100 protein-coding genes (1 of these 100 running past the window's edge) are annotated in these 115,343 nt (G+C 47.5%); 67 read left to right on the top strand and 33 right to left on the bottom strand.

Annotated elements, in window-relative coordinates:
• Positions 1–32: 32 nt before the first annotated feature.
• The 4 genes from phnC to MKX75_RS05110 all read left to right on the top strand — a co-directional run bounded on the left by phnC (position 33) and on the right by MKX75_RS05110 (position 3,038).
• Positions 33–830 carry a phosphonate ABC transporter ATP-binding protein gene (gene phnC / locus MKX75_RS05095; protein WP_062837418.1) on the top strand — a complete coding sequence of 266 codons (798 nt, stop codon included), beginning with the start codon at positions 33–35 and terminating at the stop codon, positions 828–830.
• Complete coding sequence (gene phnE / locus MKX75_RS05100; protein ID WP_339168697.1) at positions 827–1,678, top strand: phosphonate ABC transporter, permease protein PhnE; 852 nt, start codon at positions 827–829, stop codon at positions 1,676–1,678. Before phnC ends, phnE (MKX75_RS05100) begins: the two co-directional genes overlap by 4 nt.
• The gene (gene phnE, locus MKX75_RS05105) at positions 1,675–2,481 is read left to right on the top strand and encodes a phosphonate ABC transporter, permease protein PhnE (RefSeq protein ID WP_139331943.1); all 807 of its coding nucleotides are present in this window, start codon (positions 1,675–1,677) and stop codon (positions 2,479–2,481) included. The genes phnE (MKX75_RS05100) and phnE (MKX75_RS05105) overlap by 4 nt, the downstream gene beginning before the upstream one ends.
• A gap of 296 nt (positions 2,482–2,777) precedes the next feature.
• A complete protein-coding gene (locus tag MKX75_RS05110; protein WP_339168698.1) occupies positions 2,778–3,038 on the top strand; it encodes a hypothetical protein in 261 nt (86 codons plus the stop codon).
• A 55-nt stretch (positions 3,039–3,093) separates the two neighbouring features.
• On the opposite strand, the gene MKX75_RS05115 is transcribed toward MKX75_RS05110, so the two are convergent.
• The 5 genes from MKX75_RS05115 to MKX75_RS05135 all read right to left on the bottom strand — a co-directional run bounded on the left by MKX75_RS05115 (position 3,094) and on the right by MKX75_RS05135 (position 8,229).
• A complete protein-coding gene (locus MKX75_RS05115) occupies positions 3,094–3,336 on the bottom strand; it encodes an integrase core domain-containing protein (protein ID WP_083679636.1) in 243 nt (80 codons plus the stop codon).
• Between the two features lie 20 nt (positions 3,337–3,356).
• Positions 3,357–3,956, bottom strand: coding sequence for an IS3 family transposase (locus MKX75_RS05120; protein WP_339168702.1), 600 nt, complete (start codon positions 3,954–3,956; stop codon positions 3,357–3,359).
• An 11-nt stretch (positions 3,957–3,967) separates the two neighbouring features.
• A complete protein-coding gene (locus MKX75_RS05125; protein WP_036673079.1) occupies positions 3,968–4,285 on the bottom strand; it encodes a transposase in 318 nt (105 codons plus the stop codon).
• Between the two features lie 460 nt (positions 4,286–4,745).
• On the bottom strand, positions 4,746–7,493 hold the full coding sequence (locus MKX75_RS05130) for a chitinase N-terminal domain-containing protein (protein ID WP_254847885.1): 2,748 nt from the start codon (positions 7,491–7,493) through the stop codon (positions 4,746–4,748).
• A 259-nt stretch (positions 7,494–7,752) separates the two neighbouring features.
• Positions 7,753–8,229: an RNA polymerase sigma factor gene (locus MKX75_RS05135; protein WP_062837415.1), complete on the bottom strand. Its 477-nt coding sequence runs from the start codon at positions 8,227–8,229 to the stop codon at positions 7,753–7,755.
• Between the two features lie 211 nt (positions 8,230–8,440).
• On the opposite strand from MKX75_RS05135, the gene MKX75_RS05140 reads away from it, so the two are divergent.
• The 8 genes from MKX75_RS05140 to MKX75_RS05175 all read left to right on the top strand — a co-directional run bounded on the left by MKX75_RS05140 (position 8,441) and on the right by MKX75_RS05175 (position 21,121).
• The gene (locus tag MKX75_RS05140) at positions 8,441–9,154 is read left to right on the top strand and encodes a response regulator transcription factor (protein ID WP_036606313.1); all 714 of its coding nucleotides are present in this window, start codon (positions 8,441–8,443) and stop codon (positions 9,152–9,154) included.
• Positions 9,151–10,617, top strand: coding sequence for a HAMP domain-containing sensor histidine kinase (locus MKX75_RS05145; RefSeq protein WP_076331798.1), 1,467 nt, complete (start codon positions 9,151–9,153; stop codon positions 10,615–10,617). The genes MKX75_RS05140 and MKX75_RS05145 overlap by 4 nt, the downstream gene beginning before the upstream one ends.
• Positions 10,614–11,777, top strand: a complete 1,164-nt coding sequence (locus MKX75_RS05150) for a hypothetical protein (protein WP_076331799.1) — start codon at positions 10,614–10,616, stop codon at positions 11,775–11,777. Before MKX75_RS05145 ends, MKX75_RS05150 begins: the two co-directional genes overlap by 4 nt.
• 217 nt (positions 11,778–11,994) lie before the next feature.
• Positions 11,995–12,678 carry an ABC transporter ATP-binding protein gene (locus MKX75_RS05155; RefSeq protein ID WP_062837412.1) on the top strand — a complete coding sequence of 228 codons (684 nt, stop codon included), beginning with the start codon at positions 11,995–11,997 and terminating at the stop codon, positions 12,676–12,678.
• An 18-nt stretch (positions 12,679–12,696) separates the two neighbouring features.
• Entirely contained in the window at positions 12,697–14,067 is a 1,371-nt protein-coding gene (locus MKX75_RS05160) for an ABC transporter permease (RefSeq protein ID WP_083679533.1), read from the top strand.
• 28 nt (positions 14,068–14,095) lie between these two features.
• A complete protein-coding gene (locus tag MKX75_RS05165; RefSeq protein ID WP_076331800.1) occupies positions 14,096–15,172 on the top strand; it encodes an efflux RND transporter periplasmic adaptor subunit in 1,077 nt (358 codons plus the stop codon).
• A gap of 523 nt (positions 15,173–15,695) precedes the next feature.
• Positions 15,696–18,140, top strand: a complete 2,445-nt coding sequence (locus tag MKX75_RS05170; RefSeq protein WP_339168706.1) for a glycoside hydrolase family 6 protein — start codon at positions 15,696–15,698, stop codon at positions 18,138–18,140.
• 644 nt (positions 18,141–18,784) lie between these two features.
• Positions 18,785–21,121 carry a rhamnogalacturonan lyase gene (locus tag MKX75_RS05175; RefSeq protein ID WP_339170345.1) on the top strand — a complete coding sequence of 779 codons (2,337 nt, stop codon included), beginning with the start codon at positions 18,785–18,787 and terminating at the stop codon, positions 21,119–21,121.
• A 143-nt stretch (positions 21,122–21,264) separates the two neighbouring features.
• On the opposite strand, the gene MKX75_RS05180 is transcribed toward MKX75_RS05175, so the two are convergent.
• The gene (locus MKX75_RS05180) at positions 21,265–22,212 is read right to left on the bottom strand and encodes a YafY family protein (protein ID WP_076331801.1); all 948 of its coding nucleotides are present in this window, start codon (positions 22,210–22,212) and stop codon (positions 21,265–21,267) included.
• A 174-nt stretch (positions 22,213–22,386) separates the two neighbouring features.
• On the opposite strand from MKX75_RS05180, the gene MKX75_RS05185 reads away from it, so the two are divergent.
• Positions 22,387–23,001, top strand: coding sequence for a Type 1 glutamine amidotransferase-like domain-containing protein (locus tag MKX75_RS05185; RefSeq protein ID WP_076331802.1), 615 nt, complete (start codon positions 22,387–22,389; stop codon positions 22,999–23,001).
• 112 nt (positions 23,002–23,113) lie between these two features.
• On the opposite strand, the gene MKX75_RS05190 is transcribed toward MKX75_RS05185, so the two are convergent.
• A complete protein-coding gene (locus tag MKX75_RS05190) occupies positions 23,114–23,734 on the bottom strand; it encodes a histidine phosphatase family protein (RefSeq protein WP_076331803.1) in 621 nt (206 codons plus the stop codon).
• 179 nt (positions 23,735–23,913) lie between these two features.
• On the opposite strand from MKX75_RS05190, the gene MKX75_RS05195 reads away from it, so the two are divergent.
• Positions 23,914–24,927: an AraC family transcriptional regulator gene (locus MKX75_RS05195; protein WP_076331804.1), complete on the top strand. Its 1,014-nt coding sequence runs from the start codon at positions 23,914–23,916 to the stop codon at positions 24,925–24,927.
• Positions 24,928–25,116: 189 nt separating this feature from the next.
• Positions 25,117–26,622: an alpha-glucosidase/alpha-galactosidase gene (locus MKX75_RS05200; RefSeq protein ID WP_339168710.1), complete on the top strand. Its 1,506-nt coding sequence runs from the start codon at positions 25,117–25,119 to the stop codon at positions 26,620–26,622.
• A 95-nt stretch (positions 26,623–26,717) separates the two neighbouring features.
• On the opposite strand, the gene MKX75_RS05205 is transcribed toward MKX75_RS05200, so the two are convergent.
• Positions 26,718–27,266: a hypothetical protein gene (locus MKX75_RS05205; protein WP_339168712.1), complete on the bottom strand. Its 549-nt coding sequence runs from the start codon at positions 27,264–27,266 to the stop codon at positions 26,718–26,720.
• Positions 27,267–27,420: 154 nt separating this feature from the next.
• Here MKX75_RS05205 and MKX75_RS05210 point away from each other — a divergent pair, with 154 nt between their 5' ends.
• The 7 genes from MKX75_RS05210 to MKX75_RS05240 all read left to right on the top strand — a co-directional run bounded on the left by MKX75_RS05210 (position 27,421) and on the right by MKX75_RS05240 (position 32,411).
• A complete protein-coding gene (locus tag MKX75_RS05210) occupies positions 27,421–27,780 on the top strand; it encodes a PadR family transcriptional regulator (protein ID WP_339168715.1) in 360 nt (119 codons plus the stop codon).
• Positions 27,777–28,472 (top strand): permease prefix domain 1-containing protein, encoded by a 696-nt coding sequence (locus tag MKX75_RS05215; protein WP_339168717.1) that lies wholly within the window; start codon positions 27,777–27,779, stop codon positions 28,470–28,472. The genes MKX75_RS05210 and MKX75_RS05215 overlap by 4 nt, the downstream gene beginning before the upstream one ends.
• Positions 28,469–29,026, top strand: coding sequence for a DUF4825 domain-containing protein (locus MKX75_RS05220; protein ID WP_339168719.1), 558 nt, complete (start codon positions 28,469–28,471; stop codon positions 29,024–29,026). The genes MKX75_RS05215 and MKX75_RS05220 overlap by 4 nt, the downstream gene beginning before the upstream one ends.
• 132 nt (positions 29,027–29,158) lie before the next feature.
• Positions 29,159–29,929, top strand: a complete 771-nt coding sequence (locus MKX75_RS05225) for an amino acid ABC transporter substrate-binding protein (RefSeq protein ID WP_036606344.1) — start codon at positions 29,159–29,161, stop codon at positions 29,927–29,929.
• Positions 29,930–30,041: 112 nt separating this feature from the next.
• Positions 30,042–30,701: an amino acid ABC transporter permease gene (locus MKX75_RS05230; protein WP_339168721.1), complete on the top strand. Its 660-nt coding sequence runs from the start codon at positions 30,042–30,044 to the stop codon at positions 30,699–30,701.
• 34 nt (positions 30,702–30,735) lie between these two features.
• Positions 30,736–31,491, top strand: a complete 756-nt coding sequence (locus MKX75_RS05235) for an amino acid ABC transporter ATP-binding protein (RefSeq protein ID WP_339170348.1) — start codon at positions 30,736–30,738, stop codon at positions 31,489–31,491.
• Between the two features lie 575 nt (positions 31,492–32,066).
• Positions 32,067–32,411, top strand: coding sequence for a DUF4190 domain-containing protein (locus MKX75_RS05240; protein WP_076331814.1), 345 nt, complete (start codon positions 32,067–32,069; stop codon positions 32,409–32,411).
• Positions 32,412–32,539: 128 nt separating this feature from the next.
• Here the strand turns inward: MKX75_RS05240 and MKX75_RS05245 are convergent, their stop codons facing one another.
• Complete coding sequence (locus MKX75_RS05245) at positions 32,540–34,726, bottom strand: YhgE/Pip domain-containing protein (protein ID WP_076331815.1); 2,187 nt, start codon at positions 34,724–34,726, stop codon at positions 32,540–32,542.
• A gap of 76 nt (positions 34,727–34,802) precedes the next feature.
• Positions 34,803–35,381, bottom strand: a complete 579-nt coding sequence (locus tag MKX75_RS05250) for a TetR/AcrR family transcriptional regulator (protein WP_076331816.1) — start codon at positions 35,379–35,381, stop codon at positions 34,803–34,805.
• 304 nt (positions 35,382–35,685) lie between these two features.
• On the opposite strand from MKX75_RS05250, the gene MKX75_RS05255 reads away from it, so the two are divergent.
• Complete coding sequence (locus tag MKX75_RS05255) at positions 35,686–36,048, top strand: hypothetical protein (protein ID WP_076331817.1); 363 nt, start codon at positions 35,686–35,688, stop codon at positions 36,046–36,048.
• A gap of 109 nt (positions 36,049–36,157) precedes the next feature.
• The gene (locus MKX75_RS05260) at positions 36,158–36,694 is read left to right on the top strand and encodes a hypothetical protein (RefSeq protein ID WP_076331818.1); all 537 of its coding nucleotides are present in this window, start codon (positions 36,158–36,160) and stop codon (positions 36,692–36,694) included.
• A 106-nt stretch (positions 36,695–36,800) separates the two neighbouring features.
• On the opposite strand, the gene MKX75_RS05265 is transcribed toward MKX75_RS05260, so the two are convergent.
• Positions 36,801–38,537: a HAMP domain-containing methyl-accepting chemotaxis protein gene (locus MKX75_RS05265; RefSeq protein WP_076332004.1), complete on the bottom strand. Its 1,737-nt coding sequence runs from the start codon at positions 38,535–38,537 to the stop codon at positions 36,801–36,803.
• A 470-nt stretch (positions 38,538–39,007) separates the two neighbouring features.
• Here MKX75_RS05265 and MKX75_RS05270 point away from each other — a divergent pair, with 470 nt between their 5' ends.
• Positions 39,008–41,002 (top strand): CotH kinase family protein, encoded by a 1,995-nt coding sequence (locus MKX75_RS05270; RefSeq protein ID WP_076331819.1) that lies wholly within the window; start codon positions 39,008–39,010, stop codon positions 41,000–41,002.
• A gap of 91 nt (positions 41,003–41,093) precedes the next feature.
• Here MKX75_RS05270 and MKX75_RS05275 read toward each other — a convergent pair whose 3' ends face one another.
• Positions 41,094–42,020, bottom strand: coding sequence for an NADP-dependent oxidoreductase (locus tag MKX75_RS05275; protein ID WP_076332005.1), 927 nt, complete (start codon positions 42,018–42,020; stop codon positions 41,094–41,096).
• Between the two features lie 43 nt (positions 42,021–42,063).
• Positions 42,064–42,561: a MarR family winged helix-turn-helix transcriptional regulator gene (locus MKX75_RS05280; RefSeq protein ID WP_076331820.1), complete on the bottom strand. Its 498-nt coding sequence runs from the start codon at positions 42,559–42,561 to the stop codon at positions 42,064–42,066.
• Between the two features lie 366 nt (positions 42,562–42,927).
• On the opposite strand from MKX75_RS05280, the gene MKX75_RS05285 reads away from it, so the two are divergent.
• Together MKX75_RS05285 and MKX75_RS05290 are read left to right on the top strand one after the other, a co-directional pair.
• A complete protein-coding gene (locus tag MKX75_RS05285) occupies positions 42,928–44,607 on the top strand; it encodes a methyl-accepting chemotaxis protein (protein WP_339168726.1) in 1,680 nt (559 codons plus the stop codon).
• 34 nt (positions 44,608–44,641) lie between these two features.
• On the top strand, positions 44,642–45,286 hold the full coding sequence (locus MKX75_RS05290; protein WP_339168727.1) for a Vat family streptogramin A O-acetyltransferase: 645 nt from the start codon (positions 44,642–44,644) through the stop codon (positions 45,284–45,286).
• Positions 45,287–45,613: 327 nt separating this feature from the next.
• Here MKX75_RS05290 and MKX75_RS05295 read toward each other — a convergent pair whose 3' ends face one another.
• Both MKX75_RS05295 and MKX75_RS05300 read right to left on the bottom strand, forming a co-directional pair.
• On the bottom strand, positions 45,614–45,886 hold the full coding sequence (locus tag MKX75_RS05295; RefSeq protein ID WP_036606368.1) for an HU family DNA-binding protein: 273 nt from the start codon (positions 45,884–45,886) through the stop codon (positions 45,614–45,616).
• 105 nt (positions 45,887–45,991) lie between these two features.
• Positions 45,992–46,192, bottom strand: coding sequence for a cold-shock protein (locus MKX75_RS05300; protein ID WP_017690333.1), 201 nt, complete (start codon positions 46,190–46,192; stop codon positions 45,992–45,994).
• 168 nt (positions 46,193–46,360) lie between these two features.
• On the opposite strand from MKX75_RS05300, the gene MKX75_RS05305 reads away from it, so the two are divergent.
• The 7 genes from MKX75_RS05305 to mglC all read left to right on the top strand — a co-directional run bounded on the left by MKX75_RS05305 (position 46,361) and on the right by mglC (position 56,159).
• Positions 46,361–47,251, top strand: a complete 891-nt coding sequence (locus MKX75_RS05305) for a tyrosine-type recombinase/integrase (RefSeq protein ID WP_339168731.1) — start codon at positions 46,361–46,363, stop codon at positions 47,249–47,251.
• A gap of 349 nt (positions 47,252–47,600) precedes the next feature.
• On the top strand, positions 47,601–49,334 hold the full coding sequence (locus tag MKX75_RS05310; RefSeq protein ID WP_339168733.1) for a response regulator: 1,734 nt from the start codon (positions 47,601–47,603) through the stop codon (positions 49,332–49,334).
• On the top strand, positions 49,331–51,154 hold the full coding sequence (locus tag MKX75_RS05315) for a sensor histidine kinase (protein WP_339168735.1): 1,824 nt from the start codon (positions 49,331–49,333) through the stop codon (positions 51,152–51,154). Before MKX75_RS05310 ends, MKX75_RS05315 begins: the two co-directional genes overlap by 4 nt.
• Entirely contained in the window at positions 51,135–52,307 is a 1,173-nt protein-coding gene (locus MKX75_RS05320; protein ID WP_339168737.1) for a substrate-binding domain-containing protein, read from the top strand. Before MKX75_RS05315 ends, MKX75_RS05320 begins: the two co-directional genes overlap by 20 nt.
• Positions 52,308–52,482: 175 nt before the next feature.
• Complete coding sequence (locus tag MKX75_RS05325; RefSeq protein WP_339168739.1) at positions 52,483–53,544, top strand: galactose ABC transporter substrate-binding protein; 1,062 nt, start codon at positions 52,483–52,485, stop codon at positions 53,542–53,544.
• Positions 53,545–53,618: 74 nt separating this feature from the next.
• A complete protein-coding gene (locus MKX75_RS05330) occupies positions 53,619–55,124 on the top strand; it encodes a sugar ABC transporter ATP-binding protein (protein WP_339168742.1) in 1,506 nt (501 codons plus the stop codon).
• Between the two features lie 15 nt (positions 55,125–55,139).
• Positions 55,140–56,159 (top strand): galactose/methyl galactoside ABC transporter permease MglC, encoded by a 1,020-nt coding sequence (gene mglC / locus MKX75_RS05335; protein ID WP_036606383.1) that lies wholly within the window; start codon positions 55,140–55,142, stop codon positions 56,157–56,159.
• Positions 56,160–56,436: 277 nt separating this feature from the next.
• On the opposite strand, the gene MKX75_RS05340 is transcribed toward mglC, so the two are convergent.
• Positions 56,437–56,772, bottom strand: coding sequence for a hypothetical protein (locus tag MKX75_RS05340; protein WP_339168745.1), 336 nt, complete (start codon positions 56,770–56,772; stop codon positions 56,437–56,439).
• Positions 56,773–57,047: 275 nt separating this feature from the next.
• Between MKX75_RS05340 and MKX75_RS05345 the strand changes: the two genes are divergently transcribed.
• Entirely contained in the window at positions 57,048–58,604 is a 1,557-nt protein-coding gene (locus tag MKX75_RS05345; RefSeq protein ID WP_339168748.1) for an ATP-binding protein, read from the top strand.
• Between the two features lie 322 nt (positions 58,605–58,926).
• Here MKX75_RS05345 and MKX75_RS05350 read toward each other — a convergent pair whose 3' ends face one another.
• From MKX75_RS05350 to MKX75_RS05360, 3 genes are all read right to left on the bottom strand, one after another.
• A complete protein-coding gene (locus tag MKX75_RS05350; RefSeq protein ID WP_339168749.1) occupies positions 58,927–60,750 on the bottom strand; it encodes an ABC transporter ATP-binding protein in 1,824 nt (607 codons plus the stop codon).
• Complete coding sequence (locus MKX75_RS05355; protein WP_339168750.1) at positions 60,743–62,527, bottom strand: ABC transporter ATP-binding protein; 1,785 nt, start codon at positions 62,525–62,527, stop codon at positions 60,743–60,745. Before MKX75_RS05355 ends, MKX75_RS05350 begins: the two co-directional genes overlap by 8 nt.
• A 103-nt stretch (positions 62,528–62,630) precedes the next feature.
• A complete protein-coding gene (locus tag MKX75_RS05360; RefSeq protein ID WP_062837383.1) occupies positions 62,631–63,065 on the bottom strand; it encodes a MarR family transcriptional regulator in 435 nt (144 codons plus the stop codon).
• Between the two features lie 240 nt (positions 63,066–63,305).
• Here MKX75_RS05360 and MKX75_RS05365 point away from each other — a divergent pair, with 240 nt between their 5' ends.
• From MKX75_RS05365 to MKX75_RS05375, 3 genes are all read left to right on the top strand, one after another.
• Positions 63,306–64,244 (top strand): NUDIX domain-containing protein, encoded by a 939-nt coding sequence (locus tag MKX75_RS05365; RefSeq protein WP_339168752.1) that lies wholly within the window; start codon positions 63,306–63,308, stop codon positions 64,242–64,244.
• A 91-nt stretch (positions 64,245–64,335) separates the two neighbouring features.
• A complete protein-coding gene (locus MKX75_RS05370; RefSeq protein ID WP_339168753.1) occupies positions 64,336–64,821 on the top strand; it encodes an NADAR family protein in 486 nt (161 codons plus the stop codon).
• Positions 64,814–65,737, top strand: coding sequence for a TIGR02452 family protein (locus MKX75_RS05375; RefSeq protein ID WP_339168754.1), 924 nt, complete (start codon positions 64,814–64,816; stop codon positions 65,735–65,737). Before MKX75_RS05370 ends, MKX75_RS05375 begins: the two co-directional genes overlap by 8 nt.
• A 132-nt stretch (positions 65,738–65,869) precedes the next feature.
• Here the strand turns inward: MKX75_RS05375 and MKX75_RS05380 are convergent, their stop codons facing one another.
• The 4 genes from MKX75_RS05380 to MKX75_RS05395 form a co-directional block, all read right to left on the bottom strand.
• Positions 65,870–66,820, bottom strand: coding sequence for an iron-hydroxamate ABC transporter substrate-binding protein (locus MKX75_RS05380; RefSeq protein ID WP_339168757.1), 951 nt, complete (start codon positions 66,818–66,820; stop codon positions 65,870–65,872).
• A gap of 61 nt (positions 66,821–66,881) precedes the next feature.
• A complete protein-coding gene (locus MKX75_RS05385; RefSeq protein WP_339168759.1) occupies positions 66,882–67,898 on the bottom strand; it encodes an iron ABC transporter permease in 1,017 nt (338 codons plus the stop codon).
• Positions 67,899–67,900: 2 nt separating this feature from the next.
• The gene (locus MKX75_RS05390; RefSeq protein ID WP_339170351.1) at positions 67,901–68,872 is read right to left on the bottom strand and encodes an iron ABC transporter permease; all 972 of its coding nucleotides are present in this window, start codon (positions 68,870–68,872) and stop codon (positions 67,901–67,903) included.
• A 201-nt stretch (positions 68,873–69,073) separates the two neighbouring features.
• Positions 69,074–70,804: an AraC family transcriptional regulator gene (locus MKX75_RS05395; protein ID WP_339168762.1), complete on the bottom strand. Its 1,731-nt coding sequence runs from the start codon at positions 70,802–70,804 to the stop codon at positions 69,074–69,076.
• A gap of 394 nt (positions 70,805–71,198) precedes the next feature.
• Between MKX75_RS05395 and MKX75_RS05400 the strand changes: the two genes are divergently transcribed.
• Entirely contained in the window at positions 71,199–72,200 is a 1,002-nt protein-coding gene (locus MKX75_RS05400; protein WP_339168764.1) for a Gfo/Idh/MocA family oxidoreductase, read from the top strand.
• Between the two features lie 21 nt (positions 72,201–72,221).
• A complete protein-coding gene (locus MKX75_RS05405) occupies positions 72,222–72,845 on the top strand; it encodes a pyroglutamyl-peptidase I (protein ID WP_339170354.1) in 624 nt (207 codons plus the stop codon).
• Between the two features lie 867 nt (positions 72,846–73,712).
• On the opposite strand, the gene MKX75_RS05410 is transcribed toward MKX75_RS05405, so the two are convergent.
• Both MKX75_RS05410 and MKX75_RS05415 read right to left on the bottom strand, forming a co-directional pair.
• Positions 73,713–74,555 (bottom strand): 1,4-dihydroxy-6-naphthoate synthase, encoded by an 843-nt coding sequence (locus tag MKX75_RS05410; protein ID WP_339168765.1) that lies wholly within the window; start codon positions 74,553–74,555, stop codon positions 73,713–73,715.
• Entirely contained in the window at positions 74,552–75,352 is an 801-nt protein-coding gene (locus tag MKX75_RS05415) for a futalosine hydrolase (protein ID WP_339170356.1), read from the bottom strand. Before MKX75_RS05415 ends, MKX75_RS05410 begins: the two co-directional genes overlap by 4 nt.
• Before the next feature lie 1,315 nt (positions 75,353–76,667).
• On the opposite strand from MKX75_RS05415, the gene MKX75_RS05420 reads away from it, so the two are divergent.
• From MKX75_RS05420 to MKX75_RS05470, 11 genes are all read left to right on the top strand, one after another.
• On the top strand, positions 76,668–77,057 hold the full coding sequence (locus MKX75_RS05420) for a GntR family transcriptional regulator (protein ID WP_036606399.1): 390 nt from the start codon (positions 76,668–76,670) through the stop codon (positions 77,055–77,057).
• Positions 77,050–77,952 (top strand): ABC transporter ATP-binding protein, encoded by a 903-nt coding sequence (locus tag MKX75_RS05425; protein WP_339168767.1) that lies wholly within the window; start codon positions 77,050–77,052, stop codon positions 77,950–77,952. The genes MKX75_RS05420 and MKX75_RS05425 overlap by 8 nt, the downstream gene beginning before the upstream one ends.
• Complete coding sequence (locus MKX75_RS05430; protein WP_339168769.1) at positions 77,927–79,954, top strand: hypothetical protein; 2,028 nt, start codon at positions 77,927–77,929, stop codon at positions 79,952–79,954. The genes MKX75_RS05425 and MKX75_RS05430 overlap by 26 nt, the downstream gene beginning before the upstream one ends.
• A gap of 288 nt (positions 79,955–80,242) precedes the next feature.
• Positions 80,243–81,349: a hypothetical protein gene (locus MKX75_RS05435; protein WP_339168770.1), complete on the top strand. Its 1,107-nt coding sequence runs from the start codon at positions 80,243–80,245 to the stop codon at positions 81,347–81,349.
• Positions 81,350–81,420: 71 nt separating this feature from the next.
• On the top strand, positions 81,421–82,455 hold the full coding sequence (locus MKX75_RS05440; RefSeq protein WP_339168772.1) for an alpha/beta hydrolase: 1,035 nt from the start codon (positions 81,421–81,423) through the stop codon (positions 82,453–82,455).
• A 52-nt stretch (positions 82,456–82,507) separates the two neighbouring features.
• Positions 82,508–83,044 carry a nickel-responsive transcriptional regulator NikR gene (gene nikR, locus MKX75_RS05445; protein ID WP_339168774.1) on the top strand — a complete coding sequence of 179 codons (537 nt, stop codon included), beginning with the start codon at positions 82,508–82,510 and terminating at the stop codon, positions 83,042–83,044.
• A 288-nt stretch (positions 83,045–83,332) separates the two neighbouring features.
• A complete protein-coding gene (locus MKX75_RS05450) occupies positions 83,333–84,991 on the top strand; it encodes an ABC transporter substrate-binding protein (protein ID WP_339168776.1) in 1,659 nt (552 codons plus the stop codon).
• A gap of 42 nt (positions 84,992–85,033) precedes the next feature.
• Complete coding sequence (locus MKX75_RS05455; RefSeq protein WP_339168778.1) at positions 85,034–86,029, top strand: ABC transporter permease; 996 nt, start codon at positions 85,034–85,036, stop codon at positions 86,027–86,029.
• A complete protein-coding gene (locus tag MKX75_RS05460; RefSeq protein WP_339168780.1) occupies positions 86,026–87,030 on the top strand; it encodes an ABC transporter permease in 1,005 nt (334 codons plus the stop codon). Before MKX75_RS05455 ends, MKX75_RS05460 begins: the two co-directional genes overlap by 4 nt.
• A gap of 2 nt (positions 87,031–87,032) precedes the next feature.
• Positions 87,033–87,989, top strand: a complete 957-nt coding sequence (locus tag MKX75_RS05465; RefSeq protein WP_339168782.1) for an ABC transporter ATP-binding protein — start codon at positions 87,033–87,035, stop codon at positions 87,987–87,989.
• Positions 87,979–88,590, top strand: a complete 612-nt coding sequence (locus MKX75_RS05470; protein WP_062837364.1) for an ATP-binding cassette domain-containing protein — start codon at positions 87,979–87,981, stop codon at positions 88,588–88,590. Before MKX75_RS05465 ends, MKX75_RS05470 begins: the two co-directional genes overlap by 11 nt.
• A gap of 184 nt (positions 88,591–88,774) precedes the next feature.
• Here MKX75_RS05470 and MKX75_RS05475 read toward each other — a convergent pair whose 3' ends face one another.
• Positions 88,775–89,965, bottom strand: coding sequence for a MalY/PatB family protein (locus MKX75_RS05475; RefSeq protein WP_339168783.1), 1,191 nt, complete (start codon positions 89,963–89,965; stop codon positions 88,775–88,777).
• A 412-nt stretch (positions 89,966–90,377) separates the two neighbouring features.
• On the opposite strand from MKX75_RS05475, the gene MKX75_RS05480 reads away from it, so the two are divergent.
• A complete protein-coding gene (locus tag MKX75_RS05480) occupies positions 90,378–91,067 on the top strand; it encodes a stalk domain-containing protein (protein WP_062832912.1) in 690 nt (229 codons plus the stop codon).
• A 129-nt stretch (positions 91,068–91,196) separates the two neighbouring features.
• On the opposite strand, the gene MKX75_RS05485 is transcribed toward MKX75_RS05480, so the two are convergent.
• Entirely contained in the window at positions 91,197–93,212 is a 2,016-nt protein-coding gene (locus tag MKX75_RS05485; protein ID WP_339168787.1) for a S9 family peptidase, read from the bottom strand.
• Between the two features lie 523 nt (positions 93,213–93,735).
• Between MKX75_RS05485 and MKX75_RS05490 the strand changes: the two genes are divergently transcribed.
• The 6 genes from MKX75_RS05490 (at position 93,736) to MKX75_RS05515 (ending at position 97,884) form a co-directional block, all read left to right on the top strand.
• Complete coding sequence (locus tag MKX75_RS05490) at positions 93,736–94,293, top strand: STM3941 family protein (protein ID WP_062832914.1); 558 nt, start codon at positions 93,736–93,738, stop codon at positions 94,291–94,293.
• Between the two features lie 44 nt (positions 94,294–94,337).
• Complete coding sequence (locus tag MKX75_RS05495) at positions 94,338–95,204, top strand: aldo/keto reductase (RefSeq protein ID WP_082762669.1); 867 nt, start codon at positions 94,338–94,340, stop codon at positions 95,202–95,204.
• A 182-nt stretch (positions 95,205–95,386) separates the two neighbouring features.
• Complete coding sequence (locus MKX75_RS05500) at positions 95,387–95,773, top strand: GntR family transcriptional regulator (RefSeq protein ID WP_076331852.1); 387 nt, start codon at positions 95,387–95,389, stop codon at positions 95,771–95,773.
• Positions 95,766–96,464: an ABC transporter ATP-binding protein gene (locus tag MKX75_RS05505; RefSeq protein WP_062832916.1), complete on the top strand. Its 699-nt coding sequence runs from the start codon at positions 95,766–95,768 to the stop codon at positions 96,462–96,464. Before MKX75_RS05500 ends, MKX75_RS05505 begins: the two co-directional genes overlap by 8 nt.
• Positions 96,461–97,201, top strand: coding sequence for a hypothetical protein (locus MKX75_RS05510; protein WP_339168791.1), 741 nt, complete (start codon positions 96,461–96,463; stop codon positions 97,199–97,201). Before MKX75_RS05505 ends, MKX75_RS05510 begins: the two co-directional genes overlap by 4 nt.
• A 179-nt stretch (positions 97,202–97,380) precedes the next feature.
• On the top strand, positions 97,381–97,884 hold the full coding sequence (locus tag MKX75_RS05515) for a hypothetical protein (RefSeq protein WP_339168793.1): 504 nt from the start codon (positions 97,381–97,383) through the stop codon (positions 97,882–97,884).
• Positions 97,885–97,996: 112 nt separating this feature from the next.
• Here the strand turns inward: MKX75_RS05515 and MKX75_RS05520 are convergent, their stop codons facing one another.
• The gene (locus MKX75_RS05520) at positions 97,997–98,881 is read right to left on the bottom strand and encodes a WYL domain-containing protein (protein WP_339168796.1); all 885 of its coding nucleotides are present in this window, start codon (positions 98,879–98,881) and stop codon (positions 97,997–97,999) included.
• Positions 98,829–100,184: a WYL domain-containing protein gene (locus tag MKX75_RS05525; RefSeq protein ID WP_339168799.1), complete on the bottom strand. Its 1,356-nt coding sequence runs from the start codon at positions 100,182–100,184 to the stop codon at positions 98,829–98,831. Before MKX75_RS05525 ends, MKX75_RS05520 begins: the two co-directional genes overlap by 53 nt.
• 369 nt (positions 100,185–100,553) lie before the next feature.
• On the opposite strand from MKX75_RS05525, the gene MKX75_RS05530 reads away from it, so the two are divergent.
• Genes MKX75_RS05530 through MKX75_RS05545 form a run of 4 tightly spaced genes read left to right on the top strand, consistent with a single transcriptional unit; the run spans position 100,554 to position 107,040 of the window.
• On the top strand, positions 100,554–102,047 hold the full coding sequence (locus MKX75_RS05530) for a TROVE domain-containing protein (RefSeq protein ID WP_339168802.1): 1,494 nt from the start codon (positions 100,554–100,556) through the stop codon (positions 102,045–102,047).
• Between the two features lie 26 nt (positions 102,048–102,073).
• Positions 102,074–102,868, top strand: coding sequence for a nucleotidyltransferase domain-containing protein (locus MKX75_RS05535; protein ID WP_339168804.1), 795 nt, complete (start codon positions 102,074–102,076; stop codon positions 102,866–102,868).
• An 18-nt stretch (positions 102,869–102,886) separates the two neighbouring features.
• Complete coding sequence (locus MKX75_RS05540) at positions 102,887–104,365, top strand: 3' terminal RNA ribose 2'-O-methyltransferase Hen1 (RefSeq protein ID WP_339168806.1); 1,479 nt, start codon at positions 102,887–102,889, stop codon at positions 104,363–104,365.
• Complete coding sequence (locus MKX75_RS05545; protein ID WP_339168808.1) at positions 104,362–107,040, top strand: polynucleotide kinase-phosphatase; 2,679 nt, start codon at positions 104,362–104,364, stop codon at positions 107,038–107,040. Before MKX75_RS05540 ends, MKX75_RS05545 begins: the two co-directional genes overlap by 4 nt.
• A 144-nt stretch (positions 107,041–107,184) precedes the next feature.
• Here MKX75_RS05545 and MKX75_RS05550 read toward each other — a convergent pair whose 3' ends face one another.
• Entirely contained in the window at positions 107,185–107,577 is a 393-nt protein-coding gene (locus MKX75_RS05550) for a RidA family protein (protein WP_339168810.1), read from the bottom strand.
• A 281-nt stretch (positions 107,578–107,858) separates the two neighbouring features.
• On the opposite strand from MKX75_RS05550, the gene MKX75_RS05555 reads away from it, so the two are divergent.
• Complete coding sequence (locus MKX75_RS05555) at positions 107,859–108,110, top strand: hypothetical protein (RefSeq protein ID WP_062832925.1); 252 nt, start codon at positions 107,859–107,861, stop codon at positions 108,108–108,110.
• Between the two features lie 63 nt (positions 108,111–108,173).
• Here MKX75_RS05555 and MKX75_RS05560 read toward each other — a convergent pair whose 3' ends face one another.
• On the bottom strand, positions 108,174–109,094 hold the full coding sequence (locus MKX75_RS05560; protein ID WP_062832926.1) for an AEC family transporter: 921 nt from the start codon (positions 109,092–109,094) through the stop codon (positions 108,174–108,176).
• A gap of 122 nt (positions 109,095–109,216) precedes the next feature.
• On the opposite strand from MKX75_RS05560, the gene MKX75_RS05565 reads away from it, so the two are divergent.
• The 3 genes from MKX75_RS05565 (at position 109,217) to MKX75_RS05575 (ending at position 112,041) form a co-directional block, all read left to right on the top strand.
• Positions 109,217–109,732 (top strand): mismatch-specific DNA-glycosylase, encoded by a 516-nt coding sequence (locus MKX75_RS05565; protein WP_339168812.1) that lies wholly within the window; start codon positions 109,217–109,219, stop codon positions 109,730–109,732.
• Positions 109,733–109,874: 142 nt separating this feature from the next.
• Positions 109,875–110,450, top strand: a complete 576-nt coding sequence (locus MKX75_RS05570; protein ID WP_339168813.1) for a sigma-70 family RNA polymerase sigma factor — start codon at positions 109,875–109,877, stop codon at positions 110,448–110,450.
• Positions 110,428–112,041, top strand: a complete 1,614-nt coding sequence (locus MKX75_RS05575) for a hypothetical protein (protein WP_339168815.1) — start codon at positions 110,428–110,430, stop codon at positions 112,039–112,041. Before MKX75_RS05570 ends, MKX75_RS05575 begins: the two co-directional genes overlap by 23 nt.
• A 224-nt stretch (positions 112,042–112,265) precedes the next feature.
• Here MKX75_RS05575 and MKX75_RS05580 read toward each other — a convergent pair whose 3' ends face one another.
• On the bottom strand, positions 112,266–113,327 hold the full coding sequence (locus MKX75_RS05580) for a LacI family DNA-binding transcriptional regulator (protein WP_339168816.1): 1,062 nt from the start codon (positions 113,325–113,327) through the stop codon (positions 112,266–112,268).
• A gap of 114 nt (positions 113,328–113,441) precedes the next feature.
• Here MKX75_RS05580 and MKX75_RS05585 point away from each other — a divergent pair, with 114 nt between their 5' ends.
• Positions 113,442–114,761 (top strand): glycoside hydrolase family 125 protein, encoded by a 1,320-nt coding sequence (locus MKX75_RS05585; RefSeq protein WP_076331864.1) that lies wholly within the window; start codon positions 113,442–113,444, stop codon positions 114,759–114,761.
• A gap of 312 nt (positions 114,762–115,073) precedes the next feature.
• On the opposite strand, the gene MKX75_RS05590 is transcribed toward MKX75_RS05585, so the two are convergent.
• Positions 115,074–115,343: the end of a Gfo/Idh/MocA family oxidoreductase gene (locus tag MKX75_RS05590; protein WP_339168817.1), read on the bottom strand. The gene runs 786 nt beyond the window's last position; 270 of the gene's 1,056 nt are visible here — the last part of the coding sequence; its start codon lies off the right edge, out of view; the stop codon is at positions 115,074–115,076.

The following is a 115,343-nucleotide window of genomic DNA, read 5'->3' on the forward strand; positions in this document are numbered from 1 at the left end:
TGATCATTATGAATGAAAGAAGGATTAATGCCATGATTGAGCTTCATAACGTTACTAAAACTTACGCTAACGGCACCAAGGGCCTGGATAATATTAATTTGAAATTTGAGCAGGGTGAATTCATTGCTGTAGTCGGCCTGTCCGGTGCGGGTAAATCAACCCTCCTGCGCTCCATTAACCGTCTGCACGACATTAGTGAAGGTGAGATTCTGATTAATGGAAGCTCCATTACGAAGGCACAAGGCAAACGATTACGCATGATCAGACGCGACATCGGCATGATTTTCCAGAGTTTCAATCTGGTGAAACGATCCAGTGTACTACGGAACGTACTCGCTGGGCGTGTTGGATACCATTCCACCATGCGTACCATTCTCGGACGTTTTCCAAAAGAGGATATTGAGCTGGCATTCACTGCGCTGGATCGGGTGAATATCTCAGAGAAAGCTTACTCCCGTGCAGATCAGTTGTCTGGTGGACAACAACAGCGTGTCGCTATTGCTCGTGTACTTGCACAGGAAGCGAAAATCATTCTGGCCGACGAACCGGTTGCTTCACTCGACCCGCTTACAACGAAGCAAGTCATGGATGACCTAAAACGCATCAATCAAGACCTTGGGATTACCACCATTGTCAATCTTCACTTTATTGATCTGGCGAGAGAGTATGCGACCCGTATTGTTGGATTGCGAGCAGGTGAGGTCGTATTCGACGGTCCGGTGGAAGAGGCAACGGATGAGCGCTTTGCTGAAATATATGGCAGACCCATTCTGGCTGACGAATTGCTGGACAAGCAGGCTGTGCACGAGCAGGGAGAAGTTGTGGTATGAAGGGGCAGTCCAACGTTCCACTTCAGAATTCAGGCGGAGTGGGGAAGGAACCTGGTTCCAGCCCTGCACAGGTTGTGAATCGTCCCAAGCCGCCTGGGCGTACGAAACATCTACTCACCCTGATCATCGTTCTGCTTTTATTGTGGGCCAGTGCGAAACAGACCGATGCCGGCTTCACAGAGTTAATTCAGGGGTTCCCTGAAATGTGGAAATTGTTAAAGGATATGTTCCCACCACGCTGGAGTTACTTTGATAACATCGTTCAAGGCATGCTGGAGACGATCCGGATGGCTCTGATTGGGACAACTATTGGTGCCATTATTGCGATTCCGGTCTCGATCATCTGTGCAGGTAACCTGATGCCGAGTCGCTGGATCTACTATCCGGCACGTTTTCTGCTCAACCTGATTCGGACCGTACCGGATTTGCTACTTGCTGCTTTGTTCGTCGCTGTGTTTGGTCTGGGACCTATTCCCGGAATCTTGGCACTGGCTGTGTTCTCCGTAGGTCTGATCGCGAAGCTAACGTATGAGACGCTCGAAACGATTGATCAGGGGCCGCTGGAAGCGATGACAGCTGTTGGTATGAACCGGATTCAGCTCATTGTATATGGCGTGGTGCCGCAACTGGCTGCCCAGTTCACATCTTATGTGCTGTATGCCTTCGAAATTAATATACGTGCTGCTGCCATTCTGGGATTGGTGGGAGCCGGAGGGATTGGGCTTTACTATGAGGCAACACTTGGGTTCCTGGAGTATGACAAGACCAGCGTAATCATTCTGTTTACCCTCGTCATCGTTCTGATCATTGATTATGTAAGTACTAAGCTGCGGGAGAAATTGCTATGATGAAAAATGAAACAAGCCGCATCCGGCCAAAACCACGGAAAAACCCGCTACGCTGGGTTATTGTATTACTGCTGATCCTTGTGTATGCTTGGGCACTTGCCGGTGTACCGTTTACTGGTTTCAAGGAAACTGCCGCTCAGATTATGAAGGCCATTGTAGCCGGGATTTTCTCACCGGATTGGGATTTTGTATATCTGCCTGAGGGAGAAGACCTGCTGCGGGGTCTCCTGGACACGTTGGCGATCTCCGTGCTGGGTACCGTAATCTCGGCAGTGCTCTGTATCCCGTTTGCATTCTGGTCTGCTCGTAATATGAGTGGGCATCGTTCCATCTCGGGTGCAGGTAAAATGGTACTCAGCTTCATCCGTACGTTCCCTGAGATTATTATGGCTTTGATGTTCATCAAAGCAGTAGGTCCCGGATCGTTCGCAGGGGTACTTGCCCTTGGATTGCACTCCATTGGCATGTTAGGCAAATTGTACGCAGATGAAGTGGAAAATATAGACTATGGCCCATCTGAGGCGCTGCTTGCTTCCGGAGCCAATCGCATGCAGCAATTGTGGTTCGCGATCCTGCCGCAGGTTATGCCTGGCTTCCTAAACTATACGTTGTATCGTTTCGAGATTAATGTACGTTCCGCGACCATACTGGGTGTAATCGGAGCAGGGGGGATTGGTACACCGCTGATCTTTGCACTTAGCACACGGAACTGGCCGCGAGTAGGTATAATTCTGCTGGGTATTATCGTGATGATCACGATTATCGATTTGATCTCGGGTTATATTCGTAAGAAGCTGGTGTAGAGTTAATGTGGCGCTACGAATATATTAGATGATAGAGTAAGAAGAGAGGACTATTCGGTGCCAGAGTATTGGCAGGGATAGTCTTTTTTGTGTCTGCAAATAAACAATGGAGTGTTCTTATTACTCTTCTAACCGTTGAGGTATAAGAGTGTTTAAAGAATATATATAAAGATGATTGAATTATTTTCCAAATAAATGTAAGATTAATAGGTTTCTATATAAAGGGAATTAAGGATATTAATCAATAGTTCTTGTAGATACCGATAAAAGAAGTGAGCTTTAAAGGAGGGTGACCTATGGAAATATTTTATTTTATATGGATTGTGCTTATGGTACTCCTATTACTGTACAGAATGATCTTTCAGAAGTTTAAAAAAAATAACAGAGAAAATATTGGACTCAGTGCACTCCTGATCATTTTCACGGGAAGCAGTTATGCGTTTACACAGATGAACTTGATTTTTGTCATTAGTGTCATCGCCGTGGCTGCTTATTCTGCTGTATGGAACAGTATTCTATTTGTTAGAAATGGATATGAGCCAGAACGTTTGAAATAAACCAGGGTTCTATATCGTCATTAAGGTATTTGGACCTATGTCAAAAAAGTAGACACTACGCTGCGGATTTGTCCGTAAATTTCATCGCAAAACGAGCAGGGGAAAGATATCCTAGCGCGCCATGCATTCGCTTGCGGTTGTAATAGAACTCAATGTACTGGTAGATGGCGGTATAGGCCTCTTCCGGCGTCTTAAAACGAGGGTTACAGTAGATGAGTTCCTTCTTTAAAATACTGTGCCATGACTCAATACAGGCGTTATCATAACAGTTTCCTCGGCGGCTCATGCTTGATTCCATTCCGTATGATTTTAGTTGCTCTACGTATTCTTTTGACGTGTACTGAGAGCCGCGATCCGAGTGATGGAGTATCCCGGAGCGGGACGTTTGGCCTTGTAAGCATCCTCCAATGCACCCATCACCAAACGGGTTTCCATATGGTTATATAGACGCCAGCCTACAATTTCACGTGTGCACAAATCCAGGACGCTGGCGAGGTATAGACGACCTCCTCGGCAAGGAATGTAGGTGATGTCAGTAACCCATACCGTATTCGGTTTAGACGTTTTAAATTGCTGATTCAGCGTATTTGGCGCAAGGGGATGGTCGTGTTTGGAATCCGTCGTCTGAACGTGATATTTGGGCATGACCACAGAACGTAGATTCATTTGACGCATGTATATACTGACGGTACGTGAAGAGATTCGCAGCCCTTCTAAATGGAGCAGATACGTAATTTTAGGGCTTCCACACCGCATCTGGTGGTCGTAAAAATGATAGCGAATACGCTTCATGACCTCGTCTTTGTGGTTCTGCCGCATGCTGGTTCGGTCCATTCGCCATTTGTAATATCCGCTCCGTGATACTTGAAGGGTTCTGCACATCTTCTCCAAAGAAAACTCGGAGCGATGATCTTCCACAAACTGAAATCTTAGCTCTTTGGTTTGCTGAAGATGTGCACTGCTTTTTTTACAATCGCCAGTTCTTCTTGTGTATCCGCAAGCGTGTGCTCTTTCTCTTGAAGCAACCGGCGCATCTCTTGAAGCTCTGCTTCCAGTTCCTTCACCCGATCTACACTGGCAACAGGCTCATGTTTTAGTTCGCGGTACTTACTCATCCATTGGTGCAACGTACTTTTTGGGATGTTGAGTTCTTCTGCCAAATCTCCAAGTGTCTTCGTCTGCTCTTGGATGAATTTGACCGTTTGTTTCTTGAATTCTTCGTTATATCGTTGCCGCTGTTCTCCCATGTGGACACCTCCGTTAGTCTTATTATCCGTCCGTCCGTTAACGGGTGTCCACTTTTTATTCTAGCTCCAATTTATACATTATGGACTCGCAGGAGCTGGGCTAACGAACCTGAGAGTCCCTATTTTGCCTAAGAAGGTATCACTGGAATTCTAACGAATCGTAGTGACGTTATATGTTGCGTTTTGCCCGAATTAACCCTTTGGCAACTGAAATACAGTTAAATAGCGATGCTGAGGTTCGTTAGATTTTAAAATTCGGCCAAAATTGCCGAATAAGGTCTGTCAGGTTCGTTAGCACCTAGGAATTGAAACAATTAGGGGAGTCCCTGGTATACGTGTCTATTTTCTGGCAAGTGGTACAACGTTGCTCAGCCAAAAAAACCGAAACCGCGCAGCCCCGTGAATCAGGCTATGCGAGTTTCGGTTTTTTGGTTAAACGTTAGGCTTCTTTACAATCTTCTTAGCTAGCCAAAGGCAAAGCTTTGGTCACTTGAACCGTAATCGTCTCTGTGCTGGTTACGCCTGCGGCATTGATTAGCTCAGCACGGTACGTGTACGTTCCGTTAGCGCGACCAGACAATTCCGTTGTAGCACTTTGAGAAGCTGGTGTATCAGCTTTCAATGCTTGTGCATCAATCAATACATCATTCTCATAGAGACGGTATTCGGTTGCGTTCGTACCCCACCAGAGGTTCATGGATACGTTGTAGTTGCCGTCACCATCCCAGTTGTTTTGGGACAAGTTCGCTTTCCCTGGAGCAGCGTTCGTTACTTGAACGGTCAGCTCGTCACTGCGTGTAGTTCCTTTGTCGTTGGTCAGCTCAGCTACATACGTGTATGTTCCGTTAGCTTTGCCTGTAATAGCCGTTTTGGAGGACTGAGCCGATGGTGAAGCCGCAGTCAACTTCTGTGTATCGATCAGAACGCCATTCTCATACAGTTTGTACGTGGAACCATTTTCGCCCCACCAGAGGTTCATGCTTACGTTATACGAACCTTCGAACAGGCCAGTTGTATATCCATTATCAGAAGAAAGCACCGGTTTACCCGGTGCCCCTTCAGCTGGAGTGGAAGGTGTTTCGCCTCCACCTTGATTTTCTGCAGGTACAAAATCATTCAAGCCTCTAGGTTTCAATTGGTATACGTCTTTGAAAATAGCGGAAACGCCTGTGATATCGATTTTGTCACCAGCAACATAAGGGAAGGAAGTATCTGTCACACCTGTACGTGTATCTACACGGATATGTGTGCTCGTTCCGTCTGCTGCTACCGCGTCGAATTCAAAAGACCCAACTGGTGTAGCACTGATGATATTCTCAATCGTTACATCTTTCAATTGAACCAGTTGACCTTGGTTCGCATCTGTAATTGCTGTAACTTCGATTGGCGCAGGTACGGAAGCCGTACCTGTTTTCTCAATCGCGATGATATCGGTAAGCTCGAACTCGCTGTTATAGATGGTTGTTGCTGCTGTTACTTTCACCTTGTCACCAGCATGGAAGCCGCTAGTGTGCTGGAACACGTAGATTCCGGCAGTTTCATCCTGAAGATAGAAGGCTTGTCCACCAAACGCACCTGGTTCTGTCGTTACGACACCTTCGATAGTTACGGTAGTACCAACCGCTTTGGTGCGTGCTTCAGCAACAGTGATAGCCGCTGGAATCGGTCCTTCTTCTTCCGGAAGCTGTTCTGCCGGCACATTACCTACGGTCACGGCATTGGTGATCAGGTTACTGCCGTTCAGACGCAGACGCAAGCTCGCAGCACCAGTTGTCCCCGGTTTGATGCGAACGTTCAGATCTTTGATCCCGCGACCTTGGCTGTCCGAGGTTACACTGAATGTGGAGCTATAGCCGTACGAAGTCGGCCAAGTACCACTTTCATTCTGGATCATGGCGACCTGTGTTCCGCCAGTCAGATAGATACCGGCACTATAACCGGATACGGTTGTGTTCGGAGCCATGTTCTCCACAACCACACGAATCTGGAAGTCTTCTGCATTTGGAAGAGTATCCTGTTTCACGAAGCTGTATGCAGCGTTCGCACTGGATGCAGGGCCACCGTAAGAACCAGCCTTGAACGTGGAACGATCGTACCACTTGTATCCGGCAGCAGGTGCGGACCAAGGTTCAGCTTGTGGTTCTGTGGAAGCAGCCGGCTCTTCAAATGGCAACAGCGCTGTAGCTGTATCCAGTTCAAGTCCGTTCACTTGAGTCAGATCCGTGTAGTTCTCTTGTGTAGCAAGCCAGTTCACAGTGTTCACGAGCAACACAGCATCATCGGCTTCTTTAAAACCGTCATAAGTCGTTTTGCGTGTACCTGTCTCTTCACGCAAGTATTTCGGAGATGCATCTTCTACTGGAGAGGAGTCACCGATGAAGGCAGCCTTACCTGCGCCCAGCTTGGATACGGCTACGTAAGGACCTTCTTCGATCCCGCCGCCGTTGTATACGCCTTGGTCCACCGCGTTATTCCATTTTGCGTTGGTTTTTGGCAGGTACACAATGCCTTTTGCCTTTTCCGGATCAGTGATTGCGAGTGTTGAACCGGCGTGCATGGCTACAGCCGATACGCCTTCTGTGATGCCGAAGGCTTGGTCGGCCGGTACGACAATATTGGCGTTGATATCGCCAAGTGCGTTATAGCGGAATCGTACGCCGAAGTTATCGGACAACCAGTCCGTGCTGGTTACATTTTGCATGGCTTCCGAGTTGCGCTCATCTGTGCTCATACCTTTGGTTGGATCTTCAAAGGCTCCCCGACGATAACCGTTGATGACTTCTGAGCCATCCCAGCGGTTTTTATTACGGTCGGCATTATAGTGATCTCCAACGAAGAAGATGCTGCCGCCCATTTCAACATATTGTTTCAGTGCTGCCTGTTCGGATGTTTTGAAAGGAATTTGAGGCTCTGCAATAACGAATACGTTATACTCTTTCAGATCATCATAGGTAAATGGTGTCGTCTTGCGAAGTTCTTTGACATAATAACCATCATTCGCGAGTGCATTTCCGAAGTCGGAGAAACCTCCATCGATGACCCAGTCTGCAGCTCCAGCCGTCTGGCCGTGTGAGTTGTCGAACAAGACTTTCTTACCTGCGTTTTGGTTCACAACCTTCGCCTGGATGAACGGTGCCGGGTCTGTCGGCCCTTCCGCATGAACCGATGCATCTCCGTTCCATAATCCGGTCTGAAGCGGCAAAGCCATGGACAATGCCAAGAGTGATTTTAAAAATACTCCTCGCATACCTGTTAATTTACCCAACCAAATCCCTCCCAAATATTAGTTGATTCATGAGTTCGTCCATATTCTACCACATGAAAATCTCACATAGTCATAACAATTTGTAAAAATTAACTCGATATTTGTAAAATTGGGTCTTTTGACATATCCATAGGTATTTCGATCCTGTCTTAACACTTCCATCCGCCGTCACTAATAATTTTTGGTAAAGAAAAAGCCATCTCTATGAGATGACTTTAGCTCGAATTCGATTCACGGCATGGAAGACAGAGGATTTAATCATACCTTCACTACGATTCACCAGCTCTGCCGTTTCCTTAATGGAGTATCCATGAATGAGGCGAAGTTCTAATATCTTACGATGCTCGGTGTTGTTAATATGGGAGACCAGATCGTCGACGCCTTCGTTAATTTCCAGATGCGGTGTATCGAAGTGATGGGTAGGTGCCTCCAGACGACTGTCGCGTTTGAGTGTACGGGTCTGCCTGCGGAAGCTGTCCATGGCAAGATTTCGGGCAATTCGTTTGAGGTAATAGAGAAGCCGGTCTTCAGGGATATCCACGGTAACGTTCATCAGTCGAATGAAACACTCCTGAGCCAGATCCTCTGCATCTTGAGGTTGTTTGACGATATGGGATAGATACCTTGTGATTTCTGATTTATAGTTGATATAAGCATCATTAAGTTGTGTGTTGTTCATATGATGTGAATCCCCCTTGGATACAGATCAGGCTTGGGTCCGGTCTGGTATGAGTCTCTTATGATCCAAGTATATCGGGAGGTTGTTTCCAAACGGTTCAGAGTTGTATCGGAGTTGTAACATTTCGTGCTTCCCTCTATTCAAGCATACGGCTTGGGATACAAAATATAGGCAGATGAAATTCATAGAGCAGGGAGATTACGAGGGTATCATGAGACAAAAAGAGATTTTAATTATTGAGGACGAGGAGTCCATTCGCGATATTTTGTCCTATTCGTTACGTAAAGAAGGATTTGAGATCAAGGAAGCAGCTACGGGTAAAGAGGGGCTGGATCTGCTTCGGGATTCGAAGCCGGATCTGATTCTGCTGGATCTGATGCTGCCAGACATGAGCGGTTTTGATGTGTGCAGGCAATTATCTGTGAATTCCAAGATACCCGTCATCATGATCACCGCCAAGTCGGATATGTTAGACAAGGTACTTGGCATGGAGCTCGGGGCGGATGACTATATTACGAAGCCTTTTGATATCCGTGAGGTGGTTGCGCGCATTCGGGCGATCTTTCGCCGGATTGATCTTATCAGCGAGACACTGGAGAATCAGTCCTATGAGGTGGTAAGGCTCGGAAAGCATATTGAGATCCGCAAGGATGAACGGGAAGTGTGGAAGGACGGGGAACGCGCCGGACTCACGAATAAGGAATATGATCTGTTGTTATTTCTCGTGACCCATCATCGTAAGGTGCATACACGTTCTGAACTGCTGGACAAGGTATGGGGATTTGATTTTGCAGGGGATACGCGAACGGTGGACATTCATGTGCAACGGATTCGCAAGAAGCTGGATAGTGGTGTGCAAGGCATCTCGATGATTGAAACGGTATTCGGTGTGGGGTACAAGCTGAATATTCAGGTACAGACATGAAGTGGACGATCCAGTTCAAATTGGTGGTGCTATTCTCGGTCATCGTCTTTATCGGATTCTCCGTTCTGCTGATTCTGTCCAATAAGGTGGCACAGGAGAATATGTACCGAGAAGTACATGAGGATATGGTGCAATCGAAAAGAAACCTGGACATCGCGCTGAATCAGTACTTCCTGATTCATAACAAACGTATGAGCAAAGACTCGCTCGAAGCTGGAAACCGCGAGCTCGCGGAGCAGATTGGTTCAGCCGTTGGCGGGAAGATTACGGTATACCGTCCCGATGCTTCGCCCTACGGATCTGCTGGCAGCGAGGTTAACATTGCTAAGCGCGCTGACCATCCTGATGTGGAGGAAGCCATAAAGTCCCGGATCGCTTACACCACAGTTGTGGATAAAGGTCGGGTCACCTCCAGTCTGTCCTTCCCGCTTCAGATGGATCAACAATTGATTGGAATTGTACAGTTGGAAAAGGATTATACGGACTTGTACAGAAGCAATCTCCGGTTCCAGAATACAATTAAGCTGTTTGCAGCGGTTATTTTCGTATTTGTATTTATCGCGTCTATCTTTATTTCCCGGAAAATTACACAGCCCATCCGTGTACTCACGAAACGTTCTGCGGAAGTGGCTCAGGGAAGTCTGAATGCAGACATTCAGATTACCACCAAGGATGAGATCGGTGAATTGGCTTCAAGCTTCACCGTCATGATTGATCGGGTACGGGAGCAGATTGATGTGATTGAGCGGGAGCGGGACGAAGTGAAGCAAGTGCAGGCGCGAAGCAAAGTCTTTTTTGACAATGTGACACATGAATTAAAGACACCGCTAACGACAATTCTGGGGTACGCCCAGATTTTGCGGGATAATGGATTTACCGATCAGGACTTTTTTGACAAAGGCATGAATTATATTATCAAAGAAAGCCAGCGTCTCAACACGATGGTTGCGGATATCCTGGAGGTCTCGGTCTCGTCTGCGGTCATTCAGGCGTACCGATTCGAACGTATCGATGTATCCGATATTATTCGTGAAGCTTGTGAAGACATGTCGATAAAGGCTAGCAAGTACAATATAGGCATTCACTATGAGCTGGAGGAGCATCAGTATCTACAGGGAGATCGGGACAAGCTGAAAGAGGTCTTCCTCAACGTCCTGGATAATTCGGTCAAGTACAGTGATGTGAACTCCATCATCGAAGTACAATCCTTCCGGTTAGGTGATTCCATCGCTATTGTAATTCGTGATCAGGGAGAAGGTATCGGTGCTGAAGCGCTCCAGCATGTATTTGAACCCTTTTACCAGGATAAAGGAATTAACAGGGCCGAGAAGGGCAGTGCCGGACTGGGTTTGTCTATTGTGAAGAACATTGTTGAGCGTCATGGAGGAACAGTGGAGATGAAGAGCATCATGCGGCAAGGGACACAAGTGAATATCAGTCTTCCGGGGGAAATGAACGCATGAGACATGACGGATTTTGGCGTAAAAACCGTGACAAATTGATGCTGTCCGGGCTGTTGGTCGCATTTGTCAGCGGAATTTTCGGGATTGGCAGCCTGTTCAGTATCGGAAATCTCAAGCCACGAACCGTAATTTTGCCAAGTGAGCAATTCAATAGCCGTCTGGCACCGCCACCGAGTAGTACGATTCAGATCGAGTCAGCTACCAAGATTCCGAATGACTTTGCAATCTTTGATTTTGAAGTGGTAGATCGGAACACGATTATATTAAATCAACTGGAATCCTCCTATTCCGGGCTTCAGCTGTCTCTCCTGCATCTGGATGATAATGAAGTGAAGAGTATTGCGAGTAATACGGATTATGGCGTTGCGATTAGCCCGGATCACAAGAAAATCATCTACTCCCAGTACCGGGCGGGGCAGGCGCAGAAGACGACATATGAGTATGTGATTGAGAGCGGGGAACGTCGCAAGCTTCCGAACGACAACTCGTATTATAGAGTGTTTACAGGGAACGAATCCTACATCGGTCAGGATGATCTTTCATTTAAACAAGTTGATCTGAGCAAGGGGACGAATCAAGTCATCTACACGTATGATGAGCTAATGGGCATGTTCACAGGACCAAGACAAGGGAAGGGTTCGAGTGATACGTTTATCGTGATGGATGTATTGCAGGTCAGTGAAGATCTGAAGCAGTTTTATATGCTGGTGATGCTGAAAGACAATTATGCCATCTATCGTGTATCGCTTGAGGACGGACATGAAGTGAAGGCGTATGCTGCAATGGAAGACATTCAACAATTCAAGTTGCTGAAAAATGGTGATATGCTCATCCAGGGAACGATGAATAAGGTACAGGGGCTGTATCGGTATCGAGCAGCGCAGGAGCAGTATGATCTGGTATTACAAGGTTCCATCTGGAACTTCGAACTGGATGCAGATGAATCGCGAATCGCTTACTTTTATCCAATGGATAATCAGAATCTGAAGAATGAGTTGCATATTGCCTACCTGAATGACAGCAAGCTTTCGTCGGATACGGTGATCTACCGCAATATTGATAACTTCATCAATCTGAAATGGAAAGACGATGAGCTATTTGCAGTGGGCAGCACGATGGATAAAAGTGAGATGTACCGCTTTAGTTTCAGAGCCTGGTAAGCTGCGGAAGGCATACGAATATAAGACCTTGGTCTGTTTAGAGCTGGCATAGCTACTCTGCGGATAAGGTCTTTTTGTTATGACATTTTACAAGTTGGATACAACTCCGGCCAGCCCGGATACATCTCGATCCTATAATGAAGAGGGAATGTGCGACGCGAATCTTTTTGAACAACATCTGTACATATTTAGCAAGTAGAAAGGAAGAAATGCAGCAATGCTTCAAGTTGAACAATTATCCCACTCGTTCCGTAATAGCCAGGGAACCGTGCCGGTGCTTCAGGATATCAACCTGACAATTGGAGAAGGCAAGATGGTGGCCCTGCTGGGCAGTTCGGGTTCGGGCAAATCCACACTGCTCAATCTGATGGCGGGGCTGATGAAACCGGATCAGGGCAAGATTCTCATTGCGGGACAAGATATTGTACGGTTCAGCGAAAACCGTCTGGCTGAGTTCAGGCGCAGTCACATCGGGTTTATTTTTCAATCCTATGAGCTGCTGTCTAACCTTACAATCCGGGAAAATGTAGAGCTACCTTTGGTGTTTATGGGCATAAGCCCTACGAAACGTAAAGCAAAAGCCTTGAAGCTGCTGGAACAGGTTGGACTGGGTGAAAAAGCAAACTTGTTCCCATCCCAGTTGTCGGGTGGTCAACAACAACGTGTCAGTATTGCACGCTCGCTCATTACCGAACCTTCGGTGATCTTTGCGGATGAGCCTACGGGAAATTTGGATACCGAGACGGAGGAAGAGATCATTGCGATTTTGCAGCAGCTTAACCGGGATATGAATACGACCTTTGTCATTGTGACACATGAAGCAGAGGTCGCGGAGCAAATGCAAGTCGTGCTTACACTGCAACATGGAATACTGGTCGAAGAGGCTATAAGGGAAGTTTGAGGCAAAAGGAGAGGAAATGTGAGAATACGGGATGTAGCACGTATGGCCTGGGGACAGATCATTCGCAGAAAAATGGTCACATTGCTGTGCATGATGGGGCTGTCCATCGGTTCTGCCGCCATGATCATTGCACTTAGTGTGGGGCAGTCCGTACAGACCTATAGCGAGAAAACATTGAACGACAATTACAAGATGGATGAGATTACGATTACACCTAATGAAGGCATTCGTACCGGCAACGGCAAGGGGAGTGGTCAGACATCGAAGTTTGAACGTGGGGCGCTGACGTTGGAGAAAATTCAGATTATCCAAAGACTTCCCCATGTTGTTGCGGTAGCTCCCATGTTAAAGCTGGATTCGCTCGAAATGGTGCTTCCGGATGGTCGCAGTACGTATGTTGAGGTCATCGGTACCCAACTAGAGACCCTGAGCGGATTTGGATACAAGTATGCTGAGGGACGTGGGGCAGAGGATGGTCGTATGGCGGTGACCAGTTATGGGGCTGCATTTGGACTCGTGGACCCCAAAGTAACTCAGAAGTTATTTGAGCAGTTGAATGCTGATCCATATAACAATGAGCTTTTGGAGCAGTTTACGGAAATGTCTGCCAAGCAAGATCAGTTGGTTCAGCAGCGTATTCAGTTTCGATATGAAGATTATGCGAATGCGAGCAAAACCAAAATGAGTGGTTCTATACGGGTGTCTGGAGAACTGATGAAGCCTTCCAACATGGATGATATGAGCGCTCAAAACGATAAAAAAGTATATCTGCCGCTCGATACAGCTCGTGCATTGCAGGATGAGCTTGGATTACAGCAGACCGACAGCAGTGCAGCCAAGCATCTTAACTCGGCTCTGGTCAAGGTTGAGGACAAACGTTATGTATCCCAGGTGGAAGAACAGATTAAAAAGCTAACGTTGAACACACAGAGTAATCTGTTCCAGGAGGAAGCGATGGCAGATCAATTGGCGATGTACCAAAAAGCGGCATTGGGAATCGGAGGTTTTATCATGCTGCTAGCCTCATTATCCATTATTGTAGCGATGATTATGTCTACGCATCAGCGTCGTAAACAGATTGGTGTGATGAAGGTGCTGGGCGCAAATCTGTGGCAGATCCGCCAGATGTTTATTACGGAAGCAGCGATGCTTGGATTAATGGGCGGCGTGGCTGGTGTGGGGATCGCCTTTGGTGCCCTCGGCGGGGTAAACAGTCTGCTGGCGAGTCAGATGGCAGATCAGATGAATGGTCCGATGACCGTCGTTATTCAGCAGTCGGCTCTGCCACTTGGCATCGTTTTTGCTGTTCTGGTTGGCATTGTATCGGGTATATATCCGGCAATCAGCGCATCTCGGACCAATGCATTAACTGTGATCAAATCAATGTAATTTTATCAGCGAAAGGGAAATTGGGCACATGAAGAAATGGATTAAAATTATCATCACCGTTGTACTTTTGGCAGGTGTGGGGTACTGGTTGTATGAAAAGTACAAGCCAAAACCGGAGGCGCCTATAGAGATTCCGCCCCCGATTACCTTTGATGTGACACAGGAAACGATGACGCAAACGATTCAGGTGAAGGGGAAATCCGTATACACCGATCAGACGGATATCTTCGCTCCGTATGCTTCCAACATCAAGCAATGGCATGTGAAAAGTGGTGGGCAGGTGAGCAAAGGCGATATCCTGTTTACCCTTGATACTTCCACGTTACAAACAGAAGTAGAACAGTTGCAGAGTGATCTGGAGAAAGCCCAGCTGGAAAATAAAATGAATCAGGTTAGCCTGGATCAGGCGAATATGAGTGAGACGCTTGGCGTGACGGAAGAGGAGCGCAAGAAGGCATTTGCAGATCGGGAGGGCAAACGTCTAACCAATGAGCTGAATCAAAAAGCGCTGCTCCTCAAGGAAAAGGAAATACAGAAAAAGCAGGCCGTGATGAGCAAGGCTGTTGTGTATGCTTCCGCTTCCGGTATATTTCAGATGAATGAAGAGGATAGCAAGACAAGTGCGGTGACAGAAGGACAGCTGATCGGGTCCATTACAAACATCAGCAAACTGAAATTTATGACAATTGTTGGTGAGGAAGAAATGTTCAGGCTCAAGGTGGGAATGCCGGTTAAGGTGCGAATGACAGCGCAGAAAGACCTGGAATTCACCGGGAAGGTGAGCAAGGTGTCCAAATTTGCCCGCAAGAGTACCGATACGGACCTCAAGCAAGCTTCACAGTTTGACGTGGTCATTGATCTGAAGCCGGACACCAGAATGTATGGAGGCGTGAGTCTGGAAGGCGATATCGAGACGACACGGAAGGACAAGGTGACCGTTGTGTCCAGCCTGGCGATTATGCGGGATCAGACCGAACCTTATGTCCTGTTAGACAAAGGGAACGGACTGACAGAGCCACTGACCATCCAGGCTGGAATGGAGTCGGGGGACAAGACGGAAGTGGTTAGCGGGTTAAAACCGGGAGATGTTGTCGTTCTGCCCTAGCCGAACGGTCGATTTGATCTTGATCAACATGAGGTTCATTGTGGCAGATTGCCAGAATGAGCCTTTTGTATGCTTTGGGGCAAGGGATGTCCAGATTCCTGCCTGAATTATGGAAAAAAATATAATTAAATTTATATAATTCAATTTACAGTAATATTTACATGTCGTATAATCAGTACATAAGAAGGAGGTGAACACCGAACATCATGATCGTAGATGGTAGGCGAAGGCCTTTTTTTAAACCGCTTAAAGAAAGCGCTTACCGAAATAGGAAGTCAGATATTCCATAGTCCTTTTTCACACTTCTTCATGTCTAGCACACGTTCAACCACACCCACCACATCATACTCTTATGGTTCGACCCCACACACGATTTATTCACTCAAAGTTCCAGCTACACAACCATTACATTTGGAGGTGATACAACCAACTCATCCGAACGTTCTCTTCGTGCTAAGCATCTTAATGACACAGAGGATCAGACATGAGTACAACCCAATCTAACTAAAGGAAAGGTGGAACTATGAAGACTAAATTGAAAACCAAATCGAGAGGTAAGAAGATCCTGCGTAAAGGTGTAAAGCAAATAATGGCAGCAACGCTGCTCGCGGCGGGGATTTTCCCTGGATTGTCTCCAGGCTTGACTCAGGCGGCTGAAGCACATGTGGATAATCCATTTGTAGGGGCAACCGCTTATCTAAACCAGGATTACTCCGCTCTCGTGGATACGTCCATTGCGCTGACCAACGATACATCGCTGAAAGCCAAGATGGAGACGGTTAAATCGTATCCAACAGCCGTATGGATTGACCGTATTGCTGCGATCTATGGCGGCCCGGACAACGCTGGTCGCAAAAGCGTAGAGCAACATCTCGATGCCGTTCTCGCGCAAAAGAAACCGGGTACACCCATAACCGCTTCATTCGTTATCTATAACCTGCCTGGTAGGGATTGTCATGCACTCGCATCCAACGGTGAACTTCCACTAACACAGGCTGCACTACAGACGTACAAAACAGATTACATTGATGTGATCGCAGATATCTTCGCGGACCCGAAATACCAGGATATTCGCATTGTGGCGATTATTGAACCGGACAGTCTGCCTAACCTGGTAACCAACCTGAGTACTCCAGCTTGTGCGCAAGCCAGCTCAACAGGCATCTATGAAGATGGGGTCAAGTATGCATTGGACAAGCTGCATGCCATTCCAAATGTGTACAACTATCTGGATATCGGCCACTCGGGCTGGCTCGGATGGGACAACAACCGTACTGGTGCGATTGCCCTGTACACTGACGTAGTAAATGATACTGCGGCAGGTCTGCAAAGTGCAGATGGTTTTATCACCAACACTGCCAATACCACGCCTACGCATGAACCGAATCTGCCTAATCCGGATTTGAATATCGGTGGACAACCGATCAGATCTTCCGATTATTATGAATGGAACCCGTACTTTGACGAGACGGACTTCACTGCAGCACTCTATTCCGGATTTGTACAAGCAGGATGGCCGAGCAGCACGGGCTTCTTGATCGATACCAGCCGTAATGGATGGGGCGGGGTGAACCGTCCAACATCAGCGACAGGAAGTAATATCAATGCCTATGTGAATTCTGGACGGGTTGATAAACGGGATCATCGTGGCAACTGGTGTAACAACAGTGGGGCAGGTATTGGTGAAGCACCTAAGGCTGCACCGGGACCCGCACATCTGGATGCTTATGTATGGGTGAAACCTCCGGGTGAATCCGATGGCTCCAGCTCCGAGATTCCGAACAACGAAGGTAAAGGTTTCGACCGGATGTGTGATCCAACCTTCATAACTCGGGATGGCGTATTAACAGGTGCACTCGCGAATGCTCCGGTATCCGGTCACTGGTTCCACGATCAATTCGTGACACTGGTGAAGAACTCGTTCCCTGTCCTGCCTGCTAGTAACGGTGGAGGCAATCCTCCGGGCGGAACAACAGCTCCGGCAGCACCAGCGCTATTGACGGCTTCTGCTGGTAACGCTCAGGTCTCCTTGACGTGGACTGCTTCCACAGGAGCAACGAGTTACAGTGTGAAGCGGGCACTCAGTGCATCTGGTCCATTCACAACGATTGCTGCCAATGTAAGTGGAACATCTTACAGCAATACAGGACTGATCAATGGCACAACCTATTATTATGTGGTAACGGCTACGAATGCAGTAGGTGAAAGTGTTAACTCTGCAACAGCAACAGCTACACCGGTTGCAGGTGTGACGGCGCCAGCTGCACCGACTGCTCTTACAGCAACAGCAGGCAATGCTCAGGTGAGCCTGACGTGGACTGCTTCAGCAGGTGCGACAAGCTATAATGTGAAACGTGCGCTGACTGCATCCGGCCCGTTCACAACGATCGCGGCGAATGTGAGTGGCACATCTTACACGAACACTTCCCTGACGAACGGCACAACGTATCACTATGTGGTAAGTGCAGTGAATACAGCAGGGCAAAGTGCCAATTCCGCTGTAGCTTCCGCAACACCTCAAAGTGTCGTTGTACCGACCAGTGATCTTGTCCTGCAATACCGTGCTGGAGATACCAATGCGCAAGATAGCCAGATCAAACCGTATTTCAACATCAAAAATCTGGGCAGTACTGCTGTGAATCTGAGTGATCTGAAGATCCGGTATTACTTCTCCAAAGAAGGATCGGCTGCGATGGATTCTGCCATCGATTACGCTCAAGTTGGCGGAGCCAATATCCAGCGTACCTTCACAGACTCGTATGTGGAGCTGAGCTTCACATCTGGCGCTGGTAGCATTCAAGCTGGTGGACAGACGGGAGACATCCAGCTTCGCATGTACAAAACAGACTGGTCCAACTTTGACGAGACGAACGACTACTCCTTTGATCCAACCAAAACATCCTATCAGGATTGGAACAAGGTAACGCTCTACCAAGGTGGAAACCTGGTATGGGGTATTGAGCCTTAAAATTTACTCGTAATTGTCTTAACCGCAATCCTCAGTATGTTAGAGGATTGCGGTTTTTTTGCTATTCATTACAAGAGTCATTTTGAAATGAAGTACTTGATCAACTGAGGAACGTAGTGGAGGGGACGAAATCGATTCTGAAGAAGCGAAGTTGAAAGCTTTCTGCAAGGAAGCTACTTCGTAAGCATCATCTCGCCTTTATCACCGATCATAAGAACGATTCGTAACCGGAACGGATATCCCTCACAGCTGCAAGCTCTTTTTCTCAAATGACTCTAAAAACACTGATTATTGATCGTTTTGGTCGGATATTTGCCTAGGGTCTGGCAGGCAGGATGTCTATAATAGAACCCGATGGGCGGGATCACCTCGCTCGGATTGGAAAGAGAATGGAAGGGGGACCGCACTCTGGTAGTCGGGCAAGCTGATTTCTCTTTTTTATTATTGTAAGCGCAATCATTGTAGGCAAGTATCGTCCGTCGAAGAAGGTCTGTACGAATGATCAAACATCCAATCATCATCAATGTGTATAAGCATCACCTATTCTGTCTCAAGGAGCGTGAAGGTGGATGAACTCAGAAACAACAGCGCCGGTACATAAAGGATCGGCTTCAGGTCTGCAATCAGGACGCAGGAAGGCACGTATGCCGCTTGCAGCCAAGGTGATCTCTTCGGCACTCAGCGTAGCTTTGCTTGTTGGGGGAACAGCGGGGATTACCGGAGCAGAAGCTTCGAACGGTAGTGGGGCGACGGAGGCTAGCCTGCAATCACATAAGGGAGGCAGTCACGTGAAAGAGATTCAACTGGAATATCTGGATCGGGGTCTGGTGGCTGCTTCGACATCTGAAGGTGTGTTTCTCAGCTGGAGATTGCTTGGTGACGAGGCCACAGGATATAGCGACAAAGGGCTGACAGGTACGGACTTCAACGTCTATCGTGATGGCAAAAAGATCGCTACCGTCACGGACAGCACCAACTATGTAGATGCCGCGGGCAAATCTTCTTCCCGTTATGAAGTGGCAGCGGTGAACAAGAAGGGCAAGGAGAGTAAACGCAGTGCATCCGTCAAACCTTGGGCGAACGGCTACGTGGATATTCCACTGCAAAAACCCGCCGATGGTGTGACGCCTGCTGGAGAAGCTTATACGTATTCCGCCAATGACATGAGCGTAGGTGATGTAGACGGTGATGGCCAGTATGAGTTTTTCGTGAAGTGGGACCCTTCCAACGCCAAGGACGTATCGCAAAAAGGGTACACTGGTAAAACCTACATTGATGCGTACACCTTGGACGGTCAGCTGTTGTACCGGATCGATCTTGGGGTCAATATCCGTGCGGGTGCTCATTATACACAGCTGCTCGTTTATGATTTTGACGGGGATGGCAAGGCCGAGATGATGTTCAAGACCGCTCCGGGCACGAAGATTATCAAATATAACAAAAAAGGAAAAGTAACATCCGAGAAGTACATCACGCTTCCGAAGCAGGATCGCAAGGCAGGATACTCGAACGAAGATGATTATCGCTTAAGTGCGGATGGTTACTATGATCACGTGGTGGATATGTTCAAAAACTGGCATAAACACGACGAGGTTGTGAAGGGGAACTGGCCTGCGACATTGGAAGAGGCTTTTGGAATCGAGAAAAAATATAATTACCCATTATCTCAGCAGGATGCCGAAAGTCTGGCCGACTACTTCATTGATGTATATGCGGTAGAACGCAGTAATCGAAATGAGCTGCGCAAGTTCGAAGGTTTTATCGTGGATGGACCGGAGTATGTTACGGTATTTGAAGGCAAATCAGGCAAAGAGCTGGAGACCATTCCATATGAACCCGAGCGTCATGACGATGGCCTGATGTGGGGCGATTATGCCATGGCACGAATTGAACCGGGGAATCGGGTGGACCGTTTCCTGGCAGGCGTAGCGTATTTGGATGGCAAGAAACCGTCTGCTATATTTGCACGCGGATACTATACACGTTCGACGATGGTTGCCTACAATTGGGATGGCAAGAAGCTGAAAAAGGAATGGAAAGTGGACAGCGGCTGGACACCAATGAAGAACCCATTCAATGACGGACCGCACGGTGTGGATGGTACAGATCCGCAGTATGGCTCCATCACAACTCAGGGAGCGCACTATTTCAGTGTGGCGGATGTGGATTGTGACGGCAAACAGGAGATCATCTATGGCTCCGCTACGATTGATCATGATGGAAGTGTGTTGTACAGCTCCACAGACCTGATGCCTGCCGAAAGTGCTGCACCGGGAACCATTGCCCGACTGGGTCATGGCGACGCACTTCATGTGGCAGATATCGACCCGGATCGTCCGGGACTGGAGATTTTCATGGTTCACGAGGGTGGTCCGTGGGCTCCGTACGGCTATTCCCTGCGTGATGCGAAGACCGGAGAAGTGATCTATGGTGGGTACACGGGGAAAGATACCGGACGCGGCATGGTGGGTGATGTCGATCCGACTCGTCGTGGACTTGAGACATGGGCTGTAGGATTATGGACAGCTACGGGTGAGAAAATCAGCGATCAAGCACCGGGAACCAATATGAATATCCGTTGGGCTGGTGATATGACGACACAGATCGTAGATGGTGCAATTGATGTTACACCAACCATCAAGGATTGGAATCGTGGCACATTGCTGACGGCAACAGGCACCCTGACCAACAATCACACCAAAGGTACGCCTTCTCTTGTAGCTGATATCTTCGGGGATTGGCGGGAAGAGATGCTGGTGAGAACGACGGACAGTTCAGCGATCCGCATCTATCTGAGTACCGAGAAAACGGACCGCAAGCTGTACACGCTGATGCATGATGCGATGTATCGTGTGGGCATTGCAGGACAGAACAGTGGATACAACCAGCCTTCCTATCCGTCCTTCTACATGGCATCGGATATCGACTGGTCAAAAGTAACGCTGCCTAAGTTCTACACGCCAGGTAAGGGTGGAAAGTAAGTAGGCTTAAGTAATAATAGGTAGCAATAGCAACATCACATGTATTCATGATCAGTCTGAACATAAAGCAGTGTCGTTAATATTATTTGGTTGCATCGAAGCATAGGTGCTCTGGAATTCCAATGTGTCTCGCACATGGGGTTTCAGAGCTTTTTTTGCGTGTCCGTATACTGCTGCGTTGCCTTATTCATTCGTTGGATTAATTCCAGACGAACATGTTCGGGTTCCAGGCAACGTAGGCTATCCCCAAAACTCATTAGTATGCCGTAGCCGTAATCATCGTCTATAAAAGGAAGACTTACTTGATATCGTTCCTCGCCGAGGTAAGTTATATTGTTCATCGTGCAATAATCCAGCATGCGATTTAGAGCGGAAGCTTTGATAAGTAGCTGAATTGAAAAAGTTTTGGCACGCATCTGATTGGTAAATTCAGAGAAGGGATGTGGCAACGGACGATGATTAAAAGGAGTGTCTTCGATCGTTACCGAATACATTTTGCGTAACTTGAACAGCCTGTAATTCTGTGTTTGAGGCAGATAGGCTTGCACATACCAATGGCTTGCCTTAAAAACCATTCGTTGAGGCTCCACACCTTCAAGCTGCTCAGTTCCTTGGCGGTTGTAATAAGAAAAAGTGACAGTATACATTTTTTCCAAGGCTATCTTGATTGAATTAATAACGTTATCGGAGTCATCAGCTCCTATCCAGGATGTAAAGTCAACCATCATTTGATTTTTTTTCACGTTCATCGCTTGGAATTCTTCTTCGGGAACAATGCTTTTCAACTTCACCAATGCATGGGATACTTCCTTACCCGAGAAGGTACTCTGCATGATTCCAAGTCCATTCAGGATGGCAATCATATCATGAGTCGTAAATAACCCTGCATTCAGCTTGTATTGTTCCATAATGCCAATGCCCCCACCGACACCAGAGCTCGTCGTAATGGGAATTCCGGCAGCATGAATGGATTCGATATCCCGATATATGGTCCTTAGCGAAACCTCGAACATTTCGGCGAGATCCTTACCGCGAACCTTGCTACGTTGTAGAAGCAGTATGACAATAGCGAGCATGCGTTCCAATTTCATAACGGTTCCCTCCTTTTTTTGCAGATATGAGAAGATAGTATTGTTTAGTAATGCCTAATCTGCTGACCGGAAAACGACAGGTTCCATATTCTTATTTTATAATGACTGACAAGAAGTTGTCAGTCATTTCATGTTTTAATGAAAAGGAAGAAAAAACGATGGGAGGTATTCGAGATGAAAAAAATATTTCTGTCTTCATCTTTTGAAGAGTCAGCAAGCTTGTTTGGTGCGTTCGAGAAAGAATTAACGGGGAGAACGGTCACATTTATTCCTACAGCGGCTATGCCAGAAGATTACAATGATTATGTGCAGGCTGGCCGACAAGCCCTTGAGGGATGGGGATTGGTGGTGGAGGAGCTGGAGATATCAACAGCCTCACCTCAAGAAATAGAGAGCACGTTACAGCGAAACGATATGATATATGTGACAGGTGGCAATACATTTTTCCTGCTTCAAGAACTTAAAAAAAGCGGGACGGATCTACTGATTCAAGCGCATATTCAGGCCGGGAAGATCTACATTGGAGAGTCAGCAGGTTCAATAATCTTATCCCCCAATATTGAATATGTGAAAGAAATGGATGATCGTAAGTTTGCTCCAGATCTTGAAAGTTATTGTGCATTGAATGTTATCGACTTTTATCCGGTCCCGCACTATGGATGCTTTCCTTTTGTGGAATCCACTGGAAAAGTTCTTCAAGAGTATCAGTCAGAGCTGCCTCTAGTACCTATTACGAATGTACAAGCTATTGTTGTGGAAGGCGATCAATTTCGGATTGTTGGAGCTTAGCGTATCCTCGATTAAGCATAGTGATAAGATGAAGCGAGCGTGGCTGTATTCGCTCCGGTGATCAGAACACATCCAAGTTATGCGGGGGCATAATGATGCGATCGGGAATTATTCAGGACTTCAGATGTTTAACGGATGCAAAGTCTTCAATGGTGTAGTTTCCTTGATCATGGATCAATGTGGTGATGGAGCATTCGGGGATCAATTGGTTCTGCATCGCTATGAAATCGGAATGCCAGACGTTAAGCTCGCGCTCGGTAAAGCTTTGGACCAGAAAATCAGTAATGAGTCCACCATGTGCAACCACAATCATGTTACTGTTCTCGCTGTTCCCAGGCTCTTTATTAACCAATTCGGTTAGGAGGGAGGCCAGACGTTCACCAGCCTGTTTGGCCGAGTCTCCCACGGGTGGAATGTAATCTGGGTCAGACGTACATCGATCCCACATCGCAATGAATTGTTCAAATGACTGATCCGGGCAATCGCCCCAATTGGCACGTTCGCGCAGGCAAAAATCTTCGGTTATATGGGAATGGGTGTGGCGGGCGATCATACTTGCGGTTTCTCGAGCTCGTCGAAGTGGGCTGGTCAGGATTTTAGTAACGGGAAAGGGTGCTCTGGCAAAATGAAGTGCTGTGGCCTCGGCTTGTAGAGCTCCTTGGTAAGTGAGGGAGACATCACCGATTCGTCGTTCTTTGAGACCATGTCTCACCAGATGAAAGGTGGTACTCATGAGTGGAAACCTCCTTAATTATAGACGTTCACATAAATGATTAGATGTTATACTAATTATATATTTATCTAATTAAATAATGCAATGATGGTTTTGACGAAGACAGTTTATATTCAACCTATAGAATTGCTACAATGGAGAAAAGTGAGGATCGTTTGTTGAGGACTGGAGGTATGGACATGAGCATCACGAAGCGCTGGACAGGAAGCCTGTATCAGGAGGCATTGCGAACAGAGGACTGCGGGCCACGTTTCTACGCGTACTATTACAAGCAGTGGGACAACTACCGTATGTCCTATCACCATCATGATTCCATGGAGATCATGTATATTATTTCGGGAATGTGCCGGGTTGATGTGCGGATGCCGGATGGGAGCTCAGAGCAGAGCGTTTTGAAAAAAGGGCAGTTCATTATGCTCGATGCAGATGTTCCGCACCGATTGCTGGTGGAAGATGGTGTCCCTTGCCGGATGCTCAATGTGGAGTTTGGATTCTCAGGCTCACCTCCCGGACAGTTATCCATCCGTCAGCTCGCGTTGGAAGAGGAAGAAGTCCATACTTTACTCACTAATGCTTCGCCATATCTGGTACTGCCTGACCCGGAAGAAGTGTATCACATTATGAAAAGTCTGGTACTGGAACTCGATCAGCGTGGTCTGATGGAGCAAGGAAGAACGCCCACACCAATGAGGATTATTCCACCAGAGGAAAGGTCGTATCATCGCGAAGCCAGGGATCTCTCGTCACCGGAACAGGGAATACTGGTGCGTACATTGTTCATCCAATTGCTGGTCCGTGTTGCGCGTTTGCGAGGAGAAATGAGCCGAAGTGCATCAGATCAGGCGGAGCTGTATGTCAAACGAACCATTGAATTCATGCATCACAATATGGATCGCAACATTCAGATGAAGGATATCGCGGCAGCCGTCAATCTGCATCCGGGTTATTTACATCGCATTTTTCGTCAGCACACGCAGCGGACACCGACCGACTACCTGACGATGCTTCGAATGGAGAAGGCTAAGATGCTGCTTCAGCAGACGAATATTCCGATTTCGGAAATCTCTGACTATGTTGGAGTAGGCAGTCGTCAGTATTTTCATATGTTGTTCAAGAAATATACAGGTCGTACGCCGGTTGAATATCGTTCCTCCATGGAACGACATGTCAGCCAGTACCCACCGGATGAATAGGCCAATTGCTTGTTATTTTCGAATACAACGGATTAGTGGATATGTTTCGTAAAAGTTAGGATTTTTGACAACAAGATCGTGAACAGGTCATGATTTTGATAACGCTTCCCCTTTTGCCGTTGGTACAATGATTTCATGAAGAGAGTCATTAACCGAAGCGAAAGGTTCGGATTAGGGGAGGACATAGGGATGTCTTTTAAAGTGGCGTTTATCGGGGCAGGAAGTATCGGATTTACACGGGGATTGTTAAGGGATTTGCTCACGGTACCCGAGTTTAACAACATTGAAATTGCGTTCTGTGATATTAGCCAGCACAATCTGGACATGGTGACTGAGCTGTGTCAGCGGGATATCCGTGAGAATGGATTGAATATTCAGATTCAGCCGACAACAGATCGTAAAGAAGCGTTGAAAGATGCGAAGTATGTGCTGTGTACGATTCGTGTCGGGGGACTGGAAGCATTTGCAACCGATGTGGACATTCCACTGAAATATGGGGTAGACCAATGTGTCGGCGATACGCTGTGTGCAGGTGGCATTATGTATGGACAACGGGGAATCGCCGAGATGCTGGATATCTGTAAAGATATTCGTGAACAGAGCGCACCGGATGTGCTGCTCTTGAACTATTCCAATCCGATGGCGATGCTGACATGGGCTTGCAACAAGTACGGCGGTGTACGGACAATCGGACTGTGTCATGGCGTACAGCATGGTCATCATCAGATTGCGGAAGCTTTTGGTTTGAATAAGAGTGAAGTGGATATTGTCTGTGCCGGCATCAACCATCAGACCTGGTATATCCAGGCTTCTCATGAGGGCAAAGACCTTACAGGTGATCTGCTCGAAGCCTTCGAGAAACATCCGGAGTACAGCCGCACTGAGAAAGTGCGGATCGATATGCTGCGCCGCTTCGGATACTACAGTACGGAATCGAATGGTCATCTGAGTGAATATGTGCCATGGTACCGCAAACGTCCGGAAGAGATCAACGACTGGATCGACCTCGGCAACTGGATCAATGGAGAGACGGGTGGATATTTGCGTGTGTGTACCGAGGGGCGCAACTGGTTCGAGACTGATTTTCCAAACTGGATGAAGGATGAACCGATGCAATTCATTCCGGAAAAACGAGGCGAGGAGCACGGTTCATACATTATTGAAGGGCTGGAGACGGGACGTGTCTATCGCGGACATTTCAATACCGTTAACAATGGAGTCATCTCTAACCTGCCGGACGATGCAATCATAGAAGCACCGGGATATGTGGATCGCAATGGCATCTCCATGCCGCATGTAGGCGATCTGCCACTTGGACCAGCCGCGGTATGTAATGTGAGCATTTCCGTGCAACGTCTTGCCGTTGAAGCAGCGGTGAAAGGAGACGACAAGTTACTTCGTCAGGCGTTCATGATGGACCCGCTCGTGGGTGCCGTATGTAATCCGAAAGAGATCTGGCAGATGGTCGACGAGATGCTAGTTGCACAGGCCCAGTGGTTGCCACAGTATGGTGATGCTATCGCTGCCGCAGAAGCGAGACTCGCTGCTGGAAATCTTATTCCAACGAAGGAATATGAAGGTGCTGCGCGTCTCAAGGTGAAAACCGTTGAAGAGATGCAGCAGGATCGCGATGCTGCCAACAAAAATGCGGGAGAATCCGATAAAGGGAAAGATCGCGAGAAAGTGCAGCAATAGTGTTGAGTGAGAGTATTTAAGTGAGGACATACAGAACAATAGAGAAAGGCCAGATTCTCCAGACGGAGAGTTGGCCTTTTTTTACATGGAGCGCATTAGTTCATTTCCTTGATCTGAACACTAAAAGCAAATGAGGTATCACCAAGACTGACTTGTTGATCTTTTTTTGAAGACCAATTTACAAATGCGCCGTAATAATAAATTCCCGCTTCTTGGGGAAGGTGAAATGTACCATCCTGTGAAGAAACCTCGCGAGTTTGGTCACCGACGTATTCATACATCATTACGTTGTCGGGGGGAATTGGAATATCCATCTCAATGGTCACTTTTTCCCCTGCAAGAACCGGAGTTGGCGTTGTTCCTTCCAACATGGTGATCCCACCGACATAATCAGCACATTTACTGCCCCAGCAATAACTGCTTTGAACAGCGGGAACGGAGATGCCACTTGCAGTCTGGATAATCGGAGTAGGCAGTTCCTTGGGCAAAGTGGGGTCTGGTTCCGCTTCTTTTTGGTGATTTGCTGGGGCAGAGTAGGGTTCGTTGGTACTGTTAATTGGAGTAGTGTTACAGCCGGCCAACAGGAGAACTGTTGTAAGAAATATAAGTGAGATGAAGGTCTGCATTCTAGTTAGCGATTTCATTCTATTACCTCCCTAATATCTTCCAGACGGAGATGTGGGGATAAAGGTTGCTTTGCTTTTTATGGATATACTACACGATACATATTACCTTTACAGACATAGTAATATGTCTTATAGTATACGCAGGATTGAAGAAAGTCGGTGAAACTCGCAGATGGATGTGCAAGTGATTAACAGTGATCTGATTCGGGGCAATATTGACCCGATCATTCTGAGTGTACTAATACCCGCGGATAACTATGGCTACAGCATTATTAAGGAAATCTATCGCAAGAGCGGAGAGCAATTTGAACTGAAGGAACCTACGCTTTATTCCAGTTTGAAGAGGCTGGAGAAGGGTGGATATGTGGAATCCTACTGGGGGGAAGAAACACAGGGAGGACGACGCAAATATTACCGAATAACAGTGCAAGGTCTTGAAGCATATAGAGAACAGGTTCTAGCTTGGCAGGCAGCCAAGACGCTGATTGATTGCATGATTGTATTCGAGGAAAAAGGAGAGGAAAACCTATGAGATTGGAAGTTCGCATCACTCGTCATATCAATCGTTTGTTCGCTCATGCACAAGATACATTGGACAATCGGGAATTAAAAGAAGAGATTCACAGCAATCTGGCTGCACGGATTGACGATTATATATCGCAGGGGATGAGCGAAGAGAAGGCGTTCCACACAGCCATTCAGCATATCGCTGGTATGGATCAGGTGATGAGTGACCATCGAAAGGTGGAACGGGTACCTTACTGGACATCATTGTTACAGTCTACCTTGATTTATAGCCTTATAGCTTGGATCATTGCTATTCCAATGAGAGTGCTTATGCAGGGCTCCGCCATAAACAACCTGCTTATGATCGTGAGTCTTATTGTTGGTGGGACGTATGTAGTGTATATGTTGATTAACAGGGGGAACGATCCAGTATGTTCGGTGAAAACCACGGTTATTCGATTCCCTACCTTAATGCAGTGGAATCGCAGAATATGGTGGTTGTGGGCGGCGTTTATACTCGTGTTGTGGGGAACGCAGGCGGCGTTGCGATTCGGAAGTAATATCTGGTTTAATCGCCCTATTCAGGTGGATGGACCCTACCAGTTTGCTGTGATCGTCATTGCCTTTGCCATCCCGTTACTGAGTATTATTATTCCTTTGGTTGTGCATCGGGCGTATCGGATCGTTAGCAAGTATGAAGTGAGTGATGTGTTATGAGAATTAGAAACATATGGATCATAACACTTGTTGTGTTGGGCAGCATTGGCTTAGTGATTGTTGAAGGCTTCATTAACCCGAAGATCGAGGCGAAGCAGGCTCGGTACGAGGGAGAGCAGCAGAATCCGCTGACACATGATTTTGCCGCTTTAGCCAAATATCGCAGTCCCTACATGGGTGATAATTCAAACCTGAGTCATCTGAATCAGGCTTTACCTTTACGTGAAAGATTGAATGGTTACCAACTGTACCCGGAGACGTTCACGGCTCAAGTGAATTATAGCTTGGATACGCGTGAGATGGATGCAGAGGAACTTGAGCGGATACTCGTATATAATGCGGTTGCGAACTTTGTTATGATAGATAATCTGGAGCAGGTCGTCTACCAGTTAGAGAACACCAGCTATACCTTACGTCGTGAATCCACCCAACAATGGACAGGTACGGAATTAAAGAAGCTTCAGAACCCGGAATTATGGAATTCGACTGTACGCGAGAATCTGGTCGAACCGGCACAAGTGAAAGATGCTTTTTCACAGATTGTTGACAATTAAGCTGTATGAAATAGAAGGAAATAAGCAACATACTCGACTCTTCTCCCATGCTATGTTATTATAAGTCTCTGATAACGTGGTAACGAACTAAAGCGTTAGGGTTTTGGTTATAGACATGGAGGGGTTCGAGAGATGAGAAAAAAAGCGATTCTACTATTATTCATCAGTATATGTGTGTTGATTGTGGCTGGTTGTTCCAGTTCCGCAAGCAAAGACGATAACACGATTGTTGTAGGAATTGACGATAAGTTTGCTCCAATGGGTTTCCGGGACGAGCAGAATGAAATTGTTGGTTTTGATATTGATTACGCAAGAGCTGCAGCGGAGAAAATGGGTAAAGAAATCACATTCCAGCCAATCGACTGGTCTTCCAAAGAGTCAGAGCTGAACAGTGGCCGGATCGACATGATCTGGAACGGGTACACCATTACGGATGAGCGCAAAGAAAAAGTGCTCTTCACGAAGCCGTATCTGGAAAATAGTCAGGTAGCCATTACCTTGGCAGACTCGCCAATTACGAAGCTGGATGAACTCGATGGCAAAAATGTAGGATTGCAGGCATTGTCCTCAGCGGCAGATGCACTGGCAGCAAGTCCTCTGAAGGATAAAGTGAAAGCTTCCGAATTCAAGGATAACGTGCTTGCGCTGACGGACTTGAAGACGAAGCGTCTGGACGCGGTCATCATCGATGAAGTGGTAGCGAGATACTACATGTCCAAAGAAGAGGGAACATTCAAACTGATGGATGAATCTCTTGCACCGGAACAATATGGCATTGGTATCAAAAAAGGCAATGAAGAGCTTCTGAATCAGCTGCAAAAAGCGCTGGATGAGTTGAATGCGGACGGAACAGCGGCTAAAATCTCCACGCAATGGCTGGGTGAAGATAAGGTTCTGAAATAGGCAGGTTCTACACCTGATATATAGTTAGAAACAAAACGGACCCCGTATTCCATGCTGGAGCGATTCATGCCCCAGAGGAATGCGGGGTTAACAGATTAGAGGAGACAAAACAATGAGTTGGGATTATATATTGACCATTTTAAAACCTATGCTAGAGGGTGCGCAGACAACGATCATTATGTTTTTGGTAGCCATTGTATTGTCCGTCCCACTAGGATTTGCCGTAACACTCGCCATGAGAAGCCAGTTTAAGCCACTGGTATGGATTGCACACACATACGTCTATGTGATGCGGGGAACACCATTACTTCTGCAGGTGTTTTTCTTCTGCTTTGGTCTTCCTTTGCTTCCGGTAATTGGTGAGCATTTGGTATTTGATCGCTTTGTTGCAGCGGCGATTGCGTTCATTTTGAACTATGCTGCGTACTTCGCTGAAATCTTCAGGGGCGGGCTGCTTTCCATTGATAAAGGGCAACATGAGGCAGCGAAGGTACTTGGGTTAACGAAGTGGCAGACGATGACCAAAGTTATCATTCCTCAGATGATTCGTGTAGTATTGCCCGCAACGGCCAATGAGTCCATTACGTTGGTCAAGGATACGGCATTATTGTATGCTGTTGCTGTACCTGAGTTACTTTCTTATGCTCAAGGGATAGTGAATAGAGATGCTAAGTTGTTTCCTTTTTTCTTAGCAGCCATCATGTATCTGCTTATAACATTGGTGCTTACTTTGCTGTTCAAGGCATTGGAGAAGCGTTTTTCATATGAATAAATTTAAATCTGATCAATTAAAGGACTGTCTGCATATGACACATATAATAGAAGTAGATCAATTGAGAAAATCATTCGGTGCACTTGATGTACTGAAACAGGTATCCTTCAACGTGGAACCAGGCGAAGTAATTGCCGTGATCGGGCCTTCGGGTTCGGGGAAAAGTACGATGCTGCGCAGCCTGATTCATCTGGAGGATATTTCGGGCGGAACGATTCGCATTCAGGATCAGACGTTGGTCGATAATGGCCGTTACGCAGGTGCCGCAGATATTCGTAAGATTACGGATCGCATGGGGATGGTGTTCCAACATTTCAACTTGTTCCCGCATCTGACCGTACAGGCTAATCTGGAACTCGCACCAAAGACGTTGAAAAAAGAAAGCTTGGCAATCATCCGGCAGCGCAGTCTGGAATTACTCGGCAAAGTAGGTCTGTCGGACAAGGCCGATGCCTATCCAGCCAATCTGTCCGGTGGACAGAAACAGCGTGTTGCCATCGCTCGCGCACTGATGATGCAACCAGATATTCTCCTGTTCGATGAGCCGACGTCGGCGCTCGATCCCGAGCTGACGGGAGAGGTACTGCGTGTCATCAAACAGCTTGCGCAGGAAAACATGACCATGATGATTGTTACGCATGAGATGGGCTTTGCCCGTGACGTTGCGGATCGTGTATTTTTCATGGATAACGGGGAGATCGCAGAGGCGGGACCGCCAGATCAAATCTTCGGCAATCCAAAGCTTGCACGTACCCGGACGTTTTTGCAGCGGGTGGAAGTGGAAGGATAGAAGAAACTTCAAATCTAAGAAATGTGGAAAGAACGCAATCCTATGAGTAATGAGGGATTGCGTTCTTTTTTGCTTTTTTTAAACAATGGCTTATGCCCACAGGTATATATTCCAGATCATCAATACCAGGGTCAACACGATATAAGTTACTACATTCCAACGTGTTCGCATTCGATAAGTGGTGTAACTCATGATTCCAAACAAAACAATACTAAAAGATAATACAGCTACATTATTTCGATAAAGAGCAATAAGTAGAAGCATCACAATCATAAGTATATTCATGACTTTATCGATTTTCATCTGAGCTAATCCCCCAATGTAATCCAGAAAAGTACTACCATAATAATATCTGTATGTAAGAGGTATTCTTGATTTGTATCATCACACGGATAAACGGTTCTTAAAATCATATCCTTGAAGTACAATCTATAAGCTTTTGGATGTAGATATGTGTCCGGGGATGATGGTAATAAAATAAATCTTATAAAAACTCATAATTAACAAAATATGGAGTTCTCTATTTCTATTAATCGATTATAATGAACATACTTAATAAATAGGGAGGATTTACCTTGGAACATCGCGAGAATGATGTGAATCGTTACTATAACGACACATTACCACCACCGCCTTATGTAGCACCAGCCAAGACCAATAGCAAGTCGATTGTATCACTAGTTTTGGGGATTTTGTCCCTTACCATTCCTTACTTAGGATTCTTAATCGGAATCGTCGCTATCATATTTGCATCTTTAGCTTTCAAAGAAATCAGAATTCGTATGGAGCAAGGAAAAGGATTAGCCATTGCTGGTCTGGTATGTGGAATCATAGGCACAGCAATTTATACAGTCCTTATTGTGCTCTTTCTATTTGTAACCATGATTTTTGTTGGCGCTGATTCTTACTCTACATACTAGGAATATAAAGTTAGCAAACTTAGATTGTATCTCAAACTAAAAAAGCAAAGGCGTACCTTAGCCAACACCTCTGTTGTCCAGAAGAGGGTAGAGCATAGGTGAACGCCTTTGCTTTTTATTTTACTTTTCTACAATTGAATTACGACTTCACTGCTAAGACTTTCGTTCTCCATGGTGCGATGCATCAGGAAATACGTTAAGGTTCCTCCGAGACCAATCACAGCAAAGATACACAGAATGCCGATCTGATCCCAAGCCACGCCGAACTGTCCACTTGAGATGACTGCTTTATAACCCGTTACGGAATAGGTCATAGGCAACCATGGGTTAAACACCTTCAACCAGTTTGGAATCAGTTCGAGCGGGAAGGTGCCCGCGCTGGTCGTAAGCTGGAAGATCAGCATCAGAATCGCAAGGAAACGACCCGGATTCTCCAGCCATGTTACCAGTGCCTGAATGATGTACATGAAGCTTAGACTGGTAACAAAGCTGAACAAGAGGAATAACGGAACGCTCTGAACATTCAGACCCAAACCGTACAAGACCAGCCATGAAGCAAGCAAAGACTGCACAGCACTCATGAGCGTGAAAGCCAGCGTTTTACTCACAAAACGATTCCAGCCACTTGCCTCACTAACCGTGCTGCCGCGTGTTGGCACAACCAATGTCGCAATCAATGCCCCGACAAACAGCCCGAGGGACAGGAAGTATGGCGAGAATCCTGTACCGTAGTTAGGTACCTCGTTATATTTATGCTCATCGACCTGAACAGGCTCTGCATACATGGTTACCAGTTCATCGGTCTTTTTCACACTACCCGTCTGCTCAGCCGCTTCATTCAGCTTGGTGGAAAGTTCGCCAGAGCCGTCCGTTAGCTTGAGCGTACCTTCTTTTAATCGGCCGGCACCGTAATCGAGCTTATGTGACCCATCTGCAAGGGTTGAGATTCCGTCTGTAAGCTGGCTTACACCCGCAGCCAACTTGCTTGCACCAGCATTCAATTGACCTGAACCATCCGCAAGTTTGGCTCCACCAGCGGCTGCTTTGGATAATTTGGAATTGAACTGTTGTAGACCAGTCGCAAGCTTTTCTTGTCCGGCGGATAACTGGGTAGCTCCTTGCACAAGATGTTGTTCACCCTGTACCAAATGACTGCTGCCTTGATGCAGTTGTTGCTGTGCAACATACAGGTTTTGGCTGCCTGCGACCAATTGCTGTCCACCCTGATAGACTTGTTCGCTGCCAGTGGCTACAGCCTGACTTGCTGCCAGGAGTTGCTGCACAGCAGGACTTGCGGCCAGTTCCGGGCTGGCTTCAGCTAATTGGGCGAGCCCTTGTGCAACTGCTTTGGCACCCTCGCTAACTTTGGCGCTACCCTCAACAGAACTTTGCAGCCCAGCCGTCAGCTTCGCACTGCCTTCCTCGGAAGCCGCCAGTCCTGCATCCAACTTAGCTACGCCTTCCTGAGCAGATTGAATGCCCGCCTGTAGCTGTTTGCCGCCTGTTTCGGCTTGGGTTGCTCCATCACTTAGCTGCGTGCCTGCTGCTGCCAATTGGGACAGGCCACTGGACAGGGCACTCGCGCCAGTATGGAGATCACCAATGCCTTGGGCCAGAGTAGATGTACCTTCCTTTAACGGAACTACGCCTTTTTCCAGCTTATCGGTTCCTGCGGCCAGTTTAGAGAGGTTCTCTTTTAATGTAGCAGCACCCTCATCCAGCTTAAGCGCACCATCATGAATCTGACCTGCGCCATCCCCGGCATCCGCCAAACCGCCAGAGATTTTTTCTACCTGATCTAATAGCGTTTCGGTATACGATTCTGTGACTTTGGCAGCGACTTTGGAGCGAATTTGTTTGACCGCCGTCCCGCCAATCTGACCTGCGAGGAAGTTGTATCCTTCATTGGGTTCATAGATCAGATCTGCCGGCTCAGGGTGCTCATCCATCAGGGTTGTTGCTTTGGTGGAAAAGTCCTCCGGAATCACAATAGTCATATAATACGTGTTGTCTTGCATACCTTTTTCTGCTTGTTCACGAGTCACGAATTGCCAGTCGAAATCATCGCTTTTTTTCAATTCATCAACCAGATTCTGACCGACCTCCAGTGATTTGTCGTTGTAGATTGCGCCCTGATCCGTGTTGACCACAGCCACAGGTAATTCATTCATTTTGCCGTACGGGTCCCAGAATGCATTGAGGAACAGACCGCTATACAGCACCGGAATGAACAGTACAACGAGAATCGGAATAAATACTTTTGGTTTCTTGAAGGCGGACTTCAGATCCTGCCCAAATACGTGGAATGATTTCATCATGTTCTCTCCCTATCCTTACGCTAATCCGTTTGTTCTATCTCTATTATGTTTTGAATCTTGTACATGCCTCTCTCTAGGTAGGGGATAAGCCATTCTTGAGAAAGAGGCCCACAAAATCCTTGATCTGATCCTTGTGCAGCGTAGGATGCGCTTTGTTCCAATCCGAGGTTAAGGTGACATACAGCTTCAGCAGGACAAAAGAAACCAATTTGGGATCATCCCTGCGAATCTGCTCCAACTCCATGGCACGACTGACCTGACGCTCCAGGTATTCGAGAATGGCTGTCTCCACTGTCTGCAAACCTTCCTTGGCTTGCGGCGTACCGAACTCGTTGACCTCCTGAAAGAGCTTGATCAACAGCTCGTGTTGCTCCCGATACTCAAGCAAAGAATCCATACTCATATGCACGTTATCCAGAAAGGAGTTCTCTTCCTTCACCGTCTGCTCTGTAATCTGTCTCATGTCTGCAATGATCGAGCGCAGAATCTCGCTGAACAGTTCTTCTTTATTTTCGAAAAAAGTATAGATCGTTCCCTTGCCCACATTGGCAAGTCTCGCAACCTGCTCCATCGTTGTGGCCTTGTAGCCAAACAGGGCAAAGGATTTCTCGGCAGAGTCCATCACCTGTTGCCTTCGATCTATCGTTTTCATGGCATATACACCTCCTTGTAGGTTGAAATGATAATGGTAAGGTAAATTCTTTAGTGACCGTTTTACTATTATGGTCAGTTGGTCGTTAACAACTGTAGCACTTGAACAGGGAAGGTGGATGTGATCTTTGTCATAATGTGGGCTGGGGGATGAAAACAATAAATGAGTAGAGGAAGTACGGATGAGAAGTTACTATAATATGGAAAAGTGCTAAATATATCAGTTATAGAGTTGAATAGCTATAATAGCAAGGGTGGCGAAGAAACAGTAAATATTAAAATACAGCAAAGAATGAGGAATATGTATGGAACACGTTTTATGGACGATCTATCTTGGATTGCTGGGCACAGCATCACTCTCGTATCTTATTAAAGGAAAGTATAAGACGAAACTTAGCAAAATCGATTTTGTCGTATCCGTCATTACATGGATAGGGTTGCTAGGATATGTTACGGACACAGCTATTCTAAATCCCGCTGTGTGGAAATTTATTATCGTGGCAGCTTTATTATGGGATGTAATATTCGCAATGCTTTTAAAGGATAACGAAGGGGAAGAGATTTTGGAAGGATTACCAATTTTGACGAGGAGAGTTTGGATGTTGATAACATTAGTTATCGCGATTGGACCTCTATACTATGGGCTGTTTAGATATGCTTTCTCTTAATGAGGGAGATTTTTCTAATATTTTATTAACAATGTAACTTGTTGTTACGATTCTGCGTCCAAAATCTAAAGAGCCAAAATATAAAACAAGAATGAGAGGAGGTCCAGCATTGAAACATTTCTCCTACATCCTGATGATGTGTCTTGTCCTACTCGGTTGTTCCGATTCATCAGTGGCAAGCAACGATACAGCACCAGACCGAATTCAAAGAGAAGGACAGACGATGACGGCAACCAGTCAATCAGGGGAGTATGAACTCCGGTTAATTGTCCACCAATCTGGTGATCACAACTTCACTTTTCAACCGGGATTAAAATATATAGGCCAAGATGCCAACAATGAGATATATCATTCCAAAGATGTGTTCGATATAGATCTGCAAATGGATGGAAAGACGATTCTCCCGCTGAGGTCGGGCACCAGTGAAGAATTGGTAACGAAATTAACGAAAGATAGCGGGTATTCGGAAGAAGTTGAAATAACACTCACTCCAGAGCAGGTTCGACAACTATCGAATGGTGAGATCGATGTTATTCTTAGCGCTGGTTTTCGATCCGAAAAAACCGGCTATAATGACGAGAAAAAGATGATTATAAGTGGAGAAGAAATACTGTTTAGACAAGTAGATGCTGATCAAAAGGAATAAAACACCTGGTAACCAAAAAAAACCAAGGCATCGAGTGTAATCACTCATGAGCCTTGGTTTTTTATTGGCATTACATGTAATGTATTAACGATTCTTCAACGCTATCTTAGATTTCCTTTACCTTGAAGAACGAGATTAACTCCTGCAACTGCTCAGATACTTCCGCCAGTTCGTCAGAGGCACTGACGATTGAAGCCATGGAGGCTTCTTGTTCAGCAACGGATTGTTCGATGCGTTTCGTGCTGTTCGCCGCCTTGCTGACACTTGCGGATAATTCATCCGCAGTAGCGGACATTTCTTGAGTACTTGCAGAGATCTCTTCAGTAGAGCTGGAGATATCCTGAATCTGGTTCGCCACCTTATTTGTCGCATTCAAAATGTTTTCGAAGAATACGCCAGTCTCTTGCGTAACTTCCAAGCCTTTCGTTACTTCCTGAGAGCCCAAATGCATGGCTTCGGAAGACTGCATGATATCCCGCTGAATTTCCTCAATCAACTGTCGGATTTGCTTCGCTGATTCCTGGGATTGCTCTGCCAGGTTACGTACCTCGCCTGCAACAACGGCAAAACCTCTGCCTTCTTCACCTGCGCGGGCCGCCTCAATCGATGCGTTGAGCGCCAGCAAATTGGTTTGTCCGGCTATCTCTGTGATCAGATTGACAATGTTGCTAATCTGGTTCGAGTTATTTTCCAAAGACTGAATCGAGTTTGACGTATTTTGCACCGCACCTGAGATCAGACGCATCTGCTCAATAACTTGCTGCATAACCACATTACCTGTACTGGAACGTTGCTCCATACTGAGCGCTTCGTCAGCCACATCGGCTGAACTGCTCGCAATCGTCTGCACTACCGTTGACATCTCTGTCATGGCGCGTGCGTTCTCCACGGTGGCTTTGTCCTGAGATACCAAGCCAGTGGATATTTCACGAATATTATTACTGATGGATTGAATATTATCGTTGTTTTTCGCTGAAATCTCCAATAGTTGTTTAGACGAATTCGAGAGGTGAGTGGATGTGCTTTGCACCTTGAACATCGTCGTGTTAAATCGCTCGATCATGGCATTGAATTTCTCGTTAATGATACCCAGATCATCCCGGCCTGTTTGAATGTTAACATTCAGATTACCTGTACTGACTTCTTCAATACCTTTCATCAGGTTGCGAATTGGCAGCAACGTTCTTTTTAGCAAAATAAATTGCAGCACCATGAACAGGATCAGGAAACCAACAAGGAACATCAATCCATACGTAAGCAATTCATTAAGTCCTTTTGGAACGGCACTTGCATCGACATCGAAGAATAGAGCAGCGTACATGGAGCCATCTGCGTTATTAATCGGATAGATTAGTGTAGTCCAAGTTCCGTACTCATCCGTGTAAAAATCACTGAAGGCAGGTTCTCCGTCTTCTTTCATCTGTTCCAGCACCACAACGTTATTCTCGGGCAGCGGGTACATGGCACCTGCGGGCAGATTACCTTCCTCGAATGGTTGCAACAGGTTCGTTGGAATCGCGATGATGGACGTTCCATTTCCTTGCTCAAGTTCTGAACCGAAAATGTAAGCCTGTGCGATGTTTGGATAGAACTCATGGATGGAATCGAGATAAGCTTTCATTTCCTGCTGTACAGGACCGGTGTAGCTTTTTTCACTGGCGGCTTGAGCGACTTTGGCCGTGTCCAGATCATCGTACCATTTCTGGGTGATGACGGTGGCCTGGTCGTGCAACTGTTCAACCAGAATGTTCTTTTGCAGCTGGTAAGCCACGGTAATCAGGATAATACCAATTAAGGTAATGCTACCGAAAGAGATCACCAGATTTTTAACAAAGAAAGGCATGGTACTCCAGCGAAGCTTATTAAACAAGGTTGTTCACTCCTTCTACGATTGTGACAAGGACTTATCCTGGGCGTTGTACACGCTATGTAATTGTGGATCAAATGCTGTAGAATCGTTTCCTATATATTGTGTCTAATCAAATTCTCTATTTCTTCTGAAAAGCTTTTTCATCATGTCTTTTAATATTCACGTATATGAACTCCAGGTAAGTTCACTCCTTAGTTATATCGTTATTTCGACAAATTAATGTTAGATATTTCAAATAAAATAGGTCTTATGAACTGGTTCTGCAGGATTATATTGCGCTTTTACATGGCTCCACGTATGTCGATGAAGTCTTCTTTTGCACAACGCTTCACGGGTGTTTATTGACGATGACTACCATTTAAGATTCACTAAAGGTTCGTCCTCTACCATGGTTACATAAGCCTCAGTTGCTTAACAGAAACCCAAGAAGGAGGATTCATCATTTGAATATTTTATTACGAAAAGTTGCAGTAACGGCATTGTCCGTGACCATGGTAACGACATCTTTCGGTCTGATTGTAAGTCCGAATGCGGCATATGCCGCAGAGAGCACAGCGACAACCACGAGTGCAGACGTGACGCAAGCTTATGAATCGTTGTTCCAGACGGATAACGTCATTGATGTGAATGTAACGATTGATGATGCAGACTGGAAGAGCATGCTCGAAAGCCCGCTAGATAAGGATTATAAGAGTGTTAGTGTGGAAGTGGACGGCAACAAGCTGGACAACGTCGGTTTCTCAACCAAGGGGAATCTCACCTTGAAAGCTGTAGCTTCGATGGAAGATTCGGACCGTTACAGCTTCAGACTGAAGTTCGATAAGTACGACAAAACACAAACGCTGCTTGGACTGGACAAAATGGTACTGAACAACAACTACGCTGATCCATCGTATATGCGTGAGGTACTTCATTACGAAGCACTTCGTAGCATCGGCATGGATGCACCGATGACGAACTATGTTAATTTGTACGTTAACGGCGAGCTTGTTGGTTTCTATACTGGTGTTGAAGCGGTGGATGACAGCTATCTGGAGCGCAACTACGGTGAGGATTACGAAGAAGGCGTCCTCTATGATACGGATGAGAAGAGTTATCTTCAATATGAAGAGGGAAGCGACTACAGTACAATCACCAAAGACTTGGGTACGGATAAGGACAAAGCCAATCTCAAAACCTTCATCCAAACGCTGAACGAGATGCCAGAAGGTGAAAAAGGCGGTATCGAGAGTGTGCTGGACGTGGATTCGGCGCTTCAATATATTGCAGGCAACATGGTTTTCGGCAACTATGACAGCTATAACGGCGACAAAGGGCACAACTACATGCTCTACAGTGATGCCGATGGCAAGTTCACGGTTGTTCCTTGGGACTTCAACATGTCCTTCAACGGGTACTCGGGTGGAGGCGGACGCGGCACAACGACCGGATCAACCACGACCAACACCAATGCAACGAATGTATCTGTGGACGAGCCTGTATTGGGCATTAGCATGGAAAATGTACCGATGATTAACAACCTGCTTGCTGTGCCGGAGTATAAGGAAAAATATTTGAGCTACGTCAATGAACTGACGGATTATATGGAAGGCATTCAGGATCGTATCACTGGCCTTGCCGATGAAATTCGTCCTTATGTGGAAGCAGATCCAACGAAATTTTATACGACAGAACAGTTCGAATCCAACATCGCTTATTCTGCAAACGCAGACACAGCAGGTGGTATGGGCGGAACACCCCCAGAAGGATTTGAAGGCATGACCCCACCCGAAGGCATGGAAGGTATGACGCCGCCTGAAGGCTTCGAAGGAATGACACCTCCGGATGGAACAACACCTCCGACTCAGCCGGGTGCCACAACTGGAAACGGTGCAACAGATGCAACAACGGGTACAGACAATACGCAGACACGCCCTGGCGGTAACTTTGGCGGCGGAGGCATGGGCTCTATGGCTGCCGGATCACTGACGACATTTGCACTGAACCGTCTAGCGAATCTGCAAGAGCAACTTGGACGTGAAGTGACACCTTTGCCTGAGACTTCGGAAGAAACTGGTTCGAATACTTCATCCGGAGCAACGGACAAAACCATTACCGTGACACTCGATGGTAAATCGATTACATTCCCGGATCAGGACCCGCTGCAGCAAAGTGGCCGAGTAATGGTGCCTGTGAATGCAATCCTCGAAGCAATGGGGGCAGAAGTAACTTGGGACAAAACGGCGAAGACGGTAACAGCCGTTCTGAATGACCAAACCCTTGTGCTCAAGATCGGAAGCAGCACCGCAACCGTAAATGGGGAGACACTCGAAATTGATGCACCAGCGATTATTCAAAACAGTCGCACACTCGTGCCTGTACGCTTCATCTCAGAAGGACTGGGATTGACCGTGAATTGGGATCAAACCGCTGCACAAGTAAGCCTTACATCCAAATAAGATTTATCTCTTGAAGACACCGTTGTTGCTCGGAAAAAAAGAGAAGGGATTCGATGGTCAGATCGAATCCCTTTTTGCTGTGTTTTTCAGGTTAGACGGATTGAACTTTCAGTAAAATTCGGCCACGTCCATGTCTGGACTCACTTTTGGCATGCGCTTGATTAGCTTCACTTAGAGGAAAGATGGAATCAATCTCTGAACGAAGGGAACCCTCAGCCATAAGCTGAGCAATCGTGTAGAGATCCTCGGATGTCGGAAATTTGGAATTAAACTTGGCGGTAACGCCATACTGCGCTGCTTTTTCGGCAGAAGGCAGTTGAGTCAACGATACCAGTTTTCCTCCACGTTTTAGAACACCCCATGAGCGATCTTCGATCTCTCCACCAACAGCTTCAACAACCAGATCAACATGGCTTACCTGCTCTTCAAACAAGGTTGTCTTGTAATCAATCACTTGATCAGCACCCAATGAAGCAACAAAGTCAACATTGGCCCCTGAAGCTGTAGCAATAACGTGAGCACCTTTCCATTTGGCTAGCTGTACTGCGTATTGTCCAACACCACCCGCAGCAGCATGGATCAGAACCGTTTGTCCGGCTTCCAGCTCACCCTCGGTGAACAATGCTTTCCATGCAGCTTCGGCTCCGCCTTTGATGGTCGCAGCATCCTCAAAACTCAGATCGTCTGGCATATGCACCAAATCCTGAGCAGGAGCCATACCATACTCGGCATAACTTCCGTTCACATTACCAAAAACGCGATCTCCCGGCTGGAAGGAATCGACACCTTCTCCCACGGATTCGACGATGCCAGACATGGCCGTTCCGGGTGTATAAGGTAGCCTTTTGACAAATACGTCCTGCAACCAGCCGTTACGAATCTTCCAGTCCAGCGGAATGGCTCCGGCATACTGAATGCGTACCAAAACTTCTCCGGCAGCTGGCTCGGGTATATGGACTTCCTGTTCGAACTGTAATGTCTCTGGACCCCCGTATTGATGAACTTGAATAGCTTTCATTGTGGATGTATGCATTGTGTGTTCGCTCCATTCGTTAAGGGATTTAGGATGAAAATGAATCAATCTGTGCAGCAATTTTCTGTGAAAGAGATAACAGCAAGTTTTTCTCTTCATCGGATAGACCAGCTGTAGTAATCTGCTCCACTTGGCGCCATGCGTTATTCACTTGATCCTCCAGTGCGCGTCCGGCTTCTGTCAGGGATACAATGGTGACCCGTCCATCTACTTTGGAGCGACTCCGAGTAACGAGACTGGCATCTTCCAAGCGACGAACAGACTTGGCTACAGTTGAATGGTCCAGACGAAGTGTGCGACCCAGAGAGTTTTGCGATTGGTGGTCTTGTGCATATAACTGCATCAGCATAATCTCTTGACCGGGAAAAAGCCCGGTATCCCGGATCAATTGCGCAGCTAGACCCTTGTGAGAGCGTGCCAGAGCAAAAATGCTAAAACTGATGGGGTAGTTCTCTACTGCGCTGAATTCCTCATTATTTAATTCATGGAGTTTATTATGTTGGTTGAAATCATCTTTGGCTGTCATAATGTACCTCAACTTTCTCATTTATGTTGTCGGCAACATAAATATAGCATTATAGTATGTGGTTGGCAACATATTTTAGAGGCAATATTTTTTGGTTCGTACTTATATGTGGATTATGACATATCTAATTTATCTTTCTAGGTTATTTAAATTTCCAGACAGAAGAACATTCTTACATGATTACGGAGAATGCGTAAAAGATTAGATTTCAACAGGCTATTTTTGTGATAAAAGTCACTGAAACATTATAAATATTGTGAACACTCCTACCGATAAGACTATAGTGATATTCGAAACAGAATCGAAATTGGCTTGAATATCCCCACAATTACATAGGGAAAAGGGTGGCTCACACACATGCGAAGCATGAGCATCGGTACCAAAATTAGTTTGATCGTTATCAGTATATTTATCGTCTTCTCCTCAGCCGTGGCGGTAAGTGTAATCATGGAGATGAGACAGGGGATTACGACATTTGCTACAGAGAAAGCGAAGCGTGATTTGGAGATGGCGAATCATATCATTACATATAAGCATCCAGGAGATTGGGCCATTAAGGACGGACAACTATTCAAAGGAGATACCGCGCTGGAAGGCAACTTTGAACTTGTAGATGAGATTGGAGAAGCATCCGGGGACACGGTGACGATCTTCCGAGGTGACGAACGTGTTGCTACGAATGTTATGGTGGACGGGGAGCGCGCTGTCGGCACGAAGGTATCGGCAGAGGTCGCCCAGACCGTTTTGCAGCAAGGGGAAAAATACTTCGGTGAAGCCGTGGTTGTGGGTCAGAAATATCAGACGGCCTATGAACCAATCAAGAACGCGTCCGGAGAGATTATCGGGATTTTCTATGTAGGGGCGTCTCAATCGTTAATTGATGTGATTATCTCCTCGTTCCTCAAGACGTTCCTGATCGTATTCCTGCTTGCGATGTTGGTCGCAATTACCCTGATCCTGTTGTACGTTCGCAGGGTAAGAGTAAGAATCGAACGGGTATCCGTGGCGATTAAACGTGCGGGGACGGGCGATTTTACACAGCCGGTTGTGGATGACGTCCAAGACGAGATTGGCATGCTGGGCACAGGATACAATGAGATGAGAAGTAATCTGCAGGTTATCATTCAGGGTGGACTTCAGGCTGCGGAGAAAGCAGAGCATTCGACTGGGCTGCTACTGAAGATTGCGGATCAAACGTCCAAAGAATCGGCGCAGATTGCATCTTCCGTTGAACAAGTGGCACAGGGAGCCGAGAGTCAGACGATCAGTACGGAAGAAAATCTGCAGGCGATGGAAGAAGTGGCGATAGGCGTACAACGTATGGCAGACAAGGCCTCCAGTATCTCGGAATCTGCATTGTATTCACGGAGGCAGGCAGAAACCGGAGGAGAAGCGGTGCAACTGACCGTTCAGCAGATGTCTACGATCGAAACCTCCGTTTCCACAACGGATGAAGTCATTCGTATGCTGGAAGGGAAGTCGGCCCAGATTAGCCAGATGGTTACCACCATTCATGAGATCGCGAATCAGACGAATCTGCTTGCCCTCAATGCATCTATTGAAGCGGCAAGAGCCGGCGAGCATGGCAGAGGATTTGCTGTAGTATCTACTGAGGTGCGTAAGCTGGCTGAACAAGCTGGAGACTCTTCCGATCGTATTGAAGAACTGGTTCAAGCCATGGAGCAAGATATGAAGCAATCGCTATCGGCCATGTCGAGAGTGAAGGACGAAGTGCAGGAAGGACTACGCTTGACCCGTGAAACGGAACAAAACTTCAGCCTGATCCGGGATACGAACCTGCGTATTGCTACAGAGATTGAGGACATGGCTGCGACGAGTGAAGAGATGTCCGCAGGCGTGGAGCAGATTGTGGCTTCTGTCCATGAGATCGCTCGTCATGCGCAGACGGCTAGTACCAATTCACAACAGGCAGCGGGTTCTGTCCATGAACAGCTCAAGTCGGTAGAACAGATCAAGGCATCTGCGGCTATTTTGTCTGATGTGTCCACAGAACTGCAGACTTCACTTAGTCCGTTTAAGATTTAATATCTGTTACAATAGGGAAAAGGAGGGACTTCATATGGCCCCTGATAAAACAAAACTTTTCCCAAACGAGAATATCCCTACGGTATGTTACATTCAAAACCTGCCGCCGCGTTCCAACGTGGACATCGGTGATTATACGTATTATAGCGATAACACGAATCCCCCAGAGCAGTTCTATGACCGGATACAGCATCATTATGACTTTATTGGTGATCGCCTGGTGATCGGCAATTTCTGTGCAATTGCGGAAGGTGTGACATTCATTATGAATGGCGCGAATCATCGGATGGAGGGCATGACGACGTATCCGTTCAACATTTTCGGTGGAGGATGGGAGCGCGTGACACCTACACTGGAGCAGCTTCCATATAAGGGGGATACGGTACTGGGGAACGATGTATGGCTCGGGCAACATGTGACGATCATGCCTGGTGTCAAGATCGGAGATGGTGCGATTGTTGCCTCCAATTCAACCGTTGTGAAGGACATTGAACCGTATACGATTGTTGGTGGAAATCCAGCCAAGAATGTTAAAAAGCGCTTTGATGAAGAAACAATTGCGCTCCTGCTGGAATTGAAGTGGTGGGATCAGGATGAGGAATGGCTGGATACCCATCTGGAACGTCTTGTCTCTACATATGATTCCCAGACACTGCGCGAACTTCTGAACAGTAAGTAGGATAGGTCCGAAAAAGAAGATAAGAAAATGGCTGGTTCCTGTCGGAGCCGGCTTCCAAGCAAATCAGGCCCTGGACCGTTTTGAGCGGATCAGGGCCTCTTGTTGTCCAAGATGAAATGTTAGTTTAGCGGGTGGGTGGTCGTAGGGTACAATCAGACTTTGTTGATGGGGGCTTCAAATGAGTGTGATTTTCTGCATGATCCGTGTTCGTCTGTTTGCCTGAATAAAAGTTAATGATATCATCAACGGTAGTAAACACGACATTTAAATCCATATTATCATTGTGTGTTTGAATAAAAACCTCTTTTCAATGGGTTGTTGCGTTGTTTAATTTAAAGCTTCTTTCATGCTTAAGCCTGCTGTGAATACAGGAACTTTACCTGCAGGTAGTTGAATTTCTTTGCCTGTTTTCCGGCTTCTTCCCGTTCTTGCCTCACGCTTTTGTACTTCAAATTTCCCGAATCCAACCAGTTGAACTTCTTTACCTTCTTTGAGAGCTTCGAGAATCGAGTCCAGTACAACGGTTACAGCTTTTTCAGCATTCTTCTTGGAGAAACCGCCAGCCTTGGCTACTTCTGTGATCAATTGTTCTTTATCCATGGGGAAAACCTCGCTTTCATTCTTGGGATGTGAAATCTTCTCTTTAACTGTGCGACATATGTGTAAATAAAAAGCTGCCTTATTAATAAGGCAGCTTTCATATAATTAAAGTTTAGTAACGTTCTCAGCTTGTGGTCCACGGTTACCTTGAGTTACTTCAAATTGAACGCGTTGACCTTCGTCCAAAGATTTGTAACCTTCACCTTGAATTGCACTGAAATGAACGAATACGTCTGTTCCTTCTTCAGTTTCGATAAAGCCGAATCCTTTATCCGCGTTGAACCATTTAACTGTACCTGTTTGCATGTGATTCCTCCAAAAAATAAGTTTTTAGCCGATCATTATGACGAGTATAAATTAAAATTGACACTCACCTGGTGCATTTAAACCACAGACTTGATGTCCGCTAATGTATCGATTAATATGATAATACCATGTCCGCTAATATAAGTCAAGATTTGGAGGTATTTTCTAATGAATCAGTCATCAGGGATTTCGGTGCAGCGGGAACCGACGATAGAGGAATTCGTACATATGCTTGCCAATGAGGGAGATTTGCATCCCAAAACCGTGAAGGAATACGCAAGTGATCTGAAGCACTTTATCGAATGGTACAAGGAAAGCACCATGCTCGGCGAAGAATTCGCACTGCGAATTGAAGATGTGGATACACCCACCTTAGTCAATTATCGTGAAGATGCACACAAAGTTATGCTATTGAAGCCGGCTACCATTAACCGGAGATTAATTACGTTGAAGCGTTTTTTCAAATGGGCTGTCTTGGAATCCAGGCTCAGTCATGATCCTTCCAAAGCATTGAAATTCATTCCGGAAGACAAAGTCAGCCCACGCCGAATGACAGTCGAAGAAGAACAAGCGTTCATCACGGCAGTGGAGTATGGGAACTCCCTTCGTGATCAGACCATCCTGACCCTTATGTTTCACACAGGCTTGCGGACGATGGAGGTATGCAACCTCACGCCTCAAGATATCGAGCTTGGTAGACGAAGTGGTCACCTGACAGTAAGAGCCGACAAGCGCAACGGGCAGCGAAATATTCCTTTGAATATGCAGTGTGTTGTCATATTGAATCAGTATTTAGCCGGTCTGGCTACCGATAGTTCTTACCTTTTTCCTTCAGAAAAGACAAATGATCGTTTAACAGAGAGAGCACTGCGCCATTTAATTAAAAAGGTAATGATTGCAGCAGGGCTGGAAGGACTGAGTTCACACGACCTGCGTCATCGTTTTGGCTACGCCATGGCAGAGCATACGCCGCTGCACCGTTTGGCGGAAATGATGGGACACACCAATCCCGATACGACAATGATTTATGTTAAAGCATTGAGTACAAATCATCGTTGAAACTAGAATGAAGGATTGAAAATATAATTAGAATCAAAACTCCTCTTATTTAGAAGTACTTCGAAATTTTCCGTGTTTGTATTACTTTAACCTACCCTTAGCATTCATATACTATCCTTAACCTGTTATATAGGAGACTGCCCGTCAGGGTTGCCTCACCTCTAATGAAGAAAGCGATTACATATCCCGTATAATATTGTATATTATGATGGCAACCTCGAGACGTATCATCAGGAGAACTTTGTATTTTTGCATAATCCCGTGAGCAATAGAAACCAAATGTTACACAGTGCTACATATTATTAATTGCTAGGGCAGAAGGCCTGTCATAAAAGGGAGGAATCCGATCGTGTACCGGGTACTGCTGGTGGATGATGAAGAAGATGTGCGCGAAGGATTGGTTGTAGAGGTCGATTGGGAAGCGCTCGATCTGCGGATAGTTGGTTTGGCGGAGAATGGGCGAGAAGCGTTGGAGATGGCGGAACGGGTAGAACCGGATATTGTGGTGACCGATATCAGCATGCCATTCATGAATGGTCTGGAACTCGCGCAAAGATTGAGGAAACGAAATCCACTTGTGAAGGTGGTTATTTTGACTGGATATGATGAATTTGATTATGCCCGGCAAGCGATCTCCCTTAGTGTGGATGAATATCTGCTGAAGCCGTTCTCGGCAGGGCATCTCACCGAATTGCTTACAAGACTGCGCGCCCAGATGGCGGCTGAAGTCGCTGAGCGTGAAGATGTACAGCAACTGCGTGAGCACTATCACACCAGCTTGCCTTTACTACAGGCAGATCTGATGGCAACCTTGCTCCATCGGCAGAAATCCTCGACATATATTCATAGTAAAGCCAAACAATGCGGGTTGGATCTGACAGGAGAACGCTATGGGGTGTCTGTATTGACACTGCACATGGATGGAGATGTACAGAAAGAGAAGCCGGAGGGCGTATTCAACGAGTCTCCACAGCGACATAACCAAGCAACATCTGAGGAAGCGGGTCAGTCTGAGATATTCGTTTCCGGAGGCTCATTACGTCAATCTGAAGACGCTGAACTGAAACGGTTTGCTGCACTTAACATTGCGGCAGAAGTATGGGCTGAGCATGGGGCAGGTCATGCGTTTATGCATCAGGAGACGGTTGTCCTGCTCTATGTGGATCGCTGGGGTGGTACAGATGGAGCGAAGCGGCAACAGAAGGCATTGGAAAATGTGATGCGCAGCATCAACCACTACTTGCGTATCCCGGCGACGGTGGGATCAGGCCAGCTTGTGGATACACTTGCCGATGTGAATCATGCCTATGAAGATGCCCTGCTGGCACTGGATTATCGGCTTGTGCCCGGGACGGATTCAATTATATACATTGCAGATGTGGAGCGGCAGACGGCGGGCAAACTGCGTTTTGACGAGTTGAAGCAGCAGACGCTGACACGTTGTCTGAAGGCAGGTACGCAGGCGGAGCTGGAGGAGACACTTGTTATCATTTTCCGGGAAATTACGGTGGAACACGGGCGAAGTGATATTCAGCTCTATCTAATAGAAGTGTTAACAACAGTGTGGAAGGCAGCACAGGCTTCGGGAGAAGCGATGGAAGACATCTTTGGTGCAGGGTTCCAGTTGTATGCGGATTTATTCCGACTGCCGGGTCTTACTGAGGCACAGAAGAAGGTACGGGAGGTCTGTCTACTCGTACAACATCGCATTGCCAGCGGTCGCCAGCATGTATACAAGGATATTGTTGAGCAGGCATTAGTGTTCACCAAAGAGCATTATGCCGACCCGGACCTGTCCATTCAGAAGGTGTGCGGGCATTTGCATATCAGCTCCGGTTATTTTTGTGGCATTTTCAAAAAAGAAGTACAACTCACCTTTCTGCAATACCTGATGCAGATCCGAATGGAGGCAGCGCGTGAACTGCTTCGCTCGACCGAGCTGAAGTCGTTTCAGATTGCGGAGCAGGTTGGCTTTGCCGAACCGAATTACTTCAGTTTTTGTTTCAAAAAACATATTGGCGTCTCGCCCAAAGAATATCGTAAACAGGCTTCCCAGGCAGCAAATGAAGGTTCAATCCGATGAAGTTTTTATCCAGATGGGTGAAGTTCTTGGGACTTCGATTGCGCTCTCGTCTGCGTTCCTCCAGGGTCAGCAGTATCCGCTTTATTATTACGTGGTCCTTCTCTGTCTTCATCGTTCTGGTGCTGACCATCATGGCGATGCTCCTGCATGACAAGTTCACGCAGGCTGCCGAGCGAAGTGCAGAACTGACGACGAGACAGATTGTGGATCAGGTCAGTTATAACCTGGAGGATTACGTCCGCAGTATGTCGCATCTGTACCGTGCCATTGAGGAACATATGCTGCGTGACGGGACATGGGAAGGGGAACAGGTGGACAAACAGCTCGATACACTGCTTAGTAGTCGTGAAGACATCATCTCTATTACTCTGCTCGATTCCACAGGGCAATTGCTCAAGAACAGACCTACAGCTGAATTAAAAACCAGTGCCCATGTGACCCAGCAAGGGTGGTTTCAGTCTGCGCTCCGCGTGCCAGATCACCTGAGTTTCTCGTTACCTCATATTCAGAACATGTACACAGGTCCATACAAATGGGTCGTTTCCATGAGCAAAGGCATAACGATACGGCAAAATGGTCAGGATCGGCAGGTTATCCTGCTGGTCGATATCAACTTCAAACAGATGGATGAACTGAGCCGCCGGGTCAGTCTGGGGCAACGGGGATACGTCTATATCATCGATGAGAGTGCGGGCAATATTGTTTATCATCCGCAGCAGCAATTGATGTATATGGGGCTCAAAAGCGAGAATATCGAACAGGCTTTGGTTGCTTCCGGCAGTTATGAAGATGAGGCAGATGGACAGAAAAGGCTGAATACCGTGAAGTCCGTTGCCAATATCGGGTGGAAAATCGTCGGTGTTGCCTATTTGGATGAGATTATGACCACACGACAGGAAGTGAACGGATATCTCATTCGTGTACTTGTCATTGTGCTGGTGCTGGTCATTCTTGTATCCCTGTTCCTATCCTCCAGTCTGACTCGCCCAATCCGGCGAATGGAACGTAAGATGAAGGCCGTGGAGCGAGGGGACTTCAACGTGGAGTTGCCTATTGAAGGGCCGCTGGAGGTGGAACGTCTATCCCGTCGCTTTAATCTGATGGTCAATAAAATCCGAACACTGATGGATGAGATTATCCATGAACAGGAACAGAAGCGGCGTCTGGAGCTGGAGGCTTTACAGGCTCAGATTAATCCGCATTTTCTATATAACACGCTGAACTCTGTGGTGCGCATGGTAGGCATGAGCCGCAATGAAGAAGTGATTACGATGATTACGTCTCTCTCTCGCCTGTTTCGTATCAGTCTCAGTCAAGGCAAAACGATTATCACGATCAGGGAAGAGCTGGAGCATGCGCAGCATTATTTGACGATTCAACAGATGAGGTTCAAGCGCAAATTCAACTTTACGATTAAGGCCGATGATGCGCTTCTGGATTGTCTGACATTGAAGCTGGTGCTGCAACCCCTGATTGAGAACGCCATTGTTCATGGCATCGAGTACCACATGGACGAGGGATGTATTGAGATCGATGTCTATCGCGAGGACAACAAGTTGGTGTTTCGTATTACAGATAATGGGGTCGGTATGACGGAAGAACAGATGGCAGGGTTATTAAGTGGCAGTCCGGTTGTCAAAAGCGGTGCAGGATCAGGCGTAGCGGTACGCAACGTACATGATCGAATTCGGCTTTATTACGGGGAGGCATACGGCCTTGAATTTGCAAGTGAGCTGGAGGAAGGCACCACGGTCTGGATGCGGATCCCCATTCAATCGCAGCAGAAGGAGGGCGAGCCTGATGACGGACAACCAAGTTAATAGGAATGATGCCGATCGCGTTGAAGGATTGAACATCGGTGCGTTTTTGAAAAAGGTTGGTGCGAGCTTCTCTGGAATTTGGAAACGTCGATTGTTAACTCTGACAGCCGCAAACTGCTGTCTGCTGCTATGCGCTGCCTGTGACCTATCGAGTCCCGATGCTACGACAGTACCGCCACGTATCGCGCTGATTACGCCAGCTGGAACAGGGGAACTTGCGGAAGCCATCCGGCTTGGTGCCGAAGCGGCTGCCAAAGAGAACGGGGCGGAACTGATGACCGTGGAGGCATACCCTTCCGAAGGTAATATGTACACGCCTGCCATTGCGGACTCTGTGGGTAGTCAGTTACAGGTCAAGCAGGCCAATGCGGGCCATGGAACGTTGTCTCGCAGTATGCGGGAGCAGGCTCAGGTGGAAGCCGCGGCATTGGCTCTGAAGCAGGGCGCATCAGCTCTATTAGTCGATCCTTTGAGCGAGAAGGCGCTTAGCGACATTGTTCAGGAGGCGCAGGCAATGAATTCCGATGGAACCATCGTTCCGGTCATTGTGCTTAATGATGAATTTCCCGTGAAAGGCATCACCAGCGTGATCTCCATGGATAATGTGGAGGCTGGACGGCAGGCAGGGCAGGCCATGGCGGAGCTGTTGGAAGGGAAAGGGCGTGTTGCCTTGTTGGGTCCGGACCCTCTTAATTCTGGTTTGATTCAGAGAGAGCAGGGGGTTATGGAAGCCTTGGTCCAGTATCCTAATATTCAAGTGGAACCCAAATCGATATGTAATACCCGGGATGGATGTTGGCAGACTGCGAAGCAATTGCTGGATCAGCAGCAGGTGGATGGCTTCGTTACTCTTCAGGAACCGGCTTCACTGGGAGCAGCCGATGAACTGAATCGACGCAAATCTGCGGACAAGGTAAGGATTGTTGGATTCGGCAGTGAACAACAGCAACTGGAGCAATTGCAAGAAGGGGTCTTCGATCATCTCATCGTCCAGAATGGATATAGTGCAGGTTATCTGGGGTTGAATCAAGCCGTTGCGCGGCTGAACAATCAATCGGTGCAGGCGAGAGTGCTACTTGAGACGAAGCTGGTTAGCACCGACAATATGTTCTGGATGGATAACCAGAAGCTGCTGTTTCCTTTTGTACAATGAACCAATGCTGGAACGAGTGCCGAAACGAATGCTGAATGATGAAATTAATCCATTTTCTTAACTTGAGGAAGATTTCGATAAAACAGGTGAAGATATTGTATTCGAATTTAATGTAAACCCTTTCATAATAAAGATATCGGTAAAGCCGAATGAACTTGGGGGAGGTCATTAGGAAATGAAGAAAACGTGGATGACACTGTTAATTACGGCATGTTTGGTTGTGGCGGCGGGTTGTAGCAGTGGTGGAGACAGTGAAGGTGGAAGCACGGGAACGGATACAGGAGGCCAGACAGCAGCTGGGACGGAAACGCCCAAGATTGGTGTCGCTATCTACAAATTCGATGATACGTTCATGACGGGTGTACGTAATGCGATGACCGCAGCAGCGGAAGGCATTGCGACCCTCGATATCGTGGATAGCCAGAATGCACAGCCTACACAGAACGAGAAAGTCGATCTGTTTGTATCCAAGAAATATAATGCAATGGCTGTGAATCCGGTAGACCGCACGGCGGCGGGTGTCATCATTGACAAGGCCAAGGCAGCGAACATTCCGGTGGTGTTCCTCAACCGTGAGCCGGTAGCGGAAGACATGAACAAGTGGGATAAAGTGTACTACGTAGGAGCGAAAGCGGAGGAGTCGGGTACGATTTCTGGACAGTTGATTGTAGATTACTGGAAAGCACATCCGGAAGCGGACAAAAACGGGGATGGCAAACTGCAATACGTCATGTTGAAAGGGGAACCGGGTCACCAGGATGCAGAGCTTCGGACCAAATATTCGGTTCAGGCGATCCAGGATGCCGGTATCGAAGTGGAAGCACTGGCGGAAGACACGGCAATGTGGGACCGCGTGAAGGGGCAGGAGAAAATGCAGGCGTTCCTTGCTTCCCATGGCGACAAGATTGAAGCCGTGCTCGCGAACAATGATGATATGGCGCTTGGAGCTATTGAGGCATTGAAAGCAGCCGGATACTTCAAGGATGGCAAATCCATGCCGGTGGTAGGTGTGGATGCAACAGCTCCGGCTATTCAGGCTCTACAGGATGGTACGATGCTGGGTACGGTGCTCAATGATGCCAAGAATCAGGGTGCAGCTACGGTGGCCTTAGCTTCCGTTCTTGCCAAAGGTGAGACACCAACAAAGGAAAATACCCAATATGACATTACAGATGGTAAGTACGTCTGGATTGCCTACAAAAAGATTACGAAAGACAACATTGCCGACGCCCAATAACAGCACGAGACAGGGACGTCCGTTATTCGGGTAGCGTCCCTTTTTTGCCGGTCATATGGAAGGGAGGAACCAAGATGCAGTCACCTTACCTGCTGGAGATGAATGGAGTTTCCAAAGCATTCCCGGGTGTGCAGGCACTAAGTCAGGTCACATTGAAGGTGAAGCCGGGAACGGTTCACGCCTTGATGGGAGAGAATGGAGCGGGAAAATCCACGTTGATGAAATGTCTGTTCGGCATGTATCGCCCGGATGAAGGAACCATACGCATCGAAGGGAAGGACGTGGATATTCCGAATTCCAAAGCGGCACTTCAGCATGGGATATCCATGATTCATCAGGAGCTGAATCCGGTACCGCATCGTCCAGTGATGGAGAATATCTGGCTGGGTCGTTTTCCGATGAGGGGAATTCTGGTGGACGAGAAACGCATGTATACCGATACACGGGCTCTATTCAAGGACTTGAACCTGGATATTGATCCGAAGGCTCAAGCTGGAACACTATCTGTTTCCAAGATTCAATCGATGGAAATTGCCAAGGCGGTCTCTTTTCAATCCAAAGTCATCGTCATGGATGAGCCGACTTCCTCCCTGACGGGGAAGGAAGTGGATCAGCTCTTCGCCATTATTAATGAACTGCGCAGTCGCGGCGTGTCCATAATCTACATTTCTCACAAGATGGAGGAGATCCTGACGATCTCGGATGAAGTGACGATCATGCGTGATGGCTTCGTTGTTGGGACATGGGATGCTGCTGATTTAACGACAGATCTGATTATTACGCGCATGGTGGGCCGTGATCTGGATGAACGTTTCCCAGAACGGACAAACGTACCCGGTGAAGTGATATTGAAAGCCGAGGGTCTGACATCGAACCAGTCCAAATCATTTCGTGATGTATCCTTCGAGCTGCGAAAAGGCGAAGTGCTCGGCATTGGCGGCCTGGTTGGAGCACAGCGGACAGAACTAATTGAGTCCTTGTTCGGACTGCGCGGACTCGCTTCAGGTACCATTTCCATTCATGGGCGCAAGGTGAAGATTAACTCTCCTGCAGCAGCAAAGCGTCATAACATCGCGTTGCTCACGGAAGAACGAAGGGTCACTGGGATTTTCCCCGTGTTGTCGGTGTATGAGAATACGATCATCGCCAGTCTGGGGCGCTACCGAAATCGCGTGGGCTTGCTGGACGAGAAAAAGGGTCGGGAAGAGGCGCGGGAACAGACGCAGAAGTTCAGAACCAAAACACCTTCAGTTAACACGCTGATTCGAAACCTGTCTGGCGGTAATCAGCAGAAAGTTCTGCTAGCCCGCTGGTTGCTAACCGACCCGGAGATCCTGCTGCTGGACGAACCGACACGTGGAATCGATGTAGGGGCCAAATTCGAGATATACACCATTATTACGGAACTGGCTCGTCAGGGCAAAAGCATTATTATGATTAGCTCAGAGATGCCAGAACTGCTGGGCATGTCGGATCGCATTATGGTGATGAGCGAAGGGCGTCTCACCGGAATCGTGGACGGAGCCGAGGCAACCGAGCAGGATATTATGAGGCTGGCCGCGCAGCAGCGGATGGCTTAGTCAGGAGGAAAACAGATGAACACACAGATGATCAATCAAGTGAAACAATATGTTACACAGCGCGCCATCTTTATCGTACTGATTCTGCTCATCATTGGGATTGCGATTGCCGATCCGAATTTTCTGGCCTTCTCCACACTGCGGGACATCTTACAGCAGTCCTCCACACGGGCCATTATTGCGCTCGGTGCAGCCTTTATCCTCGTCACGGGCGGGGTCGATCTGTCCGCTGGACGGGTGGTTGGACTGACGGCTGTCGTATCGGCATCGATGTTGCAAATTGATGAATATGCAAATCGCTTCTTCCCCGATCTGCCCCAGTTGTGGGTGGGTCTGCCGATCCTTGTCGGGATTACCGCAGGTCTGTTTGTGGGATTGGTGAATGGACTCATTGTCGCCAAATTGCATGTACCGCCTTTTATCGCAACGCTGGGTACGATGGTAGCCGTGTATGGACTGAATTCCATTTATTTTGATACGGAACCCAACCAATCGCAGCCGATCGGAGGCTTGAGACCCGACTTCACCGTCATTGGCTCTGGCTACATTGATCTGGGCGGTGGGTATTCCATTCCGTATATCGTATTGATTGCTATTGCGGTGGCTTTAATCTGCTGGGTGATCTTTAACAAAACACGGCTTGGCAAAAACATGTACGCCATCGGTGGCAACATTCAGGCAGCGCATGTATCCGGGATTCATGTGGCGCGCAATCTGGTTGCCCTGTATGCCATTGCGGGTGCATTGTATGGTCTGGGTGGTGTACTTGAAGCGGCTCGGACAGGTGGAGCTACGAATAATTACGGTAACATGTATGAGCTGGATGCGATTGCTGCATGTGTGGTAGGTGGCGTATCAACGGCGGGCGGTATTGGAACCGTGCCTGGAGTTATGGCGGGGGTACTGATCTTCGGGGTCATTAACTATGGCCTGACGTTTATCGGTGTAAGTCCATACTGGCAATTGATTATCAAAGGATTAATCATTGTTGCTGCGGTGGCTTTTGATATCCGTAAGTATATGGCAAAGAAATAAGATGAGCCAAAAAAGGTTACACCAGTCACTCCGATGACAGAACAACCTTCTGATCGCTGTTATCCCCAGATTTTTTGATTCCCTTCTAAAGAAGTGAAAATCCGGGGATAAAGGCGAGGTGTATGCTTCCGAAGTAGCTTTCTTTCAGAAAGCTTTTAGCTCCGCTTCTTCAGGTTATTTCTGTCCTCTACGTTATCGTGTAAATAATTTGTTCATCTTATATGGAAAAGCAGCAAAGAAGCCAGCCCTCGGGATATAGAGAGCTGGCTTTAATTGTTTAACCATTGACCATCCAATCGATAACGGGGATAACGGGTCCAATAATACATAAGAGCAACATAAATCCGGCGACGTTATAAGAGACACTTGTGCCAAAATGTGCACGATATTTTTTGGCGATCAAGAAGGTCGGAATCCAGAAAATCGCTGCGACTACAAAGGGGATATGAAGTCCTTGATCTCCGTTGCTATAAATAGGCATGTTTATTAAGTTCAACAGGTAATGGCTGATCATAAAATTTGTTTTGCCCCATTGGAAGTTAAAGGCGAGACCCATCAATAGTACGAGTAGAGAGAGCGTTCCGAGGCCCAGTGGTTTTCGTTGTGTTGTCATGTAGTTTCCTCCATAACTAAGATTTTATCCTAAATTCATCCATTAATGTATTGTAACACAATGATGATCGATGCGTAGAATAATTGTTTCACTTTTGCCTATTACAATTCATGCATATGTCCTATTGCCTTCATAATTTATACATTCATGCGAATTTGACGAGCCTCCACTAATCGACAACATCAGCTAATCATACTCGATATAATACATGTACATAAGTTGTTAGGTGTGATTTTTTATGTCAAAGGGGGCGAGGCTATTTGCTAAGTTACACGATGAAAATGGTGATATTCCCACTAGGCTGTCTGCTTGTCATTCTGTCCTCTTATGTTCTAAGGCTTACCCCTCATCCGGCATTCATGTTGTTAGCGGGGACCTTATTTGTAGCGAGTATTTATGGGGAGAGAAGATATCCTGTGCTGCGGAAGTTTCATTGGATTTTTCTCGGACTATTCCATTATTTCAGTCAACTGAACTGGTGCAACATGCTGTATTATATGCTCATCATTTCGGTGATTCAGGATAAACAACGCGTAGCACAGACTTTACCAATCTCACTGCTGCTCATGCTGCAATATACGGTGATTCGGCTTTCGTATGTGCCTGTAGATACATATGCTTTGCTGGTTTCGTTATTTGATCTATTAACCTCGGTTGTTATCATTTTTTTGTATCATACGTTGATTAACAGTGAGGTTGAGAAGCGTCGGCTTCGGGAAAAAAATCGGTTTCTGACTCTTCATGATCCGCTTACCGGATTGTTAAATTATGAAGGTTATATGGAAGTGCTGCATAAGACGGTGGAAGAGCGTCGCTCATTTCTGCTTGTCCTTTTGAATGTCAATAATTTTAGCGGATATAAAAAAGATTCAGAAGATCCCTGGTGCTCCGTGATCACGGGTACAGGCGAAATGATTACTAATCAGTTTACTGATGCGTATGGCATATCCCGATATGCTGGAGATCGTTTTGCAGTCGTTTTGCCGGAGATACAGGACGTGGAAGAACGAATGGCGTCATTACTTTCCGTTCAGCTTCAAGGCCTGCAGGTTAGCTATAGCATCTCTCTATACCCGGAAATGTCGGACACCTTGCAGCACTTTATGACGGTTGCCGAGGACAGGTTACTTCAACAACAGCGCAGCAAATGGCTAAAAAATGAAGAAGAAGTATTCCGTTCCGAAAGGCTAAGAGCGGTAGGGGAACTGGCCGCTGGTATGGCTCACGAAATTCGTAACCCGCTCACCGCGATACGGGGATTCCTACAGCTGTCACGTGGACAAGCGTACAATATCGCTCCGTGGTATGAAGTGATTATGGGAGAGGTGACGAGGGTAACCGATCTAACGGCTGAATTTTTACAATTTTCCAAACCACATGCCAATCACATGAAACCGGAACAGTTGGGGCATTGTCTTGAACGTGTCATGTCTTTGACCGAGTCAGATGCGGCATCCCGAGGGCATCGAATTACGCTTGAGATGACGAGTGAGCCAATCGTGGTCAACATGGACCGGGATAAAATCGTGCAGGTATTAATCAATCTGATTCGTAACGCTTTTGAAGCGATGGAAGACCCCGGCGAGGTTCATATGGATTTGTTGCAGGACGGGGAAGCAGTACTCGTCTCCATTACTGATACGGGCAGTGGCATTCCGGAAAATTCGCTTTCCACGATCTTTAATCCATTTTATACGACCAAAGAAGAAGGTACGGGACTCGGACTTGCACTCTGCCAGAAAATCGTTCAGGACCACAACGGTAAAATTACCGTCCATAGTGAGATGGGGGTTGGTTCCACTTTCACGCTTCATCTGCCAATGGAGACGTAACTCGTATAACAGACCCAGGGAAAGCAACAACATAGTCATTAAACAAAATAACGCCGCATGGGTCCTGGAGAACCCCATACGGCGTTTAGTATTTCGGTTAAACTAATGGGCAGAAGCCACATCGGTTCAGATCAAACTATATTTGGTTGAACTAATCAGTTACACGTAACGGAGAGGACAGAAAAAACCTGAAAAAGCGGAGCGTTCGCCTTTATCCCCGGATTTTCCCCTTGTGAAATGGGAATCAAAAAATCTGGGGATAACAGCGATTGGAAGGTTATTCTGTCATCGTAGTGTCTGTGTAAATAATCTTTAGTTCGACTTATTTTAGTTGTCCCTGATGTAACTGATAGTAGAATCCTTGTTGCTGCATCAACTCATCATGATTTCCCCGTTCAGCAATCTGTCCATCATCGATGACGAGAATCTGATCGGCTTCGCGAATCGTGCTCAGCCTGTGGGCGATGACGAAGCTGGTGCGGTCCTTCATTAATGTGCGCATCGCTTCCTGGATCTGCATCTCCGTACGCGTATCAATACTGCTCGTTGCTTCATCCAGAATAAGAATGGCTGGATCAGCCAGAATTGCCCGGGCAATGGTTAACAGCTGTCGTTGTCCCTGACTCAGATTGCTTCCTCCAGAAATGATGGGGGTATCGTAGCCCTGGGACAGTTTGCGGATAAACGAATGTGCATTCGCAAGTTCAGCCGCTTGCCTGATCTGTTCATCCGTTGCGTCCGGCTTGCCGTAGGCGAGATTATCGCGAATGGTACCTGAGAACAGGTAGGCATCCTGAAGCACAATGCCAAGTTGCCGCCGCAATTGATCCTTCTCCAGTTCGGAGATGTCATATCCATCGATGGTAATCCGTCCGCCTGTAATCTCGTAGAAACGGGGTAACAGGTTGATAATGGTCGTTTTACCTGCACCGGTGGGTCCAACGAGTGCAATCATCTCACCCGGTTTTGCGGTAAAGCTAACCTTCTTCAAAATGTCTCGCTCCGCACTGTACCCGAAGGAGACGTCTTCAAATACAACTTTACCTTGAATCTCATCCAGTTGTTTCTTCTGTTCCTCCACGTATTCGCTAGGTGTATCCATGATGTGGAACACGCGTTCAGCACCTGCAATTGCAGCCTGAATCAGATTGTACTGATTGGCCAGATCGTTGAGCGGCCGCTCAATCTGGCGGGAGTAAGCGAGAAAGCTGACGATCAGCCCGATGGACGTCAGATCATGATAGGCCATCCATCCACCTACAGAAGCCAGAATGGCAAACCCGATGTTGTTCATCACGTTCATCGTAGGTCCAACCAGACCCGAAACAGTCTGGGCTTGTGTGCTGGATGTGCGAAGTTTCTCGTTCAGGTTCTGAAAATGTTGGTGTGCCTGATCCTGACGGTTATAGGCCGCTACGACTTTTTGTCCAGCAATGGTTTCCTGAGCATACCCGTTAAGCTCACCAAGTAATTTCTGCTGGGCGGTGAAGTGTTTACGTGTTCTCGAAGCGATCAGGCGAGTGGCAATGGTAATCAAAGGTACCGTTATCAGACTGAGCAGGGTAAGCCGGACATCGAGTGCAAACATGATCGACAAGGAGCCAACGAGCAGAATGGCACTGGACATCAATTGGGTTACGCTTTGATTCAGCGTTGTGGACACGTTATCGATATCATTGGTGGCGCGGCTCATCAGATCCCCGCTTTGATTTTTATCAAAAAAGCTGACAGGCAGCTCTTGTAGTCGGGAGAACAACGCATGCCGCAGATCCTTGACGGTCAACTGTGACACACCAATCATGACATAGGATTGAGCCCACATCAGGAGTGAGCCGAGGACATAAACACTCAACAAGAGAAGACATTCCTTCAGCAAACCCGTTGTTATTTTGGGAACGATATGTTCGTTAACGGCGCGGCCGAGAAGATAAGGTCCTGCCAGATTGAGCAGTGTTCCGAGAGCCGTCAGCACTAATGCAGCAATAACTCCTTTGCGATGACGTCCCATGTATGACCATACCCGGATGAGGGCGTGGCGAGCATTTTTGGCTCTGACTTTGGGAACAGGGCCTCTGCCCGCTGGACCAGGTCTTCCGATAGGAGGCACGACGGTTTGTTGAATGGAGGAAGATGCAGGTTTAGCCAAATTGAACATCCTCCTTCCGTTGCTGCGAATAATAGATCGCCTGGTAGTGTGATGAATGAGCCATAAGGTCATCATGTGTGCCCCTGGCAACGATCTGTCCTTCATCAATGACATATATACAGTCTGCATCCTTCACGGAGGAGATCCGCTGTGCAATCAAAAAGGTCGTGCTATCTTTCATCAAAGATTGCAAAGCCTTCTGAATGCTTGCTTCCGTACGCAAATCCACAGCACTGGTGCTATCATCCAGAATTAACACTTCCGGTCGCATGAGTAGGGCGCGTGCAATGGATATACGCTGTTTCTGTCCACCGGACAGATTGACCCCGCGCTGACCCAGCTCCGTGTCATAGCCATCCTTCAGTTTCATAATAAAATCATCCGCTGCCGCAGCTTGTGCCGCAGCACGTAATTCAGCATCTGTTGCACCGGGCTGGCCGAAGCAAATGTTATCCCGGATGCTGCCGCTGAACAGAATGGATTCCTGCAGCACAATGGAAACTCGGCTGCGAAGGTCCTGGAGATCCCAGTGACGAACATTCACTCCATTCACGAGCACTTCCCCCTGCGAAGCATCATACAGACGGGGAATCAGCTGCACCAGCGAGGTTTTGCCTGAGCCTGTCGAACCGATCAGGGCCACTTTCTCACCCGGGCGAGCCATCAGATTAATTCCGGTAAGTGTATGGTCTCCGTCATAACGGAAAGATACATCCCTGAACTCCACTTGACCGGCTACGCGCGAGGGAAGTGGAGTCGGTTGGGATGAGGACTGATTACGATTAGACTGGTGAGACTGTGCATTCCCGGAGTTATCGGTTCCCGATTGAATATCCGGCTCTGTATGTAACACCTCGTTGATCCGCTCAGCAGATACCTTGGCGCGGGAGAAGCTCATCATCATCATGCCGATGGACGTGAGGGACGAGAGTACAACCGTGACATAGTTGATAAAAGCAATCAGATCTCCGGCAGCAATATCGCCTCCTACTACCTGGAAACCTCCGAACCAAAGCACCGCTACAATCGTAGCATTCAGCATGAGGCTGAGCACAGGTGCATTCAGTGTGACAATCCGCCAGGCTTTCACGGCAGTTGACGTGTAATCTTCATTGGATTGCTTGAAGCGCTTTTTCTCCAGACGCGCACGTGCAAATGCCTTGACGACTCGGATGCCAGCGAGATTTTCCTGAAGAACGGCATTGACCTGATCGAGCTTGCTCTGAACGCTGGCGAACAGCGGATAGGAAGCTTTTATCAGGATAAATAAAATAATAAACAGTACGGGCACAGTCGCAATAAGAATCAAAGCCAGCTTCACACTGATCGTAAACGCCATGATGATACTACCAATGATCAGCATCGGCGAACGGATAAACATCCGCAGCAGCATCTGTACAAAGGTCTGCATCTGGGTAATGTCACTCGTCAGACGAGTAATCAGAGATCCTTCCTGAAACGTATCCAGATTCCGGAAGGAGAAGGTTTGAATATGGTCAAACAGTTCCTGACGCAGATCCGTGCCGTATCCCACGGCAGCCTTGCTTGAATAGAGTGTACAGCCTGCGCCGCCGACCCAGCCAATTAACGCAACAAGTAGCATAATCAGACCTGTAGTTACGATATGGGACAGGTTGCCTGCAAGCACACCATCATCCACGATGCTGGACATCAGCTTGGGCTGGAGCAGGTCCATGGCAACCTCAAGTACCATGAGCAGCGGGGCGAGGATCGCCGCCGACTTATACGGGGTCAAGAATCGTTTTAACGTCCACAATAGGAAATCACCTCAATCTTCATAGCATAAGTGAATCAATTCCATCACAGCTTTAGCTGCTTCAATCCAGTTGTTGTTAGCGCTGTCGCGAGTATGCATCACTTCAAGATTCACGCAGGTTTTGGAGCATACGCTGTGCGAGTGCAGACATCAGCTGGGACTCTTCCGGTGTAAAATCTTTCTCGGCCTGTCGTTCCAACTCCTGAACTACTTCTCTCAGTTCTTGTAGTGCAGAGCGCCCCTGATCCGTCAGGAATACTCGCAGACTGCGCAGATCCTTCGGGTCCGCTTCACGTCTCACATAACCGGACGTTTCCATGCGCTTGAGCATGACGGTTACGGTTGCGGGACTGCGTCGAAGTTGTTCGGCCAGATTTTTCTGGGATTGGCCATCCTCCCGTTCAAGCTGGAACAACAAAGGAGGCTGTCCCGGATACAACTCGGGGTGGTTCACAAGTTTCTCATGAACCTTGTAGCGTTTCAGCTTCACGAGTTCGGATAGCTGTCCCATTAACCGATCATTTTGGACTGGGTTCATATCATCTACTCCATTTCTACCTTCATTGCATCTTCTCGGTACTGAAAACCAGACTTTTTGAACACGCATATTTAGTTAGTCGACTAATTAAATCATAAGTTTGATTTGACATATCGTCAAGCCATTACACTTCATTTATTTTGAACTGGAAATATTGACCTGATATAAAATGATGTGATAAATTGATATTATCTAAATGTTAATAACATATTGTTAATAACAGAATGGGGTTTATATACGATGACTAACGAAGGTCCATCTGGAGGAAAAGCCCCCGATTACCGGGAGCATCAGGATCATGTACATATCAGTGAACAACAGTTTCTGGAAACGTATAATGCTGGCGATTACGAACGTCCTTCCGTCACCGTGGACATGTTGGTCTTTACGATTCGCAGTGAGGCTCAGGAGAACTATCGCAAGCTTGCGGAACCCGAACTCCAGTTACTGCTGATCCGGCGGGGCGGCCATCCTTATCTGGGGCAGTGGGCGTTACCGGGCGGATTCGTCTCGATGCAGGAATCATTGGAGGATGCTGCTCGGCGGGAACTGCTGACGGAGACGGGGCTGGATGATATCTATCTGGAGCAACTGTATACATGGGGGGATGTGGAACGTGATCCACGTACACGTGTCATCAGCTGTTCCTACATGGCGTTGGTTGATAGCAGCGAGTTGGAACTTCAGGCTGGCGATGATGCCAGTGAGGCCAGCTGGTTTCGGGTGGAGCAGCGACTTTTGGAAGAGAAGCGCCATATCCATGAGCGTGGACGTGTGACAGAACGCAAGCTGCAGTTGATTTTGATCAATGGAACAGAAGAGTTATCGGCTATTGTCGAGACGAAAGAAACGATAGAAGGCCGAGTGAGGAGCCATCGTATGACGTTGGGTGAGGTTCAGGGGATTGCCTTTGATCATGCCAAAATCATTCATTATGCGCTTGAGCGTTTGCGATCCAAGATCGAGTACACGGATATTGCATTTAATCTGATGCCGGAGACGTTTACGCTGACTGCGCTTCAGAAAGTACATGAGATTATCAGTGGTAAAAAGCTGCTAGCTGCCGCTTTCCGGCGCAAAATTGCCGATTGGGTCATTGAAACGGGTGAGTATGCGAGCAGTGCGGGACATCGACCGTCCCGTTTGTACAGACTGAACCCGGAGAGACTGACACCGTAGACACGGTAATTATCAATGAAGTAGGACGAAGTGATTCAAGCCAGGGGCGGGATCGCTACAACCATGAGGAACAAGTAAAGAGGGGATATAGATGGAAAAGTTTACGTTTTTCTGGCGAACTGTATCTCCGTTCTCACAGTGGCACCCGGCGGATTTTACTGTAAAAGGGGTTCACTACACGAGTGCGGAGCAATACATGATGCACCAGAAAGCGCTGCTGTTCGGCGATCAGACCATCGCAGACAAGATTCTGAAGGCAAGCTCTGCTCCGGTACAAAAAAAGCTGGGCAGACAGGTCGCAGGCTTCGACCAGACAGTATGGGAAGCTGAATGTCAGCGCATTGTCTATGAGGGCAATTTGGCCAAATTTACACAAAACGAAGAACTGCTAACCGCGCTGCGTGCCACTCGTGGAACGACCCTTGTGGAAGCAAGCCCAGATGATCGCATCTGGGGTGTAGGGCTGGCGGAGGAAGACCCGCGTATTCGCAATCGAAGAACATGGCGGGGAACCAACTGGCTGGGTGAGATTCTGACCCGTCTAAGAGAAGATATAGGAAGTGATTCAGATGAATAATTTTAATAAATCAACAGGCTCCACTAGCTCCAATCCACGTTCCAAGCGGGCTAATATCGCACAGCAGACGTTGGCTATTTTGGATGAAGGGCAATACGTAAATGGGTATGATCGCAAGGTTGAGATAGGTACCGATGTGCAGCAAGCCATCCGCAATTCGGTCTTATACCGTCCAGCAGCATTGTCCGCGCTCAGAGAAAAGCTTCGTACAGAAGCTTACGTTGGAATTCAACCCACGGCCCCATCCGCTGAAATTGAGGCTGCACCGGGTCGCATTGAAGTTACTGGCGAGACTACACTTGGGGCCGCTTCACGTTTGACGGTAGCTGAAGGAAGAGAAGATGTGGTCTGTTTGAACTTTGCATCAGCGAAAAATCCGGGCGGCGGCTTCCTAGGCGGAAGTCAGGCACAGGAAGAGAGTCTGGCCCGAGCGACGGGGCTATATCCGTGTATCGCTCAAATGGATGAAATGTACGAGTACAATCGCAAACAGCGATCGGGTCTCTATTCGAATTATATGATCTATTCACCGGATGTTCCGGTGATCCGGGATGACGAAGACCGATTGCTGGACAAATATTATGTATCATCATTTATTACTGCGCCGGCGGTGAATGCGGGTGTGGTGAAAGAGCGTGGAGAAGCGGATGATCTACAGATTGAGTCCGTGATGAAGGAACGTATCCGTTATATTCTGGACGTGGCTGCTACGAATGGTCATCGGACGATTGTTCTGGGCGCGTACGGTTGCGGCGTATTTCGTAATGAACCGGCAGTGGTGGCGAAGTATTTTCATGATGTGTTAGTGGGAGAGGGTTTTAAGGACTCTTTTGAACGCGTTGTATTTGCTGTATATGATCGATCCGCAGGTCAGCGAACATTAAAGGCATTTCAGGATCGCTTGACTGGGGTATAAACAGAGTAAAAAAAGATAATAGAAAACAAAAACCTCTGCTTTGAGCGGAAGAGATTATGATAACTCTCTAATCCCGTCTCTAAAGAGAGGTTTTTTGGTATTGTCACAAGTTAGTGTTGAGTGTACGGAAACTTACTTCCTGGAGAACATTTCTTTGGCTTCATCCATGGCCATTTTATTACCGATAGATGAATAATCCAGCCAAGGCTGTGCACCAATTGGGTAGACGTGACCGGCTTTGACTGCTTTCAGGCCTTGCCAGATCGGATTGTTTTGCAGCTCCTTGAACATGCTTTGGGCTTCATCATCCGAATTCACAACCACAAAGATCGCATCTGCATCATAGTCCGGCAAGATTTCACGGGAGACCACTTGATAAGGTTTGGTCGAATCGATGTCTGTAATGCCTTTGGCAGGAGTCAGACCCAGATCTTCATATAAAATGGGACCCATGGGACGGCGTGTACTGAACACACGTAACTCTTTGGCAGTCACACGGATCGCCATCACAGTGCCATCATCTCCAATCGTGTCATGAATCAGAGATTTCACTTCTTCTGTTTCGGTCGCGTAGTCCTGAATGTATTGCTCGGCTTCTTTCTCGCGATTCACGAGTTTGCCAATGTCTTTCAGATGGTCACGCCATGTACCGTCATCCAGATTGAAGACATGTACCGGAGCAATTTTTTCAAATTTGGCAATATCATCACCGGAGAATTCTTCGTCCAGATAGATCACATCCGGTTTCAGGGCAAGCAAAGCTTCCATATCCGGGTCTTTCACGGGACCAAGCGGCGTTGTATTCTGAAGACGATCAGCAACATGGGACAGGAAGGCCTTGGCTTCGCCACCGATAACTGAACCAACAGGAGTGATGCCGAGAGATAACAGATCATTGGTCAGATGGATCGACATGGAGGCGATGCGTTGCTCGCCCGAACTTGCGCTGTTGTCTTGATTTTCGGTTGAAGTATCCGTGGACGAACCGCCAGAAGCAGATGATGAATTATTGGCCGTTCCACAGGCTGCGAGTATAAGCACCAGACAGATACTCATGACAAGCATAAGATTTTTCTTTAACATGGGTAGTCACATTCTCCTTGAACATCTCTAGGATGTCTTTATTGTTTTTTATAAAAAAAGATTACTTGCTACGTACTAAAAGGTACAAAAAGTAAGGTGCACCAATTGCAGCAACCACCACGCCTGCCGGAATGGCGTTAGGCTGAAAGATCGTTCGCCCGATCGTATCGGCACTCACCAGAATAACCATACCGATGAGTCCGGCGGCAGGGATCAGATGCCGATGCATCGGACCGACAAGCCTGCGCGCCAGATGTGGCGCTGCCAGACCGATAAAGCCGATCCCACCAGCCATGGACACACTGACGGCTGACAAAGCCACGGCACAGAGCAGCAAAATAACACGCTGGGAGCGGACAGGCGTCCCGATACTGGTTGCGGCAGCATCTCCAAGATTGAAGGCATCAAGCGTTTTGGATCGACTCCAAATGTACGAGATACATAGCACCACCCAAGGAAGCAACGCTTGCACATGAACCCAATCCCGGCCCCAGACACTTCCTGCCAGCCAGCGAGCGGCAAAGGAATAAGTATCTTCATCCAGACGCAGGGATAGATAGAGTGTTAACGCATGGAACCCGGCCGCTACCGCGATTCCCACCAGAATCAGCTTAATGGGTGATACGCCGTTATGGCGATCATAAGATAACAGCATGATGATCAGGGCGGCGGCCACACTGCCTGCAAAAGCAAACAGCGGAATCAGCAAGGCCACAGAGCTATCCAGCGTAAAGGAGAGACTAACAAACACCATTAGTCCAAACGCTGCCCCGGCATGCAATCCCAGAATGCCTGGGTCCGCCAATGGATTGCGAGTGATCCCTTGCAGCGCCGCTCCAGCAATACCAAGCCCCGCTCCGGCCAGTACAGTCACCAGAATGCGAGGCAGTCGGTAATCAAACAGTACAATCTGATCATCCGAACTGCCATTACCAAACAAAGTCTGCAATACAGCCACTGGGGACAGACGAATGGTTCCCGTGTTCAGGCTGATCACAACAACGGCAATGGCGACACAGAGCAGCGTGACGCTGACAATTATCGAACGTTTGCCTCGTGAAGGTGTATTGGAATTCATCGCTACAAGGCCCTCCTTTCTTTACGGGCCAGATAGAGGAAGAACGGTACACCGACAAAGGCAACCATAATGCCCACCGCGAGCTCCTCGGGAGGGTTCACGATGCGTGAGCCCAGATCGGCGAGCACCAGTAATATCGCTCCAAGCAGAGAAGACATCGGAATGATGAGTCGATAATCTACACCAACTAGTTTGCGGGAGATGTGAGGGATGACGAGTCCCACAAATCCGATCGAGCCCACTGCCGACACAGACACGCCAGCCAGCACAACAACCGCTGCCAGGGCGAGAAATCTCGTCCAGCGCAGGTTGATCCCTAGATTAATCGCTACTTCTTCACCGAGTGACATAAGGGATACACGCTGGGCGAGTGGCATGATCAGCACCAGCGTCACAAGCAGTACGGGAAGAATTAACTTCAGATGCCGCCATTCAATTCCGCCAAAACCACCCGCATACCAGAAGGCCAGATCCTGACTCAGGTCAAAATAAATGGCGACGCCTGTGCTGAGTGAGCTTAACATGGCGGCAACCACGGCCCCGGCAACGGTCAGTCTGATGGAACTCAGCCCACCAGGTGCTGCCATTCCAAGCAGGAAGATGAGCAGTGTGCCCAGAACAGCCCCCACGAATGATAGAAACATGATCCAGCCGTAAGGCAGTCCGGGCCAAAAGGCAAAGCTCAGTGCCACGACAAAAGTAGCTCCAGCATTGATGCCCAGAATGCCCGTGTCTGCCAGCGGATTACGCGTAATACCTTGCATTAATGCTCCTGCAACGGCAAAGGCAGCGCCGATCATAACGGCAGCAAGGACACGAGGCAGCCGCAGCTCATGAATAATCTGATGTGGTGTCAAAGCCGGATTGTACTGAAAAATGGCAGTCCATACCGTTTCCAGTGTAAGTCCTTTGGCACCTAACGAGATTGCGACAAACATACTTAGCAGCAGTACGGCTATGACAGACAAAAACATCAGCCCAACCTTCACTGCAGATTTTCGTGAATTGGACGGACGATGTGGCAGTCCCGGATGTTGAATACGGGTCACTCCTTTGGTACCAACAACGCATTTCATTGTTATTGATTATCATTATCAATTAGTGATCATTATAAAATCTTAATTCAGGCCCGTACATGGCATAAATTAAGATTTCGGGAATGGACATTTTTTAGATTACAGAAATGAAGGTTTGTTCGTCAACATAGAGAGCGCTTCATCCAGCTGGATGTTAATGGAATATGGAGCATATACGACCCATGAGTTCCAATCGATAAAATGAACCCTTCCTGTTTTTACGGCAGGATGGCTGTTCCACAGTGGATTCGAAGCCATCTCTTTCAACAGTGTTGCCTTTTCATGCATGGAGTTAATCGCCAGTACCAGCACATCTGCCTCCAGCCCGTCCCATTCTCCTGGTGTGAAGGGCAGCCAGTTGAATCCAACGCCTGGTGATTTGCCAGCCACTTCATTCTGAATTCGCTGAGGAGCGGCCAACTGCAGGCTGCGGTAAAAGATATGTCCGAAGTTACGGTGACTGTACATCCGTGGTCCTTTAGGGGTCAACGTACCGACGGCAACCGTAATGTCCCCGACGAATTCCTTGATTTTTTTGCGTGCACGCTCTGCCTTACGTTCATGGCGATCCAGCCAATCTTTCGCTGCCTGGGTGCGGTCCACGATGGATGCGATCTTCTGCAGATGACCGAAGACGTCTGTCTGGTTCCAGGGAATGGTGATAATAGGAGCGACATCGCCAATATGCTCCATCGCTTTCACAGCTGCGTTATCCTTGGTCAGAACCAATTCGGGATTCACATCAAGGAAGGCCTGACGCCCCTGTTCCCATGGTTCATAGGCGTGGAAGGGGAGCGTTAGCGATTTGGGCATATGAGGCAGGTGGCCCTGGATCTGAGCTGCACATGGCGTGATACCAAGTGTCATCAGGTGATCCGTGTATGGATAAGAGAGTGACACGATGTTCCGGTGCACCTGCTTCGCATAGGAAGTTGGCGCATAACCGGCATGGTTCCGGAAACGTCGGCTGAAATAGAATTCGTCACGGTATCCCACTTCGCGAGCCACATCACGGATACGGAGATCGGAAGTGAGCAGTAATTCTTTGGCTCGGTTCATGCGCAGATGGGTGACGTATTCAATTGGATTTTTCTGCATGCGGCTCTTGAACAGCTGTGAGTAATAGGATGGGTGCATGCCAGCCAATTCTGCCAGCTTCTCCAGCTTGATCTCGTGCATATAGTTTTCCTGCATATATTGCAGGGTTGACCGGAGCCACTGTTCAGGTTCATCTTGTCCTGCCACGATGTCTGTTTGGTCTTCTTGGGGCCAGAGCATGTGTAGCAGGTCCGTGAGGAGGAGTTGTGTTTTCAAGCTGGTGTGCGAACCATCGGTGGTCAGTTGTGTAAGCTGTGCGACAATCCGTTGTATGCCATAAAATGGCCCTTGAATCCAGCCAGTGACAGGTGAACCAAGTTCTCTTTCGTAGATTCGTCTAGCTTCTGTTTTCTCCGTAGCCCGAAACAGATCGAAGTGAATGATATACAGTTCAATCTCATGATCTTCATCACCAATCAGTTCAATTGAAGTGCCTGGTGTGCACAGACAAGCTGATTTGCGAACCATGTGGGATTCGGTCCCATTCATGATCAGTGCGCCAGTAAATTTGTGCATATATATGAAGGTATGATGCGCAAGATCGTTTGCCTGCCAGCGCCATTTCCCACGTGTTGTAACATGCTCTGCCTGACGAAGTTCGATCAGGATATCATTTAGAAATGCATCCGGTTCCGTCCGGGTAGTAGATTCAGTACCAGGATTGGAATGGGGGTGCTGATGCAATATGTGTGGATTCATGCCGCTGTGGGCGGTACCGGGGATGGTAGTCATGGTGATATGCGACCTCCTCTCTTTTGAACAGTTTAGGTAATGATTGAAACTGGAACGTACAGTATAGTCAAATATTTATAATTAGCAGAGGGTATATAATCCCGTTATCAGGTGTGATCGATAGTTTAACCAGATTATCGTTAGTTACAAGTATACTAAGGGACAAGAACTCTTGGCCCTAGTCTGCTGATAATCTTAGCAAATCTGCTGCAGAATTGAAATGTGTACAGATACGTTCGAGTCGCTAATAAGCTGTTGAAGCCTGATGAGAGAACATATTCGAAATCGTTTTCTGACGTAAACGTTTCTTTTTGGTAAAATAAAGGGGATAACATGTTGGCCTGATCTGAATCATGAACCTTTTCAACTCAATTTGCAGTAGGGAGGCTATAATATGACAGAAGTAGTGGGACGGGATAAAGTACGTTGGGGCATTATGGGCACGGGATGGATAGCATCCCAGTTTGCAAAGGATTTGCAACATGCGGGGAACGCGGAGAAAGCAGCGGTAGGTTCGCGGACAGCGGGAAGCGCGGAGAAGTTTGCAGCTGAATATGGTTTTGCACGCGCTTACGGCTCGTATGATGAAATGCTGCAAGATCCTGAGGTAGATATTATCTATGTGGCAACACCTCATCCTTTACATAAGGAGAATGTGATGGCTTGTCTGGAGGCAGGCAAGGCGGTTCTCTGTGAAAAGCCGTTCACCATGAATGCACGTCAGTTGGAGCAGCTGGTGGAGACTGCACGGGAGCGCAAGCTTTTCCTGATGGAGGGCATGTGGACACGCTTCTTGCCACCCATTGAACAAGCCAGAGCATGGATTGCAGAAGGACGGATTGGTGAAGTTCGTTTGGTCCAGGTAGACTTTGGATTCCGTGTGGGCTGGGAGCCGGAAGGAAGGCTGCTTAATCCGGATCTGGGTGGAGGCGCATTGCTGGATGCAGGGGTGTACCCGATCTCCTTTGCTTCGATGATCTTTGGCGAACAGCCCCAGCATGTATGGAGTACGGCCAATATCGGTGAGACGGGTGTGGACGAGCAGTTTTCGGTGTTGTTGTCCTATTCGGAGGGGCGTTCTGCATCACTTAGTGCTGCCATTCGTCTGAACCTCAGTAATGAAGCGGTTATCTACGGTACGGAAGGCAAGATTCGTCTGCCTTTATTCCTGGCGGGCAAAGAAGCTTATCTGCATGTGAATGGTCAGGACGAGCCCGAGAAGTTCACGGATGATCGAACATGCATTGGTTATGCTTTTGAGGCAGAAGAAGCGGGACGCTGTATCTTGGAAGGCCGCACGGAGAGCAATACCATTAAACTGGACGAATCTCTGGAAATCATGAAGCTGATGGATACGATTCGGGGCCAGTGGGGATTGCGTTACAAATCGGAGTAAACAGACAGGAGTTGGCATGTGATGGTGAAGATTCTGATATCTGGGTTTGAACCTTTTGGCGGGGATGCGGTGAATCCAACGGGAGCGTTAATGGAAGCTCTTGCGAACGAGGTGATGGAGGGTGCTGAGCTAAAAACAGTACTGTTGCCCGTGCACTTCAATGAATGTGCAGACCTGCTCATCGCAGAGATGGAAGCCTATCGGCCGGATGTTGTCATCGCCTGTGGGTTGGCAAAGGGCAGAACGGCCATCACACCGGAGCGGATCGCCGTTAATGTCAAAGACATTCCGCCTGGCTCCTATGCAGATAACCAGGGGCAGCGTCCGGTGGACGAGCCGATTGTAGACGGTAGCCCGGACGGTATATTCTCCACCTTGCCCATACGTGCCATGGTGAATGACATGACGGCAGCAGGTATTCCCGCTGCCGTCTCCAATACAGCAGGCACGTATATCTGTAACAACACGATGTACCGGGTGCTGGATCACATTCGAGTAGGGAAACTTCCGATCCGTGCCGGATTTGTACATTTTCCAGCCTCAACAGAGATGGCGGTGTTGCAACCTTCCGTTCCTTCGCTGCCTATTCCCATGATGCTGGATGCGCTGCGGATTATGATCCGCACGGTTGTAGCTGAATCGTAGGGGAATGTTTAAGTCTCGTTTGTCTGCGGTTGCAGCAGATCTTAGGCGATGGTTGAATGCGTAGACTACGCGGTTGCGAAAGGAAGAGTAGTTGGTTGGGATGACGAAGTACAGTAGGGTTCAAGATGACGTGGAGAGCGTGGAGTTGCATGGGTTTCTTTCTGCTTCAATCTTGGGTTGAGTAGAGTGATAGATATGAGTATAGGTATGAGTATAAAAAAAAGTCAAAAAAAGAGTTGTCCCATCGTCATAAGTTTGACGTTAGGGACAGCTCTTTCTATTTCGTGTGTCATGTGTAGTGTTGTCCAAGATGGTTAGTGAGGTCACTAGTTTGCAGCAAGTATCTTGATGCAAGTATTTCGCCTAGTTAAAAATCAGACTCTAAAACCGCAAACCGCAAACCCGAAAACGCAAACTCGTAACTCAGTAAGGCTTTTACAGATCTTGCTGGAAGTAGAGATTTAGCTTAATAGGTACGGGGGAGTTAAAGAACAGACTCCGATTTATGAGCCTTCTGAATACAACCTTTACTAACCAGAAGTAACCAAACTCTTAAAAAACAAGACGTTAGAACACGATCATCATCCTGGCTAGCTAAAAAGTTTGTCTCCCCGAATGTACCCTGTACAGGACTCTAACGAACCGAGCGCACGCTATTCACTGGAAATCCGCACTCACCAATTTCTAACGAATCGTAGAATCGTTATTGTGCTTGAGTGTGAGAGTTTATCGGCAATTTGAACGAGATTTAGCCGAATAAGGTGTCTGAGATTCGTTAGAATTCTCAAATCACGTTATTCGGCTAAATAAGATGTGTTGGGTTCGTTAGATATACAACGAATAAATGTATCTCAAATAAAAACTTTGTTAGATTCGCAACAGATCAAGGTTGAACTCGGGGACGAGTCCTTCTTTCATGGCACGACCAAGCAGTGCAGTGATTGCACCGTAACCATCATCGCCCAGATTAGCGCTGAACTCGTTAACGTAAAGGCCGATATGCTGTGCAGCTACGTCAGGGTCCATTTCTTGGGCATGTTCCATAACGTATGCTCTCGACTCATCCGGGTGCGCCCATGCATATTCAACCGAGGCGCGTGCCCATCCGGCGAGGGCATGAGCATCCATATTGCGACGTGCGATAATCGCTCCAAGCGGAATTGGAAGACCCGTATCACTTTCCCACCAGTTACCGAGATCTGTCATCAGTTTGAGGTCATAGTTCTGGTATGTGAAGCGTGCTTCATGGATGACAAGTCCGGCATCGATTTTGCCGTCACGAACAGCAGGCATAATCTGGTCGAATGGCATGACGACAATTTCGCCTACGCCGCCAGGAACATTTTGAGCTGCCCACAGACGGAACAACAGATATGCTGTCGAGCGCTCGCTTGGTACAGCAACTCGTCGTCCAGACAGATAGCCAGGATCGGTCGTGCCATTTGCGGTCAGAACCAGCGGACCGCATCCTCTGCCGAGTGCGCCTCCAGCAGGAAGCAGAGCATAGTCAGATAGCACGTACGGCAGCGCTGCATAAGATATTTTCATCACTTCAGGTGTATCGGGTCCATCGGGATTTGCCGCCAGACCATTGGTAATATCAATATCAGCATAACGGACATCCAGCTCAGGTGCGCCCGGGATCAACCCATGCACCCACGCGTGAAAGATAAATGTATCATTTGGACAAGGGGAAAATGCAATTTTCATGATGTAATAACCTCCCGTAAAATGGAACTTGCAGCCTGAAGCGCATCGAGGGCATCCTTGATGCGCCAAGCGTCGCGGTCGCGTGGACCGACCGCGTTGGATATAGCCCGCAGTTCGAGTGCTGGCACGCCGAACTGCTGGGCAGCTGTTGCCACGCCGAAGCCTTCCATGCCTTCGGCGGCGGCATCCGGCACGCGGCGCAATAGCTCCGCAGCCGTCTCCGCTGTTCCGGTCGCCGTAGACACGGTGACCGCAGTGCCTCCGCTGACAGCGAGCCCAGCCCGCTGCAGCTCATGGCGCAAGCGAGCGGCAAGCTCCGCGTCCGCCGCCACAATGGACGAGCCGAATCCGAGCTCGTCCACACTAAGGAAGCCGTCTGGCGTCTGCGAGCCCAGATCGGCGGCAACCATGGCGTCGGCTACCACGAGGGAGCCGACGTCTGCCCGGCCGGGGAACCCGCCGCCGATGCCGGCACTGATCACCAGCATGTAGGCTGGTGAACTTCCGGCTCCGGCAAGGGGCCCCGGCCTTGAAGATGTGGCAGATGTCTGTGCCACATCGGATGTGCTTGGCGCGGTGGAACCCTGCGCCAGCGCCTTAGTGCTCGCAGCCGCTACGGCATATGCCAATGTAGCGGCTGTTCCGGCTGCGGCCGAGGCTGGGCCAACGCCAGCAGCGATGACGTCAAAACGTTCTGCGGCCGTGTCTCCCAAACCGCGAAGGACCGCATCTTTTTCCGCATCAACCGCGGTTACAATTAACACACGTTGTGATGAATTTGCTTGGACCGGACTTATATCTGAAGTGTTTATTTCCCCGGTTAAATCCCCGTGGTGTCCACTATTTTCGAATGATGCGTTTGATTTATTATTCTGATCTTCATCTTGTCTATGTTCATTCATCTCGGATTCTCCTTATGAGGTATTAGGTATTAGAAGTGTAACATATGCCTCCATAGTATCTTTCTTACAACAAGCTTCTAGTTACACTTCTTAGGGTTACTACTTACTTCTATATTTTCGTGTATATATATAGTTCAGCTTATATAAATGGAATTAGGACATAGTTTTGTCCACTAGAAAAGGACATTTATCTTTATTTTGTCTTTCAAAGAGTGGACACTTTTTCTAAAAAGATACTATATCCATCCAGGAATAAGAAACACTACATATAGATGTTTTCAGACAAAAAATTAAAAATTATCTATATGTAGAATATCAATTCCGGAGTACTTTCTCATGTCTGTGTCCACCCTTTGAAAGACAAATATGCATTATGTATGCTCAGTGCGGACAGCGCGAGTTGGCGCTCCAAAAGGTAAGATAAACGATTGAAAAGGCCGAAGACTGTCCCGACCCAATCAACGCTAATCATATATCGGCCATCGGTTTTTCACCAACAAGCCAAACGAATAACGGGCGGAGTCTAGACTTGATCCCTACATAGTAACCCTTTTGTGTAAACTCATTTGTGCAAACCCGAATTTATGTAAATACACAGTTTTGCTAACTCTGGTAAGCTACCTGCTAAACAGCCACTACTGTGCAGACAATAGATCTATAACGCAAGACAACACAACACAACACAACATATAGAACGCATAACAGACCCAACAATCATTCAGATTAAACACGCACAAAAAGTAACAAAGATAAAGATAAAGATAAAGATAAAGATACAGTGATCATTGAACAATCACTTCATCTCCATCATAACGGAAGGGGAAAGACCTGAACAACCTTTACATGTAATTCTCTCAAAAGCGGTAAAACAAAGGTTTCGGGTAGCTAGCCACATCACTTCAAGTAGCAACATCTAGTCACATCTAGCTACATCGCTTCAGATAGCCGTTTTACCTCACTTCATGTGAATGCCACTCCTGATCTGAGCACCGTCCTAAGCTGGAATGAACCTGCCCCTAAAAAGTTATATATGTCAATTATACCATATGATCTATCTTTCTTAACGTACTCCGAATAAAACAAGAAGTCAAAGTCAACGGTTGACAATCCGATTTAACTGTATTAATAATAGTAGTACAGTTAATACACCTGAGATACAGTCATTTAAACAGATAGGTTATTTCACACATTTACAGAAAGGAGGTGCGGGATGTTCGAATTAGATGTACGCAGCCGTAAGGCGATCTACGAGCAACTGGTGGACAAAGTCAAAGAAATGATCGTATACGGTATTCTAAAGCCCGACGAGCAGCTTCCTTCCGTTCGTGCGTTATCCACGCAGCTGACTGTGAATCCAAATACGATTCAAAAAGCGTATCGCGAGCTTGAACGTGAAGGTTACATTTATTCTTTGCAGGGAAAAGGGAGCTTCGTATCATCGTCAGTGGAACATCCGAATGAAGCCATGAGAGATGAGATCAGAGAGTCTCTGGTGAAGTTGATTGCAGAAGCTTCGTATTCCGGTTTGACCAAGGCGGATATGACGCTTTTGTTTGAGGAAGCGATGGCCCGTATAGAGAAGGAGGAGCCTCATGATTGAGCTGAATCAAGTCGTCAAAGCGTTTGAACAGGAAAAGGCAGTGGATGGCGTAACGATGCACATACATAAGGGATCGATCTATGGTTTGCTCGGTTCCAATGGGGCAGGCAAGACTTCGCTGCTCAAAATGATGGCTGGCATTTACCGTCAGGACAGCGGGACTGTTCGTATCGAGGATACTGAAATTTATGAAAATATGTATCTCAAAGGTCGCACGGTTTTCATGGCCGATTCGCCCTACTTTTTCCCGCAATCTTCAATTACGCAAATGGCTACATTTTATCGTTCTGTCTATCCACGCTGGAATGAGGAGCGGTTCAAGCAACTGGCGACCGTGTTCAAACTGGATGTAAAACGCAAGCTGCATCGCATGTCCAAAGGCATGCGCCGTCAGGCAGCCGTATGGCTGGGGCTTAGCTGTATGCCTGAAGTGCTGCTGATGGATGAGCCGATTGACGGCCTCGATCCCGTCATGCGCCAGCAGATTAAAAACCTGCTGTTCCAGGAAGCAGCTGAGCGTCAAGTAACCATTGTCATCTCGTCACACAATTTGCGTGAGATCGAAGATCTGTGTGACCATGTGGCAATTATGCACAAAGGCCGAATTATTGTAGAGAAGGATCTCGATGATCTGAAGGCTGATACGCATAAAATTCAGGTCGCTTTTCGCCACCCGGACCATGCCAAAGCCATGGATGAGCAAGTTGATATTTTACATGAAGAGAAGCGAGGAAGCGTATCCCTGTACATTGTCAAAGGCAACCGACAACAGGTAACTGATCAATTCCGTGTACATGATCCGTATCTGCTGGATGTATTGCCACTAACACTGGAAGAAATCTTTATCTATGAAATGGAGGACGCAGGGTATGATATTCAACCGATTGTTCTGTAACCGGGGCATCCTGATCCAAAATTTCAGACAGCATGGATGGATAGGCATCCTCTACCTGATCACATTGTTGTTCTCGTTACCGTTATATATCGCTACCGAATACAGGGACGCGCCACAGCAGATTACAAGTCTGTTTCAAGCTAATGGTGAAGTGCAGATTCTGTTTGCCATTACATTGCCTGTAGCGGCTGGCATCTTTCTGTTTCGGTATATTCAGTCCGGTGCACCGTCTGATCTGTTCCATAGTTTGCCGTTACGTCGTAAACATCTATTAACGGTTAACTTGTTGACCGGATATGCCATGATTTTGCTTCCAATCTGGATTACAACTGCAATTACCGGCTGGGTATGGACAGTACTGGATCAACCTGCTTTTCTGTTCGATGGCAGCACGATCTGGATGTGGGGCTTGAGCATGAGCATCTACTCGCTATTTATGTTCATGCTTACTGTGGCGGTTGGCATGTGCATCGGGCAATCTGTGTTGCAGGGGCTTACCGTATACGCGCTCCTCTTGTTACCTGTTGTCGTATGGTTCATTATGTCACTTCATCTCCAGCATTATTTGCTTGGATATCCGTACGATGAATTGGGACGTAATGCGGAAGAAATGTCACTTGTTCTTCGCATGGCTTCAATCAGTTATGCTCCTATCACTAATGGAGAACTTATAATCTATTCGATATTCGCAATCCTGTTTATTCCTCTGACATATGTGCTTTATGCGAGAAGACAGGTTGAATCTGCTACGCAAGCAGTTACGTTTACTCTTGTGAAACCTATATTCCGATTTGGTTTAATGTTTACGTTGGTTCTAATTGGCGGAGCTTACTTCACGATTATTGCTCCAAGAGGATCAGCTGGATGGGGAATCTTCGGATATGTTCTTGGTGGAATTGTAGGTTATATCGTTGCCGAGATGATTATTCGCAAAACATGGCTGATCTGGAGCAGCAGGCTGCTGCCCAAGCTGATTCTGTATGGTATCGTCGCTGGTTTGGTATTGTACATCCCTATTGCCGACTGGAATGGATACGCTGCCCGAGTGCCTGAACTGAACAAAGTGAACAGCATCAAGCTTGGTGGGGAGCGTTATATCTATAGTAACGGTGTCAATCAGAAGATGGATGACGGTCACCTCTATTCCAATGATCCGGAATATATGGGGGCAGTTATCGCTCTTCATCAAAAAATTGTGGATTCCGATCTTCCTATACTGAATGATCCAATCAATCCAGGTATGCGTAATGATGAGTATGTATTTATTAACTACAAGCTGGATAACGGCAAGGTGATGAAACGTAAATACTATATTCCAGAAGCCGAATTCCATCAGGAATTAATGGCTCTGAAACAGTCCCAGGATTACAAAAGAGTCGCCTTTGAAACGTATAAGCTGGAAGAGGATGCACTAAGTTTTGGCATTCGCTCTTCCACTAGTTCATACCGAAAGGTGTACATTAGCAATCCGGAGCAAGTCCGTGAATTCAAGGAACTCTTGAAACAGGACATCTTGGACCAGACCTATGAAGAACAGCGCTCGCCGTGGCAGTCGTTTGCTTACGCGGAGATGAATCAGGACTCTACTTCGAAAGATCCATCTCAACCGAGGGAGATGTGGAACTTTGAGATCAAACCTAGCTATGATCGGGTATTGGCTTGGCTGAAGGAGAACAAATTATACGATCAGTTGCTTGTCCAAGCAGACGAGATTATCTCCGCACAGTTTGCGAAGCAGGAGATCAACAGTCCGGGTTTTCTTCAGTGGGCGAATCCGCAGCCAGAATATATCGATGGGAGTCTAAGCATCAAGAAGCAGGTAGCAACCCAAAACAAAGAAATCATTAGCGATTTGCTCAAACGTCAACGGTCTGGTTATAAAACAGAGAAAGATACCATCTACCAGATCAAGTTGAATGTAACTCGTGGCGAGAACATCTATATGATGCTAAAAGAAGAAGATCTAACCGAGGGAATGAAAGCTATTTTGGTCAATCAATAAGCTGAGCTGTATACGTTGTTGATTAAATGCGGGAAGGGTTCTCCCGTTGATCGAAGGGTTGATATTAGACCAGTCAAACTAGCATGACTTGACCAGATCCAGTGAATGGAATATATTAGAAAAAGGAAAAGTTCGAGCGACTCGTTCAATCGAATCTCATATGGAACGGCTTATGAGGGAAGCACCCGTAAGAGCAGGCAAATGCCTGACTTGCGGGTGCTTTTTTTGTCGTTCGCTTATTTTGTTGCGATTCTGCTAAATATTTTAGAAGAAAGGGTGTAGAGACGGATGCATACAGAAGCGTGGAAGGAAACGATAAATGAACAGGAGGCAATGGTATGTTGTTCTTCCCTATTGGAACGAACAAGCTCACATAACTTCATTGAACATCACGGATTATTGGAAGGAACCAAGGGTCGAAAGTATATCGAAGATATAGCTACAGAAGATATAGCTTTAATGGAGACGAGTGACATTCTATTTCCTCCTCCCATAGCAGCTAGCCATACTCACATGATGCAACAAAGTAACGTCCAACGTGGTCAATTGCCATCGTTCGCTCGTCTTATTTTCGGAACACGTCTACTTATAGGGCTTGTAATTCTGTTCAGCGCAGGCACAATTTATTTTGCTTCCACAGCCGAGGCAGCGGGTATAGATCTTGGCGTAACCGCGCAGAAAGCTTGGGATTCCGTTCTGAACAAGGCAGATGCACAGACCAAATTAACCCTACAACGAGCGTACGAGAAAGTGGGGAGCTGGAAGACACAAGAGCAAGCTTGGGAACAAAAAATAAAGGCACTTCATGCCACCAATACCACGGAATTGGAACGATTGCGTGTAGAAATAAGACAAACTGACGACGCGAAGATCGCAGCTCTAGCTGAAAAGGTAAAGCAAACCCAAGCCCGTTATGAACCACTATTCGCCCTCTATAGTTCAGTCAATAGACAGCTGGATGCAGCCAAAGCGATCAAAAATAAGGAATGGAGTGCAGCGATTCGTACGCAGGCCGACACATTAAGACCCGTTGTACAGCTTGCCAGAGAAGACATTCGGATCAAGAAAAAGGAGCTTGCCGAAGCACGTAAACGAAAGACCACGGAAGTAAAACGTTTGCGAGCTATTCTGGCGGGGACCGATTCGGTGAAGAAACAGATTCAAACGGCGAAAAAACAGGCGAGCCTGGCGAAAGAACGATATTCAAACGCACTGCAACAGTTCAAACAGAGTACAAAGCAAGGCCAAACATCACGTGTACTCAGCTCATTGAACGGATTGGCTTCTGCAACAGAGAAGTGGGCAGGCTCAAAACAAAATATCCACACACTGGAGCAAAAAGTATCCTCTACATACGTGAAAGTCAGACAGGAAATCGCCAAGAGACCCAAATAAGAGGAAACCCGGTTCACTCCGCAACGTACACCACTTTAGATGTAAAGACGCTTCAATGATGAGGGAACGAGGTGGAGCTGTTGCAGTCGAAGTTGGAAACGAAACGGGCGGGGAGAACAGGTTTTAAACGTAAAAGGTACTGGATTCCCATTCTAGTCCTAGTCTTGATTACAGGTTTTGTTGGAATCGGTGCTCAACTAACACCGAAAATCACGATATTTTTACTGAAATCAGGCTTTGAACTTGCCAGTGCAGACAAGAACAGTAACGAAGCTGTTATCTCCGAAGGAGTAACACGTGTTGCGGATGTGCCCTATGCAGACGAAGGTCGTAATGACAGTACAATGGATATCTATTATCCTTCCGTAACATCAGAACCTTTGCCTGTCGTGCTGTGGGTTCATGGTGGTGGATGGGTCTTGGGAGACAAAGCGGACATCACAGATTATGCCGTACAATTAGCCAAACAGGGCTACGTTGTGGTCAGTATGAATTATGCGCTCGCACCGGGTACGAAATATCCCATTCCCGTGGTTCAGACGAATCAGGCTTTGACTTACGTGAAGAACCATGCCAGTGAATTCCAGGGTGACCCGAAAAAAATATTTCTCGCAGGCAATTCGGCAGGTGCCCAGATCGCAAGTCAGACTGCGGCCGTGGTGACGAATCCATCCCTCGCCAAGCTGATGAATATAACGCCAACCACCCAGCCGGAAGAGTTACGCGGGGTCCTTTTATTCTGTGGACCTTACAATCTGAGCACGGTAGCGGAAACGGGATTTCCGCTCATACGGACATTTCTCTGGTCATATACCGGAGTCAAAACATTTGAAGAGTACCCGCGTCTGGATGAAATGTCTACCGTGTTTCAGGCCACAACAGAATATCCACCTGCCTTTATTACCTCAGGCAATGATGACCCATTGACCAGTCAATCGATTGAACTGGCACAAGTCTTGAAGCGACTTGATGTTGATGCGGAAACCTTGTTCTTCTCGAACTCATCCGAGAAGCTGGGGCATGATTATCAATTTGATCTGGAGACTGAAGCTGGACAACAGGCGATGCATTCAGCAGTACGCTTTTTGCAACAGTATAGTCGATGAGCAGACAAGTCTGTGGTACACTCGAAGCAAATGAGGGCGCAGGAGGAGAAGCATGGCAGATAAAGAAGATTTGACCCGGTTCGGGGTGGCGTTTCCGACACCTTTGATTGAACAGTTTGATCAGTATATTGAGGAACAGGGGTACAAAAACCGATCTGAGGCTTTCCGTGATCTTGTTCGAAAAACATTATTGCAACCCTCTGCACTGCAATCCGAGCAGGATGTGGCTGGCACCATTGTAATGGTCTACGATCACCATATTAGTGATCTTCCGATCCGCTTGATGGAGCTCCAGCACGAGGCGCATCATGACATTATTTCCAATATGCACGTGCATCTGAACCATGACCAATGCCTTGAGGTAATTGCAGTACGGGGGAATCTGGGACGATTGCGTCATCTGCATCAACAGATCCAGGTGCAAAAAGGGGTATTGTATGCAGAGCTCTCCGTGACTTATGTGGATGAACTTAACAAACTGGCTCATGCTCAGAGCAGCGGTCAGGATCACAATCCGAATCAAAGCCTGGATCATAATCACAGTGCGGGTCAGCATGGTCACAGTCATCATCATCGCTCTGCGGATTAAGACGAATTGCGAGTGTAATTTCTATGAAAATATAGCGAATCTAAAGAACAGACCATTGGTTAGGTGCCAACCGTCTGTTTTTTTGTCGTCTGTTATAATACCTGACTTTATAGAACGGTATAGATGCTCGTTAATATAACTTTATAATTATAAGTTCGATAATATGAAAATATTTGGATTTTGAAGTCAACTTTATTGACATGTGGTTTGTGTTTTGTGCTACAATTTCCGTAAAAAGTAACACGAAACGAATGAGAGTAGCACAAAAATAGAGGGGGAACGACGAGAATGGGCAGATTTTCATGGAGATGGGGAAAACGAAAAGGTAGAACAGGATTAGGCATCTTGCTTGTATGTTCCATTGGTTTATCTGGTTGTGCACAGGGCACAGCGCCAACAGCTTCATCAGCAGAGAATGGACAATCAGGTACAGCCTTAACCAAAGATGAATTGGTGCTGGCCGTTGGCACAGAGCCGGAAGGTGGGTTTGATCCAACAACCGGATGGGGGCAATATGGGTCACCACTTTTCCAGAGTACCTTGCTGAAGCGGGATGCCAAGTTGCAACTGGTTAACGATCTGGCAACTACATATTCTGTTAGTGAAGATGGTCTGGAATGGACAGTTACGCTTCGGGACGATGTGAAGTTTTCGGATGGGGAGCCTCTAACGGCTGAGGATGTGAAATTTACATTTGAAACAGCTGCCAAGAGTGGGTCCGTGATTGATTTGACCAATATGGCTGATGTGAAGGCACCCGACGATCGAACGGTTGTATTCACACTGAAGTCGCCGCAGTCCACATTCATCAGTCTGCTGACGACACTTGGCATTGTGCCTGAACACGCCTATGGTGCCGATTATGCAGAACATCCGGTCGGATCAGGACCGTACAAGCTGGTTCAGTGGGACAAAGGACAACAGGCCATCGTTGAGGCTAATGAAGAGTATTACGGAAGCAAGTCCGCGTTCCACAAACTCACTTTCCTCTATCTGGATGAAGATGCGGCCTTTGCCGCTGCACAAGCAGGTACGGTGGATATCGCTGCTATCCCGGCAGCGTTTAGCAAGCAACAGGTGAATGGCATGACATTGGAGGCTGTGAAAACCGTAGATAACCGGGGGATCATGTTCCCCATGCAACCTACTGGTGCCAAGTCGGGCGATGGTTTTCCCGCAGGAAATGATGTGACATCCGATCTGGCCATTCGCCAAGCGGTGAATGTCGTGATTGATCGTAAGGCTTTGGTCGAGGGCGTACTGGAGGGGTACGGTCGTCCGGCTTATTCCGTAAGTGATGACCTGCCTTGGAGCAATGCGGAAGCAGTATTTATGGATGCCAGTCTCGAAGAAGCGAAGCAGATTCTGGCCGCTGGTGGCTGGGTAGATGCGGACGGTGACGGTATCGTGGAGAAAAACGGCGTCAAGGCCGAATTCAATCTGCTTTATTTTGCAGGTGATTTAACAAGACAATCTCTGGCGTTGGCTACTGCGGATATGGTTGCCCAGGCGGGAATTAAAATCAATGTGGAAGGCAAAAGCCGTGAAGAGACGAAAAAAATGGCTTACTCCAACGCTGTATTATTTGGTTGGGGCAGTCATGATCCACTGGAGACGTATAACCTCTATAGCAGTACTCACAAGGGAGAAGGATATTACAATGTAGGACTGTACAGTAATCCTGTCGTGGATTCTTGGATGGACAAGGCCCTTCAGGCAACAAGTGAAGAAGAGGCATTGCCGTTCTGGCAGAAAGCCGAATGGGATGGAACAACAGGTTTCAGTTATCAGGGTGATGCACCATGGGCATGGCTCGTAAATATAGATCATCTGTACCTGGTTACGAATGGACTGAACATTGGCGAGCAGCAGATCCATCCCCATGGTCACGGCTGGCCGGTGACAACCAATCTGGAGGAATGGTCCTGGGATAACAGTACAAAGTAGGAAACGTAGCGGTAGCTTTAGCCTGAATTGGGGAGAGATTGGATGACAGGCAGGAATGGATGGGCCAGATTTGTTGGTTTTAAAATGTTGCGACTTGTATCCTTATTGGTCGGAGTCAGTGTGTTGTCTTTTATATTAATGCAATTCTCTCCAGTTGATCCGATCGAAGCCTATATTGGTGGAGACATGATTAGAGTAAGTGCCGAACAGCGCAGTCTTATCGAAGAACGATGGGGATTGAATGAATCCCCTACAGAACGATTGCTCACTTGGGGACAAGCGCTGATTCAGGGAGATCTGGGAACATCGATGATTTACAGACAACCTGTAGCAGATATTATTCAGGAACGGTTCATGAATTCTGTCACGCTTATGGCTGTAGCCTGGCTATTATCCGGCATCTTCGGGTTCGCTCTTGGGGTAGTTGCTGCCATGAGACGTGATTCGAAGCTAGATCGCCTGATCTGCTGGTATTGTTATACGCTGGCTTCCACGCCAGTATTCTGGATTGCGCTGTTGTTGTTGATGGTATTTGGTGTGTGGCTTGGCTGGCTTCCAGTTGGCCTTGGGGTACCCGCAGGAATGTCAGCTGATCAGGTCACATGGGGAGATCGGGTTATTCATATGATTTTGCCAGCGTTGACTCTCAGCCTGACTGGGGTAGCTTCAATCGCTTTGCATACCCGGCAGAAGCTCACGGATGTGCTGGAGTCAGATTATATTCTGTTCGCGAGAGCGCGGGGTGAGCGTGGATTTCAGCTGTTCCGTCGACATGGGTTCAGACATGTTGTTTTACCAGCCATAACACTACAGTTTGCTTCATTCAGTGAACTGTTTGGTGGGGCTGTGCTTGCAGAACAGGTATTTTCATACCCCGGGCTGGGTCAGGCAACGGTCCAGGCGGGGTTACGCGGTGATGTTCCACTGCTGCTAGGACTTGTGATGTGCAGTGCAATTTTTGTTTTCACAGGTAATATGGTGGCCGACATTCTGTATCGCTTGATTGATCCGCGGATGAATGAGGAGCTGATGTCATGAAGCAGACGGTAGAACGCTCCTCCGAGCAGACGAGAGAATCAGTGGAAGTACAGAAAGTGAACACTGCAACTCAAGAGGCAAGGGGCAACATTAATCTGGAGCTGTTGCAAGCGGGGGCTGAAAAAGAAACACGCCAAACGAGAAAAGGTTATGCGGGTACCAACAATAACAACCAACATTTCCGTAATCCTCGAAAAAAGGCTTTGATCTGGGGCAGTTTCGCCGTGATCTGGATTGTCATCGTGTGGTTGACAGGCAGACTGCTTCCCGCTAGTTCTACGCTGACTTCATTAATGGATCGGAATTTGGCTCCAACCTGGGCGCATCCATTTGGCACAGATTGGCTCGGAAGAGATATGTTCATGCGCACGTTAAAAGGATTGGCAACCAGCATTCAAGTGGGATTGCTTGCTGCATGTGGTGGTGGAATGATCGCAATGTTATTGGGTTTGGCTGCCGCTTCAAGCAAGGCTGCTGACCGGGTGATCTCATGGATTATCGACCTGTTCCTGAGTGTACCTCATCTGGTATCGCTGGTTATGCTGGCCTTTGTATTTGGTGGAGGTTTGGCAGGAGTGGCGGCAGCGATTGCGCTGACTCACTGGCCGAATCTGGCCCGGATTGTAAGAGCGGAGATGATTCAACTGAAATCCGCAGAATACATTCAGATTTCACATAAGTTAGGTCGATCGCGGATACAAATTGCGGTGCAGCATATGCTGCCACATCTGGTCCCGCAACTGTTCGTGGGCGTACTGCTAATCTTTCCCCATGCGATTCTGCATGAGGCAGCCATTACGTTTCTGGGGCTGGGGTTGTCCCCGCAACAACCGGCAATTGGAATTATTTTGTCAGAGTCGATGAGATATTTATCTGCTGGCATGTGGTGGCTTGCCTTTTTCCCGGGACTGGCACTGTTGCTGGTTGTTCGTGCGTTTGATGTATTGGGCAACAGTCTGAGGACATTGACGGGGACAGGTAGTTCAAGGGAGGTGAGGTAAATATGGCTCTTCTTGATATTGAGGGAGTATCGGTGTCATTTCGGCGTGCTCGTGGTTGGTCTGGACAAGAACAGATTGTTGTCATTCAGAATCTGGATCTTTCCATAAACGAGGGCGAGATCGTGGCTGTTGTAGGTGCAAGCGGATCGGGTAAAAGTGTGCTGGCGCAGGCCATCATGGGCATTCTGCCTGTCAATGCCAAGTTGGAAGGTAGAATTAGCTATGAAGGCAAGCCTTTAACCCCAGAGCGGCAGCTTCATCTGCGTGGAGACGAACTGGTGTTGATCCCGCAATCCGTCAGTTATTTGGACCCGCTGATGAAGGTGGGGAGACAAGTTCAGCCGGTAACCCAAGATGTGGGAAGGAAGCGCAGATTCATGACTCGATCCCACTTGAAAAAGACGGAGCAGGAGCTGACGGATCGTTATCATCTTCCTCAAGGAACAGCCGGGAAATACCCGTTTGAGTTGTCCGGAGGTATGGCAAGGCGAGTGCTGATGGCGACAGCGACCTCGGGTCAGCCCAAGCTGATCATTGCAGATGAGCCGACACCAGGCATCCATCCCGAAGTGCTAGCCGAGACGATGAAGCAATTTCGCGAGCTTGCAAATCAAGGCGTAGGTATCCTGTGGATTACGCATGATGTTACGACGGCCCTGACGGCCGCTGATCGCATCGCTGTATTTTATGCGGGTACCAATGTAGAGACGGCGCAGGTGCATGATTTTAAAGGGAATGGAGAACGTCTGCGTCATCCATATACGAAAGCGCTCTGGAATGCGTTGCCGCAGAATGGATTTCAGCCACTCCCAGGCTCCCAGCCATTGGCAGGTCAAGAGATCACGACAGGATGTTCATTTGCTCCCCGATGTAATGCAGCAACCGCTGTATGTACCCGCGAACGTCCAGAGCTTCGTAAGGTTCGGGGCGGAGAAGTGAGGTGTTTCCATGTCACTTGAAGCACGGGACGTGAGTTACCGTTACGATCCGAAATCGTGGGTGTTCCAGCAGATGAATATGCAGGTGCAACGGGGAGAAGTGGTGGGCTTATGGGGACCGAGTGGCTGTGGCAAAACAAGCCTTGGGCGCATTCTTGCAGGATATGCCGAACCCGTGGCAGGACAAGTACTTCTGGATGGGAAACCACTTCCTCATACAGGAGTATGTCCGGTTCAGCTGGTGTTCCAGCACCCGGAGAAAGCCGTGAATCCACGCTGGCGAATGCGTCGTGTACTTCAAGAAGCGGCTGTGCAGGATGAGCAGTTGCTCGAAGCTTTGGGTATTCAGCAGACCTGGTTGGACCGTAGACCGAGTGAATTATCCGGTGGAGAACTGCAGCGTTTCTGTGTGGCGCGAGCACTTGGGACAGCGACACGTTACGTGATCGCAGATGAGATGACAACGATGCTGGATGCGATCACGCAGGCACAGATCTGGCATACCGTGATGGAAGTGGCTCGCCAGCGTGATCTGGGATTACTGATCATAAGCCATGATCGGGATTTGCTGAACAGGTTGTGCGACAGAATTACACCGATGCCGATATCGATGTCACTGTAATTTTAAATATGTTCGAATAAACAAAATGATCAAATACAAAAGGGGAGCCCCTTGTTCAGTCATTGACCATGAATGTGAGTCATGGACTTGACTACGGGGCACCCTTTTTTTATTTTGACAAATATTCACCATTTAACGAACAGTATACGTTATGTTCGCAACGTACATAGATCTAACTAACAGTTTATTTGCCCGACACATTGCTTAACAACACAGACAATCTGCGCATGGCCTCTTCCACCGTAGAACGTGGACAGGCTACATTAATGCGCATGAATCCTGTGCCCTCTGCTCCAAAGATGCTTCCGTCATTGAAAGCAAGCCTCGCTTCATGAAGCAGCATGTTGCATAGTTGTGCATGTGGGATATTCAGCTCCCGGAAATCCATCCATAACAGATAGGTTGCTTCGGGCAGAACCATTTTGATCTTTGGCATATGTTCCGCGACATATTGCTGTACATACTCCATATTCCCACGGATATATGCAAGGCACTCATCGAGCCATTCCTCGGCACCGTTGTAAGCCGCTTCGGTTGCAACAGCTCCCAACGTACTGATACTGGCAAGTCCCATCGTTTTTACACCCTGCGCGAACGATTCTCGCAACCTGGCGTTAGGAATGATGATGTTGGATGTGCAGAGGCCAGGAATGTTGAACGTTTTGCTTGGAGCCGTACAGATGATACTTAGATCAGAGACGGCGTCCGAGATCAGGGTCAGCGGTGTATGAGCTCCGCGGTGATGAACAAGATCAGCATGAATTTCATCCGAGACGATTAGTACGTTGTATTGCAGGCACAGCGACGTGAGCCCTTCAAGCTCCTCTCGAGTCCATACCCGTCCAACCGGGTTGTGAGGGCTGCACAGAATTAGCATTTTGACCCGACCCGTCTGCAAGCTGGATTCCAGTTGTTCCAGATCCATCGAGTAATGACCGTTATTCTCTACCAAAGGATTGGTGATCAGTTCACGGCCTTGACCACGTACGACTTCATAAAAGGGAGCATACACCGGAGTCTGGATGACCACTGCATCTCCCGGCTCTGTGAATCGTTGTACAGCAATACTTAGCGCGGGCACAATACCAGGAGTGAATACGATCCAGTCATCGTTAATTTTCCAATTGTGGCGCCGTTCCATCCATCCTGCGACAGCTGCATGATACGCCTCAGTCCGTACTGTATAACCAAAAATTCCGTGCTCCATCCGTGTTTTCAGGGCCTGAATAACGGATGGTGGAGCAGCGAAATCCATATCGGCCACCCACATCGGAAGCGCATCAGCAGCGCCGAAGATATCCTCAAGCGCATCCCATTTCTCTGATCCTGTAGAAATCCGGTTAATAGACTGGTCAAATGTACTGTTATTGTTCATTGCATAAATCCCCCTTGAATTCCGTTCCTTCGACCACAATCGACAAACAATTATCTAATACATTGGTTATTTTCGCAACTATTATGCGTGTATGAGAGCTTCATATATATGGTCCGAAATTCGGGACTTTATTCATATAAGAACAAATTAACGAGCCAGGGAACAGCAGGCATACAACAAAGACTATTTTTGTACGCCCCAGGTCCTGTTTTAGCCATTAATCGTTTACATCCTCTTACCAGATGCTATTATATTGCTAACATTTGATGGAACAACGGGCTGTTATCCGAATAAGCTCGTACCCATACATGATGAGCATAACTACATGAGCCTTTTGCTTACATCGAGTGATCATCATGAATCGTAAGATGTATGCAAAAGGCTGACATTTGAATTCAGGAGGCGTATTGGGATGAAAAACAAGAAGTGGTTAATTGCTGCGGGTGTGTTTGGCATGGTGTTGACGGGATCGGCAGGCGTATATGCAGGTACACAACTGGAGACGATCAAAGCTTATCTGAACCATGGGCTCGCCATCGAAGTGAACGGACAGAAATTCACACCGACAGGTGATCAGGGCAAAAAGCTTGCGCCAATTACGTATCAAGGCAGTACATATCTTCCCGTTCGTTCCATTGCAGATGCGTTGAAGACCGAAGTGAAGTATGATGCTCAAAACAATAAAGTAAGCATCGGCTCTTCAAGCTCTTCTGGTGGGTCAACATCCACAGGCAACAGTGGATCGACATCGCCATCCACAGGTACGAACACACAGGCGGCAGGCGTGAAGTCCAAGTATCTGCCAGCAGATTTCCCGTTACCGAAGGATGCGAAGTCAACCAGCCTCATTGAGAACATAATGGATGGTAACAAAAAAGTAGTGCTCACTTACACAACCAAAGAAACATTACTAACCGTTGGAACATCCTACAAAGACTACTACCAGACCAAAAATCTGAGTCAGAACACTCAGGATATCCAGGCAGACGGCTTCAGCATCGTGGGTCGTGAAGATGGTAAATATGCCGTAACCATCACGGGTTCTGTGTCTGCAACCAACAAGGATCTGAATGAAATCACCGTGGTGTGGGGCGAAGAGTAATCTTCCCTTCTATAAAAGACGAACAGCGAAAGCCGCCCGTTGAAATCGTAACAGATTTCATTGGACGGCTTTTTTGGTTAAATCCCTATCTGGTTCTATACACTGAATTATTAATCTAAATATTAGTCCTTACAGGTACTCGTTAAACCATCCGGCAATATGCTCCAGACGGCGTACCCTCAAGTGAGGATGACCTCCCCGAGACAACTCATGGTTGGCACCTGGGAAACGAACAAGACGGGTGATCTGTTTGCGTCGTTTCAACGCAATGTATAACTGCTCGGCCTGTTCAATCGGACACCGCAGATCCTGTTCGCCATGTAAAATGAGCAGCGGAGTGCTTACGTTGCCGACATAAGCGAGCGGAGAATGTTTCCACAGCTTTTCCGTGTCATCCCATGCGTTACCGCCAATCTGGTCTTCCGTGAAGAAATATCCAATGTCACTTACGCCGTAGAACGATAGCCAGTTAGAGATGGAACGCTGGGTAACAGCGGCCTTAAAGCGGTCCGTGTGTCCAACAATCCAGTTAGTCATGAAGCCTCCATAACTACCGCCGGTTACACCTAGTCTGGACTCATCGATAAACTCATATTGGGATAGGACGTAATCCACGCTCTCCATGAGATCGCGATAATCGCCACCACCGTAATCTCCGCGACAGGCATCTACAAACTGCTGCCCGTATCCGAGGCCACCGCGTGGATTGATGTATACAACAGCGTAGCCTTGTGCGGCGAGAATCTGGAACTCGTGCATAAATGTAAAACCATACATCATGTGCGGGCCGCCATGAATCTCCAGAATGGTCGGGATTTTGACCCCGTCGACCATGCCATGAGGTTTCATGATCCACCCTTGCAGCCGCAGGCCATCTGAGGAATTGAACCAGAAGGTTTCCGGTGTACTAAGGTGGATCTCATTCTCAAGTTGTGGATTGCTCCGGGTGAGTTGAATAGGCTCTACATCGGAATTTTCCGGTTGTTCATATACATAGAGATCACCAGGACTGCGTGTATCCGCAACAGCGGCAACGATCTGCCCGTTTTCCAACTCGGCAAATTGATAAATCTCCCGTTCGTCAGGCCATATATAGTCGGCACTGCTGCCGTCTCGTGCGAATTTGGCGATGCGTACACTACCATGGATCGTCGCTAGACAGAGGATGGACGAACCATCCCGACTGAATACAGGCCCCGTGGTTGTCAGATGTGAACGCATGTCTCCGACAATGCTGTGATTCAACTGTACGTCCCAATCGGTACTCAGACATACGAGCTCACCACCTGATATCTGAAGGGTGTACAGCTTCACAAGTGTGGCATTTCCATAGGAACGGTCACTGGCGAGCAGTGCCAAGGATTTTCCATCCGGTGCGAAAGTCAGTCGGCTGAACGTATATCCTTCCGGAGTTATCTGCTGCACATCTGATCCGTCTACCTTGGCAAGGTAAATATGATTGGTCAGGGTGTAATCGTTATGCTCCTCGCCTTCTTCGGGCATCTGTGCAATCCATGCGATGGATGTTCCGTCCGGTGACCAGACATAGTCTCCAACGTCATAATGACCTGTAGTTACCGGGGTTGCTTCCGCGTCCAAGTCGATTGATGGAATGGTGAAAAGATGGGCACGTCTTCCGTTCCATAATCCGCCGGCATCTGACTTCATGCGAATTCGGTCTACAACATGTTCTTGCGGCAGTTTATGTTCATCGTCTTTAGGATCTGTAGGTTCTAAGTCTTCTTGTCCGCTCATATCCACGGATGATTTCACAAGTAAGGTATGACCATCCGGTGACCATAGCAGGGAACTGACGCCATGTTTCAGGTGACTGATTTGCTGTGCTTCTCCGCCATCTGATGCGATAATCCACACTTGGGATTTACCATCAACCTCTCGTATAAAAGCAAGCTGAGTCCCATCTGGCGACCAGGCAGGGGAATGATCCTTCTCTCCATAAGTAAAGGGTCTGTCCTTTTGACTCCCCAGATGAAGCAGTCTTAGGTGAGAACAATAACCGTCACGTGCTTCATTCGTTTTCCGGCTTACATATACCAGTTGTCCGCCTTGAGGGGACGGAGTTGGATCGTTAACCCATGTAATCTGATAAAGATCTTCCGATGTTATGCCGCGCTGACTCATCATTGTTTGTCCTCCCACCATGAATTAGAATTGGCTAATTTCCTAACCTTTCCATTTATATTAACGGAAAGCTAGGGACAGGACAATAAGTGTAATGAAGGAGGGTAAGACATTTAACAATGTATATTAATTGAATTAAATTTTTGCACGTAACGTAGAGGACAGAAATAACCTGAAGAAGCGGAGCGTTCGCCTTTATCCCCGGATTTTCACTTTGAAAAAGTGGAATCGAAAAATCTGGGGATAACAGCGATCGGAAGGTTGTTCTGTCATCAGAGTGACCCATGCAAACATTCTTTGTTCAATTCATATAGGTGTGGTAAAAGGATTTGCTCGGAGGATGACGAATCCTAATGTTGAATAAGCGCAGAAATGATGAAAAATGGTCTTAATCTAAATGTTTAACATGGGTGAATTTGGTTTAATGGACAATGCAATTCCTGTTCTATATTCAGGTATTCGATTCATAGCAATTCGTTTATATATAACACTTATGATTCAGTCGCAATGGAGGAGGAACGTCACGTTGAGCACATCCTATGAGCAGCATGTGGAATATCCAAACCGAAAACGAATGGCGTGGCTTACGGCAGGGGCAGCACTTTTTGTGGCAGCCGGATTTTTTTTGATTTTTGATGGTTCCTCAGTTACGAATGATTCCATCCTTTCGGGTGTGATTGGTGTTCTTTCCATTTTGTTTTTCGGGCTATGTTTCTGCTACAGTCTGGTAAAGATGATCAAGAAGGAACCTTCTTTTGTGATCGATGAGGATGGGTTCGTGGATGCATCTTCTTATACCGCAGGAGGAGCCGTGGCCTGGAGAGATGTTGAAAATATTTTTATGTATGAATTAATGGGTCAGAAAATGATCGGGGTCAAACTGCGAGATGAGAAAGCCTATTTGGATCGCCAGAATGGGATGAAACGCAAGTTGATGACGGTCAACAGCAATATGGTCGATGCGACCATCAGCGTTGCCCAAAGTAGCCTCACATTGCCACTGGATCAATTGTATATCATGATGATGAGCCATTGGAGACATGTAAATGATAGCATGATTCATGATTCGTATAGTCGTCATTAGAGAGATCACACTGTCCATAGAGTCTTCAGAATGGAGGAATATAGATGATGCATGGTAATGCAACTCGCACGATTCTACTTCCAGATGGAACTGCCCTGCCTGCGATAGGACAAGGCACATGGAACATGGGAGAGAAGCAATCCAGCCGGGAAGAAGAAGTACGGGCACTGCGTTCCGGTATTGAACAGGGACTGACCGTGATTGATACAGCGGAGATGTATGCAGAAGGCGGGGCAGAAGTTGTTACGGGAAAGGCTATATCGGGCTATCGTGACGAAGTCTTTCTCGTATCCAAAGTGTATCCCCATCACGCGGATCGCAAGCAGATGATTACAGCATGTGAGCGAAGTCTCAAGCGCTTAGGAACAGATCGCCTGGATCTGTATCTGCTCCATTGGCGCGGAGGAGTGCCACTTGAAGAGACGGTTCAGGCTTTGGAACAATTGAAGCAATCCGGTAAAATTCTGCGTTGGGGTGTATCGAACCTGGATACAAGGGATATGCAGGAGTTATGGGGCCTGCCGGAGGGTGCTCAATGTATGGTGAATCAGGTGTTGTACCATACAGCCTCGCGTGGTATCGAACATGAGCTGCTTCCCTGGATGCGGGAACGACGTGTTCCGGTCATGGCGTATTGTCCACTGGCCCAAGGTGGCAGACTTCGAAGTGAATTGTTGGAGCATCCGGTCATTCGAGAGATTGCACAGGGTCGAGGAGTCACGACTTCGCAGATCGCATTAGCCTGGGTGATCAGAGACGGAGACGTAATGGCGATTCCCAAGGCGGTACAACTGAATCATGTGGCAGACAATGCGGCAGCAGTGAACATCGTTTTGACAAAAGAGGAACTGACCCGGTTGAATGAGGCATTCCCTGCGCCTAATGGCAAGGTACCTTTAGATATCGTGTGAAATAAAACTAATTAAATTATGCAGAGCAGATCTTCACGATCTGCTCTTTTTTTGTGTGCATCAATAGCCGAAGCGTGCCCATCCATTGAGCGAATCTAAATTTTAACAAATGGGCTTTACAATACTATATCACTAGTGTACTATATAACTAACACACAAGTACAGAGAGGAGCGAGAGCTTTGTGACTATGGAATTTGATAACAACTTACCGATCTACCTGCAGATCATGCAGTACATCAAGAGACAGATTGTAACCGGGACACTTCAGGCAGGTGACAAAATTCCTTCGGTTCGTGAACTCGCGGCTGAATTACAGATCAATCCAAATACAGTACAACGGACATTTCAGGAGCTTGAGCGGGAAGAAGTGGTCGAAACCAAACGTGGTTTGGGCAGATACGTGACCAGTGAGGAGCGGAAGATAATGACAATCAAAAAAGAAATGGCCAGTGAATTGCTGGAACGTTTTCTGACCGGAATGCAGGAACTGGGCATTGAAGAGCAGGATATCTTATCCATCGTAGCCGATGCCGTTGCGGAAGGAAAGGGAGGAACAACGCATGAGTAACATCCTTGAACTGAACCAGATTAACAAGACATATGGCAATAAGAAAGCGCTCAGTAATATCACATTGGATATTGCTCCTGGCCGAATCGTAGGTCTGCTGGGTAGCAACGGCAGTGGCAAGAGTACGCTCATGAAGCTGGTTGCCGGTTTGCTGCATCCTACCAGTGGAACGATTCAAGTCACAGGCAAGCCTGTTGGTCTGGAGACGAAGTCATTGGTTTCATTCATGCCGGATCGCCCATTGACCGAGAAGTGGATGAGAGTGCGGGATGCGATTGCGTACTATCGCGATTTCTATGCTGATTTTGATGAGGAGAAGGCGCGGGAGATGCTGGACTTCATGAACCTTGTCGAGAGTGACCGGGTACGGCATCTGTCGAAAGGGATGAATGAACGACTACAACTAACACTGGCGCTCTCTCGTAAGGCTCGTCTGTATTTGCTGGATGAACCGATTGGCGGAGTAGACCCGGTTGCGCGAGGCAAGATTCTGGATGCGATCGTCAAATTCTATGATGAAGAGAGCAGTCTGATCATCTCCACGCATCTGGTGAATGATATCGAACGGATTTTTGATGAAGTTGTCTTTATTCGCGAGGGCGAACTGGTGATGCGGGAAGAAGTGGAAACGCTCCGGCTGAAATATGGAAAAAGTGTGGATGAGATGTTCAAGGAGGTCTATGCGGAATGATGACATTATTGAAGTATGACTTTAGAAGGAACTGGAATACACTGCTGGCTGGGCTAGTTATTTTGATTATCGCTCAAGTGGGGCTTTCCCTTTTCGTGTCTGAGGTCACAGGGATTGTACTTGGCATGATGGGGTATGTTGGAGTTGGTGTGGCTATTTATGTGAAAATGATTAAAACATACACGTCCAATATCCGCTCTTATAATCGCCGTCTGTTACCCGTAACGGGCCTGTCACATGTGTTGTCTCCTTTGATCTTTGGACTACTTTGTGGGTTGGGGTTAGTGATTATTTTTACGACTCATGCCTACATCTATATTTCAATGAAGCTCAGAATGAACATGGCTAGCAATATTGATCTTTCGGGTCTGCATGTTTCGGATTATATTAGTTTGTTGCTGTTTGGAGCATGGGTTATGGTATTCATGACCGTCATTATCTTCCTTTCAATCTCGATTGCAGGCAGCTTCCGCTGGAGAACTGGACCATGGATCGGAATCGTTGCATTCTTTGTCCTCGTTAATCTGATTGGCTGGTTGGAGAATATTATTACGACTGGACGCTTCAGTCCAAATGAGATGTTCCGGTATACGGAAGAAAGTACAGGTATTGCAATCACAGCCAATGGTGTATTATGGTCGGACGGCATGTGGGGAAGCATTGTATTTGAAGTCATTGTGGCGGTCATCTTGGTGTGGGCTACCATTTATCTGAACAACAAAAAAGTTGAAGTCTGATGACAGGATAACTTGAACAATAACGCGAGCAACCAGTGTTGCTCGTTTTTTATATCCGGAAATGTTCCACTTTTTGAATCCAATTCCATTAATTATACGTAAATAAAGATATAGTGTGCACTGGGTGTGAGATGAGGTTAAGAGAACGAAAGGGCACTTGAGGGAAAGGGGAAATCGTTATGGAATTATATTTCAGGGATAACTTTTTTAACGCAGGTTACACCGAGATTATGAATCCGAACCAGGAACAGGCCGGGCATCTGGATCTGAAAAGCATCTTTGGCTCTTCGCTCGATGTATCGGATAACTCGGGATTGGTCTGTAGCGGCAAATTTCGCATGTTAACGAATCGTTGGGATATCACGGCAGCAGATGGGAGACACCTGGGTGTATTACGGGCGAGGTTCAGTTTCTTTAGCAAAAAGTATGAATATGACGCAGGATCACGAGGAACGTATGATGTGTCTGCTCCAGCATTTTCGCATGAATATGATATAAGTGGCAGTGGTGGACGCATCGTAGCCAGTTTCCGTCGTACTAGTGGATGGTTTAGTTCAGGCGCATTTGTGTTAGACAACCAGTCGGAACAACTGGACACGTATGAATTAATTGCAGTGGTCATGGGTGTGCATGCGATAAACAAAAGACGGAACTCGGCAGCTAGCAGTGGTGGAGCAACGTAGTAGAGGAGCGCATGTTTACAAAAAAGGTTTGGATGAGATTATCCAGACCTTTTTTTGTATATGAGTTTGTTTCTGGAGCAATGGGATATGGTTTTAACCCAATCTTACATGATCAGTGACCATCGGCTTTCGCGAAAGGTTCCTCTTCGCGTTGGTGGTGCTGAACTTCATTGGAGCGTTGGGAATGCATATCAGGATCTTTTTCTGCATAACGGGCCAATGCCTTGGCAGCTGTCTCAGACATCCGCTCCCGCAGCACCGTGTGGTCAGCAATTTGAACCCGTTTGCCCAGAAAACGCATTTTGGATAAGACATAATCCATCTCATTCCGTGGAACGGTCAGCTCGATTCGATATGTCTGCTGGGCTTCCATGTACTCGACCTGTTTCTCGAAGCAGGAGAAGGCATAGAGGATTCGGGACAGCTCCTGATTGAACTCGGGCAGTACTTCGATGGTGATGGTCGTCTTACGTTTCTCCGTTATCGCAGCAATTCGGGCAGTGTAGCCCGAAGCGGTATCCGGATCAACCGGTTGGGCTTCCACGGTAACGATGCTGTGCAATTTGGTGGACATGAGCTTGTCGAAGCGAGGAGCATACCAGAGCACGTACCATTCTTTTTTGACCATGGAATACTCCAGTTTGTACGGGAAGCCAAATTCATCATGGCTCGTTCGTCCATTGCGGACACGACCCGTCATGCGAAATCCTTCGTGATGCAAAATGATTAGCCGTAATTGTCTAAGCAGTGGGTGGGATACGCTATTTTCTTCGCTTTTGGCTTTTTCAGTCAGGTAATCCTGGAGGTTCAGGTCCTGCTCACCATTCAGCATGTTGTGCATTTTGTCCAATGTTACAGGACTAAGCGCTTCTCTCGCAGCAGGGTGATTCAGCATCATGCGAAGCCAGGCCCGTTCCTGTGAGGTCCAGGTGAACAGTCCGGTTTCATTCAGTCGGGTCATCATCTGGTAATTGAACATCTTCTCGAACAGGTTCATAGTATTCCGCAATCTCCTTCCATTCCTTGATCATCTCCTGGCGTAGCCTCCAGGGTGCAATTACTTCGCAGCTTGAGCCAAAACTCCGTAACCACGGTTTGATCTCAGTGGTACCGTTAACCTGGATTTCATAGAGAAAAGTGTGATCCGTTTCGGGTGTGATCTTGCCCCATTGACCTTGCAGACGAACCCGATCCAGAATGAAGTTACGCTGACCACGCTCCGGGTGGAAAAAACGAGCTTGAACCGTTAAGGTATTCCCCGTATCCACGAGCCAACTGTAGCGACTAATGTCGGTCCACTGCTGCTTTAGCTCGAGCATGTATTGCTCTTCTACTGAATCCTGTTCCTCCAACTGTGTTATGCCTTCCATCCGAAATTTCACAAAGCCGCGCCGGCCCTGATATCCAATCACATACCAACGACCATACTGATGGTCATAGATCACTTCAAGGGGCACGATCCGGTTGGATCGTCCGCCTGCTTCCCGTTCAAAGCGTGGATTCGTATTCTGTGAACTGTAGCTGGATGGTTTTTTCGGTGAATAGTATAGGAACTGCACACGTTTGCGCTGACGAATCGCACTAAGCAGCGTGTAGAGATGAGCTTCGTCCAGGATACGAGAATAATAGTGATACTTATAAATATAGGGCTCGGTAGCTTCTTCTTGCGGGAAACTTGCCGTAATGGCTTTTTTCAAACTGTCCCGCAATAAGTACCCCTGTACGGAAGGAACCTGAGTGTTTGCCATCATATCCACAAAATCATATAACTCCAGCTGTTCCTCCACCGTTAACTCGGTAAGGACATCCTGTTGCAATGCATATCGATACGGTCTGCCACTGGGCTCTTTCCGAATGACCCCAACCTCTTCCAGATACTTCAGATCTGAGCGGATGGTTTTCTCGTCAGGTAACGCGAGTTCTTCCGGCAGATCAGCGCAGCAGGCGTCCAGCAGTTCCATCGCGGTCAGTGCTTTATGTTGTAAGGTATGCAAAAGGACAGAAAGACGCTGAACTTCAGTCTCTTTCATCGACTTGGCGCGGAAGAGGAAGAGCAGCATGGGCTCAGCGGATTCTCCGTACTGGAAGCGGACGAGATCGGCCATTTCCCGGCTTGCTTCGGCACCTGAACGCTGGTCAGTGACGGTCTGCATGATTTCTTTTAGTCTGCGATTGGTTTTATCAAAGGTATGTACGGATATGCCAAGCCGCTCGGCATACTGTTTACGGTTATATGCACCGCTTGTTAGGGATAACATGCGTAAGAACTGAATTTCTTTGTCGAAGCTCTCTCTTGCCATGAACACTCACTCCTTGTTATGCCTTCATTGTAGCAGGATGAGTGGCAGGTTTCATTTTAAACTTATGAAGATTGACTCCATTTCAGAAATTGGGTTGTCGTCATACTTCTGCCATGTTCGTATGCAGATGTGTGATTCATAATGAGGTTGTGAAGCGGGGCGGCAACAAGCGCTGTGGATCAAGGTTCCGAGGCGCCAGGGAGGGTTACTTCGACTGTTAATCGACCAGGTCGTTGGTTCGAATCCAATCGCCGCCGTTCATGGCGGTGTAGCTCAGCGGTAGAGCGGGTATAAACCTTCCCACCTTTTTCCTCGGAACATTTTTTATGAAAGAACAGCAAATAGACTCACACCGGGAGGTCATGAGTGATGAGCAGAGCGAAACAATTATTTAATCAACCTCAGCCAACGACACGTAATCATGGGGGGTACCGAGCCTATGAGCGATTGGTGGAGGAACAATATATACAGATGTTGATGACCAATACATTGAACAATACGTTCTATGCAGATACACAGCAACTGATGGACGATGCGATAGTCAGTCATCAGGAGATGGCTGAGGTCGATGCAGGGTTTATGGCGCGGGCGCTGGTTTATGCTCGTAATGAAGGTTTGATGCGGTTACAGCCTCTATACGGGCTGGCACTGTTGTCCAAAGTGGACCCGGATCAGTTTGCGAAGGTGTTCTCTCAAGTCGTACAGACACCGGCTGATTTGGCTGATTTTCTGACCATTCTGAGAGGATTGGGACGGGGACAGGGCGGTCGAGCGGTGAAGCGTCAGGTGAGTCTCTTTTTGAACGGCATTACTGAATACTGGGCCATCAAATACAACGGACGTGGACGTGGATATAGTCTGGGCGATATGATCGCTACAGCACACCCTAAGCCGATAAATATGAAGCAGCAAGCCTTGTTTCGTTATTTGCGCGGGCATGAGGTGGATCTTACGGAACTGCCGCAGTTGCAGGCGCTGGAAAAGCTGAAAGCTACCCGCAACCCGGCAAGCCGGATGCATCTGATCGAGAAAGGCAAACTCCCGTATTCAGTGGTCACATCGATTATGCAACCGACACGTACGGTTTGGGAGGCGTTAATGTTTCAGATGCCGACTTTTGCGTTGTTACGCCATCTGAATGCAATGGATCGGGCGGGTGTTTTTGAAAAATTGAAAAATATCGATTACGTAACGGGCCGTCTAACGGATGCAGAAGCCCTGCGCAAGTCGCGCATCTTACCTTTCCGATTCGCCAGTGCGTATGAAATGATTGCGAGAGAAGAGTTGCGGGATGCTTTGCGGCAAGCAGTGGAGTTATCCATTGGCAACCTGCCAACGCTACCTGGAAGAACGGCTATTTTCCTGGATCGGTCGGGTTCCATGCAAGGGGACTATTTACGGATTGGTTCGGTGCTGGCACTGGCGCTTTATAAACAAACGAGAGGTAATGCCCTGTTCTGGTTATTCGACCATATGGTTGAGGATGCTCGCCCGAAGATGAATGAAAGCATTCTATCCCAAGCTCACCGTATTCGCGCACAAGGTGGAACAGACACAGGTCGACCAGTGCGGGAACTTCGGGATATCGGAGAGAAAGTGGATCAGATCATTATGATCACCGATGAACAGCAGAATGAAGGCAGCCCGTTATATGTCGAGCTTGAGCGATATCGTCGGATGATGAATCCGGAGTTGAAGGTATTTATTGTGGATATAGCACCTTATCGGCAGGCCATGGTACCGCCACGGGATGGCAAAACGTTTTACATCTACGGTTGGAGTGAAACGGTACTGACGTATATTGCTGAGACTGTGGCAGGATATGATACACTCGCAGACCGGGTGAGAGCGATAGATATTTAATTTGGGGAATTCGGAGGCAACTGACCATGACCTACGTTCATGAAGAAATGAAAGATACGATCAGACAACAGCTGAAGCAGATTGAACAGGAGGAGCAGGTACGGATCATCTATGCCTGTGAATCGGGCAGTCGGGCGTGGGGATTTCCTTCCCAGGATAGTGACTATGATGTGCGTTTCTTATATGTAAGATCGCTGGAATGGTACTTGTCGATTGAGGATAAAAGGGATGTTATTGAACGCCCGATCAGTGATCAGCTCGACATTAATGGGTGGGATCTGCGAAAGGCGTTGAAGCTGTTTCGCAAATCCAATCCACCACTGTTGGAGTGGCTACAGTCCCCCATTCAGTATGATGAACAGTATAGCGTGACACAGCATATCCGTGCACTGTCGCCTTTGACCTTCTCGCCCAAGTCCTGCATGTATCATTATCTGAATATGGCAAAGGGCAATTTTCGGGATTATTTACAAGGTGAGCGGGTCAAGATTAAAAAGTATTTCTATGTGCTTCGTCCCTTACTCGCTTGTGGTTGGATCGAACGTTATGATGCAATGCCACCGATGGCATTCGAAGAGCTGGTGCAAGAACTTGTACCTGCGACTACACCGCTGTATACGGAGATTCATGAGTTGCTACGCCGGAAAAAGGCGGGCGAGGAACTGGATCTGGAGCCGCAGTTGCCAGCAATACAGGCTTTTTTGGCGGAGAGAATCGAGCATTTTGACAGACTTGCCGGACAGATGGAGAATGAGCAGATTATTGAATTTGAAGAATTGGACCGGATTTTCCGATTTGCATTGCAAGAGGTATGGAACTGAATCAAAGGAGGAGAACCGATGCATCTGATCTTAAAAGCAAGCGGCGCTGACGCGGGGATTGTATCCCATTTGTTAGCGAAGAATCCGCTGAATATATATGACCGGGTAGACAAAGGCGTACGTGTAAGAATGGTGTACACTACGGCTACAGAGAACGAAACAGAAGTGCTGATTCATGCTGAGCCTGATCCTGTGGATCTGGTCAGAGGCACACCCGACGGGTATGACATTACGCAATATATCAATGATCGTGAGTTCGTGACCAGCAGCCTGTTCTGCTCCTACATACGTGCGGCGCTCGGGACGGCCCTGAATGGTAAGCCGAAGGAAGACTATGTGCAATGGGTAGGACACGCTTTCGAGTTGGAGCTGACCTTTGGCCCGGTGGCGTCCGATCTGCCGGATCGGGTTGTAGAGGAATTATTCTCGCCATTAGGCTACGCCGTTTCGGTGGAACGTGGAGAGCTTTCGTATTCATTTGATCTGAAAAATAGAAGCACGGTTCGCCATATCATCCTGCGTGGTCGTAACACAGTACAACATGCGCTGCGCCAGCTCTTTCTTCTGATTCCAGTACTGGATAATTACAAACATTATTTCATCAGTGAAGATGAGATCGATAAAATCAAACGATATGGTGAAGGGTGGCTGGATGCTCACCCACTGAAAGAACTCATTGTGAAGCGTACGCTGCGTTTTTCCGAATTGATCCGGCAGTATGAGCGTCAAGAAGGTGCTTTGTCTGCGTCTCTTGGACAGGAGAGCGGAATAGCTCAAGTCTTGGAGACGGTTATTCAGGAGAATAACGTGGGACATCAGGAAGAAGGAGAACAAGAGCATCCTGGGGTCGAGTCCGATAGCGGACAATCTGAACCCCCTGTGCGGTTAAACGAGTTGCGTTATCGTGCGATTACGGATGTGGTTGCAGCGTTGCCAGTCAAACGGCGCATTGTGGATATGGGAGCGGGTGAAGGCAAGCTGTCCGCTCGCTTATCCTACATTCCCGATGTGGAGTCGATTCTGGCAGTCGAACCTTCAGGCCAGTCAAGACTTCGGGCCATGGAGCGCTTCGCGAAGCTGGAGGGTCGTTCTGGAGTGGTGGCTATGCCGGAACCGATCATCGGTTCACTTTTTTATTTTGACGAGCAGATGCAAAACCAGGACGTTATGATTCTATGCGAAGTCATTGAGCATATCGAGGAATATCGTCTGAACGGAATTATGGATACAATCATGAACGACTATCAGCCAGAAGTGCTGCTGGTCACTACACCGAACAAGGAATATAACGATGTGTATGCAATGGAGCAGGAAAGTTTCCGTCACCATGATCATCGCTTTGAGTGGACTCGTGCGGAGCTGGCTTCCCGGTGTGAGGAATGGACGCAGAACGGGAACTATGGCTATGAAATTAAGGGTATCGGTGAGCATGTAGAAGGCTATGGACAGCCTACCCAACTGGTCATTTTTGAGCGGAGAAAGGAGAGTCTATCATGAGGAAAGAAACGGAATCTAACGAAGTAGCGGGTGCAGGTAAAGGCCGGCAGAATCGGGAAAGTGGTTCGGAGGGAAGACAGCGGGAGATTCGTCTGCCCCATGCAGGTATCATCGTTCTCGTCGGCCCGTCCAACAGTGGTAAAAGTACGTTGTTGGATCGTCTCGTCGCAGAGAGCGTCATTCGCCGCACGGAAGCCGTCTCATCCGATCAATTCCGCATGCTGGTTGGAGATGATGAGTATGTGGATTGGAAACAACGTCCCCGTAGCGAAGCGGATGTGATCTATGCAGAGTATCAGCAAGTATCGGCCAAAGCATTTGAAGCGATGGAGGCTATGCTGGCAACCCGCTGCCGTCTGAACAAGCTGACCTGGGTGGATGCGACACATCTGTATCCCGAGGATCGCGAGCGTCTGATTCAGGTGGCAAGGAAAGCTCATGTGCCTGTAATTGCTGTGGTGCTGGATATCCCGGAAAAAGAACTGCTGGAACGTGATGCCCAGCGGGAGTATCCGCGTGGACGTCAACGGGTGAAGCAACAGGTGCAGCAGTTCAAGCGTACATTACGCTCGATCCGTGAGGATGGCTTCGATGCCAGTTATGTGCTGAAGCAGCCGGATGAGATTACGTTTGTCCGCACATCCAATCCGCTGGTGACCGACATGGGTACAGGTATTGATATCATCGGAGATATTCACGGTTGTTATGATGAAATGATGGAATTAATCGTGCGCCTCGGATATGTGGACGAGGACGGAAGTGGCCTGTACCGTCACCCTGAAGGACGTAAATTGGTCTCCGTTGGTGACGTAACGAGCCGTGGTCCAGAGTCGTTACAATGTCTGTTGTTCTGGCAACGTCATTGTGCCGCCGAGCTCGCCTACATGATTGACAGTAATCACGGCTGGAAGATCGCACGTTATCTGGATGGTCGTGACGTTACGCTGAGTCATGGTGACGAACGGGTGGAGATGGAACTGCTACAGCTTGAGCAGGAGCAAGGTCAGGAGACAGCAAAGCGAGTACGTGCGGAACTTAAGACCTTTCTGCTTGATGCACCATCTCATCTGGTCTTTTCTCGCAATGGGGTAAGACAAGTGGTTGTTGCACACGCAGGGATTCGAGATCATTTTATCGGAAAACAGTCCAAACGCATTCAGGATTACTGCCGGTATGGCGATGTGGAAGGCACGGATGAGCAAGGTCGGCCTGTACGCAAGGATTGGTACGTGGATCACAATTCAGGTGAATGCATCGTCTGGGGGCATGATCCCCGTCCATATCCTACGATTGTGAATGATACGGTCAACATTGATCAAGGTGTCGTTTTTGGTGGTATGCTTACTGCTTGGCGAATGCCAGAACGTGAGGCAGTCATTGTTCCGGCCAAGCAAGATTATGCGGCAGATCCGGATAGTCCTTTAAAGCGCTGGGAACAGCGGCGTTTTGCTCCACCCAACATACGTAAGTTCAAGGAGGGTTTCACGGTTCAGACAGCATCCAAACTTGATGTGACTGTGCATGATGAGGTGGCGAAGACGGCGATTGATACGTTTTCCCATTATACTGTTCCGCTGGAAGAACTAATCTACATCCCGCCTACGATGAGTCCTCCGCCGGGTGTATGTTCTATAGAGGGATACCTGGAGCATCCACAGGATGCATTCCAGTATTATCGCTCGCAGGGCGTTACCCGTATGGTTGCCGAGAAGAAACACATGGGCAGCCGGGCCATTTTGCTTCTTTTCCGCGATGAGCAAGCTGCGGTGCAGCGAGTGGGCCGACCGATACTGGGGAACATTGTGACCCGGACGGGCCGATCCTTTTTTGACCCTTCGACAGAGCAGGATGTGCTCTTAAGGTTACATGCGGACTTGACCGCAGATGGTTATTTTGATCGTCTTCGGACGGAGTTCGTACTGCTTGATGCGGAGATTGTACCTTGGAATCTGAAGGCGCGTGAGCTGATTGCTTCACAATATGCACACGTGGCCGAAGCCTCGCTCATGGATCGCTCTACGGTGCTGGACAAACTCCGAGAAGCTGAAGCGGCAGGTCGGAATGTAGATGAGTGGTTGCAGGAGACAGCAGGTAAACTTGCCAATGCCGAGACGTTCCGCGATGTATTCCAGAAATACTGCTGGGATGTGGAGGATATCGGGGACATTCGGATTGCACCGTTCCACACACTTGCACATAGCAAGGGAGCATTCTGGGAGCAAACACATGAATGGCATATGGAGCAGAACCGTGAGTTCGCTCGCATGTCTACCCTGATGATGGAGACGGAATATCGTGTGATCGCAAGTGAGGCAGATGAAGCAGATGTCATTCGTTGGTGGGATGAAATTACGGCGGAAGGGCATGAGGGGATTGTGATCAAACCGGAAACGTTCCGCGCCTGGAATAACAACAAAATCATCCAACCTGCGATTAAAGTACGAGGACGTGCATATTTGCACATCATCTATGGGATGGATTACCTGGCACCCGAGAATCTGTCCCGACTTCGTAAACGCAAAACATCCAAAAAAGAACGCCACGCCTTAATGGAGAGTGTATTGGGGATGGAGGGGATTGAGCGCTTTATACGTAGAGAGCCAGTGGAACGAATTCATGAATGCGTGCTGGCAACGCTATCGCTGGAGTCGGAGAGAGTGGACCCGCGTTTGTAAACTGTTTATTGTTAAAGTAAAAAAATGATGATGAAGCTGGTTCGGAGTTAATCCGAACCGGCTTATTTGGCATATGAACTTCGTTAAAGCAAGTTCCTTATCAGGCCTGTGTGCTTTGTACTGCAACGTTTGAGGTGACCTGAATCAGTTCGTATGTGCAACTGCGCGAATCTCAATCAGTTGATGAGGGAAGGCGAGTCCTGACGTCCCGACCATCGTAACAGCCGGACGATGCGTACCAATATACTCTTTGTACACGGCGACACACGCCTCAAGATGCTCCTTTGGGTGAACCAGAAAAATCTCCAGTTCAGCAATGTTCGACTTGGTCACATCGAATCCTGCGAGTACACGATCCAAGTTATCCAGTGTCTGACGAACCTGAGCTTCAATATCATCCACACCAATAAACGTCCCCTGCATATCATGCGAAAATTGTCCTGCAATGTAGATCATACCGTTAACGCTGTATCCCTGTGCGACGCTAAATGCTTCTTCCCACGGTACACCGTGGCTATAGATTTGAGCTGCAGTCATATGTTTCTCTCCTTTGGAATTCAAAATAAGGTTAGGGTAAGTATAAACGGAGAAAAACGACTTGGGCAGTACGCACTTTCATGACAGTGACTATCCAGAAGGATAGCGTCAATACGGTGTTTGTGAGCCTAACGACTCATTGAAGAGAATCTTTACATTAGGATATTTAATTTAGGTATAACTAACTTAAGTCCTATATCCTTCCACTAGAATCTGGGTAATAATTATAGTAGGCAAGTGATTAATGGAATCTCATAACGTAACGATAGGGGGTAACCTGTATGGCATCCATGATTCTGCTGGTGAAACAGACGGAGGACGATGAGAAGGTTATTTATCGATTCGGACCGAATGAGCGCAAGATGGGGCTCATTGAGATGAATAAGATCAAGGAAAGTGTGAAGGAGCTAGAACCTGTCCAGGTGGATGGGGTAAGCCCGAGTTTTTTCTTTAACCGAGCCGCGCAGCGACTGGTACGATGTTTATTCAGGGAAGGCGGCAAGTTCCCGGAACGAACGACGTTTGAATCATAGTTTGAACACTCAAAAAAACAAGCCCACAACCCTGCTCATGGGTCATGGACTTGTTTTTTTATTTTAGAACGTTTTGGCATAAGAGATCAGTGCCGTAATTGTAATGATGTTCAAGAGCGTTGAGATTAGTACTGTCTGGGCTGCAAAATCGGGTTCGTTATCATACTCTTCCGCGAGAATGGATGCGTTGACACCTGTCGGCATACCCGAAGCGATAATGAGTGCCTGTGCAGCGATGCCTTCCAGTCCAAGCAGTAGCACAATTGAAATACCGATGGCGGGGCCAATCAGGAGACGCAAAAATGTGCTAATATACACATCAAGACGGTATAGCCGGATCGGATATTTTACAATCTGTGCCCCGAGTGTCAACAGCGCCACGGCAACCATACTTTGCTGCGCATAGGTCAGCGGCATGGACAGGAACGTAGGCAAGGGAACCTTCCACATGTGGAACAGAATCCCCAGTAAGAGTGCATACGGAACGGGCATTTTAAGAAATCCAATAATTACCGCACGGTAATTACCCTTGAGCTTAGCTCCCTGAATGGACAACACGCCATAGGTGAATGTCAGCAATGCCTGCAAAGACATGACCAGCGCCTGAATGGAAGAGGCCAGTGGATCGCCGCGGAATACCAGTGCATTGATGGGCAGTCCGTAGTTGCCTGCGTTATCCAGCATGATGCTGTTGTTGAAGGCAGCCTTCATGCCTTTATTCATCTTAAGTGAGCGCGCAAATACAGAACCTACAATATAGAGAATTAATACATATATTGCGTAAAAGAGTGTCACAGTCCCGAGCAGTTCGCCGGACATATCCGAGTGATACATGCTCATAAAGACGGCTGCGGGGGTAATACAATAGAAATTGATTTTGGCGAGGGTGTACAAGTCCAGCTTGAACACCTTTTGCATCCAGGACCCGACGGCGATCAGGAGAAAGACGGGCAGGACGACTTCAAGCATGATGTCTGCAATCATCAGTTTCAGCTTCCTTTTTCATGAAAATTTCAATCCGATTTCGAAAATGCTTTGCTTATTATATCATTTTATACACAGTTGAAAGTGTGAATTGGCTAAAAAAGATAAGGGGGCTTCCCATTATGATTCCAGATCATCTGGATGTTGGTTTATCGATATTGTTTATCGGCTTCAATCCGAGCATTACGTCTGGAGAGACAGGTCATCATTATGCTTACAAAGGAAACCGGTTCTGGCGCATTCTTGAACGGTCGGGATTAACCCCGCGTTTGTATGATGCACAGGAGGATGGAGAGTTGCTGAAACTGGGGTACGGATTCACGAATATTGTGGCCCGGCCCACCAGAGGTGTGGAAGATATTACGAAGGAAGAGTACGCGGAAGGACGACAAATTTTACGGCAAAAGCTGGAGGAATACCGACCGGACATCGCTTGTTTTGTCGGAAAAGGTGTATACACCCAGTACAGCAAACGTGCCAAAGTGCAATGGGGATTCCAGGACGACCCGGTCGTCAAGGAAATTCAGGAATTCGTCGCTCCATCGTCCAGTGGACTCGTGCGCATGTCGATGGATGAGATTGTGGCGATCTATTCACAGCTTGCTGATTTTGTCACGGAGAAGAACGGGGAAAATTAAGAGGCAAATAAGCAGAGTTCACCCAGTCGGCTTCGCCGATAAGGGCGAATTCTTTTTTTTGGATAAAGTGAGAGGTTTCGGGAACGGCTTCCGTCTATATAGTACAGAACCATGCATGGAAGCTGTGGAGAAGGGGGATTACATGACTCAACAGATACCGGAGGAGGAGCTTATTCAGCGCATTGTTGCAGGGGATAAGCAGTTGTTCTCCGTGCTTGTGGATCGATATAAAAATAAAGTCTACGGCATCATGCGCGGAATGGGCGCGAGTCATCCGGATGCACAGGATCTCGCTCAGGATACGTTCATTCGCATCTATCGTTATCTCCCGTCGAGGCGGGAGGGAAGCAGTTTCTCGTCGTGGGTGTATACCATTGCGGTGAATCGAATGCGGGATTTTATGCGGGAAAAGAAACCCGTCATGTCTCCGGTTGATCAAGGGATCGAACCTGTCAGTAATGAAACACCGGAAAAACGTGTGCTGCATAAGGAGATGCAGCGTGAAATATACCGCCAACTCGAGCAGTTACCGGAATCGTATCGCTTGGTGTTATTACTGAAGTACACAAACGAGTTGAGCTATGAAGAGATTGCGGATATTACAGGCATGAGTTCAACCAAAGTGCGCAATGCCCTTTATCGCGGGAAAAAGACACTGAGGAAGCAAATGGAACGCAAAGGAGGTTTAGCTACGTATGAAGCCTATTTCAAGGGATGAAGATCGGTTGTGGGAGGAGCACCTGTACCGTGAGGAACCGGATTCTGATTTTACACTTAAGGTCATGCAGAAGCTGGATGGCGTGTCTATTGAAAGTGGCGAAGAAGAGCATTCATTCGTGAAAAAATCCATCAGAGCGCATTGGCTGCGCCGGACTGGAATCGCTGCAGCGGCTGTTGTGATCCTTGCCGGAGGGGCTTGTTTTGCTTTTGACCGAACAGCAGAGCCAGCGCAACCCCTGGTAAATGCTGTGGATCGTCTGCCATTGCCTAACATACCTGTGCCTGAAGCATTGAAATATTCCTATTTTGCGGATGATTACAAGCGTCTTAAACCTCTCGGACTTGTGGTTAATCCGAACATCTATATTAATGACCAAGGCTACACGCTCAAGATTGAAGACGTGCTGGTAGACCGATCTCATATGGTAATGACCATGCAACAAACAACACCTGATGGATTAGGGTTATCACGGTTACTGTCTGAGCTGGGGAGAATTCATGTTACGGATGAAGAGGGGAGACAGGTTGCCACTCTTGCAAGAGATACAAGAACAAAGGACCCTCTAACTGAACGATTGTTATTTCAGTTTCATGATGAAATTCCGGATCAGGTGATCGTGCGGGGTGAACTGCGTAATTTAAATATGGGCAGCTATTATAATTACGAGAAGAAATCCTACGAAAATAGAGATGTTACGGTGGATTGGAGCTTCCAATTCAAGATCGATATGACCCAAGCCAAGTCACTGGCTGTTGAAAATTCTATGGATAACACATATACGACGCCAGAAGGACTGAAGCTCGATATGACACAGCTTGTACGCACGCCAAACGGAACCCGGCTTGACTTGAATGTGAGTCTGGATGATGAACTTCGTGCCAAAGTTGATGAGGATTGGGCGAACTATATGAGCATCATCTACCATCTTGAAATCCCTGAAACAAATGAATATCGAATTTTCAATGGGATAAGACCAGATTCCCGTCAAGCCAAGTTTCGGCTCCAAGATCTGAGTGAGTTAAAGAATGGTGGGCGGTTGAAGTTGTCAGAGACATGGGACCCTGCATTGGTTACAGTAGATGCGAAGAACATTCGCTTTGTTCTGGATGGTTACACCCTCCCGGTGAAGGAAGAGAAATCAGTGGAAGTTGATCTGGAGAAAAGGCGTAAGGACAAGAATTTTTATGCTTTTGCACAATTTGAACAGCTTGGAGATGAAATATTATTCTATGATTTTGAGTACGAGCCAGTGATGGAATCGTATGATCCTCCGAAGATTGATGTAAAGAAGGGATATTCACTAGTTCTGAAGGGGAGTGGGACCTTCCTAAATGCTTTCATGGGTGATCGCTGGGTGGCATTAGATGCATCAGGAAAAGAGTATCCTGTTGAGGTGATCGGTTATCCAGATCAGCCTAATAATAACGGTGAATACGTTGAAGATGATCTGCAATTGAAGATTCGTGGCTTTGACGAAGAAAAGGGTACAAAATTCACCTTAAAACGTGAGGTGGTCGATAGAGAGTATCGTGATGTGAATTGGGAAGTGGATCTTCCATCGTACAGTAGTCTGCCTTGGCTAAAATAATCACTAGTACAATCCTCAACCATGAAGTAAATGAAGCCCTGAATGGATGGCATAAGTATGGAACAACAGATTGGATTCTGGATATGTAGATAGACATATAAGGTATATGAAAAAGGCTCTGCATAATGATATGCGGGGCCTCTTTCGTATGGTCCAGATTGAGGGTAGAAGCAAGTACCCAATGAATTTTTCTATCCGAATGGAGCTTGCTTATGTTTTCTGAATTACGCCGATTCCCTTGGAATCAACGTAGTCGATAACATAACCGTCTCTTTCGGTGTTCCCGGTCGTTCGATCCGGCGTTGTAAAGCCTCGACGGCGCGCTGTCCAAGCTCCTCTTTGCACAGATTAACCGTGGTCAGGGGCGGGGAGGACGTAACCGCAGAGTGTACATTGTCGATACCGATCACAAGGCAATCTTTAGGCGTGGAGATGCCCATCTCCTGTAATTTGTGCATCCACTGCAAGGCAATATCATCATTAACACCAATCCAGGCATCGGGACGTTCGTCCTCTGGCATGTTTTGAATTGTTGCAGCCAACTGGTTAACCCATTCCCCATTTTCATACGGAATATTCCATTCTCTGAAGCTGGTCGTATGACTGGTTTCCACATGGAAATGGTTCAGAGCCAACTCAATCCCGATCCTCCGCTGGGCGAAGCTCGCAGCACGACCATCATCTGTGATGAGACCGATTCTTCGGCAATTCATAGACATTAGATATCTAGCCACGGTGATGCCAGCTTCCAGATTATCATGGCTGATCGTATCACAATTCAGTAGGGGCTCCTGATGATCTACCAGAATAATAGGACGACCGGTCTGAGAGAGTCGTTGCAGAACCGTATGAGGAAAAGCCCCCATGACAATAATCCCGGCACAACGTTCCCAATCCAAGTGAGGGGCAATGGCTTTTTCGGGAGAGGTGTTCTCGTCCGTCACTCCGAGTGAGGGAGATACAATGGCATGATGCCAACCACGCTCATTACAGGCGGATATCATGCCGGACAGGACACGTTGCCAGTAGTGGGGTTCACCACGGTTAAGCTGATTCATGCATATGAGAGCGAACGGTGGATCGGAAGGATCTGCATGGTTTGCAGCAGCAGGACTATTGCTAGCCCCCGGAGTACTTTGGCGATATCCCAAAGCCCGAGCGAGTTCCAGTACCCGTGCTCTTGTTGCTTCACTAACGCCCGTCTTGCCGCTGAGTGCGCGGGAGACGGCATATTTGGATAATCCGAGCTGGTCAGCCAGCGTCTGAATGGATACTTTGCGTGACATATCATTACTCCTTCATTTGACGATCATCTTCTGACACAGTACACTTACAGATAATAATGTTATTATAATTTATCATAACAAAAATAACAATAGAGTTATAAGGAGACGACATCCATGGAACAGTTCAGATTACCGAAAATCCCTATGCCACAACTGGAATTGCCGCAAGCTGTGCAGGATATTCTGACTGAGGCGGACGAGCGTTTGCAACATCGACCGAGATTGCGGGCTCAGTTTCGCAATTGTTTTCCGAATACACTGGAAACGACTACGAAGCTATTGGAGGATGGGACAACCTTTGTAATTACAGGGGATATTCCCGCGATGTGGTTAAGAGATTCGGTAGAGCAGGTCATGCATTATGTTCCGCTTGCGAAGGGTGACGAGAAGTTGCAGCGTATCATCGGAGGCCTGATCAAACGGCATACGCTCTATATTGATAAGGATATCTATGCTAATGCATTCAATGAAACGGCGAATGGATGGCATTGGGATGCCAATGATGAGACGGAGATGTCACCTTGGGTGTGGGAACGGAAGTTTGAGCTGGATTCTCTTTGTTTCTCCATGAAGCTGGCTTATACATATTGGCGGGAGACGGAACTTACGGATATATTCGATGAGCGCTTCAAGAAAGTGATGGAAAGTATCGTACAACTATGGGAGACAGAACAGCATCATGCAGAACGTTCATCTTACCGCTTCATGCGTCGCAATTGTCCAGCCCATGATACCCTGCGTAATGAAGGACTGGGTATGCCAGTGAATTATACGGGTATGATCTGGTCTGGATTCCGTCCGAGTGATGATGCCTGTGATTTTCATTATAATATTCCAGCGAATATGTTCGCTGCGGTAACCTTGCGGCAGATGGGGGAGATCGCGAAGTGGGTGTTCCGCGATGAACAACTGGTAAGCCGGCTGTCTCGTTTGGAAGAAGAAATACGACACGGTATCTCCCTTTACGGTACTTATCGTCATCCAGAGTATGGGCAGATTTATGCTTATGAGACGGACGGTTACGGCAACTTTTGTCTGATGGATGATGCAGGAACACCTGGGCTGATGTCTATTCCGTATATGGAGTATGCTTCGATTGAAGACAGGGTGTATCAGAACACACGTCGATTTATTCTGAGTAAGGAAAATCCGTTCTATTATGAAGGGAAGGTAGCCAAAGGAATTGGCAGCCCCCATACCCCTCCGGGATACATCTGGCACATGGCGCTATCCATGCAGGGGCTCACCGCAGACAATGACGAGGAGATGCTTGCAATGATTGAATTGCTGGAGAACACGGATGCGGGTACCGGATATATGCATGAGGGTTTCCACGCCGATGATCCAAACACGTTCACCAGACCTTGGTTTGCTTGGTCCAACAGCCTGTTCTCGCAGTTGGTGTATAAGGCAATGAAGAAAGGAATTCTATAAGTGATGTAATTCAAAAAAATAATTGCTCACTGCCTGCAAAGTGGCCGTTCCGGTTACGAATCGTTCTTTTGATCGCTGTTATCCCCGGATTTCCTGATCGCCTTTTGTAAAGTCGAAATCCGGGGATAAAGGCGACCGCGTTGTTTCTTCAGAATCGATTTCGTTCCCTGCAATACTTCTGCTATTTGGCATGACTGTTTTTTGAACGACATCATTTTTTAGAATAGGGGAGTAGGTAAAAAACCAGGAAAGCCCAAACTGTTGAACTTTGCAGTTTGGGCTTTGTTTATGATGAGATACACAGGTGCTGCGCTATGTGGTTTTCAGCAGATCGGCGATGAAGACTTTCTGGCCTGTGCGTGCGCTTTCCAAGGATGCGAGGACCATAGCCATGCTGAACTGGTTATCGCTGCAATCGGTCTCAGGCAATCGTCCGGATTCCAGTGCGGCGAACATGTCTTCGAGACAGCCGTGATGACCTGTTTTGTCCATGACAGGCAGTTCCGCTTCAATCCGCTCGCTCGGCTGAAAAAAGGATGGTTTGCCGTCAGCATCCAGGCTTTGCGCAGTAACTACTTCAGC

This window comes from Paenibacillus sp. FSL R5-0341 (assembly GCF_037975235.1).
GTDB classification, from domain to species: Bacteria; Bacillota; Bacilli; order Paenibacillales; family Paenibacillaceae; genus Paenibacillus; species Paenibacillus amylolyticus_A.

Coding starts and splice junctions, on each gene's coding strand:
- MKX75_RS05565 (WP_339168812.1), top strand. CDS start 109,217: ATGATTCCAGATCATCTGGATGTTGGTTTATCGATATTGTTTATCGGC.
- MKX75_RS05305 (WP_339168731.1), top strand. CDS start 46,361: ATGAATCAGTCATCAGGGATTTCGGTGCAGCGGGAACCGACGATAGAG.
- MKX75_RS05470 (WP_062837364.1), top strand. CDS start 87,979: ATGTCACTTGAAGCACGGGACGTGAGTTACCGTTACGATCCGAAATCG.
- MKX75_RS05580 (WP_339168816.1), bottom strand. CDS start 113,327: ATGTCACGCAAAGTATCCATTCAGACGCTGGCTGACCAGCTCGGATTA.
- MKX75_RS05550 (WP_339168810.1), bottom strand. CDS start 107,577: ATGACTGCAGCTCAAATCTATAGCCACGGTGTACCGTGGGAAGAAGCA.
- phnE (WP_139331943.1), top strand. CDS start 1,675: ATGATGAAAAATGAAACAAGCCGCATCCGGCCAAAACCACGGAAAAAC.
- MKX75_RS05505 (WP_062832916.1), top strand. CDS start 95,766: ATGAGTAACATCCTTGAACTGAACCAGATTAACAAGACATATGGCAAT.
- MKX75_RS05570 (WP_339168813.1), top strand. CDS start 109,875: ATGACTCAACAGATACCGGAGGAGGAGCTTATTCAGCGCATTGTTGCA.
- MKX75_RS05265 (WP_076332004.1), bottom strand. CDS start 38,537: ATGCCTTTCTTTGTTAAAAATCTGGTGATCTCTTTCGGTAGCATTACC.
- MKX75_RS05370 (WP_339168753.1), top strand. CDS start 64,336: ATGGAAAAGTTTACGTTTTTCTGGCGAACTGTATCTCCGTTCTCACAG.
- MKX75_RS05275 (WP_076332005.1), bottom strand. CDS start 42,020: ATGAAAGCTATTCAAGTTCATCAATACGGGGGTCCAGAGACATTACAG.
- MKX75_RS05190 (WP_076331803.1), bottom strand. CDS start 23,734: ATGAGTACCACCTTTCATCTGGTGAGACATGGTCTCAAAGAACGACGA.
- MKX75_RS05205 (WP_339168712.1), bottom strand. CDS start 27,266: ATGAAATCGCTAACTAGAATGCAGACCTTCATCTCACTTATATTTCTT.
- MKX75_RS05435 (WP_339168770.1), top strand. CDS start 80,243: ATGCATACAGAAGCGTGGAAGGAAACGATAAATGAACAGGAGGCAATG.
- MKX75_RS05405 (WP_339170354.1), top strand. CDS start 72,222: ATGGTGAAGATTCTGATATCTGGGTTTGAACCTTTTGGCGGGGATGCG.
- MKX75_RS05520 (WP_339168796.1), bottom strand. CDS start 98,881: ATGAACCTGTTCGAGAAGATGTTCAATTACCAGATGATGACCCGACTG.
- phnE (WP_339168697.1), top strand. CDS start 827: ATGAAGGGGCAGTCCAACGTTCCACTTCAGAATTCAGGCGGAGTGGGG.
- MKX75_RS05150 (WP_076331799.1), top strand. CDS start 10,614: ATGAGACATGACGGATTTTGGCGTAAAAACCGTGACAAATTGATGCTG.
- MKX75_RS05235 (WP_339170348.1), top strand. CDS start 30,736: ATGACACATATAATAGAAGTAGATCAATTGAGAAAATCATTCGGTGCA.
- MKX75_RS05380 (WP_339168757.1), bottom strand. CDS start 66,820: ATGTTAAAGAAAAATCTTATGCTTGTCATGAGTATCTGTCTGGTGCTT.
- MKX75_RS05360 (WP_062837383.1), bottom strand. CDS start 63,065: ATGAACCCAGTCCAAAATGATCGGTTAATGGGACAGCTATCCGAACTC.
- MKX75_RS05135 (WP_062837415.1), bottom strand. CDS start 8,229: ATGAACAACACACAACTTAATGATGCTTATATCAACTATAAATCAGAA.
- MKX75_RS05140 (WP_036606313.1), top strand. CDS start 8,441: ATGAGACAAAAAGAGATTTTAATTATTGAGGACGAGGAGTCCATTCGC.
- MKX75_RS05300 (WP_017690333.1), bottom strand. CDS start 46,192: ATGCAAACAGGTACAGTTAAATGGTTCAACGCGGATAAAGGATTCGGC.
- MKX75_RS05420 (WP_036606399.1), top strand. CDS start 76,668: ATGTTCGAATTAGATGTACGCAGCCGTAAGGCGATCTACGAGCAACTG.
- MKX75_RS05450 (WP_339168776.1), top strand. CDS start 83,333: ATGGGCAGATTTTCATGGAGATGGGGAAAACGAAAAGGTAGAACAGGA.
- MKX75_RS05485 (WP_339168787.1), bottom strand. CDS start 93,212: ATGATGAGTCAGCGCGGCATAACATCGGAAGATCTTTATCAGATTACA.
- MKX75_RS05575 (WP_339168815.1), top strand. CDS start 110,428: ATGAAGCCTATTTCAAGGGATGAAGATCGGTTGTGGGAGGAGCACCTG.
- MKX75_RS05585 (WP_076331864.1), top strand. CDS start 113,442: ATGGAACAGTTCAGATTACCGAAAATCCCTATGCCACAACTGGAATTG.
- MKX75_RS05385 (WP_339168759.1), bottom strand. CDS start 67,898: ATGAATTCCAATACACCTTCACGAGGCAAACGTTCGATAATTGTCAGC.
- MKX75_RS05365 (WP_339168752.1), top strand. CDS start 63,306: ATGACTAACGAAGGTCCATCTGGAGGAAAAGCCCCCGATTACCGGGAG.
- MKX75_RS05245 (WP_076331815.1), bottom strand. CDS start 34,726: ATGAAATCATTCCACGTATTTGGGCAGGATCTGAAGTCCGCCTTCAAG.
- MKX75_RS05320 (WP_339168737.1), top strand. CDS start 51,135: ATGACGGACAACCAAGTTAATAGGAATGATGCCGATCGCGTTGAAGGA.
- MKX75_RS05410 (WP_339168765.1), bottom strand. CDS start 74,555: ATGAAAATTGCATTTTCCCCTTGTCCAAATGATACATTTATCTTTCAC.
- MKX75_RS05200 (WP_339168710.1), top strand. CDS start 25,117: ATGTCTTTTAAAGTGGCGTTTATCGGGGCAGGAAGTATCGGATTTACA.
- MKX75_RS05125 (WP_036673079.1), bottom strand. CDS start 4,285: ATGGGAGAACAGCGGCAACGATATAACGAAGAATTCAAGAAACAAACG.
- MKX75_RS05225 (WP_036606344.1), top strand. CDS start 29,159: ATGAGAAAAAAAGCGATTCTACTATTATTCATCAGTATATGTGTGTTG.
- MKX75_RS05525 (WP_339168799.1), bottom strand. CDS start 100,184: ATGGCAAGAGAGAGCTTCGACAAAGAAATTCAGTTCTTACGCATGTTA.
- MKX75_RS05340 (WP_339168745.1), bottom strand. CDS start 56,772: ATGACAACACAACGAAAACCACTGGGCCTCGGAACGCTCTCTCTACTC.
- MKX75_RS05495 (WP_082762669.1), top strand. CDS start 94,338: ATGATGCATGGTAATGCAACTCGCACGATTCTACTTCCAGATGGAACT.
- MKX75_RS05325 (WP_339168739.1), top strand. CDS start 52,483: ATGAAGAAAACGTGGATGACACTGTTAATTACGGCATGTTTGGTTGTG.
- MKX75_RS05455 (WP_339168778.1), top strand. CDS start 85,034: ATGACAGGCAGGAATGGATGGGCCAGATTTGTTGGTTTTAAAATGTTG.
- MKX75_RS05430 (WP_339168769.1), top strand. CDS start 77,927: ATGATATTCAACCGATTGTTCTGTAACCGGGGCATCCTGATCCAAAAT.
- MKX75_RS05555 (WP_062832925.1), top strand. CDS start 107,859: ATGGCATCCATGATTCTGCTGGTGAAACAGACGGAGGACGATGAGAAG.
- MKX75_RS05220 (WP_339168719.1), top strand. CDS start 28,469: ATGAGAATTAGAAACATATGGATCATAACACTTGTTGTGTTGGGCAGC.
- mglC (WP_036606383.1), top strand. CDS start 55,140: ATGAACACACAGATGATCAATCAAGTGAAACAATATGTTACACAGCGC.
- MKX75_RS05290 (WP_339168727.1), top strand. CDS start 44,642: ATGGCCCCTGATAAAACAAAACTTTTCCCAAACGAGAATATCCCTACG.
- MKX75_RS05425 (WP_339168767.1), top strand. CDS start 77,050: ATGATTGAGCTGAATCAAGTCGTCAAAGCGTTTGAACAGGAAAAGGCA.
- MKX75_RS05250 (WP_076331816.1), bottom strand. CDS start 35,381: ATGAAAACGATAGATCGAAGGCAACAGGTGATGGACTCTGCCGAGAAA.
- MKX75_RS05295 (WP_036606368.1), bottom strand. CDS start 45,886: ATGGATAAAGAACAATTGATCACAGAAGTAGCCAAGGCTGGCGGTTTC.
- MKX75_RS05560 (WP_062832926.1), bottom strand. CDS start 109,094: ATGATTGCAGACATCATGCTTGAAGTCGTCCTGCCCGTCTTTCTCCTG.
- MKX75_RS05390 (WP_339170351.1), bottom strand. CDS start 68,872: ATGTTTTTGTCTGTCATAGCCGTACTGCTGCTAAGTATGTTTGTCGCA.
- MKX75_RS05530 (WP_339168802.1), top strand. CDS start 100,554: ATGAGCAGAGCGAAACAATTATTTAATCAACCTCAGCCAACGACACGT.
- MKX75_RS05280 (WP_076331820.1), bottom strand. CDS start 42,561: ATGACAGCCAAAGATGATTTCAACCAACATAATAAACTCCATGAATTA.
- MKX75_RS05130 (WP_254847885.1), bottom strand. CDS start 7,493: ATGGCTTTGCCGCTTCAGACCGGATTATGGAACGGAGATGCATCGGTT.
- MKX75_RS05375 (WP_339168754.1), top strand. CDS start 64,814: ATGAATAATTTTAATAAATCAACAGGCTCCACTAGCTCCAATCCACGT.
- MKX75_RS05230 (WP_339168721.1), top strand. CDS start 30,042: ATGAGTTGGGATTATATATTGACCATTTTAAAACCTATGCTAGAGGGT.
- MKX75_RS05185 (WP_076331802.1), top strand. CDS start 22,387: ATGAAAAAAATATTTCTGTCTTCATCTTTTGAAGAGTCAGCAAGCTTG.
- MKX75_RS05345 (WP_339168748.1), top strand. CDS start 57,048: ATGAAAATGGTGATATTCCCACTAGGCTGTCTGCTTGTCATTCTGTCC.
- MKX75_RS05480 (WP_062832912.1), top strand. CDS start 90,378: ATGAAAAACAAGAAGTGGTTAATTGCTGCGGGTGTGTTTGGCATGGTG.
- MKX75_RS05400 (WP_339168764.1), top strand. CDS start 71,199: ATGACAGAAGTAGTGGGACGGGATAAAGTACGTTGGGGCATTATGGGC.
- MKX75_RS05330 (WP_339168742.1), top strand. CDS start 53,619: ATGCAGTCACCTTACCTGCTGGAGATGAATGGAGTTTCCAAAGCATTC.
- nikR (WP_339168774.1), top strand. CDS start 82,508: ATGGCAGATAAAGAAGATTTGACCCGGTTCGGGGTGGCGTTTCCGACA.
- MKX75_RS05540 (WP_339168806.1), top strand. CDS start 102,887: ATGCATCTGATCTTAAAAGCAAGCGGCGCTGACGCGGGGATTGTATCC.
- MKX75_RS05175 (WP_339170345.1), top strand. CDS start 18,785: ATGCCGCTTGCAGCCAAGGTGATCTCTTCGGCACTCAGCGTAGCTTTG.
- MKX75_RS05110 (WP_339168698.1), top strand. CDS start 2,778: ATGGAAATATTTTATTTTATATGGATTGTGCTTATGGTACTCCTATTA.
- MKX75_RS05545 (WP_339168808.1), top strand. CDS start 104,362: ATGAGGAAAGAAACGGAATCTAACGAAGTAGCGGGTGCAGGTAAAGGC.
- MKX75_RS05285 (WP_339168726.1), top strand. CDS start 42,928: ATGAGCATCGGTACCAAAATTAGTTTGATCGTTATCAGTATATTTATC.
- MKX75_RS05460 (WP_339168780.1), top strand. CDS start 86,026: ATGAAGCAGACGGTAGAACGCTCCTCCGAGCAGACGAGAGAATCAGTG.
- MKX75_RS05195 (WP_076331804.1), top strand. CDS start 23,914: ATGAGCATCACGAAGCGCTGGACAGGAAGCCTGTATCAGGAGGCATTG.
- MKX75_RS05255 (WP_076331817.1), top strand. CDS start 35,686: ATGGAACACGTTTTATGGACGATCTATCTTGGATTGCTGGGCACAGCA.
- MKX75_RS05215 (WP_339168717.1), top strand. CDS start 27,777: ATGAGATTGGAAGTTCGCATCACTCGTCATATCAATCGTTTGTTCGCT.
- MKX75_RS05395 (WP_339168762.1), bottom strand. CDS start 70,804: ATGACTACCATCCCCGGTACCGCCCACAGCGGCATGAATCCACACATA.
- MKX75_RS05465 (WP_339168782.1), top strand. CDS start 87,033: ATGGCTCTTCTTGATATTGAGGGAGTATCGGTGTCATTTCGGCGTGCT.
- MKX75_RS05170 (WP_339168706.1), top strand. CDS start 15,696: ATGAAGACTAAATTGAAAACCAAATCGAGAGGTAAGAAGATCCTGCGT.
- MKX75_RS05155 (WP_062837412.1), top strand. CDS start 11,995: ATGCTTCAAGTTGAACAATTATCCCACTCGTTCCGTAATAGCCAGGGA.
- MKX75_RS05315 (WP_339168735.1), top strand. CDS start 49,331: ATGAAGTTTTTATCCAGATGGGTGAAGTTCTTGGGACTTCGATTGCGC.
- MKX75_RS05210 (WP_339168715.1), top strand. CDS start 27,421: ATGGATGTGCAAGTGATTAACAGTGATCTGATTCGGGGCAATATTGAC.
- MKX75_RS05515 (WP_339168793.1), top strand. CDS start 97,381: ATGGAATTATATTTCAGGGATAACTTTTTTAACGCAGGTTACACCGAG.
- MKX75_RS05475 (WP_339168783.1), bottom strand. CDS start 89,965: ATGAACAATAACAGTACATTTGACCAGTCTATTAACCGGATTTCTACA.
- MKX75_RS05535 (WP_339168804.1), top strand. CDS start 102,074: ATGACCTACGTTCATGAAGAAATGAAAGATACGATCAGACAACAGCTG.
- MKX75_RS05145 (WP_076331798.1), top strand. CDS start 9,151: ATGAAGTGGACGATCCAGTTCAAATTGGTGGTGCTATTCTCGGTCATC.
- phnC (WP_062837418.1), top strand. CDS start 33: ATGATTGAGCTTCATAACGTTACTAAAACTTACGCTAACGGCACCAAG.
- MKX75_RS05115 (WP_083679636.1), bottom strand. CDS start 3,336: ATGGAATCAAGCATGAGCCGCCGAGGAAACTGTTATGATAACGCCTGT.
- MKX75_RS05510 (WP_339168791.1), top strand. CDS start 96,461: ATGATGACATTATTGAAGTATGACTTTAGAAGGAACTGGAATACACTG.
- MKX75_RS05165 (WP_076331800.1), top strand. CDS start 14,096: ATGAAGAAATGGATTAAAATTATCATCACCGTTGTACTTTTGGCAGGT.
- MKX75_RS05180 (WP_076331801.1), bottom strand. CDS start 22,212: ATGAAATTGGAACGCATGCTCGCTATTGTCATACTGCTTCTACAACGT.